The sequence below is a fragment of the Streptomyces sp. cmx-18-6 genome (assembly GCF_046548915.1).
In the GTDB taxonomy this organism is placed as follows: domain Bacteria; phylum Actinomycetota; class Actinomycetes; order Streptomycetales; family Streptomycetaceae; genus Streptomyces.
This window is the reverse complement of sequence record NZ_JAEBEP010000017.1, coordinates 57,672-142,123: the sequence shown is the minus strand read 5'-3', so window position 1 is coordinate 142,123 and position 84,452 is coordinate 57,672. Positions and strand designations below refer to the sequence as shown.

The 84,452-nt window shown below is 72.1% G+C and carries 67 protein-coding genes and 1 riboswitch (1 of these 68 only partly in view); of the genes, 18 read left to right on the top strand and 49 right to left on the bottom strand.

Going from position 1 to position 84,452, the window contains the following annotated elements; all coding sequences use genetic code 11:
• Positions 1–123 precede the first annotated feature (123 nt).
• From ACLJPL_RS30540 to ACLJPL_RS30530, 3 genes are read right to left on the bottom strand one after another with little or no spacing between them, the layout of a single operon-like run.
• Entirely contained in the window at positions 124–891 is a 768-nt protein-coding gene (locus tag ACLJPL_RS30540) for a DUF3710 domain-containing protein (RefSeq protein ID WP_411084189.1), read from the bottom strand.
• 1 nt (position 892) lies between these two features.
• On the bottom strand, positions 893–1,420 hold the full coding sequence (dut, locus tag ACLJPL_RS30535; RefSeq protein WP_411084188.1) for a dUTP diphosphatase: 528 nt from the start codon (positions 1,418–1,420) through the stop codon (positions 893–895).
• Positions 1,420–2,004 (bottom strand): PaaI family thioesterase, encoded by a 585-nt coding sequence (locus ACLJPL_RS30530; protein ID WP_411084187.1) that lies wholly within the window; start codon positions 2,002–2,004, stop codon positions 1,420–1,422. Before ACLJPL_RS30530 ends, dut begins: the two co-directional genes overlap by 1 nt.
• Positions 2,005–2,062: 58 nt before the next feature.
• Here ACLJPL_RS30530 and ACLJPL_RS30525 point away from each other — a divergent pair, with 58 nt between their 5' ends.
• Complete coding sequence (locus ACLJPL_RS30525) at positions 2,063–2,521, top strand: DUF3093 domain-containing protein (protein WP_411084186.1); 459 nt, start codon at positions 2,063–2,065, stop codon at positions 2,519–2,521.
• Between the two features lie 48 nt (positions 2,522–2,569).
• Here the strand turns inward: ACLJPL_RS30525 and ACLJPL_RS30520 are convergent, their stop codons facing one another.
• From ACLJPL_RS30520 to ACLJPL_RS30505, 4 genes are all read right to left on the bottom strand, one after another.
• Positions 2,570–3,637, bottom strand: coding sequence for a hypothetical protein (locus ACLJPL_RS30520; RefSeq protein WP_411084185.1), 1,068 nt, complete (start codon positions 3,635–3,637; stop codon positions 2,570–2,572).
• Positions 3,638–3,650: 13 nt separating this feature from the next.
• Positions 3,651–3,947: a DUF4193 domain-containing protein gene (locus ACLJPL_RS30515; RefSeq protein WP_003965732.1), complete on the bottom strand. Its 297-nt coding sequence runs from the start codon at positions 3,945–3,947 to the stop codon at positions 3,651–3,653.
• A 405-nt stretch (positions 3,948–4,352) separates the two neighbouring features.
• The gene (locus ACLJPL_RS30510) at positions 4,353–5,597 is read right to left on the bottom strand and encodes a sensor histidine kinase (protein WP_411084184.1); all 1,245 of its coding nucleotides are present in this window, start codon (positions 5,595–5,597) and stop codon (positions 4,353–4,355) included.
• A 5-nt stretch (positions 5,598–5,602) separates the two neighbouring features.
• Positions 5,603–6,256, bottom strand: a complete 654-nt coding sequence (locus tag ACLJPL_RS30505) for a response regulator transcription factor (protein ID WP_411084183.1) — start codon at positions 6,254–6,256, stop codon at positions 5,603–5,605.
• A 344-nt stretch (positions 6,257–6,600) separates the two neighbouring features.
• On the opposite strand from ACLJPL_RS30505, the gene ACLJPL_RS30500 reads away from it, so the two are divergent.
• A complete protein-coding gene (locus ACLJPL_RS30500) occupies positions 6,601–6,774 on the top strand; it encodes a hypothetical protein (RefSeq protein ID WP_411084182.1) in 174 nt (57 codons plus the stop codon).
• Positions 6,775–6,963: 189 nt separating this feature from the next.
• On the opposite strand, the gene ACLJPL_RS30495 is transcribed toward ACLJPL_RS30500, so the two are convergent.
• Positions 6,964–7,764: an inositol monophosphatase family protein gene (locus ACLJPL_RS30495; protein WP_411084181.1), complete on the bottom strand. Its 801-nt coding sequence runs from the start codon at positions 7,762–7,764 to the stop codon at positions 6,964–6,966.
• A gap of 170 nt (positions 7,765–7,934) precedes the next feature.
• Positions 7,935–9,062, bottom strand: coding sequence for a ferrochelatase (locus ACLJPL_RS30490; RefSeq protein WP_411084180.1), 1,128 nt, complete (start codon positions 9,060–9,062; stop codon positions 7,935–7,937).
• Positions 9,063–9,406: 344 nt separating this feature from the next.
• Between ACLJPL_RS30490 and ACLJPL_RS30485 the strand changes: the two genes are divergently transcribed.
• Both ACLJPL_RS30485 and ACLJPL_RS30480 read left to right on the top strand, forming a co-directional pair.
• Positions 9,407–10,654 carry an MFS transporter gene (locus tag ACLJPL_RS30485; protein WP_411084179.1) on the top strand — a complete coding sequence of 416 codons (1,248 nt, stop codon included), beginning with the start codon at positions 9,407–9,409 and terminating at the stop codon, positions 10,652–10,654.
• Entirely contained in the window at positions 10,611–11,933 is a 1,323-nt protein-coding gene (locus tag ACLJPL_RS30480; RefSeq protein ID WP_411084178.1) for a D-arabinono-1,4-lactone oxidase, read from the top strand. The genes ACLJPL_RS30485 and ACLJPL_RS30480 overlap by 44 nt, the downstream gene beginning before the upstream one ends.
• 217 nt (positions 11,934–12,150) lie before the next feature.
• Here the strand turns inward: ACLJPL_RS30480 and ACLJPL_RS30475 are convergent, their stop codons facing one another.
• Positions 12,151–13,419, bottom strand: coding sequence for a hypothetical protein (locus tag ACLJPL_RS30475; RefSeq protein ID WP_411084177.1), 1,269 nt, complete (start codon positions 13,417–13,419; stop codon positions 12,151–12,153).
• 495 nt (positions 13,420–13,914) lie between these two features.
• On the opposite strand from ACLJPL_RS30475, the gene sepH reads away from it, so the two are divergent.
• Positions 13,915–14,970, top strand: coding sequence for a septation protein SepH (gene sepH / locus ACLJPL_RS30470; protein ID WP_411084176.1), 1,056 nt, complete (start codon positions 13,915–13,917; stop codon positions 14,968–14,970).
• Positions 14,971–15,069: 99 nt separating this feature from the next.
• On the opposite strand, the gene ACLJPL_RS30465 is transcribed toward sepH, so the two are convergent.
• Entirely contained in the window at positions 15,070–15,900 is an 831-nt protein-coding gene (locus ACLJPL_RS30465) for a sulfurtransferase (protein ID WP_411084175.1), read from the bottom strand.
• Between the two features lie 236 nt (positions 15,901–16,136).
• Between ACLJPL_RS30465 and ACLJPL_RS30460 the strand changes: the two genes are divergently transcribed.
• A complete protein-coding gene (locus ACLJPL_RS30460) occupies positions 16,137–16,913 on the top strand; it encodes a VOC family protein (protein WP_411084174.1) in 777 nt (258 codons plus the stop codon).
• 113 nt (positions 16,914–17,026) lie between these two features.
• Here ACLJPL_RS30460 and ACLJPL_RS30455 read toward each other — a convergent pair whose 3' ends face one another.
• From ACLJPL_RS30455 to ACLJPL_RS30440, 4 genes are all read right to left on the bottom strand, one after another.
• A complete protein-coding gene (locus tag ACLJPL_RS30455; RefSeq protein ID WP_411084173.1) occupies positions 17,027–17,677 on the bottom strand; it encodes a thymidine kinase in 651 nt (216 codons plus the stop codon).
• 52 nt (positions 17,678–17,729) lie between these two features.
• On the bottom strand, positions 17,730–18,917 hold the full coding sequence (locus ACLJPL_RS30450) for an alkaline phosphatase family protein (RefSeq protein ID WP_411084172.1): 1,188 nt from the start codon (positions 18,915–18,917) through the stop codon (positions 17,730–17,732).
• Positions 18,917–19,513 carry a DUF5998 family protein gene (locus ACLJPL_RS30445; RefSeq protein ID WP_030577251.1) on the bottom strand — a complete coding sequence of 199 codons (597 nt, stop codon included), beginning with the start codon at positions 19,511–19,513 and terminating at the stop codon, positions 18,917–18,919. The genes ACLJPL_RS30450 and ACLJPL_RS30445 overlap by 1 nt, the downstream gene beginning before the upstream one ends.
• Positions 19,514–19,580: 67 nt before the next feature.
• Entirely contained in the window at positions 19,581–22,673 is a 3,093-nt protein-coding gene (locus ACLJPL_RS30440) for a GNAT family N-acetyltransferase (RefSeq protein WP_411084171.1), read from the bottom strand.
• A gap of 172 nt (positions 22,674–22,845) precedes the next feature.
• On the opposite strand from ACLJPL_RS30440, the gene ACLJPL_RS30435 reads away from it, so the two are divergent.
• Positions 22,846–23,127 carry an HPr family phosphocarrier protein gene (locus ACLJPL_RS30435; RefSeq protein ID WP_411084170.1) on the top strand — a complete coding sequence of 94 codons (282 nt, stop codon included), beginning with the start codon at positions 22,846–22,848 and terminating at the stop codon, positions 23,125–23,127.
• 155 nt (positions 23,128–23,282) lie between these two features.
• Here ACLJPL_RS30435 and ACLJPL_RS30430 read toward each other — a convergent pair whose 3' ends face one another.
• From ACLJPL_RS30430 to ACLJPL_RS30415, 4 genes are all read right to left on the bottom strand, one after another.
• Entirely contained in the window at positions 23,283–23,990 is a 708-nt protein-coding gene (locus ACLJPL_RS30430) for a GntR family transcriptional regulator (RefSeq protein ID WP_411084169.1), read from the bottom strand.
• Between the two features lie 280 nt (positions 23,991–24,270).
• A complete protein-coding gene (locus tag ACLJPL_RS30425; RefSeq protein ID WP_411084168.1) occupies positions 24,271–25,086 on the bottom strand; it encodes a M23 family metallopeptidase in 816 nt (271 codons plus the stop codon).
• A 13-nt stretch (positions 25,087–25,099) separates the two neighbouring features.
• Positions 25,100–25,266, bottom strand: a riboswitch (cyclic di-AMP (ydaO/yuaA leader).
• A gap of 220 nt (positions 25,267–25,486) precedes the next feature.
• A complete protein-coding gene (locus tag ACLJPL_RS30420; RefSeq protein WP_411084194.1) occupies positions 25,487–26,857 on the bottom strand; it encodes a M16 family metallopeptidase in 1,371 nt (456 codons plus the stop codon).
• 26 nt (positions 26,858–26,883) lie between these two features.
• Positions 26,884–28,248, bottom strand: coding sequence for a M16 family metallopeptidase (locus ACLJPL_RS30415; RefSeq protein WP_411084167.1), 1,365 nt, complete (start codon positions 28,246–28,248; stop codon positions 26,884–26,886).
• Between the two features lie 259 nt (positions 28,249–28,507).
• Here ACLJPL_RS30415 and ACLJPL_RS30410 point away from each other — a divergent pair, with 259 nt between their 5' ends.
• The gene (locus tag ACLJPL_RS30410) at positions 28,508–30,961 is read left to right on the top strand and encodes a DNA topoisomerase (ATP-hydrolyzing) subunit A (RefSeq protein WP_411084166.1); all 2,454 of its coding nucleotides are present in this window, start codon (positions 28,508–28,510) and stop codon (positions 30,959–30,961) included.
• A 37-nt stretch (positions 30,962–30,998) separates the two neighbouring features.
• Here the strand turns inward: ACLJPL_RS30410 and ACLJPL_RS30405 are convergent, their stop codons facing one another.
• Complete coding sequence (locus ACLJPL_RS30405) at positions 30,999–32,261, bottom strand: CobW family GTP-binding protein (protein WP_411084165.1); 1,263 nt, start codon at positions 32,259–32,261, stop codon at positions 30,999–31,001.
• A 24-nt stretch (positions 32,262–32,285) separates the two neighbouring features.
• A complete protein-coding gene (locus tag ACLJPL_RS30400; protein ID WP_411084164.1) occupies positions 32,286–33,440 on the bottom strand; it encodes a citrate synthase in 1,155 nt (384 codons plus the stop codon).
• Positions 33,441–33,551: 111 nt separating this feature from the next.
• Between ACLJPL_RS30400 and ACLJPL_RS30395 the strand changes: the two genes are divergently transcribed.
• Positions 33,552–34,814, top strand: a complete 1,263-nt coding sequence (locus tag ACLJPL_RS30395) for a citrate synthase (RefSeq protein ID WP_411084163.1) — start codon at positions 33,552–33,554, stop codon at positions 34,812–34,814.
• 28 nt (positions 34,815–34,842) lie between these two features.
• Here the strand turns inward: ACLJPL_RS30395 and ACLJPL_RS30390 are convergent, their stop codons facing one another.
• Positions 34,843–35,862, bottom strand: coding sequence for a LacI family DNA-binding transcriptional regulator (locus ACLJPL_RS30390; RefSeq protein WP_411084162.1), 1,020 nt, complete (start codon positions 35,860–35,862; stop codon positions 34,843–34,845).
• Between the two features lie 361 nt (positions 35,863–36,223).
• On the opposite strand from ACLJPL_RS30390, the gene ACLJPL_RS30385 reads away from it, so the two are divergent.
• Positions 36,224–37,954, top strand: a complete 1,731-nt coding sequence (locus ACLJPL_RS30385) for an ATP-binding protein (RefSeq protein ID WP_411084161.1) — start codon at positions 36,224–36,226, stop codon at positions 37,952–37,954.
• Positions 37,951–38,625: a response regulator gene (locus tag ACLJPL_RS30380; RefSeq protein ID WP_411084160.1), complete on the top strand. Its 675-nt coding sequence runs from the start codon at positions 37,951–37,953 to the stop codon at positions 38,623–38,625. Before ACLJPL_RS30385 ends, ACLJPL_RS30380 begins: the two co-directional genes overlap by 4 nt.
• 26 nt (positions 38,626–38,651) lie before the next feature.
• Here ACLJPL_RS30380 and ACLJPL_RS30375 read toward each other — a convergent pair whose 3' ends face one another.
• The 3 genes from ACLJPL_RS30375 to ACLJPL_RS30365 all read right to left on the bottom strand — a co-directional run bounded on the left by ACLJPL_RS30375 (position 38,652) and on the right by ACLJPL_RS30365 (position 43,063).
• Positions 38,652–40,244, bottom strand: a complete 1,593-nt coding sequence (locus ACLJPL_RS30375) for a cation acetate symporter (protein WP_411084159.1) — start codon at positions 40,242–40,244, stop codon at positions 38,652–38,654.
• Positions 40,241–40,741, bottom strand: coding sequence for a DUF485 domain-containing protein (locus ACLJPL_RS30370; protein WP_411084158.1), 501 nt, complete (start codon positions 40,739–40,741; stop codon positions 40,241–40,243). Before ACLJPL_RS30370 ends, ACLJPL_RS30375 begins: the two co-directional genes overlap by 4 nt.
• Positions 40,742–40,936: 195 nt before the next feature.
• A complete protein-coding gene (locus tag ACLJPL_RS30365; RefSeq protein ID WP_411084157.1) occupies positions 40,937–43,063 on the bottom strand; it encodes a type IIA DNA topoisomerase subunit B in 2,127 nt (708 codons plus the stop codon).
• A gap of 449 nt (positions 43,064–43,512) precedes the next feature.
• On the opposite strand from ACLJPL_RS30365, the gene ACLJPL_RS30360 reads away from it, so the two are divergent.
• The gene (locus tag ACLJPL_RS30360; protein ID WP_411084156.1) at positions 43,513–43,746 is read left to right on the top strand and encodes a hypothetical protein; all 234 of its coding nucleotides are present in this window, start codon (positions 43,513–43,515) and stop codon (positions 43,744–43,746) included.
• Between the two features lie 109 nt (positions 43,747–43,855).
• Here ACLJPL_RS30360 and ACLJPL_RS30355 read toward each other — a convergent pair whose 3' ends face one another.
• The 6 genes from ACLJPL_RS30355 to ACLJPL_RS30330 all read right to left on the bottom strand — a co-directional run bounded on the left by ACLJPL_RS30355 (position 43,856) and on the right by ACLJPL_RS30330 (position 52,029).
• On the bottom strand, positions 43,856–44,680 hold the full coding sequence (locus ACLJPL_RS30355; protein ID WP_411084155.1) for a S1 family peptidase: 825 nt from the start codon (positions 44,678–44,680) through the stop codon (positions 43,856–43,858).
• Between the two features lie 150 nt (positions 44,681–44,830).
• A complete protein-coding gene (locus tag ACLJPL_RS30350; protein ID WP_411084154.1) occupies positions 44,831–46,378 on the bottom strand; it encodes an RNA polymerase sigma factor in 1,548 nt (515 codons plus the stop codon).
• Positions 46,379–46,704: 326 nt separating this feature from the next.
• Positions 46,705–47,592 (bottom strand): FadR/GntR family transcriptional regulator, encoded by an 888-nt coding sequence (locus ACLJPL_RS30345; protein ID WP_411084153.1) that lies wholly within the window; start codon positions 47,590–47,592, stop codon positions 46,705–46,707.
• A gap of 162 nt (positions 47,593–47,754) precedes the next feature.
• On the bottom strand, positions 47,755–49,491 hold the full coding sequence (locus tag ACLJPL_RS30340; protein WP_411084152.1) for an ATP-binding cassette domain-containing protein: 1,737 nt from the start codon (positions 49,489–49,491) through the stop codon (positions 47,755–47,757).
• 236 nt (positions 49,492–49,727) lie between these two features.
• A complete protein-coding gene (locus ACLJPL_RS30335; RefSeq protein WP_411084151.1) occupies positions 49,728–50,486 on the bottom strand; it encodes an NUDIX hydrolase in 759 nt (252 codons plus the stop codon).
• A gap of 160 nt (positions 50,487–50,646) precedes the next feature.
• Positions 50,647–52,029 carry a DUF4192 domain-containing protein gene (locus tag ACLJPL_RS30330; RefSeq protein WP_411084150.1) on the bottom strand — a complete coding sequence of 461 codons (1,383 nt, stop codon included), beginning with the start codon at positions 52,027–52,029 and terminating at the stop codon, positions 50,647–50,649.
• Between the two features lie 110 nt (positions 52,030–52,139).
• Here ACLJPL_RS30330 and ACLJPL_RS30325 point away from each other — a divergent pair, with 110 nt between their 5' ends.
• Together ACLJPL_RS30325 and ACLJPL_RS30320 are read left to right on the top strand one after the other, a co-directional pair.
• The gene (locus ACLJPL_RS30325; RefSeq protein ID WP_411084149.1) at positions 52,140–54,311 is read left to right on the top strand and encodes a RecQ family ATP-dependent DNA helicase; all 2,172 of its coding nucleotides are present in this window, start codon (positions 52,140–52,142) and stop codon (positions 54,309–54,311) included.
• A 216-nt stretch (positions 54,312–54,527) separates the two neighbouring features.
• Positions 54,528–55,169: a hypothetical protein gene (locus ACLJPL_RS30320; protein WP_411084148.1), complete on the top strand. Its 642-nt coding sequence runs from the start codon at positions 54,528–54,530 to the stop codon at positions 55,167–55,169.
• A gap of 217 nt (positions 55,170–55,386) precedes the next feature.
• Here the strand turns inward: ACLJPL_RS30320 and ACLJPL_RS30315 are convergent, their stop codons facing one another.
• The 6 genes from ACLJPL_RS30315 to ACLJPL_RS30290 all read right to left on the bottom strand — a co-directional run bounded on the left by ACLJPL_RS30315 (position 55,387) and on the right by ACLJPL_RS30290 (position 61,577).
• A complete protein-coding gene (locus ACLJPL_RS30315) occupies positions 55,387–56,058 on the bottom strand; it encodes a hypothetical protein (protein ID WP_411084147.1) in 672 nt (223 codons plus the stop codon).
• 39 nt (positions 56,059–56,097) lie between these two features.
• Positions 56,098–56,808, bottom strand: coding sequence for a ribonuclease HII (locus ACLJPL_RS30310; protein ID WP_411084146.1), 711 nt, complete (start codon positions 56,806–56,808; stop codon positions 56,098–56,100).
• Between the two features lie 185 nt (positions 56,809–56,993).
• Positions 56,994–58,928: a DUF4153 domain-containing protein gene (locus ACLJPL_RS30305; protein WP_411084145.1), complete on the bottom strand. Its 1,935-nt coding sequence runs from the start codon at positions 58,926–58,928 to the stop codon at positions 56,994–56,996.
• 192 nt (positions 58,929–59,120) lie between these two features.
• Positions 59,121–60,029, bottom strand: coding sequence for an ADP-ribosylglycohydrolase family protein (locus tag ACLJPL_RS30300; RefSeq protein ID WP_411084144.1), 909 nt, complete (start codon positions 60,027–60,029; stop codon positions 59,121–59,123).
• A gap of 12 nt (positions 60,030–60,041) precedes the next feature.
• A complete protein-coding gene (locus tag ACLJPL_RS30295; RefSeq protein ID WP_411084143.1) occupies positions 60,042–60,701 on the bottom strand; it encodes a histidine phosphatase family protein in 660 nt (219 codons plus the stop codon).
• 270 nt (positions 60,702–60,971) lie between these two features.
• Positions 60,972–61,577 carry a YdbC family protein gene (locus tag ACLJPL_RS30290; RefSeq protein WP_411084142.1) on the bottom strand — a complete coding sequence of 202 codons (606 nt, stop codon included), beginning with the start codon at positions 61,575–61,577 and terminating at the stop codon, positions 60,972–60,974.
• A gap of 207 nt (positions 61,578–61,784) precedes the next feature.
• Between ACLJPL_RS30290 and ACLJPL_RS30285 the strand changes: the two genes are divergently transcribed.
• Positions 61,785–62,321 (top strand): TerD family protein, encoded by a 537-nt coding sequence (locus tag ACLJPL_RS30285; protein WP_411084141.1) that lies wholly within the window; start codon positions 61,785–61,787, stop codon positions 62,319–62,321.
• A 72-nt stretch (positions 62,322–62,393) separates the two neighbouring features.
• On the opposite strand, the gene ACLJPL_RS30280 is transcribed toward ACLJPL_RS30285, so the two are convergent.
• The 3 genes from ACLJPL_RS30280 to nrdR form a co-directional block, all read right to left on the bottom strand.
• Positions 62,394–62,939 carry an AAA family ATPase gene (locus tag ACLJPL_RS30280; RefSeq protein ID WP_411084140.1) on the bottom strand — a complete coding sequence of 182 codons (546 nt, stop codon included), beginning with the start codon at positions 62,937–62,939 and terminating at the stop codon, positions 62,394–62,396.
• Positions 62,940–63,074: 135 nt separating this feature from the next.
• Positions 63,075–65,972, bottom strand: a complete 2,898-nt coding sequence (locus ACLJPL_RS30275) for a vitamin B12-dependent ribonucleotide reductase (RefSeq protein WP_411084139.1) — start codon at positions 65,970–65,972, stop codon at positions 63,075–63,077.
• Positions 65,973–66,137: 165 nt separating this feature from the next.
• Positions 66,138–66,650, bottom strand: coding sequence for a transcriptional regulator NrdR (gene nrdR, locus ACLJPL_RS30270; protein ID WP_411084138.1), 513 nt, complete (start codon positions 66,648–66,650; stop codon positions 66,138–66,140).
• A gap of 522 nt (positions 66,651–67,172) precedes the next feature.
• On the opposite strand from nrdR, the gene lexA reads away from it, so the two are divergent.
• Positions 67,173–67,970, top strand: coding sequence for a transcriptional repressor LexA (gene lexA / locus ACLJPL_RS30265; protein ID WP_026242273.1), 798 nt, complete (start codon positions 67,173–67,175; stop codon positions 67,968–67,970).
• Between the two features lie 144 nt (positions 67,971–68,114).
• On the opposite strand, the gene ACLJPL_RS30260 is transcribed toward lexA, so the two are convergent.
• From ACLJPL_RS30260 to ACLJPL_RS30240, 5 genes are read right to left on the bottom strand one after another with little or no spacing between them, the layout of a single operon-like run.
• Positions 68,115–70,085 (bottom strand): ATP-dependent DNA helicase, encoded by a 1,971-nt coding sequence (locus tag ACLJPL_RS30260; RefSeq protein WP_411084137.1) that lies wholly within the window; start codon positions 70,083–70,085, stop codon positions 68,115–68,117.
• A 38-nt stretch (positions 70,086–70,123) separates the two neighbouring features.
• Positions 70,124–72,073 (bottom strand): IucA/IucC family protein, encoded by a 1,950-nt coding sequence (locus tag ACLJPL_RS30255; RefSeq protein ID WP_411084136.1) that lies wholly within the window; start codon positions 72,071–72,073, stop codon positions 70,124–70,126.
• Between the two features lie 60 nt (positions 72,074–72,133).
• Complete coding sequence (locus ACLJPL_RS30250) at positions 72,134–73,087, bottom strand: GNAT family N-acetyltransferase (RefSeq protein WP_411084135.1); 954 nt, start codon at positions 73,085–73,087, stop codon at positions 72,134–72,136.
• Between the two features lie 53 nt (positions 73,088–73,140).
• Positions 73,141–75,063 (bottom strand): IucA/IucC family protein, encoded by a 1,923-nt coding sequence (locus ACLJPL_RS30245; protein WP_411084134.1) that lies wholly within the window; start codon positions 75,061–75,063, stop codon positions 73,141–73,143.
• Positions 75,064–75,091: 28 nt separating this feature from the next.
• Positions 75,092–76,495 carry a diaminobutyrate--2-oxoglutarate transaminase family protein gene (locus tag ACLJPL_RS30240; RefSeq protein ID WP_411084133.1) on the bottom strand — a complete coding sequence of 468 codons (1,404 nt, stop codon included), beginning with the start codon at positions 76,493–76,495 and terminating at the stop codon, positions 75,092–75,094.
• A 375-nt stretch (positions 76,496–76,870) separates the two neighbouring features.
• Between ACLJPL_RS30240 and ACLJPL_RS30235 the strand changes: the two genes are divergently transcribed.
• Entirely contained in the window at positions 76,871–78,043 is a 1,173-nt protein-coding gene (locus tag ACLJPL_RS30235; RefSeq protein ID WP_411084193.1) for a trypsin-like serine peptidase, read from the top strand.
• Between the two features lie 134 nt (positions 78,044–78,177).
• Complete coding sequence (locus ACLJPL_RS30230) at positions 78,178–78,627, top strand: ATP-binding protein (RefSeq protein ID WP_411084132.1); 450 nt, start codon at positions 78,178–78,180, stop codon at positions 78,625–78,627.
• Between the two features lie 80 nt (positions 78,628–78,707).
• On the opposite strand, the gene hflX is transcribed toward ACLJPL_RS30230, so the two are convergent.
• The 4 genes from hflX to dapF form a co-directional block, all read right to left on the bottom strand.
• Complete coding sequence (gene hflX / locus ACLJPL_RS30225; RefSeq protein WP_411084131.1) at positions 78,708–80,228, bottom strand: GTPase HflX; 1,521 nt, start codon at positions 80,226–80,228, stop codon at positions 78,708–78,710.
• A gap of 187 nt (positions 80,229–80,415) precedes the next feature.
• A complete protein-coding gene (locus tag ACLJPL_RS30220) occupies positions 80,416–81,870 on the bottom strand; it encodes a M1 family metallopeptidase (protein WP_411084130.1) in 1,455 nt (484 codons plus the stop codon).
• A gap of 83 nt (positions 81,871–81,953) precedes the next feature.
• Positions 81,954–84,131, bottom strand: coding sequence for a RelA/SpoT family protein (locus tag ACLJPL_RS30215; protein WP_411084129.1), 2,178 nt, complete (start codon positions 84,129–84,131; stop codon positions 81,954–81,956).
• A gap of 242 nt (positions 84,132–84,373) precedes the next feature.
• Positions 84,374–84,452, bottom strand: partial view of a diaminopimelate epimerase gene (gene dapF / locus ACLJPL_RS30210; protein ID WP_411084128.1) — the 3' portion only. The gene runs 794 nt beyond the window's last position; the window shows 79 of its 873 coding nt (coding positions 795–873); its start codon lies off the right edge, out of view; it ends in the stop codon at positions 84,374–84,376.

Here is an 84,452-nt window from a genome sequence, read left to right as displayed (position 1 = left end):
GCCGGGCATTACGGTGGGACACGAGGGCCTCCGTCCGGTGAAGATTCGACACCTCCACCACACACGGGGGCCCTCGTCATGATCAAGCCCCACCAGCGTTAACAACGCTCGTGATCAATACACCTAGCGCACCTCGGTGATCTCGGGCCCGCGCTGGAGCTGGCCCATGCCGCCGGAGAACTTCGAGCCCTCCTGCTCATCCTGCTGGACGCCCTCGGGCACCATCTGGGCGTCGTTGGGGAGCTTGAGGACGATCGGGTCGCGGGGGGCCATCGGGCCGTCCCCCCGGACCACCACGGTGTCCCGGAAGATCGTCTCCAGCAGCCCCGCGGTCTGCGGCTGGACGGCGCCCTGGCCGGAGATGACGCCGCGCAGGAACCAGCGCGGTCCGTCGACGCCGACGAAGCGCACCAACTGGACCCCGTTGGTCCCGTCCGGGAGCTGTACGGGGACCTGCGCGCGCAGCTCCCAGCCCAGCGGGCCCTCCACCTCGTCGATGACACCGCCCTGCTGGGTGATGCCCGAGGCGATCTCGTCGCGGACCTCGCCCCAGATGCCCTCCCGCTTGGGTGCGGCGAACGCCTGGAGCTGGACCGCGCTGTCGCGCAGCACGACGGTGGCGGCGACGATCGCGTCCCCGGCCACCTCTACCCGCAACTCCATGCCCTCGACACCGGGCACGAAGATGCCGCCCAGGTCGACCCGGCCCTCGCCGGGCTGGGTGACCTCGGTGCTGTCCCAGGGCCCGTCCGGCCGGGGGGCCGGCGGCAGATTCGTCCGCCGGGCGCTCGGCGCGGCCCCGTCGGCGCTCTCGTCGGCGACCTGCTCGGCCTCGCGCACCTCGTCCGCCTCGTCCTCGGCGGAACCACTCTTCTTGCGACGTCCGAACACGTCACTGTCCTTCCCGGTCGGATACGACCGAAGCGTAGCTGTTCCCACCGTGGGTGATCCCGCCCTCGGCGACGTCCACCGACGCGTGGCCGCCGGTGGACCCGAAGCCCCCTTCGGCCCGCGCCGAGCCGGGAAGTTCCGCCACCTCGTGGAAGCGCACCTTCTCGACCTGCTGGACAACCAATTGGGCAATCCGGTCGAACCGCTCGAACCGCACGCTCTCGCGTGGATCGAGGTTGACCACGATCACCTTGATCTCCCCACGGTACCCGGCATCCACCGTCCCTGGGGCATTCACGAGGGCCACTCCGCAGCGGGCGGCGAGGCCCGAGCGCGGGTGCACGAAGGCGGCGTACCCGTCGGGCAGGGCGATGGAGACCCCGGTGGGCAGCACCGTGCGCTCGCCGGGGGCGAGTTCGGCGGCCTCGGTGGTCACCAGGTCGGCCCCGGCGTCCCCCGGGTGTCCGTACGCCGGAATCGGCACGTCCGGGTCGAGCAGGCGGATCAGTACGTCCACGGGACCGCGCATCAGGGGTTCACCTCGAAGGCTCGGGCGCGCTTGACCTGGTCCGGGTCGGCCATGGCCGCCTGGATCTCGGCGGGCCGGCCGTTCTCGATGAAGTGGTCCACCTTGACCTCGATGAACAGGGCGTCCGCGCGGACCGCGACGGGGCCCTCGGGGCCGCCGATCCGGCCGGTGGCCGTGGAGTAGATCTTCCGGCCGTGCACGGCGGTGATGCGGGCGTCGAGGTGCAGCACGGTGTCCACCGGGACGGGCCGGACGAAGTCGGTCTCCAGCCGTCCGGTCACCGCGATGGTGCGCAGCAGCCAGTTCAGCGAGCCGAGCGTCTCGTCCAGCGCGGTGGCGAGCACGCCGCCGTGGGCGAGGCCGGGGGCCCCCTGGTGGGCGGCCTTGACGGTGAACTCCGCGGTCACGCTCACGCCTTCACCGGCCCGCGCCATCAGGTGCAGGCCGTGTGGCTGTTCGTCGCCGCAGCCGAAGCAGTGCTCGTAGTGCGCGCCGAGGAGCTCCCCGGGGGCCGGGGCGTCAGGGTGCCGGACCGGCGCGACGGCGTCGGCCGGGGGTGTCAGAGCTGCTGATGTTCCACTCACAGGCGCAGACCTTACCCGCGCGGCGGCACGCCGGTCGCGCCGTGCCAAGCTTGACTCCATGCAGCCTTCCGCACCGCCCTTCGATGAACGTCTCACCGCACCCCGTTCCTGGTGGTTCATCGCCTTCGGGGTGGGTATCGCCTGCGCGCTGATGCTTCTGCCGCTGGGCACCCTGCCGCTGCTCGCCGGACTGGTCGGCGGCACGGCCGCGGCGGCCGTCGCCGTGAGCGCCTACGGCTCCGCCCGGATCCGGGTGGTCGCGGGCGCGCTGGTGGCGGGCGACGCCCGGATCCCGCTGTCGGCGCTCGGGGAGCCGGAGGTGCTGGACGTCGAGGAGGCCCGGGCCTGGCGCACGCACAAGGCGGACGCCCGCGCGTTCATGCTGCTGCGCAGCTATGTGGGGACGGCGGTGCGGGTGGAGATCACGGATCCGGACGACCCGACTCCGTATGTCTATCTCTCCACCCGGGATCCGCGGGGCCTGGCGGCGGCGCTGACGGCCGTTCCGGCGGCCTGATCGCCGATGAGGGGCCTGATCGGCGGCTGACCGGCCCCGAGCGGGGGGTCAGCCGCCCTCGATCTCCTTGGGCAGCGGGACCGGCAGGGCGGGCTGTTCCAGCGGGGGCAGTTCGGTGAGGCGGTCCCAGGGGATCCGGCTCTTGCGCAGGTCGTTCCTGACCCGGTCGGCGAGCTTGCGGGTGTCGCGGCGGTTCATCGTCGCGCCGACCGCGGCGCCGACCATGAACGGGATCAGGACGGGCAGGTTGCGGGCCATGCGCTTGGTGATCTGCTGGCGCAGCTCGCGCTTCATCTGTCCGCCGAGGGCCGCGTTGAGGGTGGCGGGCCGGGTGACGTCGATGCCGCGCTCCTCCGTCCACGACGTCAGATACGCGGCGCTGCGCTGGGCGAGATGGCCCGGCGGGCGCTGGCCGTAGACCTCGTGGAGCTCGGCGACGAGCTTCATCTCGATCGCGGCGACGCCGGTGACCTCGGCCGCCAGCTCGGCGAGCATGGCGGGCGGTACGGGCATCATGGCGGCCGCTCCGATGCCTGCGCCCACGGTGGCGCTGGCCCGGCTCGCGCCCGCCACCAACTTGTCGGCGAGCTCCTCGGGCCCGAGCCCGGGGAACTGCTTCCGCAGGGTGTCGAGATCGCGCACCGGGATGCGGGGAGCCGTTTCGATGATCCGGTCGGCCAGCTGGCCGGCCAGGGCACGGGCGCTCTCCCCGCCCTTGCGTACTCCCCGTTTCACTGTGTGAAGGCGGCCGGCCCCGGTCGTGGGCTCCGCCTGTTCCGTCTCTCCGGTCCGGTCCGGCGACGACGTCTTCCCGGCCGCTTCGAGCGAGGCCGAACGGCCGCGCCCGTCGCCGGAAGAACCGGAATCGGACGTACCGGAGTCGGACGTGCCGAAGTCAGAAGCATCGGAGCCGGACGTACCGAAGTCGGAAGCACCCGAGCCGGAACCACCGGACTCCGCGCTACCGGTGTCGGAGACGCCGGAAGCATCCGGCAGGGCGGCCGGATGCTCGGCAGACGGGCTGACGCCTGCTGCCGGGCCTGTGCCGCCCTGATTCACCTCCGGGTCGTGCCGACGCCAGGGGCGTCGCTTCCGGAACGGTGTGTCGCCTGCCACGGCCGACCCGACCTCAGTCGCAGTCGCGGCAGATGGGCTGACCGTTCTTCTCGCGGGCCAGCTGGCTGCGGTGGTGCACCAGGAAGCAGCTCATGCAGGTGAACTCATCGGCCTGCTTGGGCAGGACCCGGACGGCCAGCTCCTCGTTGGAGAGGTCCGCGCCGGGCAGCTCGAGACCTTCGGCCGCGTCGAATTCGTCGACGTCGACGGCGGATGCCGTCTTGTCGCTCCGACGAGCCTTGAGCTCTTCGAGGCTGTCCTGGTCCACGTCGTCGTCGGTCTTGCGTGGGGTGTCGTAATCCGTTGCCATGTCGCTCTCCCCCTCTTGGGTTTCTGCGGGTGTCTCAGCGCTCGTAACGCGTGAGAGGCCGGACTTGTGCCCGACCTGAGGCGGAGATTTTGCCTCACATCAAGGTCTGTTACTCAATCGACACCCAACCGGACGCCTCGGCGAGGCTCGGCTTGGGTGGCGATGGGGACCGTACACGGTCCCCACTGTGCGGTTAACGGGTGCCACCCCGTGTACTTCCCGTGATAACACCCCCCGAAAACCCGGACGATTAGCGGTTTTCCGACCGAGGCGCGATCACGGAGAGTAGACGATCCCCAAACCGCCCCTGTGATCGATCACACACGAATCGCCCGGGAACGGGTCTTGAAAATTCCGCCCAAAGCGAACATGAAGATTCGGTGCAGAGTCACACCGTGCAGCCTCTCAGACCGGCAGGGTGACGCGCATCACGAGACCGCCGCCTTCGCGGGGCTCCGCGATGATACGGCCTCCGTGGGCCCGCGCGACGGACCGCGCGATCGACAGGCCGAGTCCGACCCCCTTGTCGCTGCCCGTGCGCTCCGTGCGCAGCCGCCGGAAGGGCTCGAAGAGGTTGTCGATCTCGTACGCCGGGACCACGGGACCCGTGTTCGAGACGACGAGCAGGGCCTGGCCGGGCTGGAGGGCGGTGGTGACCTCCACCCAGCCGTCCTCGGCCACGTTGTAGCGCACGGCGTTCTGTACGAGGTTCAGCGCGATCCGCTCCAGCAGGACCCCGTTGCCCTGGACGACGGCGCCGGCCCGATCGCCCCGGATCTCGACGTTCCGCTCCACCGCCTCCGCCCGGGCCTGGTCGATGGCGCGGTCGGCGACCTCGGCGAGGTCGACCGGTTTGCGCTCGACGATCTGGTTGTCGCTGCGGGCCAGCAGCAGCAGGCCCTCGACCAGCTGCTCGCTGCGTTCGTTGGTGGCCAGGAGGGTCTTCCCGAGCTGCTGGAGCTCGGGCGGGGCCTGCGGGTCGGAGAGGTGGACCTCCAGCAGCGTGCGGTTGATCGCCAGCGGGGTGCGCAGCTCGTGCGAGGCGTTGCCGACGAACCGCTGCTGCGCGGTGAACGCCCGCTCCAGGCGGTCCAGCATGTCGTCGAAGGTGTCCGCGAGCTCCTTGAGCTCGTCGTCCGGGCCGTCCAGCTCGATCCGCCGGGTGAGGTCCGTGCCCGCCACCCTGCGCGCGGTCCGGGTGATCCGGCCCAGCGGGGACAGGACGCGTCCGGCCATCGCGTAACCGAAGGCGAAGGCGATGATGCTGAGGCCGACCAGGGCGAGCAGCGAGCGGTTCAGCAGGGTGTCCAGAGCCTGCTGGCGCTGCTCTCCGTTGCACGCCTTGAGCGCGGCGTTCGCCTCGTCCGCCGAGAGGCCCGGGGTGAGGGCGGGACAGGCGTTGTTGGTGAGCTGGATCTTGCTGTCGGGCAGCAGCTTGAACGGCAGCTCATTGCCCATGTGCAGCCCCTGCGCGGCCAGCATGTAGATGATCGAGAGCAGCACGATGCCCGCGATCAGGAACATCCCGCCGTAGAGCAGGGTGAGCCGTATCCGGATGGTCGGGCGCAACCACGGGTACGGGGACTCCTGCTGCTTGGGCTCCCAGGTGGGCTTCGGGGGCGCCGCAGGGGGGTCGGAGGTGGTGGCCATGGTCCTCAGATCCGGTATCCCGAGCCCGGCACGGTGACGATGACGGGCGGTTCGCCGAGCTTGCGGCGGAGCGTCATGACCGTGACCCGCACGACGTTGGTGAAGGGGTCGGTGTTCTCGTCCCATGCCTTCTCCAGGAGCTGCTCCGCCGAGACGACGGCGCCCTCGCTGCGCATCAGGACCTCCAGCACCGCGAACTCCTTGGGGGCGAGCTGGATCTCCGCCTCGTCGCGGAAGACCTCGCGGCGGTTGGGGTCGAGCTTGATGCCTGCCCGCTCCAGGACGGGCGGCAGCGCGACCGTCGTACGGCGGCCGAGCGCGCGGACCCGGGCGGTCAGCTCGCTGAAGGCGAAGGGCTTGGGGAGGTAGTCGTCCGCGCCCAGCTCCAGGCCCTCCACCCGGTCGCTGACGTCGCCGGAGGCGGTGAGCATGAGCACCCGGGTGGGCATGCCGAGCTCCACGACCTTCCGGCAGACGTCGTCCCCGTGCACCACCGGAAGGTCCCGGTCCAGCACGACGACGTCGTAGTCGTTGACCCCGATGCGCTCCAGGGCCGCGGCACCGTCGTAGACGACGTCGACGGCCATGGCCTCCCGGCGCAGTCCGGTGGCCACCGCATCGGCGAGCAGCTGCTCGTCCTCGACGACGAGTACGCGCACAGCGCAGTCCTTCCTTAGGTCCTTCTACGGGTTCACCCAGCGAACGGCCCCAGGGGAGGCCGACTGTGTGCGTCCATCCTGCCCGCAACGCGCATAAACCGGCGGTAAGACGGCGCTCGGCCGACCGGGGCCCGGGGAATGCGGCGGAATTACCGGCCAGTTGAGGTTTCTCTGAGGCTACGCGCGGGGAAGAGGGGTTCACACCCGCGATCACGCCCGGCACGTGGCATGCCACGACCCTCTCCTTCCCGGAGAAGCGGCGAGATCACCCGCCCTCCGGCTCCCCTGCCGGAGGAAGACCGGGCACACCCCCGTGCCACCGACCCACGATGAGGGGGCGCATCATGGACGCTTTCACCGCAGGTCTGCTGCAACGCATCAAGACCACCGAGTCCGACCTCACGCGGGCTCGCGAGGACGGCGACGACTTCCTGGCGGACGTCGAGCAGGGCGAGCTGGACGACCTGCACCGCCTCGCGGCCGAGCACGGCGTGGAAATCAGCGCCGCGAGCGTCTGAGCCGTATGACAGAGGGCCCCGGATGCCGTCCTGGCACCCGGGGCCCTCTGCTGCGCCCGGCGGCCCGCACAGCCCTCACCAGGCCCCTTGAGCGGTCGGCAGGGCCCTTGGGGCGGTCAGCGCGTCAGGCCCGCCCGCTCGCCGGGCAAGGTGCGTCGCCGGGCACGGTGCGCAGTCGGGCGCAGCGTGTCAGTCGTGCCAGGCGCCCAGCTCGTCCAGGGCGGCCTGCAACGGCTCGAAGACTCCGGGGGTGGCGGCCACCGTCAGGTCGCCGTCCGCCGGGAGCCCGGGGCGGCCGCCGGTGAGCGCACCCGCCTCCCTGGCGATGAGGTCGCCCGCGGCCAGGTCCCAGGGGTGCAGTCCGCGCTCGTAGTAGCCGTCCAGCCGGCCCGCCGCCACATCGCAGAGGTCGACGGCCGCCGACCCGCTGCGCCGGATGTCCCGGAGCCTCGGGATCAGCTGCTGGGCCACGTCCGCCTGGTGGCCGCGGACGTGGCCGACGTAGTTGAAACCGGTCGAGACGAGGGCCTGGTCCAGCGGCGGGGCGGGCCGGCAGCGCAGGGCGTCGCCGTTCGCGTACGCGCCGCCGCCCAGGACCGCCTGGTACGTCTCCCGGCGCATCGGGGCCTCGACGACGCCCACGACCCGCTCCCCGTCGCGCTCGGCGGCGATGGAGACCGCCCAGGTGGGCAGGCCGTACAGATAGTTCACGGTGCCGTCCAGCGGGTCGATGACCCAGCGGATGCCGGTGCTGCCCGGCGAGCTGGCCCCCTCCTCGCCGAGAAAGCCGTCGTCGGGGCGGAAGTCGGACAGATAGCCGGTGATCAGCTTCTCGGCGGCGATGTCCATCTCGGTGACCACGTCGATGGGGCTGGACTTGGTCGCGGCCACCCCCAGGTCGGCGGGGCGGCCGTCGCGCAGCAGGGCTCCGGCGCGGCGGGCGGCCTCCAGGGCGAGGTCGAGCAGTTCGGACAGGGCGGGGTCGGTCACGGTGCTCCCGGGGGACTCGACGGAACAGGGGCTTGACGCGTGGGCAGGAGCTCGACGCGGACGGCAGAGGCTGTACGCGTACGGCAGGGGCTGTACGCGGAAGGCGAGGGCTCACTCGTACGGCAGCGGCTCTACGCGTACGACGAGGGGCGGCGCGTACGGCAGCGGCTCTACACGTACGGGCTGTCGGCGCCCGCCGCCGCGGGTTTGGGGGCCCTCGCCGGGCAGCAGCCGACCGGGCAGAGGTCGTGGGAGGGGCCGAGGGAGCCCAGCGCACAGGGCTGCACGGCCTGCCCCCGCTCGGTCCCGGCGCGCTCCAGGACCAGGTCCCGTACGGCGGCGGCGAAACGGGGGTCGGCCCCGACCGTCGCGGACCGGCGGACCGGCAGCCCGAGCTCGGCGGCCTTGGCGGTGGCCTCGGTGTCGAGGTCGTACAGGACTTCCATGTGGTCGGAGACGAAGCCGATGGGCGCCATCACGACCGCGCCGACGCCCTCGCCGTGCAGGGTCTCCAGGTGGTCGCAGATGTCGGGCTCCAGCCACGGGATGTGCGGGGCGCCGCTGCGGGACTGGTAGACGAGCTGCCAGGGGTGCTCGACGCCGGTCGCCTCGCGCACCGCGTCCACGATGAGCCGGGCCACGTCCAGGTGCTCCGCGACGTACGCCCCGCCGTCGCCGTGGGCCTCCAGCGGGCCCGAGGCGTCGGCGGCGGAGGTCGGGATGGAGTGGGTGGTGAAGGCGATGTGCGCGCCCGCGCGGACGTCCTCGGGCAGGTCGGCGAGCGAGGCGAGCACCCCGGCGACCATGGGCTCCACGAAGCCCGGGTGGTTGAAGTAGTGGCGCAGCTTGTCCACGCGCGGCACGTCGAGCCCCTCCGCCTCCAGGGCGGCCAACGACTCGGCGAGGTTCTCCCGGTACTGGCGGCAGCCCGAGTACGAGGCGTACGCGCTGGTGGCGAGGACGGCGATCCGGCGACGTCCGTCGGCCGTCATCTCGCGCAGGACGTCGGTCAGATACGGCGCCCAGTTGCGGTTGCCCCAGTAGACCGGCAGGTCCAGGCCGTGGCCGGCGAAGTCCTTGCGCAGGGCGTCCAGCAGCGCGCGGTTCTGCGCGTTGATCGGGCTGACCCCGCCGAACAGGAAGTAGTGCTTGCCGACCTCCTTGAGCCGTTCCTCGGGGATGCCCCGGCCGCGGGTCACGTTCGCCAGGAACGGGACCACGTCGTCCGGGCCCTCGGGACCGCCGAAGGAGAGCAGCAGCAGGGCGTCGTAGGGAGCGGGATCGCGCAGATCGGCCATGACACCGATCCTGCCACCCGCCGCTGACAGTGCGGCAACCGACGTCCGACGCCGCGTCGGAAACCCGCTGAACCGCTCCGGAATCCGCCGTCGACCGCGCCCCGGGACCTCGCCGCGCTCCGCTGCCGGCCGCTCCTCCTGTTTCCCCGGGACCTCGCCGGAAATCCGTGTTCGGCCGCACCCCGGTTCCTGTAGGAACCCCTGTCGGCTCCTCCCCGGGACCGCTCCGGAATCCGCTGTCGGCCACTCCCCCGGCCGCCCCGAAATCCGGTGTCCGCCGCACCCGCCCGGCCGTAAGCTGTATCGGCCCGCTACACACCTGACAGGCACGACCGGAGTACCCCTTGCCCAGCCCCTACCGCGCCATCTTCGCCGCCCCCGGCTCCAAGGGGTTCTCCGCCGCCGGGTTCTTCGGGCGGATGCCGTTGTCCATGATGGGCATCGGGGTCGTGACGATGGTGTCCCAGCTCACCGGCCGCTACGGGCTGGCCGGAGCGCTCACCGCGACGCTGGCCATGGCGGCGGCGTTCTTCGGCCCGCAGGTGTCGCGGCTCGTCGACCGGTACGGACAGCGGCGGGTGCTGCGCCCCGTCACGCTGGTCGCGGTGGCGGCGGTGGCGGGGCTGCTGATCTGCGCCCAGCAGGGGGCGCCGGACTGGACGCTGTTCGTCTTCGCGGCGGGCGCGGGCTGTGTGCCGAGTGTGGGGTCGATGGTCCGGGCCCGCTGGGCGGCGATCTACCGGGGTTCGGGCCGCGAGCTGCACACGGCGTACTCCTGGGAGTCGATCGTCGACGAGGTGTGCTTCATCTTCGGCCCGATCATCTCGATCGGCCTCTCCACCGCCTGGTTCCCGGAGGCCGGTCCCCTGATCGCCGCCGCGTTCCTGCTGGTCGGCGTCTTCTGGCTGACCGCGCAGCGCGCCACCGAGCCGATCCCGCACCCGAAGTCGCAGCACACCGGGGGCTCGGCGCTGCGCTCGCGGGGACTCCAGGTCCTGGTGGTCACGTTCGTGGCGACGGGCGCGATCTTCGGGGCCGTCGACGTGGTGACCGTGGCGTTCGCCGAGGAGCGCGGCCACAAGGCGGCGGCCTCCTTGGTGCTGGCTGTCTACGCGCTCGGTTCCTGCCTGGCGGGAGCCGTCTTCGGGCTGCTGCACCTGAAAGGGAAGCCCGCGACCAGGTGGCTGGTGGGTGTCTGCGCGATGGCCGTGAGTATGATCCCCCTCCAACTGGCCGGGAACCTTACGTTGCTGGCCGTGGCGCTCTTTGTCGCGGGCCTCGCCATCGCACCGACGATGGTCACCACCATGGCCCTCGTCGAAGCGCACGTACCGCGCACCAAGCTGACCGAGGGCATGACCTGGACCAGTACCGGGCTCGCGGTCGGAGTGGCGCTCGGCTCCTCGGCCGCCGGCTGGGTGGTCGACGCCGCCGGGGCGAAGGCGGGGTACGCGGTGCCCGCCGTGGCGGGAGCGCTCGCGGCGGCGGTGGCGTTCCTGGGGTATCGCCGGCTGGCGAAGCCGGTTCCTACGGGAGGGCGCGGGGAAGATGACCGACACCTACGCACGGACGACGACGAGCGCGTGGCGTAACTGGGCGGGCAACGTCACCGCCCGCCCGGCCCGGGCCGAGTCCCCCGCGTCCGTGGACGAGCTCGCGGACGTACTGCGCCGGGCGAGCGCGGACGGCCTGAGGGTGAAGCCGGTCGGCACGGGCCACTCCTTCACGGCGACCGCCGCCACCGACGGGGTGCTGATACGCCCGGACCTGCTCACCGGCATCCGGGACATCGACCGCAAGGCGATGACCGTCACCGTGGAGGCGGGCACTCCGCTCAAGCGCCTCAACACCGCGCTCGCCCGCGAGGGACTGTCGCTCACGAACATGGGCGACATCATGGAGCAGACGATCGCCGGGGCGACCTCCACCGGAACGCACGGCACCGGCCGCGAGTCGGCGTCGCTGTCCGCCCAGATCCGCGCCCTCGAACTGGTCACCGCGGACGGCACGGTGCTGGTCTGCTCGGAGCAGGAGAACCCGGACGTGTTCGCCGCCGCCCGGGTCGGGCTCGGCGCCCTCGGCGTGATCACCGCGATCACCCTCGCGGTGGAGCCGATCTTCCTGCTGACCGCCCGCGAGGAGCCGATGGCCTTCGACCGGGTCACGACGGAGTTCGATCAGCTGGTCGCCGAGAACGAGCACTTCGAGTTCTACTGGTTCCCGCACACGGGCAACTGCAGCACCAAGCGCAACAACCGCAGCGCGGGCCCGGCCGCCCCGCCCGGCAGGGTGAGCAGCTGGGTCGACGACGAGCTGTTGTCCAACGGGGTCTTCCAGGTCGCCTGTTCGGTCGGGCGCGCGGTCCCGGCGACCATCCCCTCGATCGCCAAGCTCTCCAGCCGGGCCCTGGCCGCCCGGACCTACACCGACATCCCGTACAAGGTGTTCACCAGCCCGCGCCGGGTGAAGTTCGTGGAGATGGAGTACGCCGTTCCGCGCGAGCAGGCCGTGGCGGCGCTGCGGGAGCTGAAGGCGATGGTCGAGCGCTCGCCGCTGAAGATCAGCTTCCCGGTCGAGGTGCGCACCGCGCCCGCCGACGACATGGCCCTCTCGACGGCCTCGGGCCGGGAGAGCGCGTACATCGCCGTGCACCTCTACAGGGGCACGCCCCACCGCTCGTACTTCACCGCGGTCGAGCGGATCATGACCGCGCACTCCGGCCGCCCGCACTGGGGCAAGATCCACACGCGGGACGCGGCCTATCTGGCGGGGGTCTACCCGCGCTTCGGCGAGTTCACCGCCGTACGCGACCGACTCGACCCGGAGCGCATGTTCGGCAACGACTACCTGCGGCGCGTGCTGGGCGACTGAACCGGCGCACGCCCGGCGCGTGACGTCCCGGTACGGCATCGGCCCCCTCGCTCTAGCGAGGGGGCCGATGCGCTTCACGCCCTTCAGGTACGCCGATCGCTCCGGTGCGCCGGCCGGCCCCGTCCCGTACGCGAGTGGCTCACTCCGGTACGTACGCGGGTCACTCGGGTACGCCGGTCACTGCTCGGGTACGCCGGTCACTCCTCTGGTACGCCGGTCACTCGACGCCGTTGCCGGTGCCGGGCGGGGCCTGCTCGCCCTGGCCGGGAGCGCCGCCCGCGCCCGTGCCGGTCGGCTCGGGCGCGCCGGTGCCGCCGTCGCCGGGCGTCGACGGGGTGGGCGTGGGGACGACCGGCGTGGTCTGCCCGCCGCCGGAGCGGGAGGGCGTCGGGGTGGGCGTGGGGTCGGCGCTCGGGCTCTCGCCGCCCGTGCCGGTTCCGGGGTCGGGGCTCGGGCTGCCGCTGTCGCCCCGGTCCGTGGCGGGGGCGGAACCGGTGCCGTCGCCGGGCGTCGGCCGCTGCTCGTCCTCTCCCCCGTCCTGGCCGGTGTCCCCGGAGGGCGCGGGATCGGCGGGCCCGGAGTCCCGGTCGCCACCGCCACCGCGTACGACGGAGCTGAGGGTGGTGCCCCCGCCGCCGCCGAGCTTGGTGTCGGAGATCGCCTCGAAGGCGGTGATCCCGGCCATGGCGACGGCGAAGACCGCGGCGGCCGCGAGCGCCGGACGCTTCCAGCCGCGCAGCCGGGTGCCATGGGTGACGCCATCGGAGAACACGTCGTCGCCTGACGCGTCGTCGGGCGCGGCCGGACTCGCGTTGCCGGAAACGGCCGGACTCGCCGTGACCTGCCGGAGCACCCGCGTACGGTCTTCGGCCTGCGGCAGCGACTGCGTACGGTCTCCGTCCCGCGGCAGCAACCGCGTACCGTCTTCGGCCCGCGGCAGCAACTGCGTACGGTCGGCGTCGGACCCGGCATCCGCGCCCCGCCCCGGCCGCGCCCTCAGCATCCGGGTCCGTGCGTCGCCGAGGTCCAGCAGCTGGGTGCGGTCGGCGCCGGGCTTCGGCGCCTGGGTGCTGTCGGCGTCGGGGATCACCTCCGGCACCGCGCCCGGGTCGAGGGTGGGCAGCAGCGTGGTGGCGTCGTCGGCCGGGGCTTGCGCCGGCGTCGGCCGCCTCTCGGCCGCTCGGTGCGCCGAAGGCGTCGTTTCCTTGGTGTGCACCGTCACCTGGCGGCCCTCCGGGTGGGTCACCTGGACCGTCACCTCGCGGATCTGCTCGCCGGTGCGGCGGAAGAAGTGCTGGAAGACGGAGCCGCCGCAGGTGGCGACGACGCTCATCACGCCGGCCCCGGCGATGGTGCCGTACACCCCCAGTTGGGAGGCGGCCACGGCTGCCGCGACGGCCGCCACTGCGCTTCCGGCGACCTGCGGAAGACTCAGATCGATGCGCCTTTCCTTGGGTTCTGTGTCGCTTTCCGGCTTCTGAACCATTACCAGCCCCTGCTTGACATCTCTCCCACCATGCAACAGGAAGGGACAAATGAGCGAAGTGGATAGTTCCGTTTCCGGTGATTGTGTGAAGCACAACACGCATCAGGGGCATTTCGCGGAGATGCGGGTAACCCAACTCCCGTGCCCTCCGAGAAGTTCGGCGGCGCGCCGGTCCACCCCGGTGGCCCGAATGGAGTACTGTGACGAGCCCTGGGGCGGACTCCCACGTGGGAATCCGCAGCTACGGGAGGGGGTCGGCGGCGGCACTCGAACCGGCGGCGCCAAGGCATGGCACGGGTGCTTGCTGCACAGAGCGGCCAAATCGGTCACTTTGGTGCGCAAAGGGCAACCGTGTCATGGTGGCGTTCCAGGGCGAGCGCCCGACACGCCGGGCAACTCGGCAAGGTTGTGGCAGGCTGCACCCGGGCAGGTCACACTCGACTAGCGGAAGCAGCGACGCACGTGACGTCGGCAGGCACCACCCGGGAGGTCCCCATGCCCGAACTGCGTGTCGTGGCCGTCTCCAACGACGGCACACGACTGGTGCTCAAGGCTGCGGACAGCACGGAATACACGCTTCCGATCGATGAGCGGCTGCGCGCCGCCGTGCGCAACGACCGCGCCCGGCTGGGCCAGATCGAGATCGAGGTGGAGAGCCACCTCCGCCCCCGCGACATCCAGGCCCGCATACGGGCCGGCGCCTCCGCGGAGGAGGTCGCTCAGTTCGCCGGCATCCCGGTCGACCGGGTGCGCCGCTTCGAGGGCCCTGTGCTCGCGGAGCGCGCCTTCATGGCCGAGCGGGCCCGGAAGACCCCCGTGCGCCGTCCCGGCGAGAACACCGGCCCCCAGCTCGGCGAGGCGGTGCAGGAGAGGCTCCTGCTGCGCGGCGCCGACAAGGAAACCGTCCAGTGGGACTCCTGGCGCCGTGACGACGGCACCTGGGAGGTCCTGCTCGTCTACCGGGTCGCGGGCGAACCGCACTCGGCGAGCTGGACCTACGACCCGCCGCGCAGGCTGGTGCAGGCCGTCGACGACGAGGCGCGCTCGCTGATCGGCGAGAGCGACGACGCCGCGCCCGAGCCGAGCTTCCCGTTCGTGCCCCGGATCGCCCGGCTGCCGCGCGACCGGCCGCTGGACCGCGCCCTCGACCGGCAGATCGAGCGGCCCGCCCCGGCCGCCGAGCCGGAGGAGTACGTCAGCAGCGCATCGGCCGGCGAGCGCGACTCGCTGACCAGCCTGCTGGAGGCGGTGCCGAGCTTCCGCGGTGACATGGTCGTCCCGGAGCGGCCCACGCAGCCCGAGCCGCCCGCGCTCGAACCCGCCGCCGAGGAGGAGGCCGAGACCGAGGAGCCGCCCGCCGCGGCCTCCGCCGGGGCCGGTTCGGCGTACGCGGACGTGCTGATGCCCCGCGCGGTGGCCGGTCACCGCGACCGGCTCACCGGGACGACGGACCGCCAGGCCGAGGCGGACGGGGTCCGTCCGGGACGCCGGGCGGCGGTGCCGAGCTGGGACGAGATCGTCTTCGGCACCCGCCGCAAGAAGCAGGACTGACCGGAAGTGACGACCGGCGGCAGAGGGGCCCGTACGCGACTGCGTACGGGCCCCTCTCCGTCGCGTTCCTCCCGCTTACCGGGCCGCCGGGACCGGGCCCTACCGAGGCTCGGGGCCCGTGGCGACCGGGCGGGCGGGGTCGGAGGACCACTCGGACCAGGAGCCCGGATAGAGCGCACCGCGGAATCCGGCGATCTCCAGGGCCAGCACCTCGTGCGCGCCGGAGACCCCCGACCCGCAGTAGACCCCGACGCCCTCGCCGCTCTTCCCCGCCCCGAGCGCGGTGAACCGCTCGGCGAGCTGTTCGGCCGGAAGGTAGCGCCCGTCCCCGGCGACGTTCTGCGTGGTCGGCGCGGAGACGGCCCCGGGGATGTGGCCGCCGACGCGGTCGATCGGCTCCACGTCGCCCCGGTAGCGCTCCGCCGCCCGCGCGTCCAGGAGCAGCCCCGAGCGGGCGAGGGCGGCCGCCGCATCAGCGTCCAGGGTGGGCAGGGCCCCGGGCTTCGGCCGGAAGTCGCCCTCGGCGGGGTGCGGGGTCTCGGTGGAGAGGTCGCCGGTCCACGCGGCGAGGCCGCCGTCCAGGACCCGTACGTCCGTGTGCCCTGTCCAGCGCAGCAGCCACCAGGCACGCGCGGCGGCCCACCCCTGCCCGCCGTCGTACACGACGACCGGGGTGTCCTGGCCGACCCCGGCGCGGCGCATCACGGCGCCGAACGCCTCCGGGTCCGGAAGGGGGTGGCGGCCACCGCCGCCCGCCGGCCCCGCCAGCTCCGTATCGAGGTCGACGAAGACCGCGCCGGGCAGATGGCCGGCGTCGTAGTCGGGGCGGCCGTGCGGGCCGCCCAACTGCCAGCGGACGTCCAGGAGCACCGGCGGCCGCGGCCCCGCCGACTCGCTCGCGTATTCGGATGCGGTGATGATGGGCTTCATGGGTGCCATCCTCGCGCAGAGGCCGTGGCGCCCGTACCCACGTCGGCAAGGACATACCACAACAAAGCGGTCTCCTACCGCCGAGAACCCGGAGATCGCGGCGCGGCCGGAGCGACACCGGGGCCGGGTGGTGCGAGCATCTGCACGGGGTACGCGGACCGCGTCCTGACCCGGGACGGCCCGCCCGCCCCGTTCCCCTGTACGGCCACCACAACGGTCCGAGGAGAGACAAGACGATGACCGAGGCTGCTGCCCGGCGCACGCCCGGAACCCCTTGCTGGGTGAGTCTGATCGTGCACGGCCTGACCGCGACCCAGGAGTTCTACGGAGCCCTGTTCGGCTGGGAGTTCCGGCCGGGGCCCGAACAGCTGGGTCCCTACGTCCGGGGCCTGCTCCACGGCAAGGAGGTCGCGGGCATCGGCCAGCTGCCGCCCGACCGGCACCTCCCGATCGCCTGGACCACCTATCTGGCGACCGACGACGCGGACATGACCGCCGAGGCGATCCGTTCCTGCGGCGGCACGGTCGCCGTGGGCCCGCTCGACGCGGGCGAGGCGGGCCGGCTCGCCATCGCCTCGGACCCCGGCGGGGCGGTCTTCGGCCTCTGGCAGGGCTCGGAGCACATCGGGACCATGACGGCGGGCATCCCCGGCACACCCGTCTGGAACGAGCTGGTGACCCGGGAGACCTCGATGGTGGCGAAGTTCTACCAGACGGTCTTCGGCTACGAGACCGAGGCGGTGGTCTCGGCCGACTTCGACTACCAGACCCTGCACCTGGACGGCAGTCCGGTGGCCGCCCTGCACGGCGTGGGCCACGCCCTGCCGCGCGACCGGGGCCCGCACTGGATGACGTACTTCGAGGTGTCCGACACCGACGAGGCCGCCGCCCGGGTGGTGGAGCTGGGCGGACGCGTCCTGCAACCGCCGCGCGAGGGGGCGAGCGGCCGGCTGGCGACGGTCACGGACCCGGAGGGCGCGGTCTTCACGATCGTACGGACGTCCGGGGGCTGAGGGGCCGGACGGGCGGAAGGGATTGAGCGGCCGGGGGCCGTGGAGGCCCTGGCACCGTGAAGCGCTCGCCCCGACGACCGACTGACGTCCGGTCAGCTCCTGCGGCCTGGCGGTCAGGCGCTGTTGACCGGCAGGACGTCGGCCGACAACGTGCCCGCGCGGGCGGCGACGCTGGTCACTCTGCGCAGGTGGTGGCGGCGGCACAGCACCTCGTAGCCGACCTCGCCCGCAAGCTGGTTCACGTCCCCGACGACCACCTGCTCGCCCTCGACCACCATCTCGCCCCCCACCGTGCGGGCGTTGTGCGTGGCGCGGGCCCCGCACCAGCACAGGGCCTCCACCTGGAGCTGCTCGATCCGGTCCGCCAGTTCGATCAGCCGCTGCGAACCCGGGAACAGCCTGGTCCGGAAGTCCGTGGTGATGCCGAAGGCGAACACGTCCAGGCCGAGGTCGTCCACGATCCGGGCGAGCTGGTCGATCTGTCCGGGCGCGAGGAACTGCGCCTCGTCCACGATCACGTAGTCGGCCTTGCCCCCCTTGGACAACTGGCCCACGAGGTACGCGTAGAGGTCCATGCCCTCCGTGGCCTCGACCGCCTCCGTGACCAGCCCCAGCCGCGAGGACAGCTTTCCCTCCCCGGCCCGGTCGTCGCGGGTGAAGATCACACCCTGGAGGCCGCGGGCCGAGCGGTTGTGGCCGATCTGCAGGGCCAGCGTGCTCTTTCCGCAGTCCATGGTTCCGGAGAAGAACACCAGCTCGGGCATGAGGGGACGGGCACCTTTCACAGGGACGGTCGGCAGGAAGGGGAGAACGCGGTTACGAGCGTACTTCGAGCAGCGGGACGAGCTGCTCGACGGGGGTCAGGGAGCCGTGCATGCCGACCATCGCCGACTCGTGCGGCTCGCCCGCCGAGGCCGTGATGACGACGTCGTCGTGGGCGGCGGCGACCACATCGCCGATCCGGCCGTACACCCGCTCGTCGATGACGGGACCGAACCAGCCCGCCGCGATCGCCTCGTCCCGGCTCGCCACCCAGAACTGCTCGCCCAGCACCTCGCGCCACACGGCCAGGACGTCGCCCTGCGCGCCGGGCACCGCGTAGACATGGCGGGCGCGGCCCTCGCCGCCGAGGAGGGCGACGCCCGCGCGCAGCTCCCAGTCCTCGTCGAAGTCGATCCGGGACTGCTCGTCGAACGGGATGTCGATCATGCCGTGGTCGGCGGTGATGTAGAGCGCCGAGCGCGGCGGAAGCTGCTCCGCGAGGCGCTGGGCGAGCCCGTCGACGTACATCAACTGGCCGCGCCAGGCGTCGGAGTCGATGCCGAAGCGGTGGCCCTTGCCGTCGACCTCGCTGTAGTACGTGTACACGAGCGAGCGGTCGCCGGCGGCGAGGCGCTGGGCGGACACGTCCATCCGGTCCTCGCCGGAGAGCCGGCCGAGGAAGGAACCGCCGCTGAGCGCGACCTTGGTGAGCGGGGTCCGCTCGAAGTCCGGGGACGAGACCTGCGCGGTGTGCACGCCCGCGGCGTCCGCGAGCTGGAACACCGTGGGGTAGGGCTGCCAGACCTTCGGCGCGGTGAACGGCTTCCAGCGGAGCTGGTTCATCAGCGCGCCGGTCTCCGGGTTGCGCACGGTGTAGCCGGGCAGGCCGTGCTCACCGGGCGGCAGCCCCGTACCGACCGAGGCGAGCGAGGTCGCGGTGGTGGAGGGGAAGCCCGCGGTGATCGGCTGCCCCGTGCCGCCGCGGGAGGTGGGGAGCAGGGAGTGCAGGAAGGGCGCCTCGTCGGGGTGGGCCTTGATCTGCTCCCAGCCGAGGCCGTCGATGAGGAAGACGCAGTTGCGGTCGGCGGGCGTCAGCTCGGGGATGGCGGCGGAGAAGCCCTCCACCCCCTGGCCGGCGGCGAGCGTCGGCAGCAGGTCGGCCAGCGAGCCGCCGCCGTACGCGGGGACGGGCGCGGTGTCGAGAGCGAGCGGGACCGGGTCCTGCCAGGCGGGCTGGGCCATCACCGGCCGGTCGCCGCGGTGGCGGCCGTGGCCTCGGAGAGGGACTGCGCGAAGGCGAGGGTCTGGCGGACCGCGTCCGGGCCGTCGCCGGCCTCGCTGACCCGCAGGCTCAGGTCGTCGGCGGTGGAGCTGCCCGTATAGCCGTGGTCGGCCTCGCAGTTGGCGTCGCCGCAGGCTGCGGGCTCCAGGTCGATCCGGGAGACCGCGCCCCAGCCGATGGTGAGGACGACCTCGCGGGGCAGGGTGCCCGGGACGTACTTCTCCGGGTTGGCCACCACCCGGCTGACCACGACGGAGGAGATCCGCTCCAGCTTGACCGACTCGGTGGACGTGGTGGCGTACGGCGTCGGGGAGCTGGTGTCGGCGGCCTGCTCGTCGGTGTGGCTGACGATGAACCGGTGCTCGGTCAGGACGAGGACCGTGACATGGCGGCGGACCTCGTTCGAGTCGAACGTGGTCTCCTGGTGCACCAGGTACGAGGCGACCGGCTCCCCGCCGACGGCGGCCTCGACCGCCTCGGCCACGAGGGCCGGGTAGTAGCCGCTGCGCTCGATCGCCGCGCGCAGCCCCTGGGTCGTCGTACCGGTCTTTGCCATGTGCACCATCCTACGGGGGGCCGGTGACTGCCGGGGACGCCCCGGGGCGTCCCGGGAGGGGGCGGGTTCAGTAGTTCGGGAGGCGGCGGGGGCCGAGGTCGCCGCGCGGGGGCGGCGGGGCGAGCCGGACGCTCGCGCCGAGGACGGTCAGCCCGTGCGGGGCCACGACCACGGGTTCCAGCGCCACGGAGACCACCTCGGGGTGGTCGTCGACGAGCCGGGACAGCCGCAGCAGCAGCTCCTCCAGGGCCGGGGTGTCCACGGGCGCGGAGCCGCGCCAGCCGAACAGCACCGGGGCCGCCTTGATCGACCGGATCAGCTCGGCCGCGTCGCGGTCGGTGGCCGGAACCAGTCGGTGCGCGGTGTCGCCGAGCAGCTCGGAGGGGGCGCCCGCCAGGCCGAAGGAGAGGATGGCTCCGGCGGCGGCGTCGATGGACGCCCGTACGACCGTGTCCACGCCGCGCGGGGCCATGGACTGGACGACCGGGAGCAGTTCGGCGGGCTTGCCGAGGAGTTCGGTGAACTCTCCGTACGCGCGGCGCAGGGCGTCCTCGTCCGCGAGGTCGAGCCGTACGCTGCCGAGGTCGGCGCGGTGGCGCAGGTGGGGTGCGGTGGTCTTCAGCGCCACCGGGTAGCCGAGCCGGCCGGCCGCGGCGACGGCGGCCTCGGGGTCCGGGGCGGGGAGCGTGGGGCGTACGGGAATGCCGTAGCGGCCCAGCAGCTCGCGGGCCTCGTCGTGGGCGAGGGGGCGGCCGCGGGGGTCGGGGGCGGCGCCGAGCAGGGCGTCGATCAGGGTGGCCGCGCCCGGCTCGTCGATGGTCTCGTCCAGGAACTCGGGCACCTTGCCGGGTACGGCCGCCTGGCGCCGCCACTGGGCGTACTTCACGGCCTCGGCCAGTGCCCGTACGGCGCGCTCGGCGGCCGGGTAGGCGGGGATGCGGCCGGGGCGGGTCGGGGGTTCGGCTGCTTCGGTTGCGCTGGTCGCGTCTGCTGCTTCGGTTGCGGCGGCCGCGTCGGTCGCGTCTGTTGCACCGGCCGCGTCGGTTGCGGCGGCCGCCTTGGTTGCTTCGGTTGCGGTCTGGGCGGGGGTGGTTGGGGGTGGTGTGGTGTCCGGGGTCGTCGTGACTGCTGGGGCGTCCGGGGTGGTTGGGGTGGTTGAGGCCGCTGGGGCCGCTGCGGTGACCGTAGCGGTCGGAGCCTCTGTGGACGCCGTGCCCGGGTCGGTGGGCGCTCCCGGTGCGGCGGAGGGCTGGGCGGCGAGCGTCGTGGGCCGGGTGTGCGGTGCGGCCGTGCTGCTCGCGGCGGCCAGGGCCTCCGCGAGGCCGCCGATCTCCACATGGACGACGGCGACGGGCTTGGCCGGTCCGCCGGCCGCCGCGCCGCGCAGGGCGGCGGCCAGCACCTCGCCGTCGCCGGTCTCGGCCTCGCCGTTCTCCCCCACCCACGGGATGGCGGTGACGATCACGGCGTCGCAGGTCCCGTCCGCGAGCGCCGCCGCCAGCGCGTCCCGGAAGTCCTGCGGGGAGGCGGCCGTGGTGAGGTCGCGCGGCGGGCGCGGGCGCAGCCCCTCGGCCAGGCAGGCGTCGTACGTGAGGAGGCCGAGGGACTCGGAGTTGCCGAGGATCGCGACCCGGGGTCCGGCCGGGAGCGGCTGGTCGGCCAGGAGCAGTCCGGCGTCCACCATCTCGGTCACCGTGTCGACCCGGATGACGCCCGCCTGCCGCATCAGCGCGGAGACGGTGGCGTCGGGGATGCGGCTGACCGGGACGGCGTGGCCGGGCGGGTTGGCGCCGCTGTGCCGGGCGCCCTTCACCACGACGACGGGCTTCACGGCGGCGGTGCGGCGGGCGAGGCGGGTGAACTTGCGGGGGTTGCCGAGTGATTCGAGGTAAAGGAGGGCGACGTCGGTGTCCTGGTCCTCGAACGAGTACTGAAGGAAGTCGTTGCCGGAGACGTCGGCCCGGTTGCCCGCCGAGATGAACGAGGAGAGGCCCGCGCCGCGCCGGTGGAGGCCGGAGAGGAGGGCGATGCCGATCGCGCCGGACTGGGTGAACAGGCCGATCCGGCCGCGCGCGGGCGACTCGGGGGCGAGGGAGGCGTTGAGCCGGACGGACTCGGCGGTGTTGATGATACCGAAGGCGTTCGGGCCGATGATCCGCATGCCGTACGAGCGGGCCTGGCGGACCAGTTCGCGCTGGAGCTCGCGGCCGGCGGAGCCCCGCTCGGCGTATCCGGCGGAGAGGACGACCAGGCCCTGGACGCCGTGCTCGCCGCAGTCGGCGACGGCTTCGGGGACCCGGTGGGCGGGGACCGCGATGACGGCCAGGTCGACCTGCTCGTCGATCTCGCCGAGCGAGCGGTGGGCGGGGACGCCGTCCAGGGTGTCGAGGCCCTCGTCGAAGGCGCGGTTCACCGCGTAGGCGCGGCCGGTGTATCCGGCGGCCAGGAGGTTGCGCAGGACGGTGCGGCCCACTCCCCCGGGCGTGCGGCCTGCGCCGATCACCGCGACGGACCCGGGGGCGAGGAGGCGCTGCACCGAGCGGGCCTCGGCGCGCTGTTCGCGGCCGCGCTGCACGGCGAGGGACTTCTCGGTGGGTTCGAGGTCGAGGGTGAGGTGGACGGAGCCGTCCTCGAAGCTGCGCTGCTGGGTGTAGCCCGCGTGCCGGAACACCTTGATCATTTTGTTGTTGGCGGGGAGCACCTCGGCGGCGAAGCGCCGGATGCCGCGCTCGCGGGCGACGGCGGCGATGTGTTCGAGCAGCGCCGAGGCGACTCCCCGGCCCTGGTGGGCGTCCTGGACGAGGAAGGCGACCTCGGCCTCGTCGGCGGGGGCGGAGGCGGGCCTGCCCTGTTCGTTGATGCGGTCGTAGCGGACGGTCCCGATGAACTCGCCGCCGATCGTGACGGCCAGTCCCACCCGGTCGACGTAGTCGTGATGGGTGAAGCGGTGCACGTCCCGGTCGGAAAGGCGGGGGTACGGGGCGAAGAACCGGTAGTACTTCGACTCGTCGGACACCTGCTCGTAGAAGCTGACCAGTCGCTCGGCGTCGTCCGTGGTGATCGGCCTGATGCGGGCGGTGCCGCCGTCACGGAGCACCACGTCCGCTTCCCAGTGGTCGGGGTACGCGTGATGCGGACTTGGCTCGGGCGTCGGCTCCATGGGCAAAGCCTACGGCCGGTGTCCCGGTCGCGGAGGGTTCGGGACCGGGGCAGTCTGAGGACGGTCCGAGCGGGCTTTCCGCACAGATCGGGCCGGAGGGAGGCCGGGCACAGCATTGCGCACCGCATGAGAGACTGGTCTAGACAACCGTTGATATGTGAAGGGCAGAACCATGGCTGAGCGCCGCGTAAACGTCGGTTGGGCCGAGGGCCTGCACGCCCGCCCCGCTTCCATCTTCGTCCGTGCCGCCACGGCTTCCGGCGTCCCCGTGACGATCGCCAAGGCCGACGGCAACCCGGTGAACGCCGCCTCCATGCTCGCGGTGCTCGGTCTGGGCGCGCAGGGTGGCGAGGAGATCGTGCTCGCGACCGAAGCGGACGACGCCGAGGCCGCTCTGGACCGTCTGGCGAAGCTGGTCGCCGAGGGTCTCGACGAGCTCCCCGAGACCGTCTGACCCCCAAAAGCCTTTCTTCGTGAGAGCCGTGGAACCCTTTGGGGGCCACGGCTCTTTCGCTATTCCTGACGTCGACGCACAGGAATTCGGGCAGCACGAACAAGGCCCCGGGCAAGATCCCGGGCAATTACTTCTCTTTGTATACGGCGTCCTTGTTAATGGCGAACGCCCGCAATGTTTACGCCGTGTTGCGAAGAACTCACCCGGGGCGCGGGTGCGGTGCGCCGCCCGGAGCGGTCCGGACGGCGCAGCCGGTGCGCCCCGGCGGCCCGTTCCGCGTGCTGGGCGGTCAGCGCCCTGGCCCGTTCCGCGTCGCCGCGTGCGACGGCGTCCACGATCGCGCCGTGCTCGGCCCAGGAGTCGACCGGGCGTGCGGGCTGCTCGACCGCGTACATCCAGGCGATCTTGTGCCGCAGCTGGGTGAGCAGGGCGATGAGGCCGGGGCTGCCGGATGCCTGGGCGAGCGTCTCGTGGAACCAGCCGCCCAGCGACCGCAGATCCTCCCCCTCGCCCCGGCGGGCCCGCTCCTGGCCCAGTCTGACCAGTCCCCGGAGCACCTTGAGGTGGGCCTCGGTGCGGCGCTGGGCGGCCCGGGCCGCACCGAGCGGCTCCAGGAGCATCCGCACCTCCAGCAGGTCGGCCGCCTCCTGCTCGGTGGGCTCGGCGACGCAGGCTCCGGCGTGTCTGCGGGTGACGACGAAGCCCTCGGACTCCAGGGTGCGCAGCGCCTCGCGGACCGGGACGCGGGAGACCCCGTACCGCCGTGCCAGCAGTTCCTCGGTGAGGCGGCCGCCCCGCTCGTAGACACCGGAGACGATGTCGTCACGGATTGCCGTGCATACCGAATGCGCGGGAATGCGCATGTCCGAACCTCCGCCTTAATCCCCGCGAAACGCGGCCGCCCGACGCCTGTTCCGTGACTCTATTGCAATCCGCCGCAATTTCCGATGGGGGGCCGGAATCCATGGATATCTTCCGGCCAGAAAACCGCCCCGGGCAGGCCCGGGGCGGAGGCGAGGGGCGCATTCGCCGAAGGCCCCGGCGGGAAACCGGGGCCTTCGGGGAGTCGGGGTCGCGCGAGGTGGTCGTGCGGAGGCAGGCCAAGGGAGGACCACGAGGTCGGGAGAGGACCGCGAGGTGAGGTCAGACGCTGAGGCCGTGCGAGCGCAGGTAGGCGACCGGGTCCATGTCCGAGCCGTACTCCGCGGTGGTCCGGGCCTCGAAGTGGAGGTGCGGGCCGGTGGAGTTGCCGGTGGAGCCGGAGAGGCCGATCTGCTGGCCGGAGGTGACGCTCTGGCCCACGGAGACGCCGATCGAGGAGAGGTGCCCGTACTGGGTGTACGTGCCGTCCGTCATCCGGAGCACGACGTTGTTGCCGTACGCGCCGCCCCAGCCGGCCTCGACGACCGTACCGGCGCCGACCGCGACGACGGAGCTGCCGGAGGCGGCGTGGAAGTCCACGCCGGAGTGGCTGCCGGAGGACCAGAGCGAACCGCTCGACTGGTAGCCGGTGGAGACGTACGAGCCGGCGACGGGGAGGTGGAAGGCGTTCAGCCGGGCGCGCTCGGCGGCGCGGGCGGCACGGGCCTTCTCCTCGCGGACCTCCTCGGCCCGGGCCTCGGCCTTGCGGTCGGCCTCCGCCTTCGCCTTGGCCTTCGCGGCCTTGGCCTTGGCTTCGGCGGCCGCCTTGGCCTTCGCCCTGGCCAGTGCCTCGGCCTGCTGGTGCTGCGCCTGCGCCTGCGCGTCGATCTGCTCGGCGAGGGTGGCGTCGAGGGCGATGGCCTGGGTGAGTCCGGTCTCGGCAGCCTTGGGGGCCTCGGAGTCCGCGGCGGCGGCCGGGGAGGCCAGGGAGCCGAGGACTCCGGTGGTGGCCAGTGCCGCGATGCCGGCGGCCTGGGCGCCGCGGCGCGTCAGGCGGCTCGGGGCACGGTGCTTCCCGGTGGCACGGGTGAACGCCATGGAGGGGCTGATCCTTTCCTTCCTTCTCGCCTACCGGGTTAGCTGACGGGTTCGGAGCAGGAAGGTCTCCTACGGATTCCCGCGCCGGGTCGCGGCACGGGCGTCCGATTCACCCCAGGGACTGCGTGGGTCCCCGGCTCCCCAGGCTCGCGCCTGACGGGGACTCGGCGATGGCTGTCCGGCGCCGCGGCTGCGGCGTACGGGTGGCGGACAGCCGATCCGACGCTAGGCGGGGCGACTTCCCATCACCAAACAGACAGGGGGATTTGTCGTACATCCCACAGGGCAAATCGACTCTTCGTGCACAAAGGTGACGAAGCGCCCCAAAGGCCCAAAAGGGAGGACCCCGGCGAACTTCCGTCCGCCGGGGTCCCGTTTGCCTGGTCGTGTCACATCGGCGTCAGCCGCTGACGACGGTCACCTCGCCGATGCCGAGCGCCTTCACCGGCTCCTCGATCTGTGCCGCGTCCCCCACGAGGACCGTCACCAGCCGGTCCACCGGGAAGGCGTTGACCACGGCGGCGGTGGCCTCCACGGTGCCCGTCTCGGCGAGCCGGGCGTAGAGGTGGGCCTGGTAGTCGTCGGGGAGGTGCTGCTCGACCTGGTCGGCCAGCGTGCTCGCGACGGAGGCGGCCGTCTCGAACTTCAGCGGGGCGACCCCCACGAGGTTCTGCACGGCCGTCTCGCGCTCGGCGTCGGTCAGCCCTTCGGCGGCCAGCGTCCGCAGCACCTTCCAGAGGTCCTCCAGCGCCGGACCCGTGGACTCGGTGTCCACCGAACCGCTGATGGCGAGCATCGCCGCGCCGCCCGACTCGGGGCCGGTCGAGCGCAGGACCTGGGCGAAGGCCCGTACACCGTAGGTGTAGCCCTTCTCCTCGCGCAGCACCCGGTCCAGCCGGGAGGTGAGGGTGCCGCCCAGGCAGTAGGCGCCGAGGACCTGGGCGGGCCACACGCTCTCGTGCCGGTCCGCGCCGATGCGGCCGATCAGCAGCTGGGTCTGGACCGCGCCGGGCCGGTCGACGATGACCACACGGCCGGTGTCGTCGGCGGTGATCGGCGCGACGGGCCGGGCCTGGCCCGCGTTGCCCGACCAGTCGCCGAGGGTGTCGGCGAGCAGCGCGTCCAGGTCGATGCCGGTGAAGTCGCCCACGATCACGGCCGTCGCGGTCGACGGGCGGATGTGGGCGTCGAAGAAGGCGCGCACGGCGGCGGCGTCGATCCGCCGCACCGTCTCCTCGGTGCCCAGGCGCGGGCGCGACATCCTGGCGGTGGCCGGAAAGAGCTCCTTGGAGAGCTGCTTGGCGGCGCGCCGGGACGGGTTGGCCTGCTCGTGCGGGATCTCGTCCAGCCGGTTGCCGACGAGCCGCTCGATCTCGCTCTCGGCGAAGGCCGGGGCGCGCAGGGCCTCGGCGACCAGCCCCAGGGCCTTGGCCAGACGGGAGGCCGGGACCTCCAGGGAGACCCGGACGCCGGGGTGGTCGGCGTGCGCGTCCAGGGTGGCGCCGCACCGCTCCAGCTCGGCGGCGAACTCCTCGGCGCTGTGCTTGTCGGTGCCCTCGGAGAGAGCACGCGACATGATCGTGGCCACGCCGTCCAGGCCCTCGGGCTCGGCGTCCAGCGGCGCGTCCAGGAAGATCTCCACGGCCACGACCTGCTGGCCGGGGCGGTGGCAGCGCAGCACGGTCAGCCCGTTGGGCAGCGCGCCGCGCTCGGGGGCGGGGAAGGCCCACGGCCGGGCGGTGCCCGGGGTCGGCTGCGGGTGGTACTCCATGGCTACTCCAGTCACGGCGGCGTCGCTCACTTGTCCGCCCCCTCGGGCGCTTCGGTGCCCGCCGCCGCCTCGTCGGCGTCCTCGGCCGGCTCGATGGGCTCATAGACCAGGACCGCCCGGTTGTCGGGGCGCAGGGCCGCCCGGGCCGCCTCGCGCACCTCCTCCGCGGTGATGTCCAGGACGCGTCCCACCGCGGTCAGGGCGAGCTGCGGGTCGCCGAACAGGACCGCGTAACGGCACAGTTCGTCGGCGCGGCCCGCGACCGTGCCGAGACGGTCCAGCCACTCGCGCTCCAACTGGGCCTGGGCCCGCTCCATTTCCTCCGGGGTGGGCCCTTCCTCGGCGAACCGGGCCAGCTCCTCGTCGACCGCGGTCTCGATCTGCGCCACCTCGACGCCGCCGGAGGTCTTCACGTCCAGCCAGCCCAGCGAGGGCGCCCCGGCGAGCCGCAGCAGCCCGAAGCCCGCCGCAACCGCCGTACGGTCGCGGCGGACCAGGCGGTTGTGCAGCCGGGAGGACTCCCCGCCGCCGAGCACGGTCAGCGCCAGGTCGGCCGCGTCACAGGCGCGGGTGCCGTCGTGCGGGAGGCGGTAGGCGGCCATCAGCGCACGCGCCGGGACCTCCTCGTGGACCACTTCGCGCAGCTGCTCGCCGATGATCTCGGGAAGGGACCCGTCGCGCGGCGGCTGCTTGCCGTCGTGGGACGGGATGGAGCCGAAGTACTTCTCGACCCAGGCGATGGTCTGCTCGGGGTCGATGTCCCCGACGATCGACAGCACCGCGTTGTTGGGCGCGTAGTACGTACGGAAGAACGCGCGGGCGTCCTCCAGGGTGGCCGCGTCCAGGTCGGCCATGGAGCCGATCGGGGTGTGGTGGTACGGGTGGCCCTCGGGGTAGGCGAGGGCGGTGAGCTTCTCGAACGCGGTGCCGTAGGGCACGTTGTCGTAGCGCTGGCGCCGCTCGTTCTTGACGACGTCGCGCTGGTTCTCCATGGACTCCTCGTCGAGGGCGGCGAGGAGGGAGCCCATACGGTCGGCTTCCAGCCAGAGAGCCAACTCCACCTGGTGGGTGGGCATGGTCTCGAAATAGTTGGTCCGCTCGAAGCTGGTCGTCCCGTTGAGCGAGCCGCCGGCTCCCTGGACGAGCTCGAAGTGGCCGTTCCCCTTGACCTGGCCCGAGCCCTGGAACATCAGGTGCTCGAAGAGGTGAGCCAGACCGGTGCGCCCCTTGACCTCGTGGCGCGAACCCACGTCGTACCAGAGGCAGACCGCGGCGACCGGGGTCAGATGATCCTCGGAGAGCACCACACGCAGGCCGTTGGCCAGGCGGTGCTCGGTCGCTGTCAAGCCGCCGGAGCCGGCCTGCGCGGTGGCCGTGTGACCCATGGGCATGTACGTCCCTTCGATCGCGATACTGGACTTCCTGACCGGTACTTCCTGCCAGACCTGCCACTCTAAGCAAGCGCACCGGCACCTGGCGAAGTTCCCGTTCCGCGGAAGTTTCCGTCGATGGTGTCCCGGCCGTGCCGCCCGGGACCGCTTCGGACGGGTCGAGGTCCGCGTTGTCAGTGCGGCGGTCCACAATGGTCCGCATCAGTACCCCAGGTTGTCCGATCAGAATCCGTGAATCCGAGAAGGAGTCGCAGCCGCGATGGCCCGCCGTAGCACGAAGACCCCGCCGCCGGACGACTTCGAGGAGAAGATCCTCGACATCGACGTCGTCGACGAAATGCAGGGCTCCTTCCTCGAGTACGCGTACTCGGTGATCTACTCCAGGGCCCTGCCCGACGCCCGCGACGGCATGAAGCCGGTGCACCGGCGCATCGTGTCCCAGATGAACGAGATGGGACTGCGCCCCGACCGCGGCTATGTGAAGTGCGCGCGCGTCGTCGGCGAGGTCATGGGCAAGCTGCACCCGCACGGCGACGCCTCGATCTACGACGCCCTGGTGCGCATGGCGCAGCCCTTCTCGATGCGGCTGCCCCTGGTCGACGGCCACGGCAACTTCGGCTCCCTCGGCAACGACGACCCGCCGGCCGCGATGCGGTACACCGAGTGCCGCATGGCCGACGCCACGTCACTGATGACGGAGGCGATCGACGAGAACACCGTCGACTTCCAGTCGAACTACGACGGCCAGGAGCGCGAGCCGGTCGTCCTCCCGGCGGCCTACCCCAACCTCCTGGTCAACGGGGTCTCCGGGATCGCGGTCGGCATGGCGACCAACATGCCCCCGCACAATCTGGGCGAGGTCATCGCCGCCGCCCGCCACCTGATCAGGCACCCGGGCGCCGACATCGAGACGCTGATGCGCTTCGTCCCGGGCCCCGACCTGCCCACCGGCGGGCGCATCGTCGGGCTGGGCGGCATCAAGGACGCGTACACGTCGGGCCGGGGCACCTTCAAGATCCGCGCCACCGTCGCCGTCGAGGACGTGACGGCACGCCGCAAGGGCCTCGTCGTCACCGAACTGCCCTTCACCGTCGGCCCGGAGAAGGTGATCGCCAAGATCAAGGACCTGGTCTCGGCGAAGAAGCTCCAGGGCATCGCGGACGTCAAGGACCTCACCGACCGGGCCCACGGCCTGCGTCTGGTCATCGAGGTGAAGAACGGGTTCGTGCCGGAAGCGGTGCTGGAGCAGCTCTACAAGCTGACGCCGATGGAGGAGTCCTTCGGCATCAACAACGTGGCGCTGGTGGACGGCCAGCCCCTCACCCTGGGCCTCAAGGAGCTGCTGGAGGTCTATCTCGACCACCGCTTCGAGGTGGTGCGCCGACGCAGCGAGTTCCGCCGCACCAAGCGCCGCGACCGGCTGCACCTGGTCGAGGGGCTGATCGTCGCCCTGCTCGACATCGACGAGGTCATCCGGATCATCCGGGACAGCGACAACTCCGCGCAGGCGAAGGAGCGTCTGATGGCGCACTTCTCGCTGAGCGAGATCCAGACGCAGTACATCCTGGACACCCCGCTGCGCCGGCTCACCCGCTTCGACCGGATCGAGCTGGAGAGCGAGCGCGACAAGCTCAACGGCGAGATCGAGGCGCTGACGGCGATCCTGGAGTCGGACGCGGAGCTGCGCAAGCTGGTCTCATCGGAACTGGCCGCGGTGGCGAAGAAGTTCGGCACGGACCGGCGCACGGTGCTGCTGGAGTCGGCGGGTTCGCAGATCGCCTCGGTGCCTCTGGAGGTCGCCGACGACCCGTGCCGGGTGCTGCTCTCCTCCACGGGCCTGCTGGCCCGCACGGCCAACGCGGAGCCGGTGGAGATCTCCGAGGACGCCCGGCGGACGAAGCACGACGTGATCGTGTCGGCGGTCGCGGCGACGGCGCGCGGCGACGTGGGGGCGGTGACCTCCACCGGGCGGCTGCTGCGGCTGTCGGTGATCGATCTGCCGCAGTTGCCCGACACCCATGCGGAGCCCAACCTCTCGGGCGGGGCGATGATCTCGGAGTTCCTCAATCTGGAGGCGGACGAGGAGCTGGTCTGCCTCACCACGCTCGACGAAGCCTCGCCGGGCCTGGCGATCGGCACGCTCCAGGGCGTGGTGAAGCGCGTCGTGCCGGACTATCCGGCCAACAAGGACGAGTTGGAGGTCATCGCCCTCAAGGACGGTGACCGCGTGGTGGGCGCGACCGAGCTGCGCACGGGTGAGGAGGACCTGGTCTTCATCACTTCCGACGCCCAGCTCCTGCGCTATCCGGCGGGCTCGGTGCGTCCGCAGGGGCGGGCCGCCGGAGGCATGGCGGGCGTCAAGCTGGCGGCGGGGGCCGCGGTGCTGTCCTTCACGGCGGTCGACCCGGCGGCGGACGCGATCGTGTTCACGGTGGCCGGTTCGCACGGGACGCTGGACGACTCGGCGCTGACGTCGAAGCTCACCGCGTTCGACCAGTTCCCGCGCAAGGGCCGGGCCACCGGCGGGGTGCGCTGCCAGCGGTTCCTGAAGGGTGAGGACGTCCTGGTCTTCGCCTGGGCGGGCCCGACCCCGGCCAGGGCGGCCCAGAAGAACGGCACCCCGGCGAAGCTCCCGGAGCCGGACCCGCGCCGCGACGGTTCGGGCACGCCGCTGCTCCAGCCGGTGGCCGTGATCGCGGGACCGCCGCTGTAGGCGGGGCGGGCGCGACGAGAGGAGCGGCCGGGGGGCGTTACGCCTCTGCGGCCGCTTCTCGTACGCCTGCGGGGCCGGTTTCCCGTACGGGTACGGCGTCGGCCTCCTGTACGTCTTCGGGGCCGGCTCCCTGTACGCGTACGGGATCCGCCTCCCGTACGTCTTCGGGCTCGGCCTCCTGTACGGGATCGGCTTCCCGCCCACGTACGGGCTCCGCCTCCTGTACGTACCGGAGCACGCCCCACATGCCGCGTTCGGCGTCAGGAGTGTCGAGGCCATCGGCCGGGGCCCGCGCCGGCTCCGGGTTCCCGGCACGGCACGCGGCGAGCCCGTCCCGCAGCGCGTCGGCGTCGATGCCCGCCCCGATCATGACGAGCTGGGTGAGCCGCTGTTCGCCCCGCGCCCACGGCTGCGGCACGAAACGCAGGAACCGGCCGACCGCGTGCAGCGCGTACTTGTTGGCCCGGTCCCCCGCGCCGAAGTCCGCGAAGCCCTTGATCCGGTAGAGGCCCTCGGGCCGGGAGTCCAGGAACGCCAGGAAACGGCGCGGGTCCATCGGGGTGTCCGAGGTGAACTCGACGCTCTCGTAGGCGGCGTGGAGGTGGTCGGCGTGGCCGTCATGCCCGGGGCCCGACTCCTCCCGCAGCAGGTCCTCGAAGGTGAGCTGACGGGCCTTCTCCTCGCCGTCCGGCCGCAGCGCGGGATCGAAGAGCAGCTCCGGGTCGATCCGGCCGTGCACGGCGGAGATCACGGCGGCGGGCCCGCTCAGCTCCGCGACCGTCCGGCGCAGCCGCTCCCGCCCGGCCTCCCCCACCCGGTCGGTCTTGTTCAGGACGACGAGGTCCGCGACGGCCAGATGGCGGTCGATCTCCGGGTGGCGCTCCCGGGTCCCGTCGAACTCGGCGGCGTCGACGACCTCGACCAGACCCCCGTACAGGATGTGCGGGTTGTCGCTGGCGAGCAGCATCCGTACGAGCTCCTGGGGTTCGGCCAGGCCGCTCGCCTCGATGACGATCAGGTCCAGCCGGGCGGAGGGCCGGGTGAGGGTCTCCAGGAAGGTGTCGAGTTCGCTCGCGTCGACCGCGCAGCACAGGCAGCCGTTGCCCAGCGAGACCGTCGAGCCGACCTGCCCCGCGACGGTCATGGCGTCGATCTCGATGGCCCCGAAGTCATTGACGATCACACCGATCCGGGTGCCCGCGCGGTTGCGGAGGAGGTGGTTCAGGAGCGTGGTCTTGCCTGATCCGAGAAAGCCCGCCAGGACGACGACCGGGATCTGCTGGGTGCGGGGCGGGGTCAACGGGGGCCTTCCTCACAGGGGCGGTCAGGGTGCGGGGACCGGCTGCGGCGGGGGTGCGCCGACGTAACGGGCCGCGGGGCGGATGATCTTCGAGTCCTCCGCCTGCTCCAGGATATTGGCGCTCCAGCCGATCACCCGCGCCGCACAGAAGGTGGGCGTGAACATCGTGCGCGGCAGCCCGCAGAGCTCCATGACGACCCCGGCGTAGAACTCCACGTTGGTGTGCAGCTCCCGGCCCGGCTTGAGCTCGGCGAGGATGGCCTCCACCTGGGCTTCGACCTCGACGGCGAAGTCGACGAGCGGTCCGCCGAAGCTCCGCGCGATCGACTTGAGCATCCGGGAGCGCGGGTCCTCGGTGCGGTAGACGGGGTGGCCGAAGCCCATGATGCGGCGGCCGGAGAGGACCTGCTCGCGGATCCAGCCGTCGATGCGGTCCGGGGCGCCGATGGCGTCCAGGGTGTCCAGCGCGCGGCTGGGCGCTCCGCCGTGCAGCGGTCCGGAGAGCGCCCCGACCGCGGCGACCAGGCAGGCGGCCAGGTCCGCTCCGGTGGAGGCGACGACCCGGGCGGTGAACGTGGAGGCGTTGAAGCCGTGGTCGACGGTGGAGATCAGATACCGCTCCACGGCCCGGACCCGGTCGGGCTCCGGCTCGCTGCCGGTGAGCATGTACAGGTAGTTGGCCGCGTAGGGCAGATCGGCGCGGGGCTCGACCGGTTCGAGGCCCTGGCCGAGGCGCTGGAGGGCGGTGAGGATCGTGGGCACGGCGGCGCAGGCGGCGAGCGCGTCCTCGCGGCGGCGGCCGGCGTCGATGTCGTAGACCGGGCGGAGTCCGGCGGCGGCCCCGAGCAGCGACAGGGCCGTACGCAGTCCGGCGAGCGGGCCGGAGACGGCGCTCGCACGGGCGATGGCGGGCAGCGCGTCGCGGACCTCGGCGGGGAGCGCGCGCAGGTTCGCCGTACGGGCCGCGAAGTCCGCGCCCGCCGCCCGGTCGGGCAGCTCGCCGTGGAACATCAGATACCAGACGTCCTCGAAGCCACGGGTCTGCGCGAGCTCGATCGCCGAGTACTGCCGGTAGTGGTAGAAGCCCTCGCGCCCACGGACGTCGCCGAGGGCGGTGTCGGTGACGACGACTCCGGCGAGCCCCCGGGGGACGGCGGGGATGACAGGGGTGGTGGTCATGGCCGTTCTCTCTTCCGTGCAAGCAGCATTGATTCGACTGTCCATGCTTGACTGGAAATCTGTCAATGTTGATTGAATCAATATGAATGCGGGACGGATACGGTGTCCCCCATGACGGATCAACCAGAGCCCGGCGCGCAGCGACCGCCCCGCCTGACCACCCGCGAGGCGGCCGAGCTGCTGGGGGTGAAGCCCGAGACGGTGTACGCGTACGTCAGCCGGGGCCAGCTCGGCAGCGTGCGGGCGGCCGGAGGCAGGGGCAGCACGTTCGACGCCGACGAGGTGCGGGCCCTGGCCCGGCGCTCGGGCCGCCGGGAACCGTCACCGGCCGGGGGCGAGCTCGTCTTCCGTACCGGCATCACCCTCATCGAGCAGGACCGGTACTACTTCCGGGGCGTCGACGCGACCGAGCTGGCCCGGCGCCACAGCTACGAGGAGGTCGCGGAGTGGCTGTGGACGGGCGAGCTGCGGGCGGGCGCGCGCTTCGAAGCGCCTCCCGAGACGCTGGCGGCGGCCCGCCGGACGGTCGGCGCGCTGCCCGCGCACAGCGGTTCGACGGACCGGCTGCGGGTGGCGGTGACCGCTGCCGCCGCCATGGACCCGCTGCGGTTCGACCTCACGCCGCCAGCGGTGCTGAGCAGTGCGCGCGGCCTGATCCCGACGCTGGTGGGCGCGTTGCCCGTGCTCGGCACGCCGCTGGAGGCCGAGGGGGGTTCCCTGGCCCGGCGGCTGTGGCCACGGCTGACCGCCCGGCCGGTGGACGCGCCGGCCCTCGCCGCCCTGGACGCGGCCCTGGCCCTGCTCATCGACCACGACCTGGCGGCCTCCACCCTGGCCGCCCGGGTCGCGGCCTCGGCGCACGCCCACCCGTACGCCGTGGTCTCCGCCGGCCTCGGGGTCCTGGAGGGCCCGCTGCACGGCGCGGCGAGCGGACTGGCCCACCGGATGCTCCAGGAGGCCGTGGACCGGGGCAGCGCGGTCCCCGTGGTCGCCGACCACCTGCGGACCGGGCGCGGGGTGCCGGGGCTGGGCCACCGGCTCTACCGGGGCGAGGACCCCCGGGCCAGGACCCTGTTCGCCCTGCTGGAGGACGTGCCGCAGGCGGCCGGGGCGCTGGCGGCGGCCCGGGAGGTGGTCGGCACGACGGCCCGCCACGCGCCGCTGCACGCCAACATCGACCTGGCGCTCGCCGTGCTCTCCGTCTCCTGCGGGATGGCGGCGGAGGCGGGCGAGACGGTGTTCGCGGTCTCCCGCACGGCGGGCTGGATCGCGCACGCGCTGGAGGAGTACGGGGAGCGCCCGCTGCGCATCCGGCCGAGCGGGCAGTACACCGGCCCCCGGCCACCGCAGCCGCTGCCGTCGCCCGCTCCGTAGGTCCCCACCAGCGCAAATTAGCTACGGATCAGAGGGAATTCTCGCGCGGCGGCTGGGCGGTGGACCCGCGCACCACGAGTTCGGGCTCGAAGAGCAGCTCGTCCGAGGGCACGGTCCGCCCGCCGATCTGCACCGAGAGCAGCTCCACGGCCGCCCGCCCCATGGCCTCGATGGGCTGGCGGACGGTGGTGAGCGGCGGCTCGGTGCAGTTCATGAACGCCGAGTCGTCGTAGCCCACGACCGATACGTCGGCGGGCACGGAGAGCCCGCGGCGGCGGGCGGCCCGGACCGCGCCGAGCGCGAGCGGGTCGCTGGCGCAGATGATGCCGGTGACGCCCCGGTCCAGCAGGCGCATGGCGGCGGCCTGCCCGCCCTCCAGGGAGAACATCGCCCGGGCCACCCACTCGTCGGGCACGCTCGTGCCGGCCTCCTTCGCGAGCGTCCGGGCCGCGGCCAGCTTGCGCTGCGAGGGCACGTGGTCGGCCGGGCCGAGGACGAGGCCGATGCGCTCGTGGCCGAGCGAGACGAGGTGCCGCCACGCCTGCTCGACAGCGACGGAGTCGTCGCAGGAGACGCCCGGGAAGCCGAGGCGGTCGATGGCCGCGTTGATCAGGACGACGGGGATCTTGCGGTCGGCGAGCACCTTGTAGTGGTCGTGCGGCGCGTCCTCCTGGTGGTAGAGGCCGCCCGCGAAGACGACCCCGGAGACCTGCTGCTGGAGGAGGAGCTCGACGTAGTCGGCCTCGGAGACGCCGCCCTTGGTCTGCGTGCAGAGCACCGGGGTCAGTCCCTGCTGGGCGAGCGCGCCGCCGACCACCTCGGCGAAGGCGGGGAAGATCGGGTTCTGGAGCTCGGGCAGGACGAGCCCGACCAGCCGGGCCCGCTCGCCCCGCAGCTGCGTGGGCCGCTCGTAGCCGAGGACGTCCAGCGCGGAGAGCACGGCCTGCCTGGTGGCGTCGGAGACGCCCGGCTTACCGTTCAGCACCCGGCTGACCGTCGCCTCGCTGACTCCCACCTTCTGGGCCACTTGAGCAAGTCGTCGCGTCATGAGCGCAAGATTAGCGCAAGAAGTGCAAGCAGATTGCGTTACTGGCGAACTCCCCGCAAGGCTCCCAGAGCGCTCGTACGACATCCACGTCTCGTACGACAACGTCTCGCGCTACGCAACGTCTCGTGCTGCACAACGTCTCGTACGACATGGCGTACAGGACTCTTGTACGGCAGCACGCACGGAACTCTCGTACGAGAACGAACACTCGCACGAGAACGCTCACAGAAGGCGCGCCGCCAGGCAAGGGGTGAACGGTCCGGGATTCCCGGGGGGGGATGGACATCTCCCCCCTACTGATTCCCCTGCGGATTCTCCCGCGGATTTCCGCCGGACCCTCGTGCCCCTTACCGTTCGTACGATGAGCGCCCCACCGATCTCCGACCGCGCACCGCGCCGGTTCGGCTGGCCGCAGCGGGTCTTCTCCCAGGTGCTGCTGATGCAGCTGGCCATCATCACGGGCGTCACCGTCCTGGTCACCGGCCTGTTCCTGGCTCCCCTCAGCGCCCAGCTCGACGACGAGGCGATGCGCCGCGCGCTGGCCATCGCCGGGAGCACGGCCGCCCGGCCGGAGCTGGCCGAGGACCTGCGCACCACGCGGCCGTCCGCGCGGGGCCCCGTACAGTCCGCGGCCGAGCGCGTCAGGCGGGCCACCGGCGCGGAGTACGTCGTCGTCATGGACCGCCGGGGCGTGCGCTGGTCGCACCCGGAGGCCGGCCGGATCGGCGAGGTCGTCTCCACCGACCCCGGGGAGGCGCTGCGCGGCCGGTCGGTCATGGAGATCGACAGCGGGACCCTCGGCCGCTCGGCCCGGGGCAAGGTGCCGCTGTACGGCTCCCCCGGCTCGTCCGAGGTGGTCGGCGCGGTCTCGGTCGGGATCGAGTACGACAGTGTCCGCGCCCGGCTCCTCTCGGCGATCCCCGGGCTCCTCGCCTATGCGGGCGGGGCCCTGGCCGTGGGGGCCCTCGCCGCGTATCTGATCTCCCGGCGGCTGCAACGGCAGACCCACGACCTGGCCTTCTCCGACATCTCGGCGCTGCTGACCGAGCGTGAGGCGATGCTGCACTCCATCCGCGAGGGGGTCGTCGCGCTCGACGGCACGGGCCGGATCCGGCTGCTGAACGACGAGGCGCAGCGGCTGCTGGGGCTCGGCCCGGGGGCGACGGGCCGCCCGGTGGACGAGGTGCTGGACGGCGGCCGGACCGCGGATGTGCTGGCGGGCCGGGTGGTGGGCGACGACCTGCTGACCGTCAGCGGGTCCCGGGTGCTGCTGGCCAACCGGATGCCCACGGACGACGGCGGGGCGGTGGTGACCCTGCGCGACCGGACCGAGCTCGAACACCTCGGCCGCGAGCTCGACTCCACCACCGGGTTGATCGACGCGCTGCGCGCCCAGGACCACGAGCACGCCAACCGGCTGCACACCCTGCTGGGGCTGCTGGAGCTGGAGATGCACGAGGACGCCATGGAGTTCGTGACGGAGGTGGTGGGCGTCCACCGGGCGACGGCGGAGCAGGTCACCGAGAAGGTGCGGGACCCGCTGCTGGCCGCGCTGCTCGTCGGCAAGGCGACGGTCGCCGCTGAGCGCGGCGTCGCGCTGCGGGTGACTCCCGGCACGCTGCTGCCCGACCGGGTGGTGGACCCGCGCGGCCTGGTCACGGTGGTCGGCAACCTGGTCGACAACGCCCTGGACGCGGCGGCCGGATCACCGGACGCGCGGATCGAGGTCGGGCTCCGGGCTCAGGGCCGTACGGTGGTGCTGCGGGTGCGCGACAGCGGCCCCGGGATCCCGCCGGAGCAGTACGCGGCGATCTTCACCGAGGGCTGGTCCACCAAGGACCTGCCGGCGCACGGCAAGCGCGGCCTGGGACTTCCCCTGGTCCGCAGGCTCGCGGAGCGCCAGGGAGGCGGCGTGGGCGTCGACGCGGCGGAGGAAGGCGGTGGCGCGGTGTTCACCGTCGTACTCCCTGAAGCGCTCGTACTCTCCGAGGCTGTCGTGCTCCCTGAGGCTCCCGTGCTTCCAGAGGCGCTCGTCGAACCGGATCCCGACCGCTCGCCGCCGCGTCCGGCCCCGACAGGGGAGACACCGTGATCCAGGTCCTGATCGTGGACGACGACGTCCGGGTGGCGCGGATCAACGCGGCGTACGTCGCCAAGGTCGCCGGGTTCCGCGTGGCCGCGCAGGCCCACTCGGCGGCCGAGGCGCTGGCCGCCGTCGAGGACGTGCCGGTGGACCTGATCCTGCTCGACCACTACCTCCCCGACCGCAACGGCCTCGCCGTCGTACGGGAGTTGCGCCGACTCGGCCGCCAGGTCGACGTGATCATGGTGACCGCCGCCCGCGATGTGGCGACCGTGCAGGACGCGATGCGTCACGGTGCGCTCCAGTATCTGGTGAAGCCGTTCACGTACGCCGGTCTGCGTTCAAAACTGACCGCGTACGCCGCGCTGCGCCACACGCTCGACGGCGGCGGGGAGGCCGAACAGGCCCAAGTGGACCGGCTCTTCGGCGCCCTGTGGGCGACGGGCGAACCGGACCTCCCCAAGGGCCACTCCCCCAGCACCGCCGAACTCGTACGGCAGGCGCTGCGCGACGCGGACGGCCCGCTCTCCGCCCAGGAGGTCGCGGAGAGCGGCGGGATGAGCCGGCAGACCGCGCAGCGCTATCTGAAGCTGCTGGAGCGCACCGGCACGGTCCGGCTGACACTGCGGTACGGGGAGACGGGCCGCCCGGAACACCGCTACACCTGGGCCACGGGCTGACGCCGCACCTGGGCCCTAGGCCCCCCTCACGCCGCCCCCGCCCCCGTGAGCGCCCGGACCTCGCTCTCGGCGTGCCTGGCCTCGTCCGGCTTCTCGCGCGAGGTGACCGTGCCGAGCCAGCCCGCCAGGAAGCCGAGCGGGATGGAGACGAGGCCCGGGTTCTCCAGCGGGAAGAGCTGGAAGTCGACGCCCGGGAAGAGGGACGTGGGGCTGCCCGACACGACGGGTGAGACCAGGACCAGGACGACGGCGGGGACGAGGCCGCCGTACACCGCCCAGACCGCACCCCGGGTGGTGAAGTTGCTCCAGAACAGGGAGTAGAGCAGGGCCGGGAGGTTCGCGGACGCGGCCACGGCGAAGGCGAGGCCGACCAGGAAGGCCACGTTGAGGTTCTGGGCGAGCAGACCGAGCACGATGGCGACCGCCCCGATTCCGGCGGCGGCGACCCGGGCGACGGCGACTTCGCCGTACTGCTTGCGGCCCGGGCGGCGGAGCGAGGCGTAGAGGTCGTGGGCGACGGAGGCCGAGGAGGCGAGGGTGATGCCCGCGACGACGGCCAGGATGGTGGCGAAGGCGATGGCGGCGACGACGGCGAAGAGAACCGTTCCGCCGGTGGAACCCTCGCCTCCGCCGAGCACCAGGGCCAGCAGCGGTACGGCGGTGTTGCCCGCCGCGTTGGAGGCCCGGACCTCCGTGGAGCCGACGAGGGCCGCCGCGCCGAAGCCGAGCACGATCGTCATCAGGTAGAAGCTGCCGATGAGGCCGATGGACCAGACGACGGACCGGCGTGCGGCGCGGGCGGTGGGCACGGTGTAGAAGCGCGACAGGATGTGCGGCAGGCCCGCGGTGCCGAGGACGAGGGCGACGCCGAGGCTGATGAAGTCGAACCGCGAGATCCAGTCGCCGCCGTAGCGCAGGCCGGGGGCGAGGAAGTCCTTGCCGTGGCCGCTGCGTTCGGCGGCGGTGTTGAGCAGGCTGTTGACGTCGCCGCGGAAGTGGACCAGGACGAGCGCGGTGAGGGTGACGGCTCCGGCCATCAGCAGCACGGCCTTGACGATCTGGATCCAGGTGGTGGCCCGCATCCCGCCGAAGGACACGTAGACCACCATCAGCGCCCCGACGCCGACCACGGTCCAGGAGCGGGCCGCGTCGCTCGTCCCGCCGAGCAGCAGGGCCACCAGGCTGCCCGCGCCGACCATCTGGGCGACCAGGTACAGCACGGAGACGGTGACGGACGAGGTGCCGAGCGCGGTGCGCACCGGGCGCTCCGCCATCCGTGCGGCGACGACGTCGGCGAGGGTGAACCGGCCGCAGTTGCGCACGAGTTCCGCGACGAGCAGCAGGACGACCAGCCAGGCGACCAGGAAGCCGACCGAGTAGAGCATGCCGTCGTAGCCGAACAGGGCGATCAGCCCGGAGATGCCGAGGAAGGAGGCCGCCGACATGTAGTCGCCGGCGATGGCGAATCCGTTCTCCATGGGCGAGAAGAGGCGGCCGCCGGCGTAGAACTCCTCGGCGGAGCCCTGCCGGTTGCGGCTGACCCAGGTGGTGATGAAGAGCGTCACCGCGATGAACGCGCAGAACAGCAGCAGGGCGAGCGTCTGGTGGTCGCCTCTCAACGTCCTCCCCCTCCCGCCGGCCGGTCTGCCAGCCCTCGCGTCATCTCCTGGGTGTCCCACCGCAGATCGAGCGCCGCCCGGTCCCTGCGCAGCCGTGCGTGGCGTGCGTACGCCCAGGTCAGCAGGAAGGTGGTGAGGAACTGGCCGAGCCCAGCCGCCATCGCCACGTTGACGGCGCCGGCGACCGGGCGGGCCATCAGCCCGGGCGCTGTCGTAGCGGCGACGACGTAGGCGAGATACCAGAGGAGGAAGGCGAGGGCGGCGGGCGCGACGAAGCGGCGGTAGCGGCGGCGCACCTCGCGGAAGGCCGCGCTGCGGTGCACCTCCAGATAGATTTCGGCCACGCCGGGCCCGGGCCGCGAGCCCTCGGGGGCGGGTGCGCCGTCGGCCGCTTCGGCCCCCGTGCCGTCCGCTTCGCCCCAGCCCACGGCCGATGCCTCGTACCACGGATCGTCGAACCGCACTCCCGCGGTCGCCGGTCCTGCTTCCTTCTCCACCGAGCAACTCCCTTGTCCACGGACCTTTTCGGCCGCGCAGCCAACCATGGGCGCTGAGGGAAGATCCCGGGCGCGTCATTCGCCCGAATTCACCTCTTCAGGTGACAGGAGTCCCGAACGGCGGCGCGAGCCGCGGAACGTACGCGGCCCCCGCTCCGCCGGTGGTACGGGGAGCGGGGGCCGGGCCGAAGCGGGTCAGGCGTCGATGCGCGAGCGGTCCAGGGTCGCCGCCGAGCTGGTGATGAACTCCTTGCGGGGGGCGACCTCGTTGCCCATCAGGAGGTCGAAGACCTGCTCGGAGGATTCCAGGTCCCCGATGTTGATCCGGCGCAGCGTGCGGTGGCGCGGGTCCATCGTGGTCTCGGCCAGCTGGTCGGCGTCCATCTCGCCCAGGCCCTTGTAGCGCTGGATGGACTCCTTGATCCGCACGTTCTTGCGCTGGAACTCCAGCAGCGTCTGGCGCAGTTCGTTGTCCGAGTACGTGTACACGTACTTGTCCTGGCCCTTCTTGGGCTGGACCAGCTCGATCCGGTGCAGCGGCGGCACGGCGGCGAAGACCCGTCCGGCCTCGACCATCGGGCGCATGTAGCGCTGGAAGAGGGTCAGCAGCAGGGTGCGGATGTGGGAGCCGTCCACATCGGCGTCGGTCATCATGATGACCTTGCCGTAACGGGCCGCGTCGATGTCGAAGGTCCGCCCGGACCCGGCTCCTATGACCTGGATGATGGCCCCGCACTCGGCGTTCTTCAGCATGTCCGAGACGGACGACTTCTGGACGTTGAGGATCTTGCCCCGGATCGGCAGGAGCGCCTGGAACTCGCTGTTCCGGGCCAGCTTGGCGGTGCCGAGCGCCGAGTCGCCCTCGACGATGAAGAGCTCGCTGCGCTCGACGTCGTCGCTGCGGCAGTCGGCGAGCTTGGCCGGCAGCGAGGAGGACTCCAGCGCGGTCTTGCGGCGCTGGGCGTCCTTGTGCTGGCGGGCCGCGATCCTCGTACGGGCGGCGGCGACGGCCTTCTCCAGCACGGCCCGGGCCTGGGCCTTGGCGTCGCGCTTGGTGGAGGTCAGGAACGCCTTGAGCTCCTTGGCGACCACGGCCGCGACGATCCGGTTGGCCGCCGAGGTGCCGAGCACCTCCTTGGTCTGCCCCTCGAACTGCGGCTCCGCCAGCCGTACGGTGACGACGGCGGTGAGCCCTTCGAGGGCGTCGTCCTTGACGACGTCGTCCTCGGCGACCCGGAGCATCTTCGCGGAGCGGAGCGCTTCGTTCACCGTCTTGGTGAGGGAGCGCTCGAAGCCGCTGACGTGGGTGCCGCCCTTGGGGGTGGCGATGATGTTGACGAACGACCGGACGGTGGTGTCGTAGCCCGTGCCCCAGCGCAGCGCGATGTCGACGCCGAGCTCCCGGGTGACCTCGGTCGCGGTCATGTGGCCGCGGTCGTCGAGGACCGGGACCGTCTCCTTGAACGTGCCCGTGCCGGTCAGCCGCTGGACGTCGCAGACCGCCTTGTCCTGCGCCAGGTACTCGCAGAACTCGCTGATGCCGCCGTCGAAGCGGAACGTCTCTTCCGTCTTGCCCTCGCCGTCGAGGCCCCGCTCGTCGCGGACGACGATGGTGAGGCCGGGGACGAGGAAGGCCGTCTGGCGGGCCCGCTGGTAGAGCGTCTCCAGGTTGAGCTTGGCGTCCTTGAGGAAGATCTGCCGGTCCGCCCAGTACCTGACCCGGGTACCCGTACGCGTCTTGGGGACGCGCTTGCCCTTGCGCAGGCCGTTGGCCGGGTCGAAGGGGCTGTCGGGGCCCTGCTCGGTGAACATGCCGGGGACGCCGCGCCGGAAGCTGATGGAGTGGGTCGCGCTGTTGCGGTCGACCTCGACGTCCAGGCGGGCGGAGAGGGCGTTCACCACGGAGGCGCCGACACCGTGGAGGCCGCCGGAGGCCGCGTAGGAGCCGCCGCCGAACTTGCCTCCGGCGTGCAGCTTGGTCATGACGACCTCGATGCCGGAGAGCCCGGTCTTGGGCTCCACGTCCACCGGGATGCCGCGGCCGTTGTCCCGGACCTCCACGGAGGCGTCGTCGTGGAGGATGACCTCGATGTGGTCGCAGTGGTCGCCGAGAGCCTCGTCGACGGAGTTGTCGATGATCTCCCAGAGGCAGTGCATGAGCCCGCGGCTGTCGGTGGACCCGATGTACATCCCGGGGCGCTTGCGGACCGCCTCGAGCCCTTCGAGTACGAGAAGGTGCCGCGCGGTGTAGTTGGAGCTGTCCCGGTCGCCGCCTGCTGCGGCCAGCATCGCGGTGGACGGCACGGACGTTTCGGCGGTCACGCGGGTTCGCTCCTCGCTGAATTTCATCTGGGGCCCATGTGGGTATCGCGCTCGGCTTCGGTTGCCGCTGAGAGCCTACAGAGCCCTGGTAGAGCGGTTGTAACGCCACCCTTGGGGGAATCCTTATGCTAGTCGAGCTCCATCCGGGCTCGCATGGATGTTCGATCATTCGTCGGAGTGACGTGCACATCACGTTCCCTTCGAGGCATGAACCATTTAGGCTCCGGGCACGTCCTCATGAACACACCGGCAAGCCGGCCGGCGGGACCGACCCCCAAGACAAGCAATGCGAAACCGTAGCGCTCCGCATACGGCACATTCGCCGCCAACCGGCAACAGACAGCCACACCGAGAAGAAGTTTCGAAGAAAAGCCACGAGCGGGAACGTTTTCGGCCTGGTTGGATGTTGACCCTGGTACGACAGCTCGTCGAGCTAGAGAAGAGGCGACGTGACTACTGTTCTGACCCCCGCGAGCCCGCTGACCGCAGCAGACCGCTGTGACCGTTGCGGCGCCCAGGCATATCTGCGCGTCGTCCTGATCAGCGGCGGTGAACTGCTCTTCTGCGCCCACCACGGGCGCAAGTTCGAGCCGGAACTCAAGAAGATCGCCGCGGAAATACAGGATGAGACGGATCGGCTCAACGCCGCCAAGGCGACTGCTGCCGACGAGGAACAACACTGACACCTCGCATCCACGACGAGCCAGGGGCCGGTCCAGGACCGGCCGACGGGCGGCGCCCCCACCAAGGGGCGCCGCCCGTTCTCGTGGCTCCGTAAGCCTGCGCGGCCGCTCAGATGCGGCCCTCGGCCCACTTCACGGCGGCCGAGACCCGGGTGTACACCCCAGGGCTGCCCGCGCGCCCGCAGCCACTCCCCCAGGACACCAGGCCGACAAGCCGCCCACGGGCCACCAGCGGCCCTCCGCTGTCGCCCTGGCACGCGTCCCGCCCGCCCCTGGGTTCGCCCGCGCAGAGCATCCCTGAGGCGTCGTACGCGCCCTCCCTGCCGCCGGGGTAGGCGCGGGCGCACTCACTGTCCGGCAGGACCTGGACCCGGGCGGAGCGCAGCACGGAGGCGTACGTACCGCTTCCGGTCGTGTCCCCCCACCCGTAGACGGCCGCCGCCGTCCCGGCCCGGTACGCCTCGTCCCCGTCCCGGGCCATCGGGATGGCCGTGCCCCTCGGCAGGGCCCGGGACAGGGTCAGCACCGCGAGGTCGCCGGCGTTGGTGGAGGGGTCGTACGCCGGATTGACCCAGACCTCCCGGACCGGGATCTCCTGACCGGTCGAGTCACTCAAGCGGTCCCTCCCGACGATGACGCGCAGGTCCCTGACCCGGCTGACGGGTCCGCCGAGCGCCTCTTCACCCAGACAGTGGGCGACCGTCAGGATCTTCGTGGGCGCCACGGCGACCCCGCCGCAGAACTGGCCCGCGCGCGCTCCCCCGAACCGGTCTCGGCTCGACAGGGCCACCGCCCAGGGGCTGTCCGCCACGGGGGCGGGCTGTCCGCCGACGACGATGCTGTCCGCGACCGCCGGGGGTGGCGAGGCGAGCGGCAGCACGGCTGCGGTCAGGGCGAGGACCCCGGTCAGGGTGCGGACGACGGGACGGGGCATGAAGGCTCCTGACGCTGAGGTGGCAACGATCCACCCAGCGTGATCCAGCCCGTCCGCCTCCGCACCCGCGGACACGCCAAAGGGCCCGGTTCCCCTGGGGGATCCGGGCCCTTTGCCGGTGGAACACCCGTTCCACCGGTGAGACCCGCTCTAGTCGAGGTAGTCGCGCAGGACCTGCGAACGCGACGGGTGACGGAGCTTCGACATCGTCTTCGACTCGATCTGACGGATGCGCTCACGCGTCACGCCGTAGACCTTGCCGATCTCGTCCAGGGTCTTCGGCTGGCCGTCGGTGAGGCCGAAGCGCATCGAGACCACGCCGGCCTCACGCTCGGAGAGCGTGTCGAGCACCGAGTGCAGCTGCTCCTGGAGGAGCGTGAAGCTGACCGCGTCCGCCGGGACGACGGCCTCGGAGTCCTCGATCAGGTCACCGAACTCGCTGTCGCCGTCCTCACCGAGCGGGGTGTGCAGCGAGATCGGCTCGCGACCGTACTTCTGGACCTCGATGACCTTCTCAGGGGTCATGTCGAGCTCCTTGGCCAGCTCCTCCGGGGTGGGCTCGCGGCCCAGGTCCTGGAGCATCTGGCGCTGCACGCGCGCGAGCTTGTTGATGACCTCGACCATGTGCACCGGGATGCGGATGGTGCGGGCCTGGTCGGCCATGGCACGGGTGATCGCCTGACGGATCCACCAGGTGGCGTACGTGGAGAACTTGTAGCCCTTGGTGTAGTCGAACTTCTCGACCGCGCGGATCAGACCGAGGTTGCCCTCCTGGATCAGGTCCAGGAAGAGCATGCCGCGGCCGGTGTAGCGCTTGGCCAGGGAGACCACCAGGCGGAGGTTGGCCTCCAGGAGGTGGTTCTTGGCGCGGCGGCCGTCCTCGGCGATGATCTCCAGCTCGCGCTTGAGCTTCGGCGCGAGCTTGTCGGCGTTGGCCAGCTTGTCCTCGGCGAAGAGACCCGCCTCGATGCGCTTGGCGAGCTCGACCTCCTGCTCGGCGTTGAGGAGGGGAACCTTGCCGATCTGCTTCAGGTAGTCCTTGACCGGGTCGGCGGTGGCGCCGGCGACGGCGACCTGCTGGGCAGGCGCGTCGTCCTCGTCGTCGTCGGAGAGGACGAAGCCCTTGTTCTCGCCCTCGCCCTCCTCTTCCTCGCCCTTGCCGGCCTTGACCTCTTCGACGGCCTCGTCACCGTCGACGAGCTCGTCGTCCTGCTTGCCGGACTTCTTCGCCGCTGTCTTCTTGGCCGCCGTCTTCTTCGCGGCGGTCTTCTTGGCAGCCGTCTTCTTGGCTGCCGCCTTCTTGGCGGGAGCGGCCGCGACGGCGTCGTCGGCCACCGCGTCCGCGCTCTCGGCCGCCGGGGCGGCCGGCGCCGCGACGGTCCTCGTCACGGTGGTCTTCGCCGCGACGGACTTGGTGGCGGTGCGCTTGACCGGGCTCTTCGCTGCGACGCTCTTGCGGGCGCGCTTCGGCGACTCCGCGGCACTGACCATCAGCGTCACACCCTCTTCCTCGAGGATCTGGTTGAGGCTGCGCAGAACATTCTTCCACTGGGTTGGCGGAATCTGGTCAGCCTCGAAGGCCCGACGCACGTCATCGCCGGCGATCTGCCCATCAGCCTTTCCCCGCTCGATGAGCGCCATCACAGACTCGGACTCGGCGATCTCCGGCGGGAGCGTACGGGATGTGCTGGCCGACACGAACAACCTCTCGGAACGATGGAAACGGCTTCCGGCCCCGCCCTGGAGAGGGCTGGAGCCGACGACCGTCGACTGGGGATGTCGTCGACGGCGCGGGTTTGGCCTCAGAACTGAAACAGCGCGCTCGATGGCTGCTGTATTCCTTCCGCGACGCTCACCTCTTAAGTCATCGCGCTGCTTCGAGGAGTGTTACGCCCAATCCGCGTGGCCCGAGTCACACCCCATTCACGACGAACCGTGCCAGGAGTGGCATCCCGCCACAATTGTGCCGCCGGACCCCGTCGGGTCCGGCGGCACAGGGCCCGGGCGCCCCGGCCGTGAAGCGGTCAGTGCTCGCGCGGCGCGGGGACCACACGCTCCACGTCGGGGTGGACGACGAGCAGTTGGCGCATGGCCGTCTCGGCGCCCGCGGAGTCGCCCGAGGCCAGGGCTTCGACGATGCGTGCGTGGTGGGCGAGCGAAGCCTCACCCGGGCGGTCACAACCGGTCACCGGGCCGCCGGAGACGTGCAGGGCGGCCGAGACGATGCCAGCGAGGTGCTCGAGCATCCGGTTGCCCGCGGCCTGGATGAGCAGGGCGTGGAATTCCGCATCGGCGCGGGAGAAGGTGATCGCGTCGCCCTGTCCCATGGCGTGCCCCATGATCTCCACCATGTCGCCGAGGCGCTGCTGGAGGTCCTCCCGGCCGTGCCCGGCTGCGAGGCGGGCGGCGAGCGGCTCGATGGTCCAGCGCAGCTCGGACAGCTCACGGCGCTGGTCGTCGCGCTGCGGACCGAACGCCCGCCATTCGATGATGTCCGGGTCGAGCAGGTTCCAGTCGCTGACCGGGCGGACCCTGGTACCCACATTGGGGCGCGCACTGACCAGCCCCTTGGCCTCCAGGACGCGCAGGGACTCGCGTACGACGGTGCGGGAGACCTCGAATCGCTGGCCGATCTCCTCGGGAACGAGAGGGCGGTCGGCGCCGAGGTCACCGGAGACGATCATCTGGCCCAGCTGTTGGACGAGTTGGCCGTGGAGGCCGCGCCCGCGGCTGGCGGCCCCCCGTCGGCTCGCTCGCCCCAACTCGGAATCGGAACCGCCCCAGGCACGGGCGGCGGCGCGCTCGCCGGCCGGCGCCTCCGTGTAGGGATAGCGATCGAGTTCGCCCGAGCCGGCCAGGCCGGAGTCGGCGGAGCGGGCGGCGGTCATCATGGTGTGCGCAAGGGTACTCACGCATCCTTTGTCGGCGCGGCTCGCCCACCCCTTGAGGTCTTTGCTGAAAAGCACACGAAAGGGTGATCGGCACCCACTCCACAATTGACGCAATATCTATACAAACCAGGCATTTCTTAAGGGATTACGGTCCCCCTTCTCCTCGCCGCCCGGCCGCCACGATCACCAACGCACCCTGCCGCGAAGACTGGTGAACAGATACGCGCAGATCAGGGCCGACAACGACAGGGTGAGCGCGGCGCCCACGGGCTGCGCCACCACCCGCGCGACGGCCAGGACCCAGTGGTCCACCTCCTGCGGCAGCTGCCACCAGGCCAGTTCGCGCAGACGGCCGGGAAGCCCGGTGACCGAACGCGCGGACGGCGCCGCGAACACCTTCTGCACCAGCGGAACCACCAGCACCGGAACGGCGAGTACGGCCGCGATCCCGGCCCCGGCCGCCCGGAAGACGCCCGCCGCCAGCAGCCCGGCCCACGCGCAACCTACCGTCAGCCCGGCCCAACTCGCGCCCAGTGCGAACGCGTTGGCCGGAACCGTGATCAACTCCGGACCGTAGACGAGCCGGAGGCCCTGCGCACCGCCGACGACGGCCAGGCCGGCCAGCAGGAGCGCGAATCCCGCCGTCACCGTCAGTTTGGCCACCAGCAGGCCGATCCGCCGGGGCACGGTCCCGCGCCCTGCGGCGAGCGCCGGGTAGCGGAACTCGTCCCCGAAGGACAGGGCCCCCAGCAGACCGGCCGCCAGTGCCGCGGGGGGCAGCGGCAGCAGTTCGGGCCAGGCGGCGAGCAGGCGCGGCAGGGAGGTGCCGTCGGTGCGGGCCAGCAGGACGGAGAGGGCGGCGGAGGCCAGCAGCGCCGTCACCATGATCACGGCCGTCGTCCGGACGCCGAGGGAGCGCCGCAGTTCGTAGCGCAGGGGGCGCAGGGGGCCGCGTGCCGGGCGCGCGCGGATCGGCGGCGGGAGTTCGGACAGGGCTACGGCGGAGGGCTGCCGCGCCGCGCCGTCCACGCCGGACGGGGCGGCGGGGCCGGTGTCGCCGATCTCGTCCGCGAGCTGGTGCACCGGGACTCCGTGCCGGAAGGCCGCGTCCCCGACCTCCGCGCAGGTGCTGCCGTACACGGTCAGCCGGCCGTTCGCCTCGGGGACCACCTCGACGGACCGCTGGGCGGCCCGCGCCTCCCTGCCCACCACGGCGGCGAGCCGGGCGGCGTGCGGGGTCCGGACGGCGACCCGGGGGCGGAGCCGGGTACGGGCGAAATCCGCGACGTCCTGGTCGGCGACGAGACGTCCGGCGTCGATGGTGACGACGCGATCGGCCGTGCGGGCGGCTTCCTTGGGGTCGGCGGTGGCGTACAGGACCGTTCCGCCCTGGGTGGCGTGGGCGCGCAGCAGACCGTACATCCAGCTGTTCTCGCGCGGGGAGAGCCCCTCGGCCGGTTCGTCCAGGACGAGCGTGTGGGGGTCTCCGAGCAGGGCGGAGGCGAGGCCGAGGCGGCGGTCCATCCCCACCGAGAGGGTGCCGAGGCGCTGGTCCCCGAGTCCGGCGAGGCCGACGACCTCGAGCATCTCGTCGGCCCGGGTCGCGGAGGTCCCGGCGGCCGCGCAGAGCATCCGGAGCTGCCCGCGGGCCGTACGGGAGGGATGCCCCGGTACGTCGCCGAGCAGAACGCCCACCTCCCGTGACGGGTGGGCGATGCGGTGCATGGGCCTGCCGCGGAAGTAGGCGACGCCCCGCCCGGAGTCGAGTTCGAGCATCAGCCGCAGGGCCGCGGTCTTGCCCGATCCCGGGGCGCCCAGCAGGGCCGTGACGCGGCCGGGCGGGGCCTGGAAGGTCAGGTCGTTCACGGCGGGCGGAGCGTCGCGGCGGGGGGTACTGGTGAGTCCGATGGCCTGGAGCATCGATTCTCTCGCGTTCTCTCGCGGAAGGTGAGACCGCTCGGCGGCAGATGCGTACCGCAGCAACATAACGCGACATTTCCGACTTTTTGTGCAGCGCTGGGCTCGCGGGTGTTCCCGCCGCTGCGGAACGTGGCGTCTGGCGGCCAGGCCGACGCACCGGGCCTCCGCCGGGTCCGCCGCCTAGGGCCTCTACTCGCTGGACCCGCCGGGCACTTGCCCGCCGAGCGGCCCCGGCCTCAGACCTCGGGCCGCAGCATCGGCGGATTGAGCACCGTGGCCGCGCCGGCCCGGAACAACTGCGCGGGCCGGCCTCCCTGCCGCGTGGTGGTGCCGCCGGACGGCACCAGGAATCCGGGCGTGCCGGTGACCTTGCGGTGGAAGTTGCGCGGGTCCAGGACCACGCCCCACACCGCCTCGTACACCCGGCGCAGCTCCCCGACCGTGAACTCCGGGGGGCAGAACGCCGTGGCCAGCGAGGAGTATTCGATCTTCGAGCGGGCGCGCTCCACTCCGTCCGCGAGGATCCGCGCGTGGTCGAAGGCCAGCGGCGTCGCCTGCTCGCCCTCCCGCCCGGCGCCGGGGCGCAGCAGCTCCTCGACGGGCGCCCACCGCGCGCTGTTGGCGTCCCCGCCCGCGCGGGGCGCGGGCAGGTCCGGCGCGAGGGCGAGGTGCGCGACGCTGACGACCCTCATCCGGGGGTCGCGCGCCGGGTCCCCGTAGGTGGCCAGCTGTTCGAGGTGCGCGCCGTTGCCCGCGATCGGCTTCGCCGGGTCGTGAGCGCACAGCCCCGTCTCCTCGACGAGCTCACGCGCCGCAGCGGATCCCAGATCCTCGTCGGCCCTGACGAATCCGCCGGGCAGCGCCCACCGGCCCTGGAACGGCGTCTCACCACGGCGAACGACCAGCGCACAGAGCGCGTGACGACGCACCGTGAGCACGACCAGGTCGACGGTGACGGCGAACGGCGGGAAGTTCGACGGGTCGTAGGGCGGCATGGAGCGATCATAGTCGTCTGCCTGACGATAAACACTGCCTTCGGCACTCCTGCGGCCAGTCAGGGATCAATAGTTCTGCGTGATCATCAGCGCTGTCCGGACAATCCCGGATGATCATGAGGGACAGCGACGTTCAGCGGTTGCCGGCTGTCGGCTCGGGTCATCGGCGCGTCCCGCTGTCCCGTCCGCCGTCGCGCTGGGCGTCGCGCGTCCGGCGCCTGGTCGAGGCAGCCCCAGGCCCAGCCGCACCCGGCGCCCTCCGCGGGGCGTTCGTCGCCCGGCGTCCGCCCGCCCGCCGCCGTTCCCGGTTCGGCGCCGACCGGACTCTGCGGACGTGCAGGGCAGGGCCCCTGGGAGACAGCGCATCCGACTCCGTCCCAGCGCCCTCGGTCCCTGCGCCCGCCGCCCCCGCCTCTTCGCCCTCGCCCTGGGCGCGCAGGCAGCGGCGCAGGGCCTCCGGATCCAGCCCTTCGTTGCACGCCCGGTGCAGCAGTTGCGCGAACGTGTACTCCGGGTCGGCGCGGAGCGCGAGTCCCAGGGCCACCCGCGCGGCGGGCTCGTCGCCGGTGGACCAGGCGACCCAGCCCGCCAGCGTCAGCGGAGCGGCCGCGTGCTCCCCGAAGGGTTCGACGCAGCGCCGGGCGAGCGTCCGCCACAGCCTCAGGGCGGACTGGCCATCGGGGCCCTCCATCCATGCCGCGGCCTTGTCGCGGGTCTCCCGGTCCTGGAGCCCGAGGATGACGGCGGCGGCCTCGTCGTGGCTGACCAGCTGATCGTCGCCGAGGTCCAGGACGGCCGGCGGAGCCGACCGCGTCCGCCCGAGACGGCCCATGAGCGTGCGGGCGAGCCCGAGCGTTTCCTCCGCTACCTCGGCCTTCACCCGCTCGTCGAGAATCCTGGGCACCACGGAGAGCGCGGCCCTGTCCAGGGCCTGTCGCTGGGCGGACGCCTCTTCCGGCGTCCGCCAGGGAGCGAGCCGTGCTTCCATGTCGCGCAGCGTTCCCCGGACGTGGATTCCCGCGTAGGCGGCCGCCGCGGCCATCACCGTCGTACCGGGCAGAGCGAGCGGCTTTCCCTCGGTGGGGCAGCAGCGGATGTCGGGGCAGCAGTAGGACCAGTAGCGGCCGTCCGAGATGCAGAGCGCTTCGAGCACGGGCACGTCGAGCGCGCCGCACGCCGTGCGCAGGCTCTGGGCGAACGGCCGCAGGCGCTCCATGGTCAGGTGTCCGCTCTCGCCGTCCGCCGAGTCCTGGCAGAGGAAGATCACAATGCCGTCCGGCCTCCCGTCGCGACGCTCGCTTCCCGAGATCAGGCTCTCGGCCAACTGATCGGCGACCGGCGACCATTCGCCGGGCGCCTGCGGAATTCCCAGCCGGAGCCGACCGCCGAACCGGCCCCGCCCTCCGTGCAGGGCCACCATGACCACGCTGTCGTTGGGGTGGAAGCCCATGAGATACGGGAGGGCGTCGGCGAGCTCGGCGGGGCCGCGCAGGGTGATCTGCTGGCCGTCCGAAGAACCGGTGGATTCGTGGTGCTTGTTCATGGCTCGACGGTCCCGCGGTCCGCCGAATTCCGCGACCCCTGTGGATAACGTTATCCACAGGCTCGCTCCGTCGTTCGCGGTTTGTCGTAGCCATCGGGTTGCATGGGGGCATGACCAACGCAGATCGTGCAGCGCTCAGGGCCTCGGCCGATTCCGTCCTCGCCCGTCTCGTCGGGGACGCCACCGGTGAGGCCCGTCTGCGCGAGGACCAGTGGCGGGCGATCGAAGCGCTCGTCGCCGACAAACGCCGAGCGCTGGTCGTGCAGCGCACCGGATGGGGCAAGTCCGCGGTCTATTTCGTGGCCACCTCGCTGCTGCGCGCGCAGGGAAGCGGTCCGACCGTGATCGTCTCGCCGCTGCTGGCGCTGATGCGCAACCAGGTCGCGGCGGCGGCCCGGGCGGGAATCAGCGCCCGGACGATCAATTCGTCCAACACGGAGGAGTGGGCGAGCGTCCAGGACGAGGTGGCGGCGGGCGAGGTCGACGTGCTGCTGGTCAGCCCCGAGCGGCTGAACAATCCCGATTTCCGGGACCAGGTCCTGCCCAGGCTGGCGGCCGCGACCGGGCTTCTGGTGGTCGACGAGGCGCACTGCATCTCCGACTGGGGACATGACTTCCGGCCGGACTACCGGCGGCTGCGGACCATGCTCGCCGATCTGCCCGCGGGTGTCCCGGTGCTGGCCACCACCGCCACGGCGAACGCGCGGGTGACGGCGGACGTCGCGGAACAGCTCGGTACGGGCGCGGGCACGGACGCTCTGGTCCTGCGCGGTCCGCTGGACCGGGAGAGCCTGAGCCTAAGCGTGCTCCAGCTGCCCAACGCGGCGCACCGGCTGGCGTGGCTGGGCGATCACCTCGGGGAGCTTCCCGGCTCCGGGATCATCTACACGCTGACGGTCGCGGCCGCCGAGGAGGTCACGGCATACCTGCGCCAGAACGGCCATCCGGTCGCGTCCTACACCGGACGGACCGAGAACGCGGACCGGCAGCAGGCGGAGGACGATCTGCTGGCCAACCGGGTCAAGGCGCTGGTCGCCACCTCCGCGCTGGGCATGGGATTCGACAAGCCCGACCTCGGCTTCGTCGTGCACCTGGGCTCGCCCTCCTCCCCCATCGCGTACTACCAGCAGGTCGGGCGTGCGGGGCGTGGGGTCGAGCACGCCGAGGTGCTGCTGCTGCCCGGCAAGGAGGACGAGGCGATCTGGCAGTACTTCGCCTCGGTCGCCTTCCCGCCCGAGGAGCAGGTGCGGCGCACCCTCGACGTCCTGGGGCGTTCGGAGCGGCCCGTCTCGCTGCCGGCGCTGGAACCCATGGTCGATCTGCGGCGGACCCGGCTGGAGACGATGCTCAAGGTGCTGGACGTGGACGGCGCGGTGAAGCGGGTCAAGGGCGGCTGGATCTCCACAGGTGAGCCATGGGCCTACGACTCCGAGCGGTACGCCTGGGTCGCCCGGCAGCGTGCGGCCGAGCAGCAGGCCATGCGCGATTACGCGACGACCACCGCGTGCCGGATGGAGTTCCTGCGTCTGCGGCTGGACGACGAGGAAGCCGCCGCCTGCGGGCGCTGCGACAACTGCGCGGGCTCCCGCTTCGACGACAAGGTCTCCACCGCCGCCCTGGACGGGGCCCGCGACGAGCTGGGCCGGCCGGGGGTGGAGGTGGACCCCCGCAAGATGTGGCCCACCGGTCTGCCGGCGGTCGGCATCGACCTCAAGGGACGTATCCCCGCCGGCGAACTCTCCTTCAGCGGCCGGGCACTGGGCCGCCTCTCCGACATCGGCTGGGGGAACCGGCTGCGCCCCATGCTGGCGGCGCAGGCGCCGGACACTCCGGTGCCCGACGATGTCACGGACGCCGTGGTCACCGTGCTCACCGACTGGGCGAAGGGCCGCGGCGGCTGGGCCTCCGGCGCACCGGACGCCGCTCCCCGGCCGGTCGGCGTGGTCACCGTCGCCTCGCGCCGCCGGCCGCAGTTGGTCCAGTCCCTCGGCGCCCGGATCGCCGAGATCGGCCGGATGCCCCTGCTCGGGACGGTGACGTACGCACCGGGCGCCGAGGACCTGACGAAGTCGCAGACCAACAGCGCACAGCGAGTGCGGACCCTGCACGAGGCACTGGTGGTCGAGCCGGAGTTGGCGCAGGCGCTGCGGTCGGCGGGCGGCCCGGTCCTGTTGGTGGACGACCTCTCCGACACCGGCTGGACGCTGGCCGTCGCCGCGCGGCTGCTGCGGCGGGCCGGAGCTCAGGGGGTGTTTCCCCTGGTCCTCGCGGTTCAGGGGTGACGGGAGGCGTCATCAGGCCGGGACTGGGCAGGGATATGAGTGCCATACCGGCAGATTCCCGTCAGCCGCGCCAATTGCTCGTTGCCGCCCGTCGATACGCCAGGAAGAATTGGAGCTGCTCCCCGCACAGTTCTTCATCGGGCCCGGAAGGGCTGTGCCGCGGCGCGCCCTCACTCGACCTTGCCCGCACCACGGGCGCGTAGCGAAGGGAGGACCATGACCTTCGGATTCGCCCCGTCCTCAGCCACTTCGATATCGGCGTCTTCCGGTTCCGCGGACTCCGTCAACCGCCTTGCCCGGATGCTCGAACCCGCCGAGTGGGCATCGGCGGGCATACCGCTGCTGCGCAGCCCGCGGGAGGTCGTCAGCGGTCTGCACTCCCGGCACCGGCCGACCCCGGCCACCGCCGTGGTCGCGGTCCTCGACCATGAGGAACGGCTCACGGCCAGCGCCTCGTTCGTCCGCCGGGCCACGGTGGCGGCGGACGGCTGGGAGTTCCGCAACGCCCTGCTGGCGCACCTTCGGCGCGTCGTCCCGCACGATCTGCGCCGCCGTACCCCGGTACGTACAGCGGTACTTCTCTACTGCCGTGACGGCGACGAACGGTGGACCGAGGAGGACGGCGCGTGGATGTGGGGCCTTCGGGACGCCTGCACGCTGCACGGCCTGCGGTGCGGTGCCTACATCACGCTGACCGGCGGGGGTTGGCAGGTGCTCGGCGAGGGCAGGGGCGGGCGGCGGCCCAGTTCCCTGTCGGAGCCGGCCCCGCTGGCCGACACCGTCGCCGAGCAGCAACCGGCTCTGACCCGGACCGGTGGCGGAGCGGCTGCGGCGCTGCGGCGCACAGCCGCCCGATGAAAGCCCGACGAAGTCTGATGGAGCCCTGAGAAACCCGGTGCGGGCGACGCAGCGTGGTGCGGGGCGAGTTCAGCCCGGTGAAGCGCGGTGCGACCCGGTGCGCAGGTGCTGAGCACGTACGGGAATGTGCACCTGCCCCGGGGTGGGCGGGGCAGGCCGACCGCTCGGGTGATCCCCGGCCGCCCGTGCGGGCGGCCGGGGAGGGCGTTCGGACGGATCAGACGCCCGCGCCGAGCGCCGAGTTGATCGTCTGCGGGTCTCCGCAGACGATCAGCAGCACACCGGCCCGGTCACGCGCGAGGGGCAGTGCGCGGACGACGGTGTCGCCAGCATCCCCGTTGACCGCCACGACGACCACGGGCCGGGGCTTCGCCCGGTCGACCGCCGAGGCGTCCGCGAAGAAGACGTCGTCGCCCGCGTCGTGCTGGGCCCAGTAGGCGGCTTCGCCGAAGGACAGCTCGTGGGCGGCCCACGGGTGCCGCTCGCCGGTGGTGAGCACCAGGATGTCGCCCGGCGCCCTGCCGGAGTCCAGCAGCAGATCGACCGCTTCCTCGGCCGCGTCGAGGGCTCCGCCGGCCGGAGCCGGAATCAGCTGGAGCTGCGGTGCGGAACGATTCTCCGGCCGGCCGGGGCCGCTCGGGGCCACAGCTGCGGCGGTCGCCGGGGCAGCGGGGGCGGGTACGGGGTGTGCGCGCTGCGCCGGAGGCGCGGGGCGCACGGGGCCGGGGACCGGACGACCGGGACGCGGCGTGGCCGCGGTGCGCGGACCTGGTACGGGACGGGGGGTCGGCGCGGTACGGCCGGCGGCCGGCGTGACGCGGGGACCCTGGGCACTCTCGTGAATCTGAGGCTCCTCGGGGATGAGGCATGAAGGTGGTCTGTCGGACACCGATGTGGCCGGTGTCAGGAGAAGGGCGCGTGCGCGCGATCAGAATTCGAAGCCGAGCTGGCCCCCGCTTTCGAGTGCGGCCGCCTCGGCGGAAAAACGGACCTTCTTCAGATGCTGCCACTTGGGCAGCGCGTCCAGATACGCCCAGGAGAGGCGGTGATGGGGCGTGGGCCCCCGCTCCTCCAGTGCGGCCCGGTGCACGGGCGAGGGGTACCCCGCGTTGGCGTCGAAGGCGAAGCCTGTGTACTGCTCGGACTCCCCGCCCAGTTCGGCCATCATCCGGTCGCGGCGCACCTTGGCGATCACCGAGGCGGCCGCGACGGCGATGCAGGACTGGTCGCCCTTGATCACCGTACGGACCTTCCAGGGAACGCCGAGGTAGTCGTGCTTGCCGTCGAGGATCACTGCGTCGGGGCGCACCGGCAGCCCTTCCAGGGCCCGTACGGCGGCGAGCCGGAGTGCCGCGGTCATGCCGAGGGCGTCGATCTCCTGCGGAGAGGCGTCGCCCAGGGCGTACGCGGTGACCCAGTTCTCCAGCAGCGGGGCGAGCTCGGCGCGCCGCCGGGGGGTCAACAGCTTGGAGTCGGTGAGACCTTCGGGCGGTCGGCGCAGACCGGTGACCGCCGCGCAGACGGTGACGGGTCCGGCCCACGCACCGCGTCCGACCTCGTCGACGCCGGCAACGGTCCTGGCGCCGGTGGTAGCGCGGATCGAGCGCTCGACGGTGTGCGTGGGTGGTTCGTACGGCATGGCGCCAGTCAGCGTACGCCGAGAGCACCGGCAGCAACACCCCGGGGCGCCGTGCACGGCGAGATTCGGCCGACAAGCGTCGGGCCGTCGACGCGCCGCGCGGGCCGTACGGCGTGTCGACGGGACCGGGTTCACCACCCGTGCCGGTGCCCCGCCCGGGCTCGCACACCGTGGGATCAGTCGAGTCAGTACGGGTCGTAGTCGTCGTGGTCCTGCTCGTACCCGCCCTGTTCGCCCTCCCGCACACTGTCCGTGCCCAGCTCGTAGCAGTTGCGGCCCTCATGGATCACGGGACGCTTCTTGAGGATGTCCTCGGCGCGCTTCACTCCCCAACTGGTTGCGTACCAGGGGGACTCCGAGGACCACAGGCGGCTTTCGATGAGCCGCAGCGCACAGGAGCGTTGCGGTTCCGGCAGCTTGTCCAGGGCCGGTGCGGCGTCGGCGGAGAGGTCCTTGAGGTAGTCGACGTCGATCGAGCGGCGGTCCTCGAAGCGCTGGACGTTCTGCTCGGCGATCACCGCGTCCGGAGAGATCAGACCGAAGGCCAGTACGGCGGCCCCCGCGCTGACCGCGATCGCCCGCGGCAGGAACCTGGCGCCGAAGACCCCGGCGGCCAGGATCAGGACCAGCACCACTCCCAGCCAGAGTTCCATCGCGGCCACGGATATCCGCAGCCGGGTCAGCCCGTACTCCTCGACGTACAGACCCATGCGGCGCAGCGCCGATGCGACGACGACCAGGGTGAGCACGCACAGGGTGCCGAGCACCGCACGCACCAGTGTCCGGTCCCGGCTGCCGCCGCGCGGGGCCCAGCGCAGGGCCAGGGAGATCACGAGGAGGGTGAGCAGGGTGGCCCAGAGCAGCTGCCAGAAGCCCTGGCGGGCGTACTCGGCGGGGGTGAGCCCGGTCTCCGTCCGCACCTTGTCGTAGCCCCCGAGGAGCACGACGAGCTGGAGGGTGATGAACGCGGCGAAGAGGAGGTTGAGGACGATCAGCGGGAGGGCCCACTCCGTTCGTGCCCGCGGCTTGCCGGGCGGCACGGTGAGCCCGTCCCAGCGCACCGGGGCGGCGGCGGTGTAGGCGGCGGCCAGCGCGCCCGCGAGTCCGACCAGGAACAGGAAGACCCGCCACGGGCCGTCGATGATCGACACGTCGGGGATGAGCCTGCCCAGCAGATCGGCGAACGCGGCGTCGGCACTGGCGAAGAGCGCCCCGAACACCACGAGCAGCCCCAGCGCCACGGCCGTGGTGCGCACTGCGGCACCCCAGCGCCCCCGGGAGTCGCTGGCCCGTTCCCGTACGCCGCGCCAGCCCCACCGGATCCCCGGGACGATCGAGGCGAGCGTGGCCAGGGAGCCGATCAGCACGCCCGGCCAGGTCCGGCTGCCGTGCAGCGCGAGCGAACCCAGTGCGAAGGCCGACACGACCGCCAGGAACGTCGGCCAGCCCGCGTCGCGAAGCGCGGGCACCGCGAGCAGGGCGATACCGCCGACCGCCCAGGTGGCGGTCCAGGGCCGCAGTCGGCGCCCCGCCGCCCGCGCCGTGAATCCGGCGGCCAGCGCGGCGGGGACCGCGACGATCAGGAGGTTCACGCCGAGGCCGTCGCCCAGCAGGAGCGAGCTGAGCACGGCGGTGGCCAGGGCCGCCCAGAGGGCGGCGGGCCGGATGAGGGGCGGCGCGGCCGGACGGAGCCGGGCCGTCACGCCGGGGTCATGGACCGGGGGCTGCCAGGGGCTGCCCTGCGGCCGGCCCGATTGCCGGGCCTGGGCCTGCCGCCCCTGGTCATGGAGGTACGCCGGGGTGGCCGGGGGCTCACCGACCCGAGCCCCCGGGACGCCGGGCCGGGCCGCGCTCCCGGCCTCGGAGCCGGGGCCTTTCGCCGCGCCGTCCGCCTCGGAGGCAGGACTCTTGACGGCACTGCCGGACTCAGCGGCCGCGCTCTTCGCCGCGCTGTCGGCCCCGGAAGCCGCGCTCTTCGTCGCGCTGTCGGCCTTCGGCCCCGGAGCCTTCACCGCGCCGCCGGCATCCTCGGACGGTGTCGGCGGCTCCGGCGGCCGGGACGCGCCGGCCTGCTGGGACTCGTCCGGCGGACCGGACGCCTCGGACAGTTGCTCGGGCATGGGACCCCTCCCCCACCGGGTCCGCACGCACGGCCTCGGGCGGCACGTCGTCCCGGCGTCTCATTCGGCGCACGCCCGCAGCGGTCGGCCCGCAAGATCAATAAGGGCGGCATGGCCGAAACAGTAATCCCGAATCCGCGTTCGCGAATACTCAGAGTGAGGCTGTGGCAGGACCGTGACAGTGATCCACGGTCAGTGATACGCGGGAAGCAGCCAGCCGGGCGGCTCCTCCGTCTGCGCCAGCCAGTCGGCGGGCGGCGCACCGGCCGTACCCGCGGCGACGACGCCGCCGACGATGGCGCAGGTCGTGTCGACGTCCCCGCCGGCCTGGGCCGTCACCCAGAACGCCTCCTCGAAGTCGCCGAGGCTCCTGGCCGCCGACCAGAGGGCGAACGGCACGGTGTCGTGGGCGCTGGTCCGGCGGCCGTTGCCGAGGACCGCCGCGACCGTCCCGGCGTCCCGGTAGTCCAGCATGTCGCGGGCCCTGCGCAGCCCCGCGCCGACCGCGCTGCGGGGCACGAGCGCGATGACCCCGTCGAGGAGTTCCTCGGGGGCCGGCGGCCCGCCCGGGGCGGCGGCGAGCGAGGCGGCGGCCGCGACCGCCATCGCGCCGACGACGGCCTCGCGGTGCTGATGCGTGGGGTACGAGGAGATCTCGGCCTGGTGCGTGGCCTGCTCCGGGTCGTCCGCGTACCAGGCGCCGAGCGGGGCGATGCGCATAGCCGAACCGTTGCCCCACGAGCCCTGCCCGTTGAACAGGGCCGACGCCAGTTCGCGCCAGTCGCCGCCCTCCCGTACGAGGCGGAGCAGCCGGTTCACGGCGGGGCCGTAACCCCGGTCGAAGTCGTGGTGCTCGGCGAAGGAGCGGGCCAGGGCGTCCTGGTCGACGCGGCCGTGCGCGGCGAGCACGGCCAGGACCGAGGAGGCCATCTCGGTGTCGTCGGTCCACTGCCAGGGGCCGGGCGGCAGGACGCGCTGCTTGAGCAGCGGGTAGTTGACGGGGACGAAGAACTGGGAGCCCAGGGCGTCTCCCACGGACAGCCCACGCAGGCTGGCCAGGGCGCGTTCGAAGCGCCGCTCGGAAGCAGAATCAACGGTCATCGCCCTGCCACTCTATCCGGTGATGCCGTACGGCTCAGGGGTGCGCCAGCGCTGAAAGGGCCGGTCGAGGGTGTAACGGCCGTTCTCGCCGAGCAGGAGGGTCCTCGTTTCGGCGTTGCCGGGATTGGAGAGCGATTCGAACTCGGCCACCGACCAGTGGAACCAGCGCATGCAGAAGAGCCGCATCGTCAGCCCGTGGGTGACGAGGAGGACGTTCTCGGGGTGACCGGGGTCCTCGAAGCTCCGGTGCAGGCTCTCCAGGAACGCGCCGACCCGGTCGTACACGTCGGCGCCGGACTCCCCTTGGGCGAACCGGTAGAAGAAGTGCCCGTACGCGTCCCGGTACGCCTTCTGGAGCCGTACGTCGTCCCGGTCCTGCCAGTTGCCCCAGTCCTGCTCCCGCAGCCGGGGCTCCTCGCGCACCCGCACCCGGGCGGGGTCGAGGCCGAAGGCCCGGAACGTCTCGTGGGTGCGGCGGTACGGCGAGATGTAGGCGCTCACATGTTCCTCGCCGAACTGCTCGCGCAGCCGCTCCCCGGTCTCCCTGGCCTGCCGCAGGCCGGTCTCGGTGAGCCGGAGCGCGTGGTCGGGCTCCCGCTCGTACACCGTGTCGTCGGCGTTGCCCTCGGACTCGCCGTGCCGGACGAGGACTATGCGCTGCGGTCGTGCCATGCACCGACCCTAGATCGGGTCCGGCCCCTCCGGGCGGTTGTGCGGCCCCCATACGGCGGATGTGACGGAAGGAACGGCCGCGCGGTCCGGGAATGCAGGAGGCGGTGCCGGGGAACGTAGGAGGCGGTCCTGGGAACGTAAGAAGGAAGCCGTCCGGTCCCCCGCGGGTATAAGCACGTCTAAGAGGGCCGCGTGATCACAGCGGCCTGAGAAGCGGTCGCCTGGTTCCGGGAGCGTAAGAAGCGGCCGCGTGATCCGTCGAGAGTGCCGTCAGACCGTCCAGGACGGTTCCAGCTCGACGACATCCCCTGTCAGCGCGGCCACATCCGTCTCGGTCTGCGCACGGGCCGCGAGGCGCTCCGCCCCGTCTGCGCGGTACTTCCCCCGCTCGGCGCTCGACTTCCACATGGAGAGCACCAGGAACTCGTTGCCGGGCGCCTCTCCGAAGACCCCGCGCAGCATCCCGGGGGAACCGGCCATCGCCGGATTCCACACCTGCTTCTGCATCAGTGCGAAGTGCTCGGCCCGGTCCTCGCGCACGCTGCTGTGCGCCACCCTGACCACGTCCGCCTCCGTGAAGTCGGGCTCGAACCCCGTCTTCACGTCGAAGCGCCGTTCGAAGAGCATGACCTGCATATCGCGGAACATGCCCGTCTGACCGGCGGCGAGCCGGTCGTGTCCGCGGGCCATGAAGGAGTCGTAGAAGACCCGGTTGTCCCAGAACGCGAAGACGTGGGCGACATCGGGGCGTGTTCGGCTCCACCCGCCGCTCTGCCCCCTGAACCCCGGCTCGCCGAGCAGCCCCGCCCACTCCCGCTGCCCCCGCTCGAAACCATGACGGTCCACCACGGAGCAGCGAATCCACTTCACCAGCACCGCGCCATCGTACGGGGCGGAACGTGGCGCGGGTCACGGTCGGGCACGGAGCACCCGGGCCGGATCCCCCATCGATCGCACCGACCCCACCCATCACATGGCCCGAATCAGCCGTCCGTCACCGGGGCAGTTGGCTGCGTGGCCCGTTCCGTACATGATCGGGTGATGAGAACGGTCCATGGACCGTCGGCCAGGAGGGGAAGTCCGGTGAGCACTCCGAACAAGGACATCGAGAAGGTCGAAGTACGGATCAAATGGGATCCCAGCCCGCACGGTGAACCGGACATCGACCTCGACATCATCGCGGCCACCTACCCGGCGGACGCGCCGTACGGCAGCCCCTCGTACCTGGTGCATTTCGACAGCCGCTCGCCGGACGGCACCATCACGCTGAACCGGGACAGCAGGACCGGCCAGGGGTTCGGCTTCGACGAGGTCATGACGATCGAGCTGGACCGGCTGGCGGACCGGTACGGCCGGGTCGTGGTCGGCGTCGCCATCCAGCAGCGCGAGGGCCGCAGGACCTTCGGCGAGGTCGGCAGCACGGCGGTGGAGATCCGGGAGGGCTACACGACCCTGCTCGGGGACGACTTCGCGAGTGTGGCGTCGTCGACGGCGGCGGTCGTCGGGGAGTTCTCCCGTACCGGTTCCGGGCAGTGGGTGTTCCGCGCGGACGTACGCGGCTTCGACGCCGATCCCGACGCGTTCGCGGCGGCCATGGGGAACCGCGCCCCCGGGGCCTGACGCCGACGCCTTTCGGCCAACCAGAGTGCCGCGGGTCCTGTGCGCAGGGCCCGCGGCGTCGTGGTCCGGCCGTCAGGTGCTCCTGGGCCTTCGCCGGTGCTCCTCGGCCTCCATCACGCGTAGCCACTCCTGAGCCTTCGTCACGTTCGACGCGAGGTCCGCGACCGAGTCGAGCACCAGCCGGTGATCCGTCCAGGGCTCGAACGTCGCACGTAGCCGCTCGACCGACTCCCAGGTCGGCTCCTCGAAGCCCTCGATGCCCCGGACCCGGCCCTCCAGTCGCCGGCGGTGCTCCCGCACGTCCGAGCACACCACCTCGATGAACGCCACGGGAACCCCACGGCGTTCGGCGAGCGCCCGCCACTGCCCGCGGGCCGCCTCCACCGCGTTGACCGCGTCGACGACCACACGGTGGCCCAGCGCCAGCACACCATCGGCCACCGCCTCGGCGACGAGGTAGGCCGCCAGCCCTGTGGGCTGGTCACGGGCCACACCGGCACGCCACATCGCCGCTTCCACCGGGTCGACCGACACCACCGCGGCGGGCAACGCCCGCCCCAGCGCCTCGGCCACCGCGCTCTTCCCCGCCCCGGGCAGACCCGCCATCACGATCAGCATGGCGGCACTCTCGCACACCGGCGCCCCTCCCCTGGAGGAACCCCCGGAACGCCGGAGAACCCCCGGAACGCCGAAGGGGACCGGCCCGAGGCCGGTCCCCTTCGTCACCCGCCGCTCAGCCGGGTGTCAGCCGTATCAGCTGCAACCGCTGGTCGAGCCGCAGCCCTCGCAGATGTAGCAGGAGCCGGCGCGCTGCATCTTCGTACCGCAGGAGAAGCAGAGCGGGGCGTCCGCGCTGATGCCGAGCTGCATCTCGACCAGCTCGGCCGAGGTGTGCGCCGTCGCCGGAGCCGGCTTCTCGGCGGACTCGCGGGGAGCCGCCACCGCCTTCAGGGGCTCGGGCCGCACCGGGGCCGACTGGGCCAGGCTCTCGGCGTCCGCGCCGTCCGCCTCGAAGGACGGTTCGTACGAACCGGTGTCCAGGTGGCGCTGACGCTCGTCGGCGGAGTGGATGCCGAGGGCGGAACGGGTCTCGAAGGGCAGGAAGTCGAGCGCCAGGCGGCGGAAGATGTAGTCGACGATCGACTGCGCCATCCGCACGTCCGGGTCGTCCGTCATACCGGCCGGCTCGAAGCGCATGTTGGTGAACTTGGATACGTACGTCTCCAGCGGGACGCCGTACTGCAGACCGACCGAGACGGCGATGGAGAAGGCGTCCATCATGCCCGCGAGGGTCGAGCCCTGCTTGGACATCTTGAGGAAGACCTCGCCGAGACCGTCGTCCGGGTAGGAGTTGGCGGTCATGTAGCCCTCGGCGCCGCCCACCGTGAAGGAGGTGGTGATGCCGGGACGGCCCTTGGGGAGGCGCTTGCGCACCGGGCGGTACTCGATGACCTTCTCGACCGCCGTACGGATGGTCTCCTCGGCCTTCGCGGTGACCTCTTCCTTCTCCTTGTCCTTGGTCTTGGCGGAGAGGGGCTGGCCGACCTTGCAGTTGTCGCGGTAGATCGCGAGCGCCTTGACGCCCATCTTCCACGCCTCGAAGTAGACCTCTTCGACGTCCTCGACGGTCGCCGTCTCGGGCAGGTTGACCGTCTTGGAGAGCGCGCCGGAGATCCACGGCTGGATGGCCGCCATCATCCGGACGTGGCCCATCGCGGAGATGGAACGCTCGCCCATCGCGCAGTCGAAGACCTCGTAGTGCTCGGTCTTCAGGCCCGGGGCGTCGATCACGTTGCCGTGGTCGGCGATGTGGGCGACGATCGCCTCGATCTGCTCCGGCTGGTAGCCCATGCGGCGCAGGGCCTGCGGCACGGTGCCGTTGACGATCTGCATCGAGCCGCCGCCGACCAGCTTCTTGAACTTGACCAGGGCGAGGTCGGGCTCCAGGCCGGTGGTGTCGCAGGACATCGCGAGACCGATGGTGCCGGTGGGCGCGATGACCGATGCCTGCGCGTTGCGGAAACCGTTCTTCGCGCCGAGCCGGATCACGTCCTGCCAAGCTTCCGTCGCCGCCGCCCAGACGGGGGCGTCCAGGTCGTCGGTGCGGACGGCCTTGGCGTTGGCGTCGGAGTGCTGCTTCATGACGCGCTGGTGCGGCTCGGCGTTACGGGCGTAGCCGTCGTACGGGCCGACGACCGCGGCGAGCTCGGCCGAGCGCTTGTACGAGGTGCTGGTCATCAGCGAGGTGATGGCGCCGGCGAGCGCGCGGCCGCCGTCGCTGTCGTACGCGTGGCCGGTCGCCATCAGGAGGGCGCCGAGGTTGGCGTAACCGATGCCCAGCTGACGGTAGGCGCGGGTGTTCTCGCCGATCTTCTGCGTCGGGAAGTCCGCGAAGCAGATCGAGATGTCCATCGCGGTGATGACCAGCTCGACGACCTTGGAGAAGCGCTCGGACTCGAAGGACTGGTTGCCCAGGCCGTCATCCTTGAGGAACTTCATCAGGTTGAGCGAGGCGAGGTTGCACGAGGTGTTGTCCAGGTGCATGTACTCGCTGCACGGGTTCGAGCCGTTGATCCGGCCGGACTCCGGGCAGGTGTGCCAGGCGTTGATCGTGTCGTCGTACTGGATGCCCGGGTCGGCGCAGGCCCAGGCGGCTTCGGCCATCTTGCGGAAGAGGGACTTGGCCTCGACCTCTTCGATGACGTCGCCGGTCATCCGGGCGCGCAGCCCGAACTTGGAACCGGACTCGACCGCCTTCATGAACTCGTCGTTCACCCGGACCGAGTTGTTGGCGTTCTGGTACTGGACGGACGTGATGTCGTCGCCGCCCAGGTCCATGTCGAAGCCCGCGTCGCGCAGGGCGCGGATCTTCTCCTCCTCCTTCACCTTGGTCTCGATGAAGCCCTCGATGTCGGGGTGGTCGACGTCGAGGATGACCATCTTGGCCGCACGGCGGGTGGCGCCACCGGACTTGATGGTTCCGGCGGACGCGTCGGCGCCGCGCATGAAGGAGACCGGGCCCGAGGCGTTGCCGCCGGAGGAGAGGAGCTCCTTGGAGGAGCGGATGCGGGAGAGGTTCAGGCCGGCGCCGGAGCCGCCCTTGAAGATCATGCCCTCTTCCTTGTACCAGTCGAGGATCGACTCCATGGAGTCGTCGACGGCCAGGATGAAGCAGGCGGAGACCTGCTGCGGCTGGGGCGTTCCGACGTTGAACCACACCGGGGAGTTGAAACTGAAGACCTGGTGCAGGAGGGCGTACGCCAGCTCGTGCTCAAAGATCTCGGCGTCCGCCGGAGAGGCGAAGTAGCCGTTCTCCTCGCCGGACTTCCGGTACGTCTTCACGATCCGGTCGATCAGCTGCTTGAGACCGGTCTCGCGCTGCGGCGTGCCGACAGCGCCGCGGAAGTACTTGCTGGTGACGATGTTGACCGCGTTCACCGACCAGAAGTCGGGGAACTCGACGCCACGCTGCTCGAAGTTGATCGAGCCGTCGCGCCAATTGGTCATGACGACGTCACGATGCTCCCACGCCACCTCGTCGTACGGATGCACGCCGGGGGTGGTGTGGACGCGCTCGATGCGCAGACCCTTGCTCGCCTTGGCGCCCTTGGTGCGGGAACCTCGTGCCGGGCCGCTCGCCGTCTCTGTCATGCCGCCTCCCATATGTGGGCGAAAACGCCCTGAAGTGCCCAGATCTTCCCAGGCACAGTGTGTGTCCGTTGTCCCGAGGGCCGCGCCGGGCCACGGGAACAGGTTCTGAATCGCCCGGTCACCGGCCGGCGGACGTGCATCCGGACGGTGACGGGCAGGTACCGCTCAGTCGGCGGCAATGGCGGGGGCGGGGACCTCAAGGGTCTCGCCGCTCCCGCAGTGCTGTGCGGAGGGCCGCTGCGCGCGCAATTCCACGATGGCGGCCTCGAAGTCTTCCAAAGAGTCGAACGCCCGGTAGACGGACGCGAAGCGCAGGTACGCGACGAGGTCGAGTTCCTGCAGGGGGCCGAGTATGGCCAGACCCACGTCGTGGGTGGTCAGCTCGGCGCTGCCGGTGGCGCGCACCGCCTCCTCGACCCGCTGGCCGAGTTTGGCGAGGGCGTCCTCGGTGACGGGCCGGCCCTGGCATGCCTTGCGGACGCCGGAGATGACTTTGGTGCGGCTGAAGGGCTCGGTCACGCCGCTGCGTTTGACGACCATCAGCGAGCAGGTCTCCACCGTGGTGAAGCGGCGGGAGCAGTCGGGGCACTGGCGGCGGCGACGGATCGACGTCCCGTCGTCGGTGGTGCGACTGTCGACGACCCTGCTGTCGGGGTGCCTGCAGAAGGGGCAGTGCATGGCTCCCAACCCTCCTTCACAGCGCGACTGAATGGCTTCTCCGCTCGCCCTCGCGGGCTCCTGGGAAGCAGTGCCCAGCATAGGCGATGACCACGGACCGAATGAACCCAGGACCACAACTTCTGGGCGGCCGGGACGATCCAACCACTAGATCTAGGGTTGAGTCGTGTTTTCGACCCCACCGCGTGTCGCGCCCCGGATGTCGCCCGGAGGGAGCGTGGGCCAGGCAAGAGGGTACGGGAAACGCGCGACCGGCGAGCCACCGGGCCCCGGACCGCGGGGCCGGGTGAAAGACTGGTGGGGCGGCCGGGACAGGGCCGGGGCGCTGCCGCGGCAGGGGCTCTCGCGCACGCCTCCCGTCGTGCCCGATCCCGGCGCGACCGCCCGCCGCCTGCGCCTATACACCTGTGGGAAGCATCGCGGCAGCCCTTTATTCGTTTTTCACTCGAACGTGTGTTTGGCGCAACCTTTCGAAAGCTAATACCGTTGTCCAGCTAGGGAGAACATTCGAGAGGGGCCGACGTGACCACCACCGCAGACAGTGCCACCATCACCGCCCGGGACCACCGCTCCCAGAGCCGACTTGAGCCGGTGCATGCCATGAATGACTCAGTCACGAACACGGACGGGCCCGAGCCCGCACGACCCGGGCGCTCGTTGCCCGGAAGGCCGCCAGGGATCAGGGCGGACAGCTCGGGACTCACGGACCGGCAGCGGCGGGTCATCGAGGTCATCCGTGACTCCGTGCAGCGCCGGGGATACCCGCCCTCCATGCGGGAGATCGGCCAGGCGGTGGGCCTGTCCAGCACATCGTCCGTCGCCCACCAGCTGATGGCCCTGGAGCGCAAGGGCTTTCTCCGGCGGGACCCGCACCGGCCCCGCGCCTACGAGGTGCGCGGCTCCGACCAGCCCAGCACCCAGCCGACCGACACCACCGGCAAGCCCGCGGCGTCGTACGTTCCGCTGGTGGGCCGGATCGCCGCCGGTGGGCCGATCCTGGCCGAGGAGTCGGTCGAGGACGTCTTTCCGCTGCCGCGCCAGCTCGTCGGCGACGGCGAGCTGTTCGTCCTGAAGGTCGTCGGTGACTCGATGATCGAAGCGGCGATCTGTGACGGCGACTGGGTCACCGTGCGCCGCCAGCCCGTCGCGGAGAACGGGGACATCGTCGCCGCCATGCTGGACGGCGAGGCGACGGTCAAGCGCTTCCGCCGCGAGGACGGGCACGTCTGGCTGCTGCCGCACAACGCGGCGTACCAGCCGATCCCCGGTGACGAGGCGACGATCCTCGGCAAGGTGGTGGCGGTGCTGCGGCGGGTGTGAACAGCGCCCTTCGTCGACCTCGCAGAGGCCGCGGACAGGCCGGCAGGGATCTCGCCGATACGGCAAGAGGCCCTCGGCGGTCACGAGAGAGCCCCGGTACGCTTCACGGCGGTCCGGGGCTCTCTCGTCGTCGTGCTTGCCGTCCTACTTGCCGTCCGCCTTGGCGCGGGCGTCGATGGCGGCGAGTGAGCGGCGCGCCTGGTTGCGGTCCGTCGTGTACCAGAAGTCCGGCAGCGAGGCGCGCAGATAGCTGCCGTACCGCGCATTGGCCAGGCGCGGGTCCAGCACGGCGACGACGCCCTTGTCGCCGGTGGCCCGGACCAGTCGGCCCGCGCCCTGGGCCATCAGCAGCGCGGCGTGGGTTGCGGCCACCGCCATGAAGCCGTTGCCGCCGGCCTCCTCGACCGCCTTCTGGCGTGCGCTCATCAGCGGGTCGTCGGGCCGGGGGAACGGGATCCGGTCCATGACCACCAGCTGACAGCTCGGCCCCGGAACGTCGACACCCTGCCAGAGCGAGAGCGTGCCGAACAGGCAGGTCGCCGGATCGGCGGCGAAGTTCTTGATCAGCTCGCCGAGGGTCTCCTCGCCCTGGAGCAGGATCGGCTTGTCCAGCCGGCCCCGCAGCTCCTCGGCGGCCGCCTTGGCCCCCCGCATGGAGGAGAACAGGCCCAGCGTGCGTCCGCCCGCCGACTCCACCAGCTCCGCCAGCTCGTCCAGCATGTCCGTCCGGGACCCCTCGCGCCCCGGGGTGTTCAGATGCCGGGCGACATAGAGGATGCCCTGCTTCGGGTAGTCGAACGGGGAGCCGACGTCCAGCCCCTTCCACTGCGGTACGTCGTCGCCCGCGGTGCCCTCGGGGGCGAGGCCCAGGGACGCCCCCACCCCGTTGAAGTCCCCGCCGAGCTTCAGCGTGGCCGAGGTCAGGACCACGGAGCGCTCGGCGAAGAGCTTCTCCCGCAGCAGCCCGGAGACGGAGAGCGGGGCGACGCGCACGGAGGCGCCGAACCGGTCGTGCTGCTCGTACCAGACGACGTCGTACTCCGAGCCCTGGGTGATGCGCTCCGCGACGCCGTGGATCGACTCGACCGAGGCCAGGGCCTGCTTGCGGACGGCGTTCTCGTCCTCGACCGACTTGTCGCGGGTCGCGCCGATCGCGGAGATCACCGTGCGGGCGGCGTCGCGCAGCGCCATCAGGGCGTACCCGAGGTCCTCGGGCACCTCCTCCAGCCGCCCCGGGAGCGCCAGCTCCATCACCCGCTCGAAACCCTCGGCAGCGGTCAGGAGCGCGTCGGCGGCCTTCTCGTTGACCAGCTTCGCCGACCGGCGGACCGCCCGGTTGACCTGGGCCGGAGTGAGCTCCCCGGTGGCCACCCCGGTCACCCGGGAGACCAGCTCATGGGCCTCGTCCACGATCAGCACCTCGTGCGACGGCAGCACCGGAGCGCCCTCGATGGCGTCGATCGCCAGCAGGGCGTGATTGGTGACGACCACGTCCGCGAGCTTGGCGCGCTCGCGGGCCGCCTCCGCGAAGCACTCCGCCCCGTACGCGCACTTGCTCGCGCCCAGGCACTCGCGCGAGGAGACCGAGATCTGCGCCCAGGCCCGGTCCGAGACGCCGGGGGTGAGGTCGTCCCGGTCGCCGGTCTCCGTATCGCTCGACCAGTCCCGCATCCGGAGCAGGTCCTGGCCCAGCTTGCTGGACGGCGCCGCCGCCTCGAACTGGTCGAACAGCCCCTCCTCCTCGTCCTGCGGAACCCCTTCGTGGAGCCGGTGCAGACAGAGGTAGTTCGACCGGCCCTTGAGCATCGCGTACTGCGGGCGCCGGCGCAGCAGCGGATGCAGCGCCTCCACCGTGCGCGGCAGGTCCCGCTCCACCAGCTGGCGCTGGAGGGCGAGGGTGGCCGTGGCCACGACGACCCGCTCCCCGTGCGCCAGCGCCGGCACCAGGTAGCCGAGGGACTTGCCCGTGCCGGTGCCGGCCTGGACCAGCAGGTGGGATTGGTCGTCGACCGCCTCGGCGACGGCCTCGGCCATGGCGGCCTGGCCGGGGCGCTCCGTACCGCCCACGGCGGTGACGGCGGCGTGCAGGAGCTCGGGAAGGAGTGGCTTCGTCATAGCCCGACCACCCTACGGCGCACCACTGACAACGGCGCTCACTCCCGGACTCGGGCGGAGGGATGCAGCGGGTTGGGAACCGTGCCGTGGATCGCCGCGTGCGGGCGGCTGGAGCGGTCGCGGTAGCCGTCCAGATGCAGCCGGTTGCGGTTGAGACAGAGCCGTTCGATCTCGGGAGTGAGCATGTCGAACAGCTCGAACCGCTCCTTGAGCTCCGGGAAGCGGGCGTGGTGGCGGACGATCTCCGCCCGGACGAGTGACCAGAACTCGTCCTCGCTCACCCCGAGCTGCTCCTCGCAGAGCGGGGACAGATAGCGGAAGACGCCGACGAAGAGACCGGAGTGGATGAACTGGGTGAGGAAGGACGGCCGCTCGGTGAGGAGGACCGCGCGCACCTCATCGGGCATGGTGTCGTGTTCCGGCAGCGGGTGGGAGCTGATGTTGACGTCGTCGACGAAGTCCTTGATAGCGAGCCGTACGGGGACGTCGTTCTCGTCGAAGACGACGATGGCGTTCTCGCCGTGCGGGGAGAACACCGTGCCGTAGCGGTAGAGGAAGTGCAGCAGGGGCGGCAGCAGCGCGGCGAAGAGCCGGGTGAGCCAGGTGGCCGGGGCGAGCCCGGAGCGCTCGACGAGCTCGGCGGTGAACGCGCGGCCCGCCGGATCCGTATGCAGGAGGGAGGCGAGCGTACGGGCCCGCTCGCCCGGCGCCAGGCGGGGCGGCAGAGGCTCCCGCCAGATCGCGCCGAGGATCTCCTTGTACTGGTAGGGCACTTCGGGGAGGTGGTCGTACAGCGGGTGCTCGACGGTGACGGAGGCGACCTCGCCGAGGAGGACGACGCGGCAGACGTCGCGCAGGAACGGGTCGGCTTCGCAGAGCCCCTGGACCCAGGCCGTGACGGCGGGCGCGGCGAGGGTCCGCTCCGTGGGCAGGCCGCGCCAGACCAGGGTGTTGAGGATGGACAGGGGCAGTTTCACCGTGAGCCGGTCGGGGCGCCGCACATTGGCGAAGGTGCGGACGGACTGCTGCGGAAGGCGCGCGTCGCCATCGGTGTGCAGAGCCACGATGTCCCCGTCCGCGATGGCGGGGGCGAAGAGCGGAACGATCCATTCGTCCCACTGCCAGGGATGTACGGGGAGGTAGAGATAGCCCTCGGGATCGAGGCCCCGGGCGTGCAGTTCGGCGGCGAACGAGGCGCGGGCGGCGGGGTCGAGCTCTCCGGCGTACAGGTGCTCGGGGGTGGTGAGGCGGCCCACTCCCCGGTACTGCGCTATGCGGGTGCTCACGGCGATCCACGGCAGCTGGAGGGGGCTGCGGGTCTCGGGGGTGAAGCGGGCCGCGTCGGCGGCGGAGAAGCCGAGGCGTCCCTTGCTCGCCACCAGCCAGGGGTGGCCGGTCTGGTGGCCCTCGAGCTCGGCGTAGTCGAGTGCGGCGAGTCGGTCGGCGGTGAGGGCGGTGTGGTCGAGCCGGGCGTCGGCGGTGAGCGTGAGGGTCAGCTCGCGGATGAGGTGGCCGAGCGTGGTGCCGTCGAGTCCGAGGAGGCCACGGGCGCGGACCAGGAACCGCAGCGGGTCGCGGAACGGGCGGGCCCCGTCGGACGAGCCGTTGGAGGACGCGTTGCCGGGGAGGGGCGAACCGTTGGACGACGCGTCGTGTGAGAGGGAACCGCTGGGCGGGGGCGTGCCGTTGGAAGCGGCGGTCGCGGGCGGGTGGACCGTCTCGATGGAGTCGGGGTCGACGCGCCAGCTTCCGTAGACGCCTCGGCGGGCCGCGAAGCGGAGCTGGGTCCCGTCGTCGAGGGCCAGGGTGTGGAGACGGCCGCCCCCGGGCCGGCGTTCGGGCTCGATGATCTCCTCGTACGCGAACTCGCCGAGCATCTTGGCGAGCAGCCGCGCTGCGGCCCGGTCCCAGACCTCCCGGTTCAGCTCCGGGGGGCTGATCAGAGGGTGGGGGTCGGCTGAATCATGGCTCGCGGGATATGTCGGCACGGGGACTCCTCCGGGTGGAACCGATGGGGTTCGAGCGGTGTGGGCGGTGCGGGAAGATGTTCACAGGTGATCACGGTGCGTTCGGTCGCGGATCATGAGGGCGGCGCGCTTGTCGGGGAGGTCCACTTCGGCGGAGAAGCGGAATCCGGCGCTCAAGAAGGCTGCTACGGACGAGGTGTTACGGAGATCCGGCTCGGCCACGACCCGGCCGCAACGCGGCAGGTTGTCCAGGACGAGGTCGGCGACGGCGCGCAGCAGGGTGGTGCCCACGCCCCTCCCCCGGTTGGTCACGCCTCCGATGAGGAGGTGGACGCCGGTGTCGTGGGGACGGGCGGGGTAGTGGCGCGCCAGGGGGTCGAGGTCGGCGCGGTAGATCTCCCAGTAGCTCATGGGGGTTCCGTCGAGCACGCCGAGGCAGGGGATGGAGCGGCCGTCCCCTTCGAGCTGCGGCCTCAGATGGTCCGCGGTGACGGATTCCGGCCCGGCGAGCTCCCAGAAGGCGGCGACGGCGGGGTCGTTCATCCAGCGGCTGAGGGCGGCGAGGTCCCGCTCCAGGACCACCGGGACCAAGCGGAACACGCCGGCTCCGGTGGTGGCGGGTGACCAGGTGGCCGGATCGCCGAGCAGCGCACCGGCAGGGTCGCGCCGCGCCGCCCCCGTGCCCCGGTCCTCGGCGATGAGGGCGAGGAGTTCCTCGGTGAGCTTCAGATCGAGGGTGTCCTCGGTGCCGTTGCCGTTGCCGTTGCCGTTGCCGGACGGTACGGCGGCGCGCGGCGCGGTCCCGGGCCCAGGGGGTGGGCCCGGGGGCGCGTCGACTGGATCCGCGGGCGAACCGACCGTCTCCGGGGGCGCGTCGGCCGATCCCGAGGGCCAACCGCCCCTCTCCGCAGGCGCATCGGCCGGGCCCGAGAGCGAACCGGCCGTCTCCGGAGGCGTAACGACCGGTTCCGCGGGCGCATCGGCCCGTTCCGGAGGCGCCGTGCCGGATTCCGTGGGCGCGTCGGCGGGAGGCACGGTGACGCTCTCCTCTCTGGACCGGGCGGTCGGCCCGGATGGCGGTCGGGTCCTCAGGCGTGCAGCGGGTTGGCGATGGTGACGTACACGGACTGGGTGTCGACCGGTCCGACCAGCTCGTCGAGTCCGTGCAGCCGGGTCAGCAGGTTGGCCTTGCAGCGCAGTTGACGGTTCTGAAGGAGATACGCGGGCAGGGGCGAGCCCAGTTCCGCCGTGTCGGTGAGGAATCGGCGGAGATCGGTGAGGAGGGCTCGTTCGTCGGCGAGCCGCTGGGCGCCGAACGCTCCGATGAGACCCAGGACGTTGTTGATGCCCAGGTAGTAGGCAAACCGCTCGTCGGTGACCGGGTCGGAGACGAAGGTGTCGCTGACCGTGCCGATGCCCGGGAGCCGCCGTTCCAGCTCGTCGCGGCGGGAGTCGCGGAAGTAGTAGCCCTGGTTGTCCCGGTAGCGTCCGCCGACCGGCCAGCCGTCCCCGTCGAGCACCACCAGGGTGTTCTGCTGGTGGGCTTCGAGGGCGACGCCGGCGTGGGCGTCGAGCCAGAGCACGGGCCGGACGACATGGTCGAGGTAGCGCCGGAACCACTCCAGGGATACGTCGGGGGCGGTACGGCGGGTCCGTGCGGCCAGGCCCGTGACGACCTCGGCGAGCCGGGAGCGCATCTCCGGCCGGTCCGGCCGGGGGCGCTGCGCGGTGAGTCCGGCGATGCACACGGCGTCGTCGCCCGGGCCGAAGGGGTTCTGGCGGAGCATCACGTCGAGGCCGGGGACGGGGACGCCCTCGGGGTCGTCGACGGCGAGCCAGGCGGGGTCGCGGACGATGTCGAAGCCGGGGTGCTCCCGCTGCCAGCGCTCGGCCAGTCCGGTGGACAGGAGGCGGTGCACCTCGACGCCGCGGTGGAGCTCCTTGCGGAGGTTCTCACGGCGGGAGTTGGTGATGCGTACGCCGAGGGAGAGCTTGAGCATCACGCGCGCCCCGGGCCGGTGCACGGTGCGGATGGACGAGGTGGGGTGCCAGCGCTCGCCGTGCGGGCCGAGGTCGTGCAGCAGGCCGGTCTCCTGGAGGGCGGCGACCTGCGGACGGCTCAGCAGGTCGGCGGCCTGCCAGGGGTGCAGCGGGACGGCGGCGGCGCCGGGCGGCAGGCGCAGCCCCTCACGGTGCGGGGCGAGCAACTCCTCGGCCGATGCCTCGCCGCCCTCGGTCCAGGCGGAGTCGGTGGCGGTCAGCGACCGGTCCACGGCGAACCAGTGGAGCGGGAACGAGCCGTGGTGCTCCGGCGAGTAGCGGCGGGACTCCGCCTCGGAGAGCCCTTCGCGGCTCTTGGGGGTGGGGTGGAGCGGGTGGCCCAGCAGGAGGGACTGCTCGGCGGTGAGGAAGAGATCGGCCTCGGCGGGCTCGGCGGGGCTGCGCCGCCGCTGCTCGACGAAGTCCGCGGTGTGGCGTACGGAGTCGGCGACGCGGGCGACCAGGTCGGCGGAGCCGTTGCGGTCGGCTTCGCGGCCGATGAGGACGGCGACGGTCACGGCGTCGGCGGGCGGGGCCTTCTCGGGGGCGCCCTCCAGGACCGGGGCGCCGAAGCGGTGGGCTCCGGTGGCGGACCAGTAGTGCACGGGGACGAGCAGGGCGGCGCCGGTGGCGGGGAAGGCGATGCGCAGGGTGTCGCCTTCGGGGCGGGGCAGGTCGTTCTCCCGGGTCCAGCACCGCAGGAGGCTCTCCGTGCCCGCGGAGTCGGCGGCCCGCAGCGGGTCCGGGTGGTCGAGCGGGTCGGGCTGGTCGAGCGGGCCGGGGGCGCCGGGCAGGTCGGCGCACTCCGTAGCGGCGGGGGCGTACGCCGGGGTGCCGGCCTCGCTCCCGTACGCGGCCTTCTGGCGGGGCACGGTGGTCGCCTCGGCCGTGCCGGGGGCGGCCGGACCGTCCTGCCCTCGGTGCTGGGGGGTGCCGGGGCCGTCGGCCTCGGACGCGGGGGTGGGGTTCACGGCGGTCTTCCTTGTGTGGTTCCGGGGGTCAGGTGGTCAGCCCGGCGGCGGCCCTGCGGTGCGGCGAACGCTCCGCGGCCGCCAGCGCGTCGGCGAGGCGGTCGACGACGGCGCTCGCCTGCTCGTCGGTGAGGGTGAGAGGGGGCAGCAGGCGGACCACGGCGCTGTGCCGGCCGCCGAGTTCGACGATGAGGCCGCGGTCCAGGCATTCCTGCTGGACGGCGCGGGCGAGGGCCGGGTCCGGCGGCGGGGCCGGGGCGTGGTCGTCGGCCTCGGCCGGCAGGGGCGCGGCCTCGGGGTCCACCAGCTCCAGGCCGATCATCAGTCCGCGCCCCCGTACGTCGCCGATCCCCGGATGGTCCGCCCGCAACTTCCGCAGGCTGTCGAGCATCCGGGCGCCCAGGACCGCCGCACGCTCCGCCAGCCCGTTCTCCCGGACGTACGCGAGGGTGGCCGCGCCCGCCGCCATGGCGAGCTGGTTGCCACGAAACGTACCCGCGTGGGCTCCTGGCTGCCAGAGGTCCAGCTCAGAGCGGTAGACGATGACGGCGAGCGGGAGGGAACCGCCGATCGCCTTGGAGAGGACCATGACGTCCGGGACGATGCCGCTGTGCTCGACCGCCCAGAACGCGCCGGTCCTGCCCACGCCGGTCTGCACCTCGTCGGCGATCAGCGGGATGGAGCGGGCGCGGGTGATCTCGCGCATCCTGCGCAGCCAGGCGTCCGGGGCGGGGTTGACGCCGCCCTCGCCCTGGACCGGCTCCAGGATCATCCCCGCCGGTGTCGGGACGCCGCCCTTGTCGTCGTCCAGCAGGTGCTCCGTCCAGCGCGCGGCGAGGGCCGCGCCCCGCTCGCCGCCGACGCCGAACGGGCAGCGGTAGTCCTGCGGGAAGGGCAGCCGGGTCACCCGGACGTCGCGTGCCCCTCCGGAGGCTTCGAGCGCCCCGGCCGTCATGCCGTGGTACGCGCCGGTGAAGGTGAGCAGGCCGCCGCGCCCGGTCGCCGCGCGGACCAGCTTGAACGCGGCCTCGACGGCGTCCGTGCCGGCCGGTCCGCAGAACTGGATGCGGGCGTCGTCCGCGAACGCGCGCGGCAGGGTGGCGAACAGCTCGGTGGTGAAGGCGTCCTTGACCGGGGTGGCGAGGTCGAGCACATGCAGGGGCGCACCGGAGTCGATGACCTTCCTGATGGCTTCGAGCACGACCGGGTGGTTGTGACCGAGCGCCAGGGTGCCCGCGCCCGACAGACAGTCCAGATAGCGCCGTCCGTCCGCGCCCTCGATGGTGAGCCCGCGCGCCCGCACCGGGACGATCGGCAGGGACCGCGCGTAGGTGCGGGCGGCCGACTCGCGCAGCGACTGGCGGCGGAGGATGCCCTCGTGCACGGGAGGCGCGGGAGGCGGTGCCACCGGAGCGGGTTCGGTCACGGACACGGCTCTTGATCCTCCTGCGGTAACAGTTGCGTTGCACGTCGGTACGTTTTCGCGCGGACGGAGTGCGGGGGTGAACGCTGTCCGGGTGTCCCCCGTACGTACCAACGACGCCGGTCGCAAGGGATCACGGGTAAATCGGAACATCCTTGCGGGAACGGAACCGTGGACCTGCCGCGCGCCGTCCCTGACGGCACCGGCATAGTGGGGGCCGCGCAGAAGGGGTGTCGTGTCGATCGGGCCGGAAAACCTGCTCGACGGCCCCGAAGTGTCCGAAAACGCAGTACGGAGTACCGAGTGACGAAGTCCCAGGGGGATCACCAGATGCGACCCATTCGCCCGACCGACACCGCACGCAGCGGCAGGCGCGTGCGGCGCATGCCCTCCGGCGTGCTCGCCGCGACCGCGGCCGTCGCCGTCCTGGCGCTCACCGCCACCGCCTGCGGTCCGGAGGAGGACAACGCGGGCGGCGCGACGCCCAGCGTCTCGGCGGACCAGCCGTCCGACGGCAAGCTCACGATTCCGGACGATCTCAAGAACCGGCTCAAGGAGCACGGGATCGACCCGGACAAGTGGCGGGACGGCGAGTGGAAGAACTGGGACAAGGACAAGTGGCTGCGTGAGGCCCAGGACTTCGTCAACCCGATCATCGACGGCCTCTGGGACCCGGACCGGATGCGGGACGCCGACAAGCCCCCGGAGAACCCGGTCGACAACGACATCTCCGGCGACGACGGCGTGACGGACCCGACGCCCGCCCCCGTACAGGCGGCCGGTGTCGCGACGCCGTACCACAGCGGCGCGCCCGCCTCCGGGAAGCTGCTCTTCGACGGCCCCCAGGGCTCGATGGTCTGTTCCGGGACCGTGGTGAAGGACCCGGCGAACCCCGGCAAGTCCAACATGGTGTGGACCGCCGGGCATTGTGTGCACGCCGGCAAGAAGGGCGGCTGGTACCGCAACATCGCCTTCGTCCCGTCGTACAACAACGACGGTCTGTCGCTGGCGGAGCTGGAGACCGCCTCCAAGGAGAAGATCGCTCCGTACGGGGTGTGGTGGGGCCAGTGGGCCCAGACCTCCGAGCAGTGGATCTCCCAGGGCGCGGCGACCGGCGGACAGGGCGCCCCGTACGACTTCGCGGTGCTGCACGTGACGCCGGAGAAGGGCTCGACGGGCAAGTCGCTGGAGGAGACGGTCGGTTCGGCGCTGCCGGTCGAGTTCAACGCTCCGGCCGTGCCGCAGATGGCGGACCTGACGGCCACCGGCTACCCGGCCGCGCCGCCCTTCGACGGCCAGAAGCTGCTCCAGTGCAAGGACAAGCCGGGCCGACTGTCGGTCCGCAAGGACGAGCCGACGATGTACCGGATCGGCTGCACCATGACCGGCGGTTCCTCCGGCGGCGGCTGGATCGGCGCGGGTCAGGACGGCAAGCCCGCCCTGGTCTCGAACACCTCGATCGGCCCGGTCTCGGCGGGCTGGCTCGCCGGGCCCCGGCTCGGCAAGGAGGCCGAGGGCGTCTATCGCGCGGTCAGCGAGAAGTACGCGGGCCAGTAGAGGGGCCTTCGCGCCCGGCCGGCTGCTCCCGAACACCGTTCCGCTCTCGGCGGGACGGTGTTCGGCGTTCCGGCGGGTACACGGAAGGCTACCGAGGGCCGGTACCCGTGCGGCCACGACCGAGAGGCAGGGCGATGACCGATTCCACCATGAGGGCGGTGGGCTGGGCCCAGTCCTTCCCGATCTCCCAGGGGGTGCGAGCGGGACGCCACTGGGCGCGCGAGCACCTTGAGACGCTGGACTGGGCCAAACGCGCGCCCGACACCGTGGACTCGGTGCTCCTCGCCGTCTCGGAGCTCATCACCAACGCGCACAAGCACGCGCACAGCGACGCGCAGCTGATCCTGACGTGGGACAGCAAGTGCCTGCACGTCAGCGTCCACGACTCCAGTCCGCTGCCGCCCGTGCCCCGCGACCGCGACCCCGGCGCACTCGGCGGTCGCGGCATGGCCATCGTCGACGCGCTGGCCGACAGCTGGGCCCACCATCCGCAGCGGGAGGGCAAGACCGTGACCGCCTGCTTCGTGCCCCCGGGGTACGAGGACTCCGCCGCCGAGGGGCGCGAAGCCCCCGGGAACGGGTGACGCCCGGCCGGGAGGTCCCGGCCGGGCGTCTCTGCCACGGTCTGTGCCGTGGGGTGATCACGGCTCGCGCCGCACGGTGATCAGTGCGCGGCGGGGACGAACGTCCCGAGCTCCGCCGCCAGTTCCTCATGGACCTGGGCCTTGAGGAGGGTGCCGTCGGCGGTGTGCTCCTCGGAGAGGACCTCGCCCTCGGCGTGCACCCGGGAGACCAGCGCCCCCTGGATGTACGGCACGAGCACCTCGATCTCGACGGACGGGCGCGGCAGCTCGGCGTCGACGAGCGCGAGCAGCTCGTCGATGCCGGCACCGGTCCGGGCCGAGACCGCGATGGCGTGCTTCTCGTTGCGCAGCAGCCGCTGGAGGACCAGCGGGTCCGCGGCGTCCGCCTTGTTGATGACGACGATCTCGCGCACGTTCACCGCGCCCACGTCGCGGATCACCTCGCGCACCGCGGCGAGCTGCTCCTCCGGCACCGGGTGCGAACCGTCCACCACGTGCAGGATGAGATCGGACTGGCCGACCTCCTCCATGGTGGAGCGGAACGCCTCGACGAGGTGGTGCGGCAGATGCCGTACGAACCCGACGGTGTCGGCGAGGGTGTAGATGCGGCCGCTCGGCGTCTCGGCCCGGCGCACGGTCGGGTCCAGGGTGGCGAACAGGGCGTTCTCCACCAGGACACCGGCTCCGGTGAGGCGGTTGAGCAGCGAGGACTTGCCCGCGTTGGTGTATCCGGCGATAGCGACCGAGGGCACCTTGTTGCGCTTGCGCTCCTGCCGCTTGATCTCGCGGCCGGTCTTCATCTCCGCGATCTCCCGGCGCATCTTCGCCATCTTCTCGCGGATCCGTCGCCGGTCCGTCTCGATCTTGGTCTCACCGGGACCACGGGTGGCCATGCCGCCACCGCCGCTGGATCCGCCGCCGCCCATCTGACGGGAGAGCGACTGACCCCAGCCGCGCAGTCGCGGCAGCATGTACTGCATCTGCGCCAGCGAGACCTGCGCCTTGCCCTCCCGGGACTTGGCGTGCTGGGCGAAGATGTCGAGGATGAGGGCGGTCCGGTCGACCACCTTCACCTTGACGACGTCTTCCAGGTGGATGAGCTGGCCCGGGCTGAGCTCACCGTCGCAGACGACGGTGTCGGCCCCGGACTCCAGCACGATGTCCCGCAGCTCCAGCGCCTTGCCGGAACCGATGTAGGTCGCCGGGTCGGGCTTGTCGCGCCGCTGGTACACCGCGTCCAGCACCTGTGCGCCCGCCGTCTCGGCGAGGGCGGCGAGCTCCGCGAGGGAGATCTCCGCGTCACGCACCGTCCCCGAGGTCCAGACGCCGACCAGCACGACGCGCTCCAAGCGCAGCTGTCGGTACTCGACCTCGGTGACGTCCTCGAGCTCCGTGGAGAGACCGGCCACGCGCCGCAGGGCGGCACGCTCGGAGCGGTCCAGCTGGTCGCCGTCCCGCTCTCCGTCGATCTTTCGGCTCCAGGCGACGTCCTCTTCCATCAGGGCGTCCGCCCGAAGGCTTTCGGTGAGGCTCTCGGTGGCGTTCTCCGTGGCGCTCTGCGCGTCCTGCGCGTCCTGGGGAAGGGAGGAAGAGGAGGTCATTGGATCCTTACGTCGATAGAAGTCTTTACGTCAGTCACAACGCGTGATCTCTCCGGATGATTCCCGGTCGTTCCCACTGGGCCGCTGAAGCCCGTCCGGGGCATCCGACGGGACGCGGTCCGCCGTGCCGACGCGTCGATAGTGGCACGGCCCCCGGCGGGCCGTCACCCGGGTTTACGCCGTCGTCCTAAGAGGTCTTCGCGGGGTCGGCCGTGCGCCAGTCGGGGTGTCCGGGCATCGGCGGTGTCTTCTTTCCGTACAGCCAGCCGTCGAAGAACGCCGTGAGGTCCCGTCCCGCGACGCCGGACGCCAGCCGGGTGAAGTCCGCGGTGGTGGCCGTGCCGTCCCGGTGGATCCGCACCCAGGCGCGCTCCAGCCGGTCGAAGGCCGCCTCGCCGATCTCCTGGCGCAGGGCGTAGAGCACCAGGGCGCTGCCGTCGTAGACGACGGGCCGGAACAGGCTGAGCTTCTGCCCCTCGGCCGGGCCGTCCGGGTGCGCCGGCGGGCCGCCGTTGGCCCGCCAGTCGTCGGACAGCCGGTACGCCTCCCGCATCCGCCGCTCCAGGGTGCCGCCGCCGTTCTCCTCGGCGTAGCGGGCCTCGTACCAGCTGGCGTGTCCTTCATTCAGCCACAGGTCGGACCAGGAGGCGGGCGTGACGCTGTTGCCGAACCACTGGTGGGCCAGTTCGTGGACCATGACGGAGTCGACGTACCACTCGGGGTAGGCGGGCTCGGTGAAGAACGACTTGCCGTAGAGGGAGAGCGTCTGGGTCTCCAGGGCGAAGCCGATGGGGCTGTCGGCGACGAGGACTCCGTACGTCTCGAAGGGGTAGCGGCCGACCTGCCGCTCCATCCACTCCAGCTGGGCGGGGGTCTTCTTGAGCCAGGGCTCCATCCTCGCCCGGTCGGCGGCCGGGACGACGTCGCGCAGCGGCAGTCCGTGCGGTCCGGTGTGGTGCAGTACGGCGGAGTCGCCGATGGAGACCTGGGCGAGCTCGGTGGCCATGGGGTGCTCGGTGCGGTAGGTCCAGGTGGTCGTCGCGCCGTGCCGGGTCCGGCCGGTGGGCAGCCCGTTGGCGACCGCCGTGAGCTGCTGGGGGGCGGTGACGCGGAAGGTGAAGTGCGCCTTGTCGGACGGGTGGTCGTTGCTGGGGAAGACCCGGTGGGCGGCGTCGGCCTGGTTGGCCATGGCGAGGCCGTCCGCGGTGCGGATCCAGCCGCCGTTGCCCGCGGTTCCGGCCGGGTCGCTGGTGTGCCGGACGGTGATGTTCAGCGGTACGCCTTCGGGGAGGCGGCGGGGGGCCTGGATGATCAGGTCCTCGTTCTTGCTGCCGAAGTCGGCGGACTGCCCGTCGACCTCGACGCTGTGGACCGTGCCCCGGGCGAAGTCGAGGTTGATCCGCTCCAGCGGTGCGGTGGTGCGGGCCCGGATCTTCGTGACGGCGTCCAGGGGCTTGGTGTTGCTGCCGTGGTAGGTGAAGGCGATGTCGTACGCGAGGACGTCGTAGCCGGGGTTGCCCAGCTCGGGGAAGAGCCGGTCGCCGATGCCGAGGGGCTCGGGGGCGGGCAGCGCGGCGGCGACGAGGGTGAGCGATGCGGAGGCCAGCAGGGCGGCCCGCAGGCGGCGGGAGAGGAGCGGCATGGACTACCGCTATCAGCAGCCGGGCCGCCTCCCCGGGGTGCCGCGCGCCGCACCACTCGAACGAGGAGGCCCCGGGTGCGGGCTCAGCCGGTGGCGGCGGGGTGCTGGGCGCGGCTGACGTCGTAGACCCCGGCGACCTCGCGCATGGCGCGCATCAGTGCGGGCAGCCCGGCGGCGTCGGGGAGCTGGAGGGTGTAGGTGTGCCGGACGCGCTGTTCGCTGGGCGGTTCGACGGTGGCGGAGACGATCGCCGCGTCGGCCGTGGCGATGGCCTCGGTGAGGTCGGCGAGCAGCCGGGGGCGTCCGAAGGACTCGGCGACGAGGGTGACGCGGCAGGCGGCGGAGTCGTCCCGGCCGTCCTCGTCCTTCCAGCGGGCCGCCACCGGTGCGCGGCCGATCTCCCGCATCCGGGCGACGGAGGGACACTCCTGGCGGTGCACGGTGACGGCCCCGCCCCGGACGACGAAGCCGATCACCTCGTCGGGGGGCACCGGCGTACAGCAGCCGGCCAGGCGCGTGGTCGCCTCCGGGGCGTCGACGACCACGTTGGCGGCCTGTCCGCCGGACCGGGTACGGACCGGTGCGGCACTGTGGGGGCCGTCGCTCCGGGCATCGTCGCTGCGGGCGTCGTCACCGGCGGGCTCGGTCCGGCCTTCGGCTGCCGCACCGTCCGGGCCCGGGCGGTCGTCGGGGTGGGCGGAGAGCCAGCCGGTGATCGCGATACGGGCCCCGGGGGTGCGGGCGTGCTCCAGCCACTCGGGCGACGGGCCGGACGCGGTGTCCTGGGCGAGCAGCAGTTGCACGGTGTCCCCGTCGCTGAGGACCGTGCTGAGGGTGGCGAGGCGGCCGTTGACCCGGGCTCCGATGCAGGCGTGCGCCCGCTCCCCGTGCTGCGCGTACGCCGCGTCGACGCAGCTGGCTCCGGCGGGCAGGCCGAGGGTCCCTCCGTCGGTGCGGAAGACGGTGATCTCGCGGTCCTGGGCGAGATCGGCGCGCAGGGTGGTCCAGAAGGTGTCCGGGTCGGTGGCGGACTCCTGCCAGTCCAGGAGCCGGGACAGCCAGCCGGGCCGGGTCGGGTCGGCGCGCTCGTCGGAGGGCTCGGCCTGCTGGGGGGTCGCGCCGCCGTCATGGGCGTACGGGTTGCCCAGGGCGACGACGCCGGCCTCGGCGACCTTGTGCATCCGGTGCGTACGGATGAGGACTTCGGCGACGGCTCCCTCGGGGCCGACGACCGCCGTGTGCAGCGACTGGTACAGGTTGAACTTGGGGGCGGCGATGAAGTCCTTGAACTCGGAGATCACCGGGGTGAAGCAGGTGTGCAGCTCACCGAGCACGGCGTAGCAGTCGGCGTCCTCGGCGACCAGGACGAGCAGCCGGCCGAAGTCGGTGGGGCGCAGTTCGCCGCGTTTCCTGCGGACCCGGTGCACGGAGACGAAGTGGCGTGGCCTGATGAGCACTTCGGCGCTGATGCCCGCTTCCCGCAGGGTGGCCCGGACGCTGTCCGCGATGGCGGCGAGGGGGTCCGCGTCGCCCGTGGCGGCCGCGATGAGGGCGCGGGTGTCCTCGTACTCCTCGGGGTCCAGGATCGCGAAGACCAGGTCCTCCAGCTCGGTCTTGAGCGCCTGTACGCCGAGGCGTTCGGCCAGCGGGATGAGGACGTCCCGGGTCACCTTGGCGATCCTGGCCTGCTTCTCCGGGCGCATCACCGTGAGGGTGCGCATGTTGTGCAGCCGGTCCGCGAGCTTGATCGACATGACCCGGACGTCGTTGCCGGTGGCGACGAGCATCTTGCGGAAGGTCTCGGGCTCGGCGGCGGCTCCGTAGTCGACCTTTTCGAGTTTGGTGACGCCGTCGACGAGGTAGCGGACCTCTTCGCCGAACTGCTCACGCACCTGATCGAGCGTCACCTCGGTGTCCTCGACGGTGTCGTGGAGGAGGGAGGCGGTCAGGGTGGTGGTCTCGGCCCCGAGCTCGGCGAGGATCAGGGTCACGGCGAGCGGGTGCGTGATGTACGGCTCGCCGCTCTTGCGCATCTGGCCCCGGTGCGAGGACTCCGCGAGGACGTAGGCCCGGTGCAGGATCGCCAGGTCGGCGTCGGGGTGGTGGGCGCGGTGCGCGTCGGCGACATGGCCGATGGCGTCGGGCAGCCGGTCGCGGGAGACGGGACCGAGGAGCGCCACCCGGCCCAGTCTGCGCAGATCGATCCTGGGCCGGCTCCGCCTGCGCGGCACAGCGGCGGGATCGGCGGCCTCTGCACTCATGGGCACCTCCGGCGACGTCGACCGGCGGTGGGGAGAGGCGGACGCCTCTCCGGGCCGGTGCTTGATGCTACCGAGCCCACCACGTGGCGCAGACCGGCTCTCGCCCAGCGTGAAACGGATCACCCATTCGAGCGAAGCTCCGACCGATCACCGTTTCGAGCCGGACGCCGACGGATCACTGGTGTCGCCCGGCCCCCGCTCCGGAGTCGGGTGGCGGACGTCGGATGGCGTCGTTGCGGGGGTCAGCCGGTCGCGGCTTCGAGCCAGGCCGGGTCGATGACGCCCTCGGCGACGATCACGGCGGGGCCGGTCATGTCGATC

Bases quoted from the DNA above. Each gene is read 5' to 3' on its own strand.
- dut (WP_411084188.1), bottom strand. From the start codon at position 1,420: ATGCGCGGTCCCGTGGACGTACTGATCCGCCTGCTCGACCCGGACGTG.
- ACLJPL_RS30525 (WP_411084186.1), top strand. From the start codon at position 2,063: ATGCAGCCTTCCGCACCGCCCTTCGATGAACGTCTCACCGCACCCCGT.
- ACLJPL_RS30515 (WP_003965732.1), bottom strand. From the start codon at position 3,947: ATGGCAACGGATTACGACACCCCACGCAAGACCGACGACGACGTGGAC.
- ACLJPL_RS30510 (WP_411084184.1), bottom strand. From the start codon at position 5,597: ATGGCCACCACCTCCGACCCCCCTGCGGCGCCCCCGAAGCCCACCTGG.
- ACLJPL_RS30500 (WP_411084182.1), top strand. From the start codon at position 6,601: ATGGACGCTTTCACCGCAGGTCTGCTGCAACGCATCAAGACCACCGAG.
- ACLJPL_RS30490 (WP_411084180.1), bottom strand. From the start codon at position 9,062: ATGGCCGATCTGCGCGATCCCGCTCCCTACGACGCCCTGCTGCTGCTC.
- ACLJPL_RS30480 (WP_411084178.1), top strand. From the start codon at position 10,611: ATGACCGACACCTACGCACGGACGACGACGAGCGCGTGGCGTAACTGG.
- ACLJPL_RS30475 (WP_411084177.1), bottom strand. From the start codon at position 13,419: ATGGTTCAGAAGCCGGAAAGCGACACAGAACCCAAGGAAAGGCGCATC.
- sepH (WP_411084176.1), top strand. From the start codon at position 13,915: ATGCCCGAACTGCGTGTCGTGGCCGTCTCCAACGACGGCACACGACTG.
- ACLJPL_RS30465 (WP_411084175.1), bottom strand. From the start codon at position 15,900: ATGAAGCCCATCATCACCGCATCCGAATACGCGAGCGAGTCGGCGGGG.
- ACLJPL_RS30460 (WP_411084174.1), top strand. From the start codon at position 16,137: ATGACCGAGGCTGCTGCCCGGCGCACGCCCGGAACCCCTTGCTGGGTG.
- ACLJPL_RS30455 (WP_411084173.1), bottom strand. From the start codon at position 17,677: ATGCCCGAGCTGGTGTTCTTCTCCGGAACCATGGACTGCGGAAAGAGC.
- ACLJPL_RS30450 (WP_411084172.1), bottom strand. From the start codon at position 18,917: ATGGCCCAGCCCGCCTGGCAGGACCCGGTCCCGCTCGCTCTCGACACC.
- ACLJPL_RS30445 (WP_030577251.1), bottom strand. From the start codon at position 19,513: ATGGCAAAGACCGGTACGACGACCCAGGGGCTGCGCGCGGCGATCGAG.
- ACLJPL_RS30440 (WP_411084171.1), bottom strand. From the start codon at position 22,673: ATGGAGCCGACGCCCGAGCCAAGTCCGCATCACGCGTACCCCGACCAC.
- ACLJPL_RS30435 (WP_411084170.1), top strand. From the start codon at position 22,846: ATGGCTGAGCGCCGCGTAAACGTCGGTTGGGCCGAGGGCCTGCACGCC.
- ACLJPL_RS30430 (WP_411084169.1), bottom strand. From the start codon at position 23,990: ATGCGCATTCCCGCGCATTCGGTATGCACGGCAATCCGTGACGACATC.
- ACLJPL_RS30425 (WP_411084168.1), bottom strand. From the start codon at position 25,086: ATGGCGTTCACCCGTGCCACCGGGAAGCACCGTGCCCCGAGCCGCCTG.
- ACLJPL_RS30420 (WP_411084194.1), bottom strand. From the start codon at position 26,857: ATGGAGTACCACCCGCAGCCGACCCCGGGCACCGCCCGGCCGTGGGCC.
- ACLJPL_RS30415 (WP_411084167.1), bottom strand. From the start codon at position 28,248: ATGCCCATGGGTCACACGGCCACCGCGCAGGCCGGCTCCGGCGGCTTG.
- ACLJPL_RS30410 (WP_411084166.1), top strand. From the start codon at position 28,508: ATGGCCCGCCGTAGCACGAAGACCCCGCCGCCGGACGACTTCGAGGAG.
- ACLJPL_RS30400 (WP_411084164.1), bottom strand. From the start codon at position 33,440: ATGACCACCACCCCTGTCATCCCCGCCGTCCCCCGGGGGCTCGCCGGA.
- ACLJPL_RS30395 (WP_411084163.1), top strand. From the start codon at position 33,552: ATGACGGATCAACCAGAGCCCGGCGCGCAGCGACCGCCCCGCCTGACC.
- ACLJPL_RS30390 (WP_411084162.1), bottom strand. From the start codon at position 35,862: ATGACGCGACGACTTGCTCAAGTGGCCCAGAAGGTGGGAGTCAGCGAG.
- ACLJPL_RS30385 (WP_411084161.1), top strand. From the start codon at position 36,224: ATGAGCGCCCCACCGATCTCCGACCGCGCACCGCGCCGGTTCGGCTGG.
- ACLJPL_RS30355 (WP_411084155.1), bottom strand. From the start codon at position 44,680: ATGCCCCGTCCCGTCGTCCGCACCCTGACCGGGGTCCTCGCCCTGACC.
- ACLJPL_RS30340 (WP_411084152.1), bottom strand. From the start codon at position 49,491: ATGCTCCAGGCCATCGGACTCACCAGTACCCCCCGCCGCGACGCTCCG.
- ACLJPL_RS30335 (WP_411084151.1), bottom strand. From the start codon at position 50,486: ATGCCGCCCTACGACCCGTCGAACTTCCCGCCGTTCGCCGTCACCGTC.
- ACLJPL_RS30330 (WP_411084150.1), bottom strand. From the start codon at position 52,029: ATGAACAAGCACCACGAATCCACCGGTTCTTCGGACGGCCAGCAGATC.
- ACLJPL_RS30325 (WP_411084149.1), top strand. From the start codon at position 52,140: ATGACCAACGCAGATCGTGCAGCGCTCAGGGCCTCGGCCGATTCCGTC.
- ACLJPL_RS30320 (WP_411084148.1), top strand. From the start codon at position 54,528: ATGACCTTCGGATTCGCCCCGTCCTCAGCCACTTCGATATCGGCGTCT.
- ACLJPL_RS30310 (WP_411084146.1), bottom strand. From the start codon at position 56,808: ATGCCGTACGAACCACCCACGCACACCGTCGAGCGCTCGATCCGCGCT.
- ACLJPL_RS30305 (WP_411084145.1), bottom strand. From the start codon at position 58,928: ATGCCCGAGCAACTGTCCGAGGCGTCCGGTCCGCCGGACGAGTCCCAG.
- ACLJPL_RS30300 (WP_411084144.1), bottom strand. From the start codon at position 60,029: ATGACCGTTGATTCTGCTTCCGAGCGGCGCTTCGAACGCGCCCTGGCC.
- ACLJPL_RS30295 (WP_411084143.1), bottom strand. From the start codon at position 60,701: ATGGCACGACCGCAGCGCATAGTCCTCGTCCGGCACGGCGAGTCCGAG.
- ACLJPL_RS30280 (WP_411084140.1), bottom strand. From the start codon at position 62,939: ATGCTGATCGTGATGGCGGGTCTGCCCGGGGCGGGGAAGAGCGCGGTG.
- ACLJPL_RS30275 (WP_411084139.1), bottom strand. From the start codon at position 65,972: ATGACAGAGACGGCGAGCGGCCCGGCACGAGGTTCCCGCACCAAGGGC.
- nrdR (WP_411084138.1), bottom strand. From the start codon at position 66,650: ATGCACTGCCCCTTCTGCAGGCACCCCGACAGCAGGGTCGTCGACAGT.
- ACLJPL_RS30260 (WP_411084137.1), bottom strand. From the start codon at position 70,085: ATGACGAAGCCACTCCTTCCCGAGCTCCTGCACGCCGCCGTCACCGCC.
- ACLJPL_RS30235 (WP_411084193.1), top strand. From the start codon at position 76,871: ATGCCCTCCGGCGTGCTCGCCGCGACCGCGGCCGTCGCCGTCCTGGCG.
- ACLJPL_RS30230 (WP_411084132.1), top strand. From the start codon at position 78,178: ATGACCGATTCCACCATGAGGGCGGTGGGCTGGGCCCAGTCCTTCCCG.
- hflX (WP_411084131.1), bottom strand. From the start codon at position 80,228: ATGACCTCCTCTTCCTCCCTTCCCCAGGACGCGCAGGACGCGCAGAGC.
- ACLJPL_RS30220 (WP_411084130.1), bottom strand. From the start codon at position 81,870: ATGCCGCTCCTCTCCCGCCGCCTGCGGGCCGCCCTGCTGGCCTCCGCA.
- ACLJPL_RS30215 (WP_411084129.1), bottom strand. From the start codon at position 84,131: ATGAGTGCAGAGGCCGCCGATCCCGCCGCTGTGCCGCGCAGGCGGAGC.